Annotated in this window: 120 protein-coding genes, 4 tRNA genes and 1 other RNA gene (1 of these 125 only partly in view); 40 read left to right on the top strand and 85 right to left on the bottom strand. The window is 58.7% G+C overall.

The window, feature by feature from the left end:
- From secY to rpsL, 26 genes are all read right to left on the bottom strand, one after another.
- A protein-coding gene (gene secY, locus V6R85_RS10360; RefSeq protein ID WP_003507789.1) for a preprotein translocase subunit SecY crosses the window boundary here: on the bottom strand, window positions 1–877 show its 5' portion. Its footprint begins 464 nt before the window's first position; 877 of the gene's 1,341 nt are visible here — the first part of the coding sequence; its start codon is at window positions 875–877; the stop codon falls past the left edge of the window.
- 331 nt (window positions 878–1,208) lie between these two features.
- Entirely contained in the window at window positions 1,209–1,688 is a 480-nt protein-coding gene (gene rplO, locus V6R85_RS10355) for a 50S ribosomal protein L15 (protein ID WP_003507788.1), read from the bottom strand.
- 16 nt (window positions 1,689–1,704) lie between these two features.
- Window positions 1,705–1,911: a 50S ribosomal protein L30 gene (rpmD, locus tag V6R85_RS10350; RefSeq protein ID WP_003495212.1), complete on the bottom strand. Its 207-nt coding sequence runs from the start codon at window positions 1,909–1,911 to the stop codon at window positions 1,705–1,707.
- Window positions 1,912–1,922: 11 nt separating this feature from the next.
- Window positions 1,923–2,492 (bottom strand): 30S ribosomal protein S5, encoded by a 570-nt coding sequence (gene rpsE, locus V6R85_RS10345; RefSeq protein ID WP_003495208.1) that lies wholly within the window; start codon window positions 2,490–2,492, stop codon window positions 1,923–1,925.
- A 119-nt stretch (window positions 2,493–2,611) separates the two neighbouring features.
- On the bottom strand, window positions 2,612–2,974 hold the full coding sequence (gene rplR, locus V6R85_RS10340; protein WP_003507787.1) for a 50S ribosomal protein L18: 363 nt from the start codon (window positions 2,972–2,974) through the stop codon (window positions 2,612–2,614).
- A gap of 12 nt (window positions 2,975–2,986) precedes the next feature.
- Window positions 2,987–3,520, bottom strand: a complete 534-nt coding sequence (gene rplF, locus V6R85_RS10335) for a 50S ribosomal protein L6 (RefSeq protein WP_003495204.1) — start codon at window positions 3,518–3,520, stop codon at window positions 2,987–2,989.
- Window positions 3,521–3,563: 43 nt separating this feature from the next.
- Entirely contained in the window at window positions 3,564–3,962 is a 399-nt protein-coding gene (gene rpsH / locus V6R85_RS10330) for a 30S ribosomal protein S8 (RefSeq protein WP_003507786.1), read from the bottom strand.
- A 12-nt stretch (window positions 3,963–3,974) separates the two neighbouring features.
- Window positions 3,975–4,280, bottom strand: a complete 306-nt coding sequence (gene rpsN, locus V6R85_RS10325) for a 30S ribosomal protein S14 (protein ID WP_003507785.1) — start codon at window positions 4,278–4,280, stop codon at window positions 3,975–3,977.
- 33 nt (window positions 4,281–4,313) lie between these two features.
- Window positions 4,314–4,868, bottom strand: coding sequence for a 50S ribosomal protein L5 (gene rplE / locus V6R85_RS10320; RefSeq protein ID WP_003507784.1), 555 nt, complete (start codon window positions 4,866–4,868; stop codon window positions 4,314–4,316).
- Entirely contained in the window at window positions 4,861–5,169 is a 309-nt protein-coding gene (gene rplX / locus V6R85_RS10315) for a 50S ribosomal protein L24 (RefSeq protein ID WP_003495200.1), read from the bottom strand. Before rplX ends, rplE begins: the two co-directional genes overlap by 8 nt.
- 12 nt (window positions 5,170–5,181) lie before the next feature.
- Window positions 5,182–5,550 carry a 50S ribosomal protein L14 gene (gene rplN / locus V6R85_RS10310; RefSeq protein ID WP_003495199.1) on the bottom strand — a complete coding sequence of 123 codons (369 nt, stop codon included), beginning with the start codon at window positions 5,548–5,550 and terminating at the stop codon, window positions 5,182–5,184.
- A 235-nt stretch (window positions 5,551–5,785) separates the two neighbouring features.
- Window positions 5,786–6,022: a 30S ribosomal protein S17 gene (gene rpsQ, locus V6R85_RS10305; protein ID WP_003495195.1), complete on the bottom strand. Its 237-nt coding sequence runs from the start codon at window positions 6,020–6,022 to the stop codon at window positions 5,786–5,788.
- 11 nt (window positions 6,023–6,033) lie between these two features.
- The gene (gene rpmC, locus V6R85_RS10300) at window positions 6,034–6,234 is read right to left on the bottom strand and encodes a 50S ribosomal protein L29 (protein ID WP_003495193.1); all 201 of its coding nucleotides are present in this window, start codon (window positions 6,232–6,234) and stop codon (window positions 6,034–6,036) included.
- Between the two features lie 12 nt (window positions 6,235–6,246).
- Entirely contained in the window at window positions 6,247–6,660 is a 414-nt protein-coding gene (gene rplP / locus V6R85_RS10295; RefSeq protein ID WP_003507774.1) for a 50S ribosomal protein L16, read from the bottom strand.
- 38 nt (window positions 6,661–6,698) lie between these two features.
- Entirely contained in the window at window positions 6,699–7,430 is a 732-nt protein-coding gene (gene rpsC, locus V6R85_RS10290) for a 30S ribosomal protein S3 (RefSeq protein WP_003507773.1), read from the bottom strand.
- A complete protein-coding gene (gene rplV, locus V6R85_RS10285; protein WP_003495184.1) occupies window positions 7,430–7,819 on the bottom strand; it encodes a 50S ribosomal protein L22 in 390 nt (129 codons plus the stop codon). Before rplV ends, rpsC begins: the two co-directional genes overlap by 1 nt.
- 2 nt (window positions 7,820–7,821) lie before the next feature.
- Window positions 7,822–8,100 carry a 30S ribosomal protein S19 gene (rpsS, locus tag V6R85_RS10280; RefSeq protein WP_003507772.1) on the bottom strand — a complete coding sequence of 93 codons (279 nt, stop codon included), beginning with the start codon at window positions 8,098–8,100 and terminating at the stop codon, window positions 7,822–7,824.
- Between the two features lie 15 nt (window positions 8,101–8,115).
- The gene (rplB, locus tag V6R85_RS10275) at window positions 8,116–8,952 is read right to left on the bottom strand and encodes a 50S ribosomal protein L2 (protein WP_003507771.1); all 837 of its coding nucleotides are present in this window, start codon (window positions 8,950–8,952) and stop codon (window positions 8,116–8,118) included.
- A gap of 43 nt (window positions 8,953–8,995) precedes the next feature.
- Window positions 8,996–9,289, bottom strand: a complete 294-nt coding sequence (locus V6R85_RS10270) for a 50S ribosomal protein L23 (RefSeq protein ID WP_003495178.1) — start codon at window positions 9,287–9,289, stop codon at window positions 8,996–8,998.
- Window positions 9,286–9,906 carry a 50S ribosomal protein L4 gene (gene rplD / locus V6R85_RS10265; protein ID WP_003495173.1) on the bottom strand — a complete coding sequence of 207 codons (621 nt, stop codon included), beginning with the start codon at window positions 9,904–9,906 and terminating at the stop codon, window positions 9,286–9,288. Before rplD ends, V6R85_RS10270 begins: the two co-directional genes overlap by 4 nt.
- 12 nt (window positions 9,907–9,918) lie before the next feature.
- Window positions 9,919–10,560, bottom strand: a complete 642-nt coding sequence (gene rplC / locus V6R85_RS10260) for a 50S ribosomal protein L3 (protein WP_003507769.1) — start codon at window positions 10,558–10,560, stop codon at window positions 9,919–9,921.
- 204 nt (window positions 10,561–10,764) lie between these two features.
- Window positions 10,765–11,073: a 30S ribosomal protein S10 gene (gene rpsJ, locus V6R85_RS10255; RefSeq protein WP_003507767.1), complete on the bottom strand. Its 309-nt coding sequence runs from the start codon at window positions 11,071–11,073 to the stop codon at window positions 10,765–10,767.
- A 311-nt stretch (window positions 11,074–11,384) separates the two neighbouring features.
- Complete coding sequence (gene tuf / locus V6R85_RS10250; protein ID WP_003507684.1) at window positions 11,385–12,560, bottom strand: elongation factor Tu; 1,176 nt, start codon at window positions 12,558–12,560, stop codon at window positions 11,385–11,387.
- A gap of 65 nt (window positions 12,561–12,625) precedes the next feature.
- Window positions 12,626–14,725 carry an elongation factor G gene (fusA, locus tag V6R85_RS10245; RefSeq protein WP_003507762.1) on the bottom strand — a complete coding sequence of 700 codons (2,100 nt, stop codon included), beginning with the start codon at window positions 14,723–14,725 and terminating at the stop codon, window positions 12,626–12,628.
- 34 nt (window positions 14,726–14,759) lie between these two features.
- Entirely contained in the window at window positions 14,760–15,230 is a 471-nt protein-coding gene (gene rpsG, locus V6R85_RS10240; RefSeq protein WP_003507761.1) for a 30S ribosomal protein S7, read from the bottom strand.
- A gap of 77 nt (window positions 15,231–15,307) precedes the next feature.
- On the bottom strand, window positions 15,308–15,679 hold the full coding sequence (gene rpsL / locus V6R85_RS10235) for a 30S ribosomal protein S12 (RefSeq protein WP_003507760.1): 372 nt from the start codon (window positions 15,677–15,679) through the stop codon (window positions 15,308–15,310).
- 526 nt (window positions 15,680–16,205) lie between these two features.
- Between rpsL and V6R85_RS10230 the strand changes: the two genes are divergently transcribed.
- The 3 genes from V6R85_RS10230 (at window position 16,206) to V6R85_RS10220 (ending at window position 18,045) form a co-directional block, all read left to right on the top strand.
- Window positions 16,206–16,499, top strand: a complete 294-nt coding sequence (locus tag V6R85_RS10230) for a hypothetical protein (protein ID WP_003507722.1) — start codon at window positions 16,206–16,208, stop codon at window positions 16,497–16,499.
- Between the two features lie 11 nt (window positions 16,500–16,510).
- Window positions 16,511–16,861, top strand: coding sequence for a VOC family protein (locus V6R85_RS10225; protein ID WP_003507721.1), 351 nt, complete (start codon window positions 16,511–16,513; stop codon window positions 16,859–16,861).
- A gap of 98 nt (window positions 16,862–16,959) precedes the next feature.
- Window positions 16,960–18,045: a helix-turn-helix transcriptional regulator gene (locus V6R85_RS10220; RefSeq protein WP_111835059.1), complete on the top strand. Its 1,086-nt coding sequence runs from the start codon at window positions 16,960–16,962 to the stop codon at window positions 18,043–18,045.
- A 154-nt stretch (window positions 18,046–18,199) separates the two neighbouring features.
- Here V6R85_RS10220 and rpoC read toward each other — a convergent pair whose 3' ends face one another.
- The 11 genes from rpoC to tuf (V6R85_RS10165) form a co-directional block, all read right to left on the bottom strand.
- Window positions 18,200–22,408 (bottom strand): DNA-directed RNA polymerase subunit beta', encoded by a 4,209-nt coding sequence (gene rpoC / locus V6R85_RS10215; RefSeq protein WP_003507719.1) that lies wholly within the window; start codon window positions 22,406–22,408, stop codon window positions 18,200–18,202.
- Between the two features lie 181 nt (window positions 22,409–22,589).
- The gene (gene rpoB / locus V6R85_RS10210) at window positions 22,590–26,726 is read right to left on the bottom strand and encodes a DNA-directed RNA polymerase subunit beta (protein WP_003507718.1); all 4,137 of its coding nucleotides are present in this window, start codon (window positions 26,724–26,726) and stop codon (window positions 22,590–22,592) included.
- Between the two features lie 263 nt (window positions 26,727–26,989).
- Window positions 26,990–27,367, bottom strand: coding sequence for a 50S ribosomal protein L7/L12 (gene rplL, locus V6R85_RS10205; protein ID WP_003507708.1), 378 nt, complete (start codon window positions 27,365–27,367; stop codon window positions 26,990–26,992).
- 59 nt (window positions 27,368–27,426) lie between these two features.
- Window positions 27,427–27,945, bottom strand: a complete 519-nt coding sequence (gene rplJ / locus V6R85_RS10200) for a 50S ribosomal protein L10 (protein ID WP_003507705.1) — start codon at window positions 27,943–27,945, stop codon at window positions 27,427–27,429.
- A 355-nt stretch (window positions 27,946–28,300) separates the two neighbouring features.
- Window positions 28,301–28,996, bottom strand: coding sequence for a 50S ribosomal protein L1 (gene rplA, locus V6R85_RS10195; RefSeq protein WP_003507704.1), 696 nt, complete (start codon window positions 28,994–28,996; stop codon window positions 28,301–28,303).
- Between the two features lie 2 nt (window positions 28,997–28,998).
- Window positions 28,999–29,430 (bottom strand): 50S ribosomal protein L11, encoded by a 432-nt coding sequence (rplK, locus tag V6R85_RS10190; RefSeq protein WP_003507702.1) that lies wholly within the window; start codon window positions 29,428–29,430, stop codon window positions 28,999–29,001.
- A gap of 144 nt (window positions 29,431–29,574) precedes the next feature.
- A complete protein-coding gene (nusG, locus tag V6R85_RS10185) occupies window positions 29,575–30,105 on the bottom strand; it encodes a transcription termination/antitermination protein NusG (RefSeq protein WP_003507690.1) in 531 nt (176 codons plus the stop codon).
- A 23-nt stretch (window positions 30,106–30,128) separates the two neighbouring features.
- Window positions 30,129–30,329, bottom strand: a complete 201-nt coding sequence (gene secE, locus V6R85_RS10180) for a preprotein translocase subunit SecE (RefSeq protein WP_003507689.1) — start codon at window positions 30,327–30,329, stop codon at window positions 30,129–30,131.
- Between the two features lie 183 nt (window positions 30,330–30,512).
- Window positions 30,513–30,588: transfer RNA gene (locus V6R85_RS10175), tRNA-Trp, on the bottom strand.
- A gap of 125 nt (window positions 30,589–30,713) precedes the next feature.
- Complete coding sequence (locus tag V6R85_RS10170) at window positions 30,714–31,607, bottom strand: NAD-dependent epimerase/dehydratase family protein (RefSeq protein WP_003507686.1); 894 nt, start codon at window positions 31,605–31,607, stop codon at window positions 30,714–30,716.
- Between the two features lie 141 nt (window positions 31,608–31,748).
- Window positions 31,749–32,924 (bottom strand): elongation factor Tu, encoded by a 1,176-nt coding sequence (gene tuf, locus V6R85_RS10165; RefSeq protein ID WP_003507684.1) that lies wholly within the window; start codon window positions 32,922–32,924, stop codon window positions 31,749–31,751.
- A 402-nt stretch (window positions 32,925–33,326) separates the two neighbouring features.
- Between tuf (V6R85_RS10165) and V6R85_RS10160 the strand changes: the two genes are divergently transcribed.
- A complete protein-coding gene (locus V6R85_RS10160; protein WP_003507682.1) occupies window positions 33,327–33,959 on the top strand; it encodes a TerC family protein in 633 nt (210 codons plus the stop codon).
- Between the two features lie 469 nt (window positions 33,960–34,428).
- Here the strand turns inward: V6R85_RS10160 and V6R85_RS10155 are convergent, their stop codons facing one another.
- The gene (locus V6R85_RS10155) at window positions 34,429–34,797 is read right to left on the bottom strand and encodes an MliC family protein (protein ID WP_111834765.1); all 369 of its coding nucleotides are present in this window, start codon (window positions 34,795–34,797) and stop codon (window positions 34,429–34,431) included.
- 651 nt (window positions 34,798–35,448) lie between these two features.
- On the bottom strand, window positions 35,449–35,898 hold the full coding sequence (locus tag V6R85_RS10150) for a hypothetical protein (RefSeq protein ID WP_060726362.1): 450 nt from the start codon (window positions 35,896–35,898) through the stop codon (window positions 35,449–35,451).
- A 297-nt stretch (window positions 35,899–36,195) separates the two neighbouring features.
- Here V6R85_RS10150 and V6R85_RS10145 point away from each other — a divergent pair, with 297 nt between their 5' ends.
- Together V6R85_RS10145 and V6R85_RS10140 are read left to right on the top strand one after the other, a co-directional pair.
- The gene (locus tag V6R85_RS10145; protein WP_111834764.1) at window positions 36,196–36,522 is read left to right on the top strand and encodes a BA14K family protein; all 327 of its coding nucleotides are present in this window, start codon (window positions 36,196–36,198) and stop codon (window positions 36,520–36,522) included.
- A gap of 117 nt (window positions 36,523–36,639) precedes the next feature.
- Window positions 36,640–36,834 (top strand): hypothetical protein, encoded by a 195-nt coding sequence (locus V6R85_RS10140; protein ID WP_003507677.1) that lies wholly within the window; start codon window positions 36,640–36,642, stop codon window positions 36,832–36,834.
- 58 nt (window positions 36,835–36,892) lie between these two features.
- On the opposite strand, the gene V6R85_RS10135 is transcribed toward V6R85_RS10140, so the two are convergent.
- The 3 genes from V6R85_RS10135 to V6R85_RS10125 all read right to left on the bottom strand — a co-directional run bounded on the left by V6R85_RS10135 (window position 36,893) and on the right by V6R85_RS10125 (window position 40,855).
- Entirely contained in the window at window positions 36,893–38,743 is a 1,851-nt protein-coding gene (locus V6R85_RS10135; RefSeq protein ID WP_003507676.1) for an ABC transporter ATP-binding protein, read from the bottom strand.
- 301 nt (window positions 38,744–39,044) lie between these two features.
- Window positions 39,045–40,070, bottom strand: a complete 1,026-nt coding sequence (locus V6R85_RS10130; protein WP_111834763.1) for an SAM-dependent methyltransferase — start codon at window positions 40,068–40,070, stop codon at window positions 39,045–39,047.
- Complete coding sequence (locus V6R85_RS10125) at window positions 40,067–40,855, bottom strand: DUF1295 domain-containing protein (protein ID WP_111834762.1); 789 nt, start codon at window positions 40,853–40,855, stop codon at window positions 40,067–40,069. The genes V6R85_RS10130 and V6R85_RS10125 overlap by 4 nt, the downstream gene beginning before the upstream one ends.
- A gap of 189 nt (window positions 40,856–41,044) precedes the next feature.
- Between V6R85_RS10125 and V6R85_RS10120 the strand changes: the two genes are divergently transcribed.
- The 7 genes from V6R85_RS10120 (at window position 41,045) to V6R85_RS10090 (ending at window position 46,741) form a co-directional block, all read left to right on the top strand.
- Entirely contained in the window at window positions 41,045–42,418 is a 1,374-nt protein-coding gene (locus tag V6R85_RS10120) for an NAD(P)/FAD-dependent oxidoreductase (protein ID WP_111834761.1), read from the top strand.
- Window positions 42,415–43,233 carry a DUF1365 domain-containing protein gene (locus V6R85_RS10115; protein ID WP_060723326.1) on the top strand — a complete coding sequence of 273 codons (819 nt, stop codon included), beginning with the start codon at window positions 42,415–42,417 and terminating at the stop codon, window positions 43,231–43,233. The genes V6R85_RS10120 and V6R85_RS10115 overlap by 4 nt, the downstream gene beginning before the upstream one ends.
- The gene (locus V6R85_RS10110) at window positions 43,220–44,452 is read left to right on the top strand and encodes an SAM-dependent methyltransferase (RefSeq protein WP_003507666.1); all 1,233 of its coding nucleotides are present in this window, start codon (window positions 43,220–43,222) and stop codon (window positions 44,450–44,452) included. Before V6R85_RS10115 ends, V6R85_RS10110 begins: the two co-directional genes overlap by 14 nt.
- Window positions 44,453–44,479: 27 nt before the next feature.
- The gene (locus V6R85_RS10105; RefSeq protein WP_003507664.1) at window positions 44,480–44,857 is read left to right on the top strand and encodes a DUF2147 domain-containing protein; all 378 of its coding nucleotides are present in this window, start codon (window positions 44,480–44,482) and stop codon (window positions 44,855–44,857) included.
- Between the two features lie 77 nt (window positions 44,858–44,934).
- Complete coding sequence (locus tag V6R85_RS10100; protein WP_003507662.1) at window positions 44,935–45,366, top strand: DUF2177 family protein; 432 nt, start codon at window positions 44,935–44,937, stop codon at window positions 45,364–45,366.
- Between the two features lie 125 nt (window positions 45,367–45,491).
- Window positions 45,492–46,034 (top strand): sigma-70 family RNA polymerase sigma factor, encoded by a 543-nt coding sequence (locus V6R85_RS10095; protein WP_003507660.1) that lies wholly within the window; start codon window positions 45,492–45,494, stop codon window positions 46,032–46,034.
- Window positions 46,031–46,741 carry an anti-sigma factor gene (locus tag V6R85_RS10090; RefSeq protein ID WP_003507657.1) on the top strand — a complete coding sequence of 237 codons (711 nt, stop codon included), beginning with the start codon at window positions 46,031–46,033 and terminating at the stop codon, window positions 46,739–46,741. The genes V6R85_RS10095 and V6R85_RS10090 overlap by 4 nt, the downstream gene beginning before the upstream one ends.
- A gap of 85 nt (window positions 46,742–46,826) precedes the next feature.
- Here the strand turns inward: V6R85_RS10090 and V6R85_RS10085 are convergent, their stop codons facing one another.
- Genes V6R85_RS10085 through V6R85_RS10075 form a run of 3 tightly spaced genes read right to left on the bottom strand, consistent with a single transcriptional unit; the run spans window position 46,827 to window position 49,760 of the window.
- Complete coding sequence (locus V6R85_RS10085; protein ID WP_060726367.1) at window positions 46,827–47,867, bottom strand: sensor histidine kinase; 1,041 nt, start codon at window positions 47,865–47,867, stop codon at window positions 46,827–46,829.
- 4 nt (window positions 47,868–47,871) lie between these two features.
- Window positions 47,872–48,309, bottom strand: a complete 438-nt coding sequence (locus tag V6R85_RS10080) for a response regulator (protein ID WP_003507653.1) — start codon at window positions 48,307–48,309, stop codon at window positions 47,872–47,874.
- Window positions 48,306–49,760 carry a sensor histidine kinase gene (locus V6R85_RS10075; RefSeq protein WP_060726368.1) on the bottom strand — a complete coding sequence of 485 codons (1,455 nt, stop codon included), beginning with the start codon at window positions 49,758–49,760 and terminating at the stop codon, window positions 48,306–48,308. Before V6R85_RS10075 ends, V6R85_RS10080 begins: the two co-directional genes overlap by 4 nt.
- A 157-nt stretch (window positions 49,761–49,917) precedes the next feature.
- Here V6R85_RS10075 and V6R85_RS10070 point away from each other — a divergent pair, with 157 nt between their 5' ends.
- Window positions 49,918–50,343: a response regulator gene (locus V6R85_RS10070; protein WP_223564862.1), complete on the top strand. Its 426-nt coding sequence runs from the start codon at window positions 49,918–49,920 to the stop codon at window positions 50,341–50,343.
- Window positions 50,344–50,396: 53 nt separating this feature from the next.
- Here the strand turns inward: V6R85_RS10070 and V6R85_RS10065 are convergent, their stop codons facing one another.
- From V6R85_RS10065 to V6R85_RS10045, 5 genes are all read right to left on the bottom strand, one after another.
- Complete coding sequence (locus V6R85_RS10065) at window positions 50,397–51,389, bottom strand: sensor histidine kinase (RefSeq protein WP_003507649.1); 993 nt, start codon at window positions 51,387–51,389, stop codon at window positions 50,397–50,399.
- A gap of 13 nt (window positions 51,390–51,402) precedes the next feature.
- Window positions 51,403–51,858, bottom strand: a complete 456-nt coding sequence (locus V6R85_RS10060) for a response regulator (RefSeq protein WP_003507648.1) — start codon at window positions 51,856–51,858, stop codon at window positions 51,403–51,405.
- Window positions 51,851–54,061, bottom strand: a complete 2,211-nt coding sequence (locus tag V6R85_RS10055; protein ID WP_111834760.1) for a sensor histidine kinase — start codon at window positions 54,059–54,061, stop codon at window positions 51,851–51,853. The genes V6R85_RS10060 and V6R85_RS10055 overlap by 8 nt, the downstream gene beginning before the upstream one ends.
- Before the next feature lie 253 nt (window positions 54,062–54,314).
- Window positions 54,315–54,388: transfer RNA gene (locus tag V6R85_RS10050), tRNA-Gly, on the bottom strand.
- 25 nt (window positions 54,389–54,413) lie between these two features.
- Window positions 54,414–54,498 (bottom strand) — tRNA-Tyr (locus tag V6R85_RS10045).
- 209 nt (window positions 54,499–54,707) lie between these two features.
- Here V6R85_RS10045 and rlmB point away from each other — a divergent pair.
- From rlmB to V6R85_RS10025, 4 genes are all read left to right on the top strand, one after another.
- The gene (gene rlmB / locus V6R85_RS10040; RefSeq protein WP_111834759.1) at window positions 54,708–55,595 is read left to right on the top strand and encodes a 23S rRNA (guanosine(2251)-2'-O)-methyltransferase RlmB; all 888 of its coding nucleotides are present in this window, start codon (window positions 54,708–54,710) and stop codon (window positions 55,593–55,595) included.
- Window positions 55,596–55,671: 76 nt separating this feature from the next.
- Complete coding sequence (locus V6R85_RS10035) at window positions 55,672–56,064, top strand: acyl-CoA thioesterase (RefSeq protein WP_003507645.1); 393 nt, start codon at window positions 55,672–55,674, stop codon at window positions 56,062–56,064.
- A 177-nt stretch (window positions 56,065–56,241) separates the two neighbouring features.
- On the top strand, window positions 56,242–56,646 hold the full coding sequence (locus tag V6R85_RS10030) for a DUF2946 family protein (RefSeq protein ID WP_003507644.1): 405 nt from the start codon (window positions 56,242–56,244) through the stop codon (window positions 56,644–56,646).
- A 47-nt stretch (window positions 56,647–56,693) separates the two neighbouring features.
- Window positions 56,694–58,058 carry a PepSY-associated TM helix domain-containing protein gene (locus V6R85_RS10025; protein ID WP_111834758.1) on the top strand — a complete coding sequence of 455 codons (1,365 nt, stop codon included), beginning with the start codon at window positions 56,694–56,696 and terminating at the stop codon, window positions 58,056–58,058.
- 68 nt (window positions 58,059–58,126) lie between these two features.
- On the opposite strand, the gene V6R85_RS10020 is transcribed toward V6R85_RS10025, so the two are convergent.
- Window positions 58,127–58,603, bottom strand: coding sequence for a nuclear transport factor 2 family protein (locus V6R85_RS10020; protein WP_003507634.1), 477 nt, complete (start codon window positions 58,601–58,603; stop codon window positions 58,127–58,129).
- A 12-nt stretch (window positions 58,604–58,615) separates the two neighbouring features.
- The gene (locus tag V6R85_RS10015) at window positions 58,616–59,227 is read right to left on the bottom strand and encodes an NAD(P)-dependent oxidoreductase (protein ID WP_080864212.1); all 612 of its coding nucleotides are present in this window, start codon (window positions 59,225–59,227) and stop codon (window positions 58,616–58,618) included.
- A 155-nt stretch (window positions 59,228–59,382) separates the two neighbouring features.
- On the opposite strand from V6R85_RS10015, the gene V6R85_RS10010 reads away from it, so the two are divergent.
- Window positions 59,383–59,766, top strand: coding sequence for a winged helix-turn-helix transcriptional regulator (locus V6R85_RS10010; RefSeq protein WP_003507622.1), 384 nt, complete (start codon window positions 59,383–59,385; stop codon window positions 59,764–59,766).
- 117 nt (window positions 59,767–59,883) lie between these two features.
- Here the strand turns inward: V6R85_RS10010 and V6R85_RS10005 are convergent, their stop codons facing one another.
- Window positions 59,884–60,306 carry a GNAT family N-acetyltransferase gene (locus V6R85_RS10005; RefSeq protein WP_003507621.1) on the bottom strand — a complete coding sequence of 141 codons (423 nt, stop codon included), beginning with the start codon at window positions 60,304–60,306 and terminating at the stop codon, window positions 59,884–59,886.
- Between the two features lie 108 nt (window positions 60,307–60,414).
- Complete coding sequence (locus V6R85_RS10000; RefSeq protein ID WP_020009373.1) at window positions 60,415–60,768, bottom strand: DMT family protein; 354 nt, start codon at window positions 60,766–60,768, stop codon at window positions 60,415–60,417.
- Window positions 60,769–61,034: 266 nt separating this feature from the next.
- On the opposite strand from V6R85_RS10000, the gene uvrB reads away from it, so the two are divergent.
- The gene (gene uvrB / locus V6R85_RS09995; protein ID WP_111834779.1) at window positions 61,035–64,001 is read left to right on the top strand and encodes an excinuclease ABC subunit UvrB; all 2,967 of its coding nucleotides are present in this window, start codon (window positions 61,035–61,037) and stop codon (window positions 63,999–64,001) included.
- 19 nt (window positions 64,002–64,020) lie between these two features.
- Here the strand turns inward: uvrB and V6R85_RS09990 are convergent, their stop codons facing one another.
- Window positions 64,021–64,554, bottom strand: coding sequence for a hypothetical protein (locus V6R85_RS09990; RefSeq protein ID WP_236775521.1), 534 nt, complete (start codon window positions 64,552–64,554; stop codon window positions 64,021–64,023).
- Window positions 64,555–64,810: 256 nt separating this feature from the next.
- Between V6R85_RS09990 and V6R85_RS09985 the strand changes: the two genes are divergently transcribed.
- Entirely contained in the window at window positions 64,811–65,779 is a 969-nt protein-coding gene (locus tag V6R85_RS09985; protein ID WP_111834756.1) for an alpha/beta hydrolase, read from the top strand.
- Window positions 65,780–65,806: 27 nt separating this feature from the next.
- On the opposite strand, the gene V6R85_RS09980 is transcribed toward V6R85_RS09985, so the two are convergent.
- A complete protein-coding gene (locus V6R85_RS09980; RefSeq protein ID WP_111834755.1) occupies window positions 65,807–66,232 on the bottom strand; it encodes a DUF1801 domain-containing protein in 426 nt (141 codons plus the stop codon).
- A 163-nt stretch (window positions 66,233–66,395) separates the two neighbouring features.
- Here V6R85_RS09980 and V6R85_RS09975 point away from each other — a divergent pair, with 163 nt between their 5' ends.
- The gene (locus tag V6R85_RS09975; RefSeq protein WP_111834754.1) at window positions 66,396–66,851 is read left to right on the top strand and encodes a PRC-barrel domain-containing protein; all 456 of its coding nucleotides are present in this window, start codon (window positions 66,396–66,398) and stop codon (window positions 66,849–66,851) included.
- 158 nt (window positions 66,852–67,009) lie between these two features.
- Window positions 67,010–67,618: a DUF922 domain-containing Zn-dependent protease gene (locus V6R85_RS09970; RefSeq protein ID WP_111834753.1), complete on the top strand. Its 609-nt coding sequence runs from the start codon at window positions 67,010–67,012 to the stop codon at window positions 67,616–67,618.
- 7 nt (window positions 67,619–67,625) lie between these two features.
- On the opposite strand, the gene V6R85_RS09965 is transcribed toward V6R85_RS09970, so the two are convergent.
- Window positions 67,626–68,228 (bottom strand): J domain-containing protein, encoded by a 603-nt coding sequence (locus V6R85_RS09965; protein ID WP_003507613.1) that lies wholly within the window; start codon window positions 68,226–68,228, stop codon window positions 67,626–67,628.
- A gap of 395 nt (window positions 68,229–68,623) precedes the next feature.
- Here V6R85_RS09965 and V6R85_RS09960 point away from each other — a divergent pair, with 395 nt between their 5' ends.
- Together V6R85_RS09960 and V6R85_RS09955 are read left to right on the top strand one after the other, a co-directional pair.
- Window positions 68,624–68,977, top strand: coding sequence for a nuclear transport factor 2 family protein (locus V6R85_RS09960; RefSeq protein WP_003507612.1), 354 nt, complete (start codon window positions 68,624–68,626; stop codon window positions 68,975–68,977).
- A 90-nt stretch (window positions 68,978–69,067) separates the two neighbouring features.
- Window positions 69,068–69,937 (top strand): hypothetical protein, encoded by an 870-nt coding sequence (locus V6R85_RS09955; RefSeq protein ID WP_162695556.1) that lies wholly within the window; start codon window positions 69,068–69,070, stop codon window positions 69,935–69,937.
- 443 nt (window positions 69,938–70,380) lie between these two features.
- On the opposite strand, the gene V6R85_RS09950 is transcribed toward V6R85_RS09955, so the two are convergent.
- A tRNA-Thr gene (locus V6R85_RS09950) sits at window positions 70,381–70,456 on the bottom strand.
- 212 nt (window positions 70,457–70,668) lie between these two features.
- Here V6R85_RS09950 and V6R85_RS09945 point away from each other — a divergent pair.
- Window positions 70,669–72,408: a GGDEF domain-containing protein gene (locus V6R85_RS09945; RefSeq protein ID WP_003507597.1), complete on the top strand. Its 1,740-nt coding sequence runs from the start codon at window positions 70,669–70,671 to the stop codon at window positions 72,406–72,408.
- A gap of 31 nt (window positions 72,409–72,439) precedes the next feature.
- Here V6R85_RS09945 and V6R85_RS09940 read toward each other — a convergent pair whose 3' ends face one another.
- The 5 genes from V6R85_RS09940 to V6R85_RS09920 all read right to left on the bottom strand — a co-directional run bounded on the left by V6R85_RS09940 (window position 72,440) and on the right by V6R85_RS09920 (window position 79,089).
- The gene (locus tag V6R85_RS09940; RefSeq protein ID WP_111834752.1) at window positions 72,440–73,549 is read right to left on the bottom strand and encodes an endonuclease/exonuclease/phosphatase family protein; all 1,110 of its coding nucleotides are present in this window, start codon (window positions 73,547–73,549) and stop codon (window positions 72,440–72,442) included.
- Window positions 73,550–73,816: 267 nt separating this feature from the next.
- Window positions 73,817–74,842: an ATP-binding cassette domain-containing protein gene (locus V6R85_RS09935; protein ID WP_111834751.1), complete on the bottom strand. Its 1,026-nt coding sequence runs from the start codon at window positions 74,840–74,842 to the stop codon at window positions 73,817–73,819.
- A complete protein-coding gene (locus V6R85_RS09930) occupies window positions 74,830–76,524 on the bottom strand; it encodes an ABC transporter permease (RefSeq protein ID WP_111834750.1) in 1,695 nt (564 codons plus the stop codon). Before V6R85_RS09930 ends, V6R85_RS09935 begins: the two co-directional genes overlap by 13 nt.
- Before the next feature lie 9 nt (window positions 76,525–76,533).
- The gene (locus V6R85_RS09925) at window positions 76,534–77,517 is read right to left on the bottom strand and encodes an ABC transporter substrate-binding protein (protein WP_060723369.1); all 984 of its coding nucleotides are present in this window, start codon (window positions 77,515–77,517) and stop codon (window positions 76,534–76,536) included.
- A gap of 327 nt (window positions 77,518–77,844) precedes the next feature.
- On the bottom strand, window positions 77,845–79,089 hold the full coding sequence (locus V6R85_RS09920; RefSeq protein ID WP_111834749.1) for an aminotransferase-like domain-containing protein: 1,245 nt from the start codon (window positions 79,087–79,089) through the stop codon (window positions 77,845–77,847).
- Between the two features lie 273 nt (window positions 79,090–79,362).
- On the opposite strand from V6R85_RS09920, the gene V6R85_RS09915 reads away from it, so the two are divergent.
- Complete coding sequence (locus V6R85_RS09915) at window positions 79,363–79,815, top strand: RbsD/FucU family protein (protein WP_060726384.1); 453 nt, start codon at window positions 79,363–79,365, stop codon at window positions 79,813–79,815.
- A 107-nt stretch (window positions 79,816–79,922) separates the two neighbouring features.
- Window positions 79,923–80,954, top strand: a complete 1,032-nt coding sequence (locus V6R85_RS09910; RefSeq protein WP_111834748.1) for an endonuclease/exonuclease/phosphatase family protein — start codon at window positions 79,923–79,925, stop codon at window positions 80,952–80,954.
- Between the two features lie 171 nt (window positions 80,955–81,125).
- Here V6R85_RS09910 and ilvC read toward each other — a convergent pair whose 3' ends face one another.
- The 3 genes from ilvC to V6R85_RS09895 all read right to left on the bottom strand — a co-directional run bounded on the left by ilvC (window position 81,126) and on the right by V6R85_RS09895 (window position 84,148).
- On the bottom strand, window positions 81,126–82,145 hold the full coding sequence (gene ilvC, locus V6R85_RS09905; RefSeq protein ID WP_046798127.1) for a ketol-acid reductoisomerase: 1,020 nt from the start codon (window positions 82,143–82,145) through the stop codon (window positions 81,126–81,128).
- A gap of 49 nt (window positions 82,146–82,194) precedes the next feature.
- Complete coding sequence (locus V6R85_RS09900; protein ID WP_003507581.1) at window positions 82,195–82,848, bottom strand: TetR/AcrR family transcriptional regulator; 654 nt, start codon at window positions 82,846–82,848, stop codon at window positions 82,195–82,197.
- A gap of 394 nt (window positions 82,849–83,242) precedes the next feature.
- A complete protein-coding gene (locus tag V6R85_RS09895) occupies window positions 83,243–84,148 on the bottom strand; it encodes an AraC family transcriptional regulator (protein WP_003507579.1) in 906 nt (301 codons plus the stop codon).
- A 193-nt stretch (window positions 84,149–84,341) separates the two neighbouring features.
- Here V6R85_RS09895 and V6R85_RS09890 point away from each other — a divergent pair, with 193 nt between their 5' ends.
- Window positions 84,342–85,388 carry an NAD(P)-dependent alcohol dehydrogenase gene (locus V6R85_RS09890; protein ID WP_035223964.1) on the top strand — a complete coding sequence of 349 codons (1,047 nt, stop codon included), beginning with the start codon at window positions 84,342–84,344 and terminating at the stop codon, window positions 85,386–85,388.
- Window positions 85,389–85,588: 200 nt separating this feature from the next.
- Here the strand turns inward: V6R85_RS09890 and V6R85_RS09885 are convergent, their stop codons facing one another.
- Together V6R85_RS09885 and V6R85_RS09880 are read right to left on the bottom strand one after the other, a co-directional pair.
- The gene (locus V6R85_RS09885; protein WP_080866276.1) at window positions 85,589–86,854 is read right to left on the bottom strand and encodes an NAD(P)/FAD-dependent oxidoreductase; all 1,266 of its coding nucleotides are present in this window, start codon (window positions 86,852–86,854) and stop codon (window positions 85,589–85,591) included.
- A gap of 71 nt (window positions 86,855–86,925) precedes the next feature.
- On the bottom strand, window positions 86,926–87,681 hold the full coding sequence (locus V6R85_RS09880; RefSeq protein WP_099086074.1) for a pyridoxine 5'-phosphate synthase: 756 nt from the start codon (window positions 87,679–87,681) through the stop codon (window positions 86,926–86,928).
- Between the two features lie 235 nt (window positions 87,682–87,916).
- Here V6R85_RS09880 and V6R85_RS09875 point away from each other — a divergent pair, with 235 nt between their 5' ends.
- Window positions 87,917–88,615 carry a MerR family transcriptional regulator gene (locus V6R85_RS09875; RefSeq protein ID WP_003507573.1) on the top strand — a complete coding sequence of 233 codons (699 nt, stop codon included), beginning with the start codon at window positions 87,917–87,919 and terminating at the stop codon, window positions 88,613–88,615.
- A 6-nt stretch (window positions 88,616–88,621) separates the two neighbouring features.
- Here the strand turns inward: V6R85_RS09875 and V6R85_RS09870 are convergent, their stop codons facing one another.
- From V6R85_RS09870 to V6R85_RS09860, 3 genes are all read right to left on the bottom strand, one after another.
- Window positions 88,622–89,749: an ATP-dependent DNA helicase gene (locus V6R85_RS09870; RefSeq protein ID WP_003507572.1), complete on the bottom strand. Its 1,128-nt coding sequence runs from the start codon at window positions 89,747–89,749 to the stop codon at window positions 88,622–88,624.
- 79 nt (window positions 89,750–89,828) lie between these two features.
- Window positions 89,829–90,311, bottom strand: coding sequence for an SRPBCC family protein (locus V6R85_RS09865; protein ID WP_099086073.1), 483 nt, complete (start codon window positions 90,309–90,311; stop codon window positions 89,829–89,831).
- Window positions 90,308–90,667 (bottom strand): ArsR/SmtB family transcription factor, encoded by a 360-nt coding sequence (locus V6R85_RS09860; RefSeq protein WP_020009350.1) that lies wholly within the window; start codon window positions 90,665–90,667, stop codon window positions 90,308–90,310. Before V6R85_RS09860 ends, V6R85_RS09865 begins: the two co-directional genes overlap by 4 nt.
- Window positions 90,668–90,799: 132 nt before the next feature.
- Between V6R85_RS09860 and V6R85_RS09855 the strand changes: the two genes are divergently transcribed.
- From V6R85_RS09855 to V6R85_RS09845, 3 genes are read left to right on the top strand one after another with little or no spacing between them, the layout of a single operon-like run.
- Complete coding sequence (locus V6R85_RS09855; RefSeq protein ID WP_111834778.1) at window positions 90,800–91,180, top strand: COG4315 family predicted lipoprotein; 381 nt, start codon at window positions 90,800–90,802, stop codon at window positions 91,178–91,180.
- Entirely contained in the window at window positions 91,164–91,721 is a 558-nt protein-coding gene (locus tag V6R85_RS09850; protein ID WP_035213146.1) for an RNA polymerase sigma factor, read from the top strand. Before V6R85_RS09855 ends, V6R85_RS09850 begins: the two co-directional genes overlap by 17 nt.
- Window positions 91,718–92,506: an anti-sigma factor family protein gene (locus V6R85_RS09845; protein ID WP_003507567.1), complete on the top strand. Its 789-nt coding sequence runs from the start codon at window positions 91,718–91,720 to the stop codon at window positions 92,504–92,506. Before V6R85_RS09850 ends, V6R85_RS09845 begins: the two co-directional genes overlap by 4 nt.
- A 6-nt stretch (window positions 92,507–92,512) precedes the next feature.
- Here the strand turns inward: V6R85_RS09845 and V6R85_RS09840 are convergent, their stop codons facing one another.
- Complete coding sequence (locus V6R85_RS09840) at window positions 92,513–93,106, bottom strand: LysE family translocator (protein WP_026363426.1); 594 nt, start codon at window positions 93,104–93,106, stop codon at window positions 92,513–92,515.
- Window positions 93,107–93,270: 164 nt separating this feature from the next.
- Between V6R85_RS09840 and V6R85_RS09835 the strand changes: the two genes are divergently transcribed.
- A complete protein-coding gene (locus V6R85_RS09835) occupies window positions 93,271–94,116 on the top strand; it encodes an aldo/keto reductase (protein WP_111834747.1) in 846 nt (281 codons plus the stop codon).
- A gap of 152 nt (window positions 94,117–94,268) precedes the next feature.
- Here the strand turns inward: V6R85_RS09835 and V6R85_RS09830 are convergent, their stop codons facing one another.
- The 5 genes from V6R85_RS09830 to V6R85_RS09810 all read right to left on the bottom strand — a co-directional run bounded on the left by V6R85_RS09830 (window position 94,269) and on the right by V6R85_RS09810 (window position 98,079).
- Entirely contained in the window at window positions 94,269–94,799 is a 531-nt protein-coding gene (locus tag V6R85_RS09830; RefSeq protein ID WP_003507564.1) for an SRPBCC family protein, read from the bottom strand.
- Complete coding sequence (locus V6R85_RS09825) at window positions 94,792–95,160, bottom strand: ArsR/SmtB family transcription factor (protein WP_026363425.1); 369 nt, start codon at window positions 95,158–95,160, stop codon at window positions 94,792–94,794. Before V6R85_RS09825 ends, V6R85_RS09830 begins: the two co-directional genes overlap by 8 nt.
- Window positions 95,161–95,292: 132 nt before the next feature.
- Window positions 95,293–95,865, bottom strand: a complete 573-nt coding sequence (gene ilvN, locus V6R85_RS09820) for an acetolactate synthase small subunit (RefSeq protein WP_003507555.1) — start codon at window positions 95,863–95,865, stop codon at window positions 95,293–95,295.
- A gap of 19 nt (window positions 95,866–95,884) precedes the next feature.
- Window positions 95,885–97,678 carry an acetolactate synthase 3 large subunit gene (locus V6R85_RS09815; protein WP_035213143.1) on the bottom strand — a complete coding sequence of 598 codons (1,794 nt, stop codon included), beginning with the start codon at window positions 97,676–97,678 and terminating at the stop codon, window positions 95,885–95,887.
- 161 nt (window positions 97,679–97,839) lie between these two features.
- Window positions 97,840–98,079 (bottom strand): hypothetical protein, encoded by a 240-nt coding sequence (locus tag V6R85_RS09810; RefSeq protein ID WP_162687082.1) that lies wholly within the window; start codon window positions 98,077–98,079, stop codon window positions 97,840–97,842.
- On the opposite strand from V6R85_RS09810, the gene V6R85_RS09805 reads away from it, so the two are divergent.
- Window positions 98,059–100,068: an ATP-binding protein gene (locus V6R85_RS09805; RefSeq protein WP_099086072.1), complete on the top strand. Its 2,010-nt coding sequence runs from the start codon at window positions 98,059–98,061 to the stop codon at window positions 100,066–100,068. The genes V6R85_RS09810 and V6R85_RS09805 overlap by 21 nt on opposite strands.
- A 6-nt stretch (window positions 100,069–100,074) precedes the next feature.
- Here the strand turns inward: V6R85_RS09805 and miaA are convergent, their stop codons facing one another.
- Window positions 100,075–100,971: a tRNA (adenosine(37)-N6)-dimethylallyltransferase MiaA gene (gene miaA, locus V6R85_RS09800; RefSeq protein ID WP_035213141.1), complete on the bottom strand. Its 897-nt coding sequence runs from the start codon at window positions 100,969–100,971 to the stop codon at window positions 100,075–100,077.
- Here miaA and serB point away from each other — a divergent pair.
- On the top strand, window positions 100,970–101,860 hold the full coding sequence (serB, locus tag V6R85_RS09795) for a phosphoserine phosphatase SerB (protein WP_099086071.1): 891 nt from the start codon (window positions 100,970–100,972) through the stop codon (window positions 101,858–101,860). The genes miaA and serB overlap by 2 nt on opposite strands.
- A complete protein-coding gene (locus V6R85_RS09790; RefSeq protein ID WP_003507545.1) occupies window positions 101,857–102,420 on the top strand; it encodes a GNAT family N-acetyltransferase in 564 nt (187 codons plus the stop codon). Before serB ends, V6R85_RS09790 begins: the two co-directional genes overlap by 4 nt.
- A 24-nt stretch (window positions 102,421–102,444) precedes the next feature.
- Here the strand turns inward: V6R85_RS09790 and V6R85_RS09785 are convergent, their stop codons facing one another.
- The 7 genes from V6R85_RS09785 to V6R85_RS09755 all read right to left on the bottom strand — a co-directional run bounded on the left by V6R85_RS09785 (window position 102,445) and on the right by V6R85_RS09755 (window position 108,927).
- On the bottom strand, window positions 102,445–103,194 hold the full coding sequence (locus tag V6R85_RS09785) for an SDR family oxidoreductase (RefSeq protein ID WP_111781729.1): 750 nt from the start codon (window positions 103,192–103,194) through the stop codon (window positions 102,445–102,447).
- Window positions 103,195–103,283: 89 nt separating this feature from the next.
- The gene (locus V6R85_RS09780; RefSeq protein WP_111834745.1) at window positions 103,284–104,828 is read right to left on the bottom strand and encodes a Do family serine endopeptidase; all 1,545 of its coding nucleotides are present in this window, start codon (window positions 104,826–104,828) and stop codon (window positions 103,284–103,286) included.
- A gap of 192 nt (window positions 104,829–105,020) precedes the next feature.
- A complete protein-coding gene (gene hflC / locus V6R85_RS09775) occupies window positions 105,021–105,944 on the bottom strand; it encodes a protease modulator HflC (protein ID WP_060727395.1) in 924 nt (307 codons plus the stop codon).
- 1 nt (window position 105,945) lies between these two features.
- On the bottom strand, window positions 105,946–107,064 hold the full coding sequence (gene hflK, locus V6R85_RS09770; RefSeq protein ID WP_003507538.1) for an FtsH protease activity modulator HflK: 1,119 nt from the start codon (window positions 107,062–107,064) through the stop codon (window positions 105,946–105,948).
- 143 nt (window positions 107,065–107,207) lie between these two features.
- Window positions 107,208–107,735 (bottom strand): dihydrofolate reductase, encoded by a 528-nt coding sequence (locus V6R85_RS09765; RefSeq protein ID WP_111781731.1) that lies wholly within the window; start codon window positions 107,733–107,735, stop codon window positions 107,208–107,210.
- Entirely contained in the window at window positions 107,732–108,526 is a 795-nt protein-coding gene (locus tag V6R85_RS09760; protein WP_111834744.1) for a thymidylate synthase, read from the bottom strand. The genes V6R85_RS09765 and V6R85_RS09760 overlap by 4 nt, the downstream gene beginning before the upstream one ends.
- A 92-nt stretch (window positions 108,527–108,618) precedes the next feature.
- A complete protein-coding gene (locus V6R85_RS09755) occupies window positions 108,619–108,927 on the bottom strand; it encodes a DUF2853 family protein (RefSeq protein ID WP_060727396.1) in 309 nt (102 codons plus the stop codon).
- A 142-nt stretch (window positions 108,928–109,069) separates the two neighbouring features.
- Here V6R85_RS09755 and ssrA point away from each other — a divergent pair.
- The 3 genes from ssrA (at window position 109,070) to V6R85_RS09740 (ending at window position 110,430) form a co-directional block, all read left to right on the top strand.
- Window positions 109,070–109,442, top strand: a transfer-messenger RNA (tmRNA) gene (gene ssrA, locus V6R85_RS09750).
- Window positions 109,443–109,671: 229 nt separating this feature from the next.
- Entirely contained in the window at window positions 109,672–110,184 is a 513-nt protein-coding gene (locus V6R85_RS09745; protein WP_020009331.1) for an SspB family protein, read from the top strand.
- Between the two features lie 42 nt (window positions 110,185–110,226).
- On the top strand, window positions 110,227–110,430 hold the full coding sequence (locus V6R85_RS09740; protein WP_111834743.1) for a DUF4169 family protein: 204 nt from the start codon (window positions 110,227–110,229) through the stop codon (window positions 110,428–110,430).
- Window positions 110,431–110,461: the final 31 nt, after the last annotated feature.

Raw genomic sequence — 110,461 nt, 5'->3', positions numbered from 1 at the left:
CAGCAGCCGTTGCCGGCAGAAGCAGCAGCGAAGATGCGAAGATCGCGGGAATGACGCCGGCCGTGTTGAGCTTCAGCGGCAGATGCGAAGTATCGCCCTGGAACATCCGGTTGCCGACCTGTCGCTTCGGATATTGAATGAGCAGACGGCGCTGGGCGCGCTCCACGAAGACGATAAGAGCGATGACACCGATGGCGACCACGACAACCATCAGGATGAGCGGGGTCGAAAGCGCACCGGTACGGCCGAGTTCGAGCGTGCCGGCGAGCGCCTTGGGCAGGCCTGCGGCAATACCCGCGAAGATGATCAGCGAAATACCGTTGCCGATACCACGCGAAGTGATCTGCTCACCGAGCCACATCAGGAACATCGTGCCGCCGAGCAGCGTGATGACGGTGGAAACGCGGAAGAACCAGCCGGGATCGACCACAAGGCCGTTGCCGCTTTCAAGGCCGACCGCAATGCCATAGGCCTGCAGCGTGCCGAGCAGCACCGTGCCGTAGCGGGTGTACTGGTTGATGATCTTGCGGCCGGCTTCGCCTTCCTTCTTCAACGCTTCGAGCGACGGCACGACCGACGTCATGAGCTGCACGATGATCGAAGCGGAGATGTAAGGCATGATGCCGAGGGCGAAGATCGCCATGCGCTCGACAGCGCCACCCGCAAACATGTTGAAAAGACCGAGAATACCGTTGGCCTGGCCACGGAAGGCCTGCGCATAGGCTTCGGGGTTCAGGCCCGGAAGCGGAATATGGGTGCCGAGACGGTAGACGAGAAGTGCGGCAAGAGTAAACCAGAGACGCTTTTTCAGATCCTCCGCCTTAGCGAAGGTCGAAAAATTCAGGTTCGAAGCCAGTTGTTCCGCTGCTGAAGCCATAAATTTCTCCGAATGACCCTTGCCAGCCAGCGCAACCGGCCGATGCGGAAAGGTCTAAAAGATACTGGTCAAAACCGGGCTTCGGACAAATGCGGCTCTCGACCGCCATCATGCCTCACCCTGTTTTTTATGTCCTATCCCCTCCCCTACGGAAGTTCAAGAACTGTGAGGCTCTCCCTGCAGCACTTTCTGCCGCAAGCGGGGCCAAGGAAGCACACCGCGAAGAGATTGCCCTGATGCTCTATAAATCGATTTAGATCGAAAGCACCATAGGCCAGGGAGCGCAAACGCCCGGAGCGACTATGCGCCCCGGGCGTCTGAAGTGTATATATTACTCGGAAGCTTCTACTGCAACAGCGAGAAGCTTGATCGAGCCGCCGGCCTTTTCGATCTTTTCGATTGCAGGCTTGGAAGCGCCGGCAACTTCGAAAGCGACCTTTGCCTTCAGCTCGCCGTCAGCGAGAATGCGAACGCCGTCCTTGGCGCGACGGATGATGCCGGCAGCCTTGAGAGCTGCAGCATCGATCGTTGCGGAAGCGTCAAGCTTCTTGGCGTCGATAGCGGTCTGAATGCGGCCGAGCGATACGACAACATATTCGGAAGCGAAGATGTTGTTGAAACCGCGCTTCGGCAGACGACGGTAGATTGGCATCTGACCGCCTTCAAAACCGTTGATGGCGACGCCCGAACGAGCCTTCTGACCCTTCACACCGCGACCACCGGTCTTGCCCTTGCCGGAACCGATACCGCGACCTACGCGGATACGGTCCTTGGAGGAGCCTTCGTTGTCTCTGATTTCATTGAGTTTCATGATAGGTTACTCCGTCTCACTTCTCGTCAACGACGCGAACGAGATGCTGGACCGCACGGATCATGCCGCGAACCGCAGGAGTATCTTCCAGGGTGCGCTGACGATGCATCTTGTTGAGACCCAGACCGACCAGCGTCTGACGCTGGATTGCCGGGCGGCGAATAGGGCTGCCGATCTGTTCGACCGTAACAGTCTTCTTGGCTTCAGTAGTCTTCTTGGCCATGATCCAGCTCCTTATTCTTCAGAAGCGTTGCCGGAGGCGGCACGACGAGCCTGAAGCGTCGCATACTTGAGACCGCGCTGTGCAGCGATGTCCTTCGGATGAACCTGATGCTTCAGAGCGTCGAACGTTGCGCGAACCATGTTGTACGGGTTCGAAGAACCGGTCGACTTGGCAACAACGTCGTGAACACCCAGGGTTTCGAAAACAGCGCGCATCGGGCCACCGGCGATGATACCGGTACCGGCCTTGGCCGAACGCAGCAGAACCTTGCCTGCGCCGTGACGGCCATTGACGTCGTGATGCAGCGTGCGGCCATCGCGCAGCGGAACGAAGATCAGATCGCGCTTGGCGCTCTCGGTAGCCTTACGGATGGCTTCCGGAACTTCGCGAGCCTTGCCGTGACCGAAGCCAACGCGGCCCTTCTGGTCGCCGACGACGACGAGAGCGGCGAAGCCGAAGCGACGGCCACCCTTAACAACCTTTGCAACGCGGTTGATCGCGACCAGCTTGTCGACGAATTCGCTATCGCGCTCTTCACGGTTCTGGCGATCGTCGCGAGAACCTCTTTTTTCCTGTGCCATTGTCCTTGTCCTTTTTCTTTTACGGGTGGAACGGCAAACGAAAAGACCACCGGCCTCTTTGAGGAGACCCGCATGGCCCGGTGAAATTCCGCCCGGATCGTTGTCCGGGCGGAAAAAAATCAGAAGTTCAGACCGCTTTCGCGGGCAGCGTCTGCCAGGGCCTTGATGCGGCCGTGATAGATGAACGCGCCACGATCGAATACGACATCCTTGACGCCAGCCTTGACGCCACGCTCGGCAACCAGCTTGCCTACGACAGCTGCTGCTGCAACGTCGGCGCCAGTCTTGAGCGAGCCGCGCAGATCTGCTTCGAGCGTGGAGGCAGACGCAAGCGTCTTGCCAGCAACGTCATCGATGATCTGGGCGTAGATGTTCTTCGACGAGCGATGAACCGACAGGCGCGGGCGGCCGTTGGCAACCGCCTTGATCTGGCGGCGCACACGGCTCGCGCGACGTGCAAGTGCTTCTTTCCTGCTAGCCATTTCGCGTGATCCTTACTTCTTCTTGCCTTCTTTGCGGACAATACGCTCTTCAGCGTACTTCACGCCCTTACCCTTGTAGGGCTCGGGACCGCGGTATTCGCGGATTTCCGCGGCTACCTGGCCAACCTGCTGCTTGTTGATGCCGGAAACGATGATTTCCGTCGGCTTCGGAACGGCAATGGTGATGCCGACCGGCGGCTCGTAAACCACGTCGTGGGAAAAGCCGAGAGCCAGCTGCAGGTTCTTGCCCTGCATGGCGGCACGGTAACCGACGCCGTTGATTTCGAGTTTGCGCTCGTAACCGTCCTTAACACCCTTGAAGATGTTCTCGATCATCGTGCGGGACATGCCCCACTTCGAACGAGCTTCCTTGGTGCCGTTAGCCGGCGTTACGGAAACGCCGTTATCTTCGAGCTTCAGCTGAATGTCGTCGTTAGCGACGAAAAACAGTTCACCCTTCGGGCCCTTCGCAGTGACCTTCTGGCCGTCGACATTGGCCGTCACACCTGCGGGAACCGGAACGGGCTTTTTACCGATACGAGACATTATTCAATCCTGTCTGTTCGTTATGGAGATCCTTGCTCGGGTCTTAGAAGACCGAGCAAAGAACCTCGCCACCAACGTTCTGTTCGCGAGCCTGGTGATCGGCCATCACGCCCTTCGGGGTCGAAAGGATGGTGATGCCGAGGCCGTTCGCGACCTGCGGAATGGACTTTACCGAGACATAAACCCGGCGGCCCGGCTTGGAAACGCGGCCGATCTCACGGATCACGGACGCGCCTTCGTAGTACTTCAGCTCGATCGTGAATTCGGACTTGCCGTTTTCGAAATCGACCTTGGAATAACCGCGAATGTAGCCTTCAGCCTGCAGCACGTCGAGAACGCGTGCGCGGAGGCTGGAAGCAGGCGTGCTTACCGCAGACTTGCGGCGAGCGGCACCATTGCGGATGCGGGTGAGCATATCACCCAAAGGATCAGTCATGGTCATGTGCCCGTCTCCTTACCAGCTCGACTTGACAATGCCCGGCACCTTGCCGGAATTGCCCAGCTCACGAAGCGCGATACGCGACATCTTGAGCTTGCGATAGAACGCGCGCGGACGGCCCGTTACTTCGCAGCGGTTGCGGATACGCGTCTTCGAGCCGTCACGCGGCAGCGAAGCGAGCTTCAGAGTGGCCTTGAACCGGTCTTCGATCGGAAGGGACTGGTTCATCACGATCGCCTTCAGTGCAGCGCGCTTGGCGGCCTGCTGGGCGACCGACTTGCGGCGGCGCTTGTTCTTTTCAACTGCGCTTGTTTTCGCCATATCGGAGTTCCTTTTCTACGCTCGTCGTTACGGTTAGTGACGGAACGGGAAGTTGAACTCTGTCAGCAGAGCCCGAGCTTCGTCGTCCGACGTCGCCGTCGTGCAAACGATGATGTCCATGCCCCACATCTGATCAACCTTATCGTAGTTGATCTCAGGGAACACAATGTGTTCCTTGATGCCCATGGCGAAGTTGCCACGGCCGTCAAAGCTCTTCGGGTTCAGGCCCCGGAAGTCGCGAACGCGCGGCAGCGCGATGTTGACCAGACGATCAAGGAATTCGTACATGCGTGCGCCACGAAGGGTAACCTTCGCACCGATCGGCATGCCTTCGCGAACCTTGAAACCAGCGATCGAGTTGCGAGCGCGGGTAACGACCGGCTTCTGGCCAGCAATTGCAGCCAGATCGGCGGCAGCAATCGTGGGCTTCTTGGAGTCGGCAGTTGCCTCGCCAACACCCATGTTGATCACGATCTTTTCAAGCTTCGGGATCATCATCACGTTGGCGTAGGAGAACTTCTCCTGCATGGCGCCACGGATACGGGAAACGTATTCCGTCTTGAGACGCGGCTCGTACTTATCAGCCATCGATCACTTCTCCCGAACGCTTGGCCACGCGGACCTTCTTGCCATCCACAACAGAGAAACCAACGCGGGTCGGCTTGCCATCCTTGTCGACGATGGCGATGTTGGAGATGTGCAAGGATGCTTCCTTGTTGATGATGCCGGCTTCCTGTGCCTGGGTCTGGCGCTGGTGACGCTTCACCATGTTTACGCCACGCACAACGGCACGGTCTTCTTTCGGCATCACCTGGATTACTTCGCCGGTACGGCCCTTGTCCTTACCGGTCAATACGACAACTTTGTCGCCTTTACGAATTTTCTGCATCGCTATAGCTCCTTACAGCACTTCTGGAGCCAGCGAGATGATCTTCATGTGGTTCTTGGCGCGAAGTTCGCGCGGAACCGGTCCGAAGATACGGGTGCCGATCGGCTCTTTCTTGTTGTCGATAAGAACGGCTGCGTTGTTATCGAAACGGATGACGCTGCCGTCAGCGCGACGGATGTCCTTGGCGGTGCGAACGACAACCGCCTTCATCACGTCGCCCTTCTTGACGCGGCCGCGCGGAATAGCTTCCTTGATGGAAACGACAATAATGTCGCCAACAGAAGCATATTTGCGCTTCGAGCCGCCCAGCACCTTGATGCACATGACACGACGTGCGCCGGAATTATCCGCCACGTCGAGGTTTGTTTGCATCTGAATCATGTCAGGTCGCCTTCTTGTTGTTACCGGAACGGTTGGGCAAACTCTCCCGAGCGAGCCCCCTGCCCCAGCTTATGAATATATCTTCGTCTTGCGCGGAAATGTCGTGACAGGGTGGTTTCCCGAAGGACCTTCCGTGCGCATCAAAGCAAAAGACGCTCGATTCACGAGCGTCCTTGCGGTGCTTCATACAGGAATTCGCGCCAAGTTCAAGAGACCTGGCGCGATTCTGATGAAATTAAGCCTGGGCGGATACAACCGTCCAGCGCTTGTCCTTGGAGATCGGTGCGCATTCCTCGATGGAAACGACATCGCCGACCTTATACTGATTGTTCTCGTCGTGTGCCTTGTACTTCTTCGAACGACGAACGGTCTTCTGAAGCAGCGGGTGAGCGAATCGACGCTCAACACGAACTACGACAGTCTTCTCGTTCTTGTCGGACACTACGACGCCCTGCAGAATGCGTTTCGGCATATTATTTTTCCTTAGGCCTTGGCTTCTGCCGCCTTCTGGCGGGCAATGGTTTTAACGCGGGCGATATCCTTGCGGACTTCGTTGATGCGCGAGGACTTCTCCAGCTGACCAGTTGCCTTCTGGAAGCGCAGGTTGAACTGCTCCTTCTTCAGATCGGCGAGCTTGTCCTTGAGCTGGTCGGCGCTGAGGCCGCGAACTTCATCGGCTTTCATGTGCCTTGCTCCTTACTCTGCGATGCGCTGTACGAAGCGCGTCTTGACCGAGAGCTTGGCAGCGCCGAGACGAAGCGCCTCACGGGCGATCTCCTCGGTAACACCGTCGATCTCGAACATCATACGACCGGGCTTGACCTTGCATGCCCAGTAATCGACCGAACCCTTGCCCTTACCCATACGAACTTCGGTCGGCTTGGCCGTAACCGGAACGTCGGGGAATACGCGGATCCACACACGACCTGCGCGCTTCATGTAACGCGTGATCGCGCGGCGGGCCGCTTCGATCTCGCGTGCATTCACGCGGTTCGGTTCCTGCGACTTCAAGCCGAATTCACCGAATGCCAGGTCAAAGCCGCCCTTGGCGACGCCTTTGATGCGTCCCTTGAACTGCTTACGGTACTTAGTACGCTTTGGCTGCAACATTTTCTTACTTCTCCGAGCTTATCTTTCGCCAGCGTCAATCAAGCGTTTTCGCGACGACGATCGGAACGATCGCCACGCTCACGGCTTGCAGGGCCCTGTGCGTCGCCTTCGAGACCGCGACGCTCAGAAGCCATCGGATCGTGCTCAAGGATTTCGCCCTTGAAGATCCAGACCTTGATGCCGCAGATACCGAATGCGGTTTCAGCTTCGGCTGTGCCGTAGTCGATGTCCGCACGCAGCGTGTGCAACGGAACGCGACCTTCGCGGTACCATTCGGTACGAGCGATTTCTGCACCACCGAGACGGCCGCCGCAGGTGATCTTGATGCCTTCGGCGCCAAGACGCATTGCGGACTGAACAGCACGCTTCATCGCACGGCGGAAAGCCACGCGGCGCTCGAGCTGCTGAGCGATCGACTGGGCAACCAGCGTCGCGTCGATTTCCGGCTTGCGCACTTCAACGATGTTGAGGTGCGTTTCGGAGTTGGTCATCTCGGAAAGCTTCTTGCGAAGCTTCTCGATGTCTGCACCCTTCTTGCCGATGATCAGACCCGGACGAGCCGAGTGGATCGTGACGCGGCACTTCTTGTGCGGACGCTCGATGACGACCTTGGCGATGCCGGCCTGCTTGAGTTCCTTGATCAGGTAAGCCCGGATCTTCAGGTCTTCATGCAGAAGCTTGCCGTATTCAGCGGTGTCAGCGTACCAGCGGCTGTCCCAGGTACGGTTGATGCCGAGGCGGAAGCCAATCGGATTGATTTTCTGACCCATTATGCGGCCTCCCCTTTTTCCTCAACTTCACGAACAACGATCGTGAGGTGAGAGAACGGCTTTTCAATGCGGGAAGCACGACCACGGCCACGGGCGTGGAAACGCTTCATGGTGATGGACTTGCCAACATAGGCCTCGGCGACGACGAGAGCGTCGACGTCGAGGTCATGGTTGTTTTCCGCATTGGCAATTGCAGATTCGAGCGTCTTCTTGACGGTGCCTGCAATGCGCTTGCGGGAGAATTCGAGCTCGGCGAGAGCGCGATCAACCTTCTTGCCACGGATAAGAGCGGCAACCAGGTTCAGTTTCTGGGGGCTGACGCGGAGCGTACGGGCAATGGCCTGAGCCTCATTGTCCTTCAGCCGGCGTTCGGTCTTAGCCTTCGCCATGATTACTTCCTCTTTGCCTTCTTGTCCGCGCCGTGACCGTAATAGGTACGGGTCGGAGAGAATTCACCGAACTTGTGTCCGACCATGTCTTCGTTGACGGAGACGGGCACATGCTTGCTGCCGTTGTAGACGCCGAACGTCAGACCAACGAACTGCGGCAGGATCGTGGAGCGACGGCTCCAGATCTTGATTACTTCGTTACGTCCGCTCTCGCGCACCTTCTCAGCCTTGGTGAGAAGATAGCCGTCAACAAACGGACCTTTCCATACTGAACGAGCCATTAGTGACTACCTCTCTTACTTCTTACGCTGATGGCGCGAGCGCATGATGAACTTGTCGGTCGACTTGTTCGAACGGGTGCGCTTGCCCTTCGTGGGCTTGCCCCACGGAGTAACCGGGTGGCGACCACCCGACGTGCGACCTTCACCACCACCGTGCGGGTGGTCGACCGGGTTCATGACGACGCCGCGAACGTGCGGACGCTTGCCACGCCAACGCGAACGACCGGCTTTACCGTCGTTGATGTTGCCGTGATCCGAGTTCGAAACAGCGCCGATCGATGCGAGGCAGGAGCCGTGCACCAGACGCTGTTCGCCCGAGTTGAGACGCAGGATGGCCATACCGGCATCGCGGCCGACGAGCTGGACATACGTACCGGCGGAGCGAGCGATCTGACCGCCCTTGCCCGGCTTCATCTCGACGTTGTGGATGATCGAACCAACAGGAATGTACTGAAGCGGCATGGTGTTGCCGGGCTTCACGTCCACTGCCTTGTCGGAGGCGATCACCTTGTCACCGGCAGCGAGACGCTGTGGCGCGAGAATGTAAGCCTGTTCGCCGTCGGTATACGTAACCAGCGCGATGAACGCGGTGCGGTTGGGGTCGTATTCCAAACGTTCAACGGTGCCTTCAACGTCGAACTTGCGACGCTTGAAGTCAACCAGACGGTAGGTCCGCTTGTGACCGCCACCCTGGAAACGGACGGTGATCCGGCCCTGGTTGTTACGGCCACCCTTGGAGCTGAGGCCCTGGGTGAGAGCCTTTACCGGCTTGCCCTTGTAGAGCGAAGCGCGGTCCACGATAACCAGCTGACGCTGGCTCGGCGTGGTCGGATTGAAACTTTTCAATGCCATATTCTTGTTCCCTTTTGGGTCTTTGCCCGCTTGGGCCTAACCTTTAGAGTCCGGTGGACACGTCGATGGATTGACCTTCGGCGAGCGTAACGACGGCTTTCTTGACGTCCTTAAGCTTACCGGCGAACCCACGGAAACGACGGGTCTTACCCTTGCGGATAAGCGTGTTCACAGCCGTGACTTTGACGCCGAAGAGAGCTTCCACGGCAGCCTTGATTTCAGGCTTGGAAGCGCTTTTGGCGACGTTGAATACGACCTGGTTCTGTTCGGATACCAGCGTCGACTTTTCCGTGATCGAAGGAGATACGATCACATCGTAGTGGCGAAGATCCGTCATTTGAACCGCTCCTCCAGAGCCTCTACAGCAGCCTTGGAAAGCACCAGCTTGCCACGGCGCAGGATGTCGTAAACATTGATGCCCTGTACCGGCAGAACGTCCACATTCGGGATGTTCTGAGCAGCGAGCTTGAAGTTGCCATCAAGTTCGGCGCCACCGATGACGAGAGCGTTGGTCAGGCCAAGCGAAGCGAAGCTGCCCAGCAGAGCCTTGGTCTTTGCTTCGGACGCGACGAGCTGATCGACGATGATCAGTTCTTCAGCCTTCAGCTTTGCAGACAGGGCGTGACGCAGAGCAAGCGCACGAACCTTCTTGGGAAGGTCATGTGCGTGGCTGCGAACGACCGGGCCGTGGGCCTTGCCGCCGCCGCGGAACTGCGGTGCGCGAGCCGAATGGTGACGAGCGCGGCCCGTACCCTTCTGCTTGTACATCTTCGCGCCGGTGCGGGAAACTTCCGACCGGTTCTTGGACTTGTGGGTTCCCTGCTGCTTCTTTGCAAGCTGCCAGCGAACCATACGGGCCAGGATGTCCTGGCGGGGGTCGAGGCCGAAGATCTCATCCGACAGAGAAACCTTGCCGGCGTCTTTTCCCTCGAGGGTTTTGACGTTCAATTCCATGATAAGGCTCCCTTACTTCGCAGCCGACTTGACGGCGTCGCGGACGATGATCCAGGAACCCTTCGAGCCGGGAACTGCACCCTTCACGAGGATGAGGCCACGGTCTTCATCGGTCGAAACGACTTCGAGGTTCTGGGTCGTAACGCGCGTCTGGCCCATATGACCAGCCATGCGCTTGCCCTTCCAGACGCGGCCCGGATCCTGGTTGTTACCGGTCGAACCGTGTGCACGGTGCGATACGGAGTTACCGTGCGAAGCGCGGCCACCACCGAAGTTGTGACGCTTCATAGCACCGGCAAAACCTTTACCGATCGTGGTTCCAGTGACGTCGACCAGCTGGCCGGACTGAAAATGATTTGCGGTCAGTGTTGCACCGATGTCGATCAGGTTCTCGGGGGAAACCCGGAACTCGACGAGCTTGGCTTTCGGCTCGACGTTGGCAGCGGCAAAATGACCGCGAAGCGCCTTCGTCGTGTTCTTGACCTTGGACTGGCCGGCACCGAGCTGAACTGCGGTGTAGCCATTCTTGTCTTCCGTGCGCTGGGCAACGACTTGTACGTTATCCAGTCGCAATACTGTTACAGGGATATGTTCACCTGCGTCGTTATAGACGCGTGTCATACCCACTTTCTGTGCAATCACACCTGAACGCATTGGTTCATCCTCTTGCGAGCCTTGAAGGGAAAACCCTCTCTGGCCTTTGTTAAGGAGTGCCCTTCGACATCTCACGATGTTTCCGGTCTCCGGTTTGGAAGTCGTTGGATTTCTCCACGTACCTTCCTTGTTATTGGCCTTCACCCGAGGGTGAAGCCCGGCCTTGTTACTTCAGCCCTCACCTTGGATGGATCGGGCCGGGTCTTAGAGCTTGATTTCCACGTCAACGCCAGCAGCGAGGTCGAGCTTCATCAAAGCATCGACAGTCTGCGGGGTGGGGTCAACGATATCGAGAAGACGCTTGTGCGTCCGCATTTCGAACTGTTCACGGCTCTTCTTATCAACGTGGGGAGAGCGGTTGACGGTAAACTTTTCGATGCGGGTGGGGAGCGGAACCGGGCCGCGAACGCTGGCGCCGGTGCGCTTTGCGGTCGACACGATTTCACGGGTAGAGGCATCGAGGATCCGGTGATCGAACGCCTTGAGGCGGATACGGATATTCTGGCCGTTCATTCGTCTTGTCCTTGTTCTTTGTTATTCGTTTCCGCACGCGGAAACACATGAACTTCTATTGATCGTGGCGCCGCAGATTTTCAAAAATCGAGAGGGATGAGCGTTACACCCCAATCATTTCGGTAGTCTGTATTGCTAAAAACACCGCGCTCCGCAATCGCTTGCGAATCCAGCGGTGATTGTGAGTGCGCGTTTACGCGCTTTCACCGAATTTTTCAAGCACTAAAAATGCAACGCCGCCAGGCTTTTTACTAAAAGGCCGGCGGCGGTGTTGTTCACACCGCCGCCAGTCAGAATTTCAATGGTCGAAATTACTCGACGATCGAGGCCACGATGCCGGCGCCGACGGTACGGCCGCCTTCGCGGATAGCGAAGCGCAGCTTTTCTTCCATCGCGATCGGAACGATCAGCTCGACTTCAACGGTGACGTTGTCGCCAGGCATAACCATTTCCGTGCCTTCAGGAAGCGACACGATGCCGGTCACGTCAGTCGTACGGAAGTAGAACTGCGGACGGTAGTTCGTGAAGAACGGCGTATGACGGCCGCCTTCTTCCTTCGTCAGGATGTAGGCTTCTGCCATGAACTTCTTGTGCGGCTTGACCGAACCCGGCTTGCACAGGATCTGACCACGCTCAACGCCGTCACGGGTAACACCGCGAACCAGTGCACCGATGTTGTCGCCAGCCTGGCCCTGATCGAGCAGCTTGCGGAACATTTCAACGCCGGTAACAGTCGTCTTCGAGGTCGGACGGATGCCGACGATTTCGACTTCTTCACCAACCTTGACGATACCGCGCTCAACGCGACCCGTCACAACCGTACCACGGCCAGAGATCGAGAACACGTCTTCGATCGGCATCAGGAACGGCTGGTCGATCGGACGCTCAGGCGTCGGGATGTAGGCGTCAACAGCAGCCATCAGCTCGCGGATTGCGTCTTCACCGATCTTCTTGTCAGAATCTTCAAGAGCGGCAAGTGCCGAACCCTTGATGATCGGGATATCGTCGCCCGGGAAGTCGTAGGACGACAGAAGTTCGCGAACTTCCAGTTCAACGAGCTCGAGAAGCTCGGCGTCGTCAACCTGGTCGACCTTGTTGAGGAACACGACGATTGCCGGAACGCCAACCTGGCGGGCAAGCAGGATGTGCTCGCGCGTCTGCGGCATCGGGCCGTCAGCTGCAGAGCAAACCAGGATCGCGCCGTCCATCTGGGCAGCACCGGTGATCATGTTCTTCACGTAGTCGGCGTGGCCGGGGCAGTCGACGTGCGCGTAGTGACGGGCAGGCGTCTCGTATTCAACGTGTGCCGTCGAGATCGTGATACCACGAGCCTTTTCTTCCGGAGCCGCGTCGATCTGGTCATACGCCTTGAACTCGCCGAAGAACTTCGTGATTGCTGCCGTCAGCGACGTCTTGCCATGGTCAACGTGACCGATCGTGCCAATGTTGACGTGCGGCTTATTGCGCTCGAACTTGCTCTTTGCCATTAGTGGCTCTCCATTCTTGTCCCTTGACGGGAATAATCTTCAAAATTCGGTGGGGCGTACCCCGATCACTTCTGACCGGAGTACTTTGCCTGGATTTCCTGCGCCACGTTCGACGGAACCGGCGAATAGTGGTCGAACGTCATCGAGTACTGTGCACGGCCCTGCGACATGGAGCGCAGGTTGTCGACGTACTTGAACATGTTCGCGAGCGGAACATGCGCGTTGATGACGACGGCGATACCACGGCTTTCCTGGCCCTGGATCTGACCACGACGGGAGTTCAGATCGCCGATAACGTCACCGACATAGTCTTCCGGCGTTACGACTTCGACCTTCATCATCGGCTCGAGAAGCTGTGCGCCAGCCTTCTTCGCTGCTTCACGGAAGCAGGCACGCGATGCGATTTCGAAGGCGAGAACCGACGAGTCAACATCGTGGAATGCACCGTCGACCAGCGTCGCCTTGACGCCGAGCATCGGGAAGCCAGCCAGCGGACCGGAAGACAGAACGCTTTCGATACCCTTCTGAACGCCCGGGATGTATTCCTTCGGAACAGCACCACCGACGATCTTCGATTCGAACTTGAAGTCTTCGCCTTCGGGGTTCGGTTCGAAGATGATCTTCACGCGAGCGAACTGACCGGTACCACCGGACTGCTTCTTGTGCGTGTAGTCTTCTTCGTGCTGACGCGTGATGGTTTCGCGGTAGGCAACCTGCGGAGCGCCGACGGTAGCTTCAACCTTGAACTCGCGACGCATACGGTCAACGAGAATGTCGAGGTGAAGTTCGCCCATGCCTGCGATGATCGTCTGACCGGATTCTTCATCCGTCTTGACGCGGAACGAAGGATCTTCAGCAGCCAGACGGTTGAGCGCGAGGCCCATCTTTTCCTGGTCGCCCTTGGTCTTCGGCTCGATCGCGATCTGGATGACCGGCTCAGGGAATTCCATGCGCTCGAGGATAACCGGCTTCAGCGGATCGCAGAGCGTATCGCCAGTGGTGGTTTCCTTGAGGCCAGCCAGAGCAACGATGTCGCCGGCAAAGGCTTCTTCGATGTCTTCACGGCTGTTGGAATGCATCTGCAGCATACGGCCGACGCGCTCGCGCTTGTCCTTGACCGTGTTGATGACAGACGTACCCTTTTCGAGTTTGCCCGAGTAGATACGTGCGAAGGTCAGCGAGCCAACGAAGGGGTCGTTCATGATCTTGAACGCGAGCATGGAAAGCGGCTCGCTGTCATCGGCATGACGCTCGATTTCGGCTTCGGTCTTGAAGTCGATGCCCTTGATCGCGGGAATGTCCAGCGGCGAAGGCAGGTAGTCGACGACGGCGTCGAGAAGCGGCTGAACGCCCTTGTTCTTGAACGCGGTACCGCAGAACATCGGGTGGAACTTCACGTCGATGGTGCCGCGACGAACGAGCGCACGGATCTTCTCGTTGTCGGGCATGATGCCGTTCAGGTAGTCTTCCATCGCTTCTTCGTCGATCTCGACAACGGTCTCGATCAGCTTTTCGCGATATTCGTCAGCCTTGGCCTTCATGTCTTCAGGAATTTCGACGACGTCCCACTGAGCGCCGAGCGATTCGTCGCGCCAGATGAGTGCGTTCATCTCGATCAGGTCGATAACGCCCTTGAACTCGGTCTCAGCGCCGATCGGCAGCTGCATGACAACGGCGATGGCGCCGAGACGGGTCTTGATCATTTCTACCGAGCGGTAGAAGTCAGCGCCGGTCTTGTCCATCTTGTTGCAGAAGATCATGCGCGGAACATGATACTTCTCGGCCTGGCGCCAGACGGTTTCCGTCTGCGGCTCAACACCGGCGTTGGCGTCAAGCAGCGCGATGGCGCCGTCGAGAACGCGCAGCGAACGCTCAACCTCAATGGTGAAGTCGACGTGGCCGGGGGTGTCGATGATGTTGAAGCGGCGCATCTTGCCGTCGCGACCCTTCCAGAAGGTCGTGGTGGCAGCGGAGGTGATGGTGATACCACGCTCCTGCTCCTGTTCCATCCAGTCCATCGTGGCTGCGCCATCGTGAACTTCACCGATCTTGTGCGACTTACCGGTGTAATAAAGGATACGCTCGGTGGTCGTCGTCTTGCCGGCGTCGATATGCGCCATGATACCGAAATTGCGGTAGTCTTCGATTTTATATTCGCGAGCCATAATGGACTGCCTTTCGATATGCGACCGGTTAAGATTACCAGCGGTAATGCGAGAATGCGCGGTTGGCGTCGGCCATCTTGTGCGTGTCTTCGCGCTTCTTGACAGCAGAACCGCGGTTGTTCGCAGCGTCCATGAGTTCGCCGGAAAGGCGATCGACCATGGTCGTTTCGTTGCGCTTGCGGGCAGCCGTGATCAGCCAGCGAATAGCGAGAGCCTGACGGCGCTCGGGGCGAACGTCGACGGGAACCTGATAGGTGGCACCACCAACGCGGCGCGAACGCACTTCAACGTGCGGAGCAACGTTGTCGAGGGCGGAGTGGAACACGCCGAGCGGCTCCTGCTTCGTCTTGCCCTGAACGACGTCGAACGCGCCGTAAACGATGCTTTCTGCGACCGACTTCTTGCCGTGAAGCATGATGGCGTTCATGAACTTGGTGACGACCAGATCGCCGAACTTCGGGTCCGGGTTGATCTCACGCTTTTCTGCACTATGGCGACGGGACATATTTTTTGTCTCTCAATGTTATTGACGCTTTACCACGCGGAGAACCTCGCGCAGCGCCGGAATTTGTTAAACCCGAATTACTTCGGACGCTTCGCACCGTACTTGGAGCGGCGCTGCTTGCGGTTCTTGACGCCCTGGGTATCGAGAACACCGCGGATGATGTGGTAACGCACACCCGGCAAGTCCTTTACGCGGCCGCCGCGGATCATGACCACGGAGTGTTCCTGAAGGTTGTGACCTTCGCCCGGAATGTAACCGATGACTTCGAAGCCGTTGGTGAGGCGGATCTTGGCAACCTTACGCAGAGCCGAGTTCGGCTTCTTCGGGGTCGTCGTGTAAACGCGGGTGCAAACACCACGCTTCTGCGGGTTTTCCTGAAGAGCAGGAACCTTGTTGCGCTTTACCTGTGCCTGGCGAGGCTTGCGGATCAGCTGGTTTACGGTAGGCATATAACCATCCCTTGCAAAAACTACTTAAGCCACCCTCACGGGTGGCGGCTATGCCGTTGCCGGCGACGATGCACGCATATATCCTCATGCGCAAAACGTGGCCCGATCCGGTTTCACGGATGGACCACCAAGAGCAGAGGACACCGGATGAGGCGTCTTGCGTGCAACATTCGTGTCTTCTACGTGCAATGGAGACCCGTTTGAGATGATGTTCGGGAAAAAGCTTTCCGAACGGCCAGCACCCACAGAGGCTCCGATGGCGGGCGTACTACTGTTTTAGCCAGCTTTCGTCAAGGGCGAATCCGCATTTTGCCCGCGCGCCCGCGGCCACGAAGCCCGCGTCCGGGCCATTTCCAGCCAGCTTTAACATAAGTCGGCGCAGAAGGTTGCGATTTCGACCTCCACGCTTTGGCTTTTCATAAAATCCGTCTATTGATTCCCTGTGGCGAGCCGGAGCAGCGCCGCCACGGGCGGAACCGATTCCATCGGCCCCCATTACAGCAACGAATGATCAAGGAACCGCGTCATGAGCACCCTCCCCGACAACGACAACGGACGCGAAGAGCCGATGGTCTTCATCGTCATCGGCAAGGCCTATGAGCACGACAATTCCGAAGGCATCGACATCCACGTCATTTTGCGGGCGCCGGACGACGATACCGCCGTGCGCGAAACGCTGAACGCGCTTTCCGAGGAAGGCTTCATCGAAGCGGACCTCGACCAGATCGGCATGCTGACCGAAGTTCCCGATGAAGAGCCGCACGCTTCCGCCTATCAGGGCGCGCTCGAAGGCGAAGTCGCCATCATCCGTTTCGCCTGAGGCGCAAATCCATGGCGGTAAGACGGGTCGTCGCCAATATAGAAACGCCCGACCCAGCGCGGGCGAAGGCGTTTTATTGCGATATTCTCGGCATGCCCGTCGCCATGGATCACGGCTGGATCGTCACCCATGCCAGCCCGCTCGAAGCAAGAGCACAGGTCAGCTTCGCAAGTGAAGGCGGCTCCGGCAATGATGTGCCGGACCTTTCGATCGAGGTTGATGATTTCGAGGAGGTCCACGCCAGAATCCTGAAGGCCGGGCTGCCCATCGAATACGGCCCCGCCGTCGAGGCATGGGGCGTACGCCGCCTTTTCGTGCGCGACCCCTTCGGCAAACTTATCAATATATTAAGTCACTCATAGATTATATACTTTTAATACAATAGTATTATTTCTTTATCCGTTGAACAATACCAAAATATGAGCTTACAATAGTACCGGCGCAAAATTCCGGTGGCGGGTTGGATAATATATCTTCAGCAGACATTATCGATGACATTTACGAGGCGGCACTTTTCCCTGATCGCTGGGCTGAGGTCATAGAGACAATCGGTAACCGCCTGGATTTCTGGGGCGGTGCGCTTACCTGGGGCAAGGGTGAGGAAGAGGCATGGCTCTTTACCCCCAATCTGCAGGACGTGATGCAGGCCTTCATGGAAGGCGGCTGGAACAGGCGCAACGATCGCCTAACCCGCGCAATCCGCGAAGGACAGTTTTCCTTCGTACAGGATTTTGACGTCTTCACCCATGACGAATGGGCCGGATTGCCGATCGTGCGTGACTTCCTGATGCCGCGCGGATTGGGATATGGCGCGGCAACGCAGATTGCGCCACCGGATCATCCGGAAATGACAGTGCTTTTCGAACGCAAACTCGATAGCGGCGTCATCGGGCCGGAAACCATGGCGGCGCTGGGCCGGCTGAGGCCACACATTGCCCGCAGCCTCACCCTCGCAACCCGGCTGCAGCGACAGAAGGCCGACGCCATGACGCTCGGGCTGAACGCCATAGGCGCGCCAGCGGCGGTGCTACAGGCGAGCGGGCGTATCCTCTCCGCAAACGACATGTTTCTCTCTCTCAGGAAATGTATTTCCACCCGTGCCCGCGACAGGATCGTGGTGTCAGACGAAAGAGTAAACCGGCTGCTCTATAAGGCGCTCGCCGGAGATAATGCCGGCTCTTTCCCCCTCCCGACCGGCGAAGATCGGTCCTGCATCCTCCACGTCATACCGCTGCGCAGGAACGCACTGGATTTGTCCCCGAAAGGTTCCGCCATCGTGCTGATATCGCAACCCATGGGCACCATCACCGATGCAACGTCACTGTTAAAAGGGCTATACGATCTCACCAAGCGCGAGGCCCGCGTGGCTCTGGAAATCATGAAGGGGCTCTCGCTTCCCGCCGTGGCGAAGCAATTGCAGATTTCCCATGAAACGGTGCGCAGCAACGCCAAGTCGATCTATGCGAAGACTGGCAGCACCGGCCAAACTGATCTCGTTCGCCGGCTCTCCGTTCTCACCCGCTATAACATCCGCGAACAGAGCTGACCCTCGCCGCGCGGCTGAAGATAATCTCAAAGACAAATCGTAAAATCGCGCTGACTCGCCGGTGGCTTCCACACAAACAAAAACGCCCGGATTGCTCCGGGCGTTTCCATTGAACCTTTGGCGGGGCTTCGTAAAGCCCCTGCCCTGTCTGACCTTATTCGGCGGCCGGAGCCTGGTCCGTCATGTCCTGCAGCATCTGGTTCGCAGAGCCTGCACCCGTACCCTTGCGGCGTTCCTCGAGGATGAGGTCGTCGCGCGAGGTGGCGATGCGGCGGATCTGCGTCATGGTGCCGCCGGTACCGGCCGGGATGAGACGGCCGACGATGACGTTTTCCTTGAGGCCCTGCAGCGTGTCCGTCTTGCCGGCGATCGCAGCTTCCGTGAGAACCTTGGTGGTTTCCTGGAAGGATGCGGCCGAGATGAAGGACGGCGTCTGCAGCGAAGCCTTGGTGATGCCGAGCAGAACCGGCTCGCCATAGGCAGGCTTCTTGCCTTCTTCGATCAGGCGGTCGTTGTTGTCGTCAAGCTCGATGCGATCGACGTTGTCGCCAACGATGTACTGGCTGTCGCCAGCATCGGTGATTTCAACCTTCTGCAGCATCTGGCGAACGATCACCTCGATGTGCTTGTCGTTGATCACAACGCCCTGCAGTCGATAGACTTCCTGGATTTCGTTCACGAGGTAGGAAGCCAGAGCCTCCACGCCCTTGATCGCCAGAATGTCGTGCGGCGCCGGGTTGCCGTCGAGAATGTATTCGCCCTTCTCGATGTAGTCGCCTTCCTGAAGATGGAAGGGCTTGCCCTTCGGGATCAGGTATTCGACCGGCTCGACGCCGTCTTCCGCAGGCTCGATCATCACGCGACGCTTGTTCTTGTAGTCGCGGCCGAGGCGGATCGTACCATCAATCTCGGCGATGATGGCGTGATCCTTCGGACGACGTGCTTCGAACAGTTCGGCAACACGCGGCAGACCACCGGTGATGTCCTTCGTCTTGGCGCTTTCCAGCGGCGAACGTGCAAGCACGTCACCCTGGGAGACCTTGGAACCCGGCTCGACCGACAGGATGGCATCCACGGACAGATGGAAGCGAGCTTCGCCACCACGGCTAAGCTTCGCCACAGCGCCGGAAGCGTCCTTGATGATGATCGCGGGCTTCAAGTCCGAACCGCGCGGCGTCGAACGCCAGTCAATGACCTGACGCTTGGTGATGCCGGTGGATTCGTCGGTCGCTTCCAGAACGGAGAGACCGTCGACGAGGTCTTCGAAGTGAACGGTACCTTCCACTTCCGTCATCATCGGACGGGTGTAGGGGTCCCACTCTGCAAGACGCTGGCCACGCTTAACCTTGTCGCCATCATCCACGAAGATCTTCGAACCGTAAGCGACACGCTGCGAGGAACGTTCCGCGCCGCGCTCATCAAGGATCGTAACGGACATGTTACGACCCATGGCGATGAGAACGCCTTCCGAGTTCCGCAGGATGTTGCGGTTCTTGATCTGGATCGTGCCTTCATACGACGCTTCGAGGAACGACTGGTCGACCACGTTCGCCGTACCGCCAAGGTGGAACGTACGCATGGTGAGCTGCGTACCCGGTTCACCGATCGACTGTGCGGCGATGACGCCAACGGCTTCGCCCATGTTGACAGGCGTACCGCGTGCAAGGTCACGACCGTAGCAGACGCCGCAGACGCCGATCTGCACTTCGCAGGTCAGAGCGGAGCGGATGCGAACGGACTGGATGCCCGCCTTTTCGATGGCGGCCACATCGGCCTCATCGATAAGCGTGCCGGCCTTGACGATGTTCTCGCCGGAAACCGGATGATCGATATCGTCTAGAGCCGTACGGCCGAGAATACGTGCGCCAAGCGAGGCAACAACCTGACCGGCATCGACGATGGCGGTCATGGTGAGGCCCTTGTCGGTACCGCAATCCACGGAGTTGACGATGCAATCCTGCGCGACGTCGACGAGACGACGGGTAAGATAACCCGAGTTCGCGGTCTTCAAGGCGGTGTCTGCGAGACCCTTACGGGCACCGTGGGTCGAGTTGAAGTACTCGTTAACGGTCAGGCCTTCCTTGAAGTTCGAGATGATCGGCGTCTCGATGATTTCACCCGACGGCTTCGCCATCAGGCCGCGCATGCCGCCAAGCTGACGCATCTGGTTCGGAGAACCACGGGCGCCCGAGTGGGACATCATGTAGATGGAGTTCATCGGCTTCTGGCGGCCCGTTTCCGGATCGAACTCGACAGCCTTGATGCGTGCCATCATTTCTTCGGCGACCTTTTCGGTAGCCTTGCCCCAGGCGTCGACAACCTTGTTGTACTTTTCGCCCTGGGTGATGAGACCATCGTTATACTGCTGTTCGTATTCCTTCACGAGAGCTTCGGTGTCACCGACGATCTTCACCTTGCTGTCCGGAATGACCATGTCGTCCTTGCCGAACGAAATGCCGGCGCGGCAGGCATGGGCAAAACCGAGCTGCATGATGCGGTCGCAGAAGATGACCGTGTCTTTCTGGCCGCAATGGCGGTAGACCGTGTCGATCATCTTGGAGATGTTCTTCTTGGTCATTTCCTGGTTGCAGACGTCGAAAGGCACGTTGACGTTCTTCGGCAGAAGTTCGCCAATCAGCATACGGCCAGGGGTCGTTTCATGGATCTTGGAAACCGGCTTGCCGTCGGCATCCACGGTCTTGAAGCGGCCACGGATCTTGGCATGCAGCGTCACGACCTTGTTTTCAAGCGCGTGATGCAGTTCGCCGATATCCGAGAAGGCCATGCCTTCGCCCGGCTCGTTCTGGTTCATGATCGACAGGTAATACAGGCCGAGAACCATGTCCTGCGAAGGAACGATGATCGGGTGGCCGTTTGCCGGATGCAGGATGTTGTTGGTCGACATCATCAACACGCGCGCTTCCAGCTGGGCTTCCAGCGAAAGCGGAACGTGAACAGCCATCTGGTCACCGTCGAAGTCAGCGTTGAAGGCCGTGCAGACGAGCGGGTGCAGCTGGATGGCCTTGCCTTCGACCAGCATGGGTTCGAAAGCCTGGATACCCAGACGGTGCAGCGTCGGTGCGCGGTTCAGGAGAACCGGATGCTCGCGGATGACCTCGTCGAGGATATCCCAAACTTCAGGCTTTTCCTTTTCAACCAGCTTCTTGGCCTGCTTGACGGTCGAGGAGTAACCCTTGGCGTCGAGGCGGGCGTAGATGAACGGCTTGAACAGCTCGAGCGCCATCTTCTTCGGCAGGCCGCACTGGTGCAGCTTCAGTTCCGGACCGGTCACGATGACCGAACGACCGGAATAGTCGACGCGCTTGCCGAGAAGGTTCTGGCGGAAACGGCCCTGCTTGCCCTTGAGCATGTCGGAGAGCGACTTCAGCGGACGCTTGTTGGCACCCGTGATGACGCGGCCGCGACGGCCGTTATCGAACAGCGCATCGACGGATTCCTGCAACATACGCTTTTCGTTGCGGATGATGATGCCAGGCGCACGAAGCTCGATCAGGCGCTTCAGACGGTTGTTACGGTTGATGACGCGACGATAGAGATCGTTGAGGTCGGACGTCGCAAAACGGCCGCCATCCAGCGGAACCAGCGGGCGCAGGTCCGGCGGAATGACCGGAACGACCTTCATGATCATCCATTCCGGACGGTTGCCGCTCTCCATGAAGTTCTCGACGATCTTCAGGCGCTTCATCAGCTTCTTCTGCTTGAGATCAGACGTGGTCTCAGCAAGTTCCGCACGCAGGTCGCCGGCGATCTTTTCGAGGTTCATCGAAGCCAGCATCTCATAGATGGCTTCAGCGCCGATCATGGCGGTGAACTGGTCTTCGCCGAATTCGTCAACGGCAATCATGTACTCTTCCTCGGACAGAAGCTGGTTCTGCTTCATCGAGGTGAGGCCCGGTTCGGTGACGATGTAGTTCTCGAAATAGAGAACGCGTTCGACATCCTTCAGCGTCATGTCGAGCAAGGTCGAGATACGCGAGGGAAGCGACTTCAGGAACCAGATATGGGCAACGGGCGCTGCGAGCTCGATATGGCCCATGCGCTCACGGCGAACGCGCGACAGCGTCACTTCAACGCCGCACTTTTCGCAGATGATGCCCTTGTACTTCATGCGCTTGTACTTGCCGCACAGGCATTCGTAGTCCTTGATCGGTCCGAAAATGCGCGCGCAGAAAAGACCGTCGCGTTCCGGCTTGAACGTACGGTAGTTGATGGTTTCCGGCTTCTTGATCTCGCCGTAGGACCACGACAGGATTTTTTCCGGCGAAGCGATCGAAATCCGGATGGAATCGAAATGCTGCGCAGGCACCTGAGGATTGAAAAGATTCATGACCTCTTGGTTCATGCCTTGTCTCCTTGAGAGGCTAGCTGCTGCCCCTGTTTGCATCTGGACCGGCTTCTTCCCGGGTCACCGTCCAGAGCTTTAAATACGGATTAACCGCACAATGCGGCGAAAGTGTCCCTCGGCAACCGCAGGCTGCCGGAGGAACCGGCAGGCGCCTAAAAGGCGCCCACCTCTCTCAATTTTATTCCGCTGCGTCGGGCAGCTGATCCTCGGACTGGTTCTCGACCTTCGAGTTCTCCAGTTCGACCGAAAGGCCGAGCGACCGCATTTCCTTGACGAGAACGTTGAAGCTCTCCGGAATGCCGGCCTCGAACGTGTCGTCACCACGGACGATCGCCTCGTAGACCTTGGTGCGGCCCGCCACGTCGTCCGACTTGACGGTGAGCATTTCCTGCAGCGTGTAAGCCGCGCCGTATGCTTCCAGAGCCCAGACTTCCATTTCCCCGAAGCGCTGTCCGCCGAACTGCGCCTTGCCGCCCAGCGGCTGCTGGGTAACGAGCGAGTAAGGACCGATCGAGCGAGCGTGGATCTTGTCGTCAACAAGGTGGTTCAGCTTGATCATGTACATGTAGCCGACGGTGACCTTGCGGTCGAACGGCTCACCGGTACGACCGTCATAAAGGACGGACTGGCCGGATTCATGCAGACCTGCCTTCTTCAGCATCGCGGCGACGTCAGGCTCATGCGCACCGTCGAAGACCGGCGTCGCGATGGAAACACCGCGCTTGGCTTCTTCGGCAAGCTTGACCAGCGATTCGTCATCAAAGCGCTGCACCTCATCATGCGATTCACTCGCATAGATTTCGGTGAGCTCGGTGCGAAGCTCGCTGATGTCCATCGTCTTGCGATACTCTTCGAGCATCTCGCCGATCTTCTTGCCCATGCCTGCGCATGCCCATGCGAGGTGGGTTTCGAGGATCTGGCCGACGTTCATGCGCGAAGGCACGCCGAGCGGGTTCAAGCAGATGTCGACATGCGTGCCGTCTTCGAGGAACGGCATGTCTTCGACCGGAACGATACGCGAGACGACGCCCTTGTTACCGTGACGGCCGGCCATCTTGTCGCCCGGCTGGATCTTGCGCTTCACAGCAACAAAGACCTTGACCATCTTCATGACGCCCGGAGGCATTTCATCGCCGCGCTGGACCTTTTCGACCTTGTCCATGAAGCGCTGTTCAAGGCGCGACTTGGATTCGTCGTACTGGCCGCGAAGCGCTTCCAGTTCGGACTGGGCCTTCTCGTCTTCGACTGCAAACATCCACCACTGCGAGCGGGGATATTCGGAGACGACGGCGTTGGAAAGCTCGACGCCCTTCTTGAAGCCCTTCGGACCAGCGATGGAAACGTGGCCACGCAGCATGTCGATCAGGCGGCCGTAGACGTTACGGTCAAGGATTGCCTGTTCGTCGTCGCGGTCCTTCGCCAGACGTTCGATCTCTTCGCGCTCGATTGCCATCGCGCGCTCGTCCTTCTCCACACCGTGACGGTTGAAGACGCGGACTTCGACGACCGTACCGAACGTGCCCGGAGGCATGCGCATGGAGGTGTCGCGAACGTCGGAAGCCTTTTCACCGAAGATGGCGCGCAGAAGCTTTTCTTCCGGCGTCATCGGGCTTTCGCCCTTCGGCGTGATCTTGCCGACGAGGATGTCGCCCGGCTGAACTTCCGCACCGATGTAAACGATACCGGCTTCGTCGAGGTTCTTCAGCGCTTCTTCCGAAACGTTCGGAATGTCGCGCGTGATTTCTTCCGGACCAAGCTTCGTGTCACGCGCCATCACTTCGAATTCTTCGATGTGGATGGAGGTGAACACGTCGTCGGAAACGATACGCTCCGACATCAGGATCGAGTCTTCGTAGTTGTAGCCGTTCCAGGGCATGAACGCGACGAGCGCGTTGCGGCCGAGCGCCAGGTCACCGAGGTCGGTCGACGGACCGTCCGCGATGATGTCACCCTTGGAGATGAGATCGCCGACGGCGACCAGCGGACGCTGGTTGACGCAGGTGTTCTGGTTCGAACGCTGGAACTTCTGCAGACGGTAGATATCAACGCCCGACTTGCCGGCATCGAGTTCTTCCGTAGCGCGGATAACGATACGCGTCGCATCGACCTGGTCGACGACACCGCCGCGGCGAGCTGCGATGGCAGCGCCGGAGTCACGGGCGACGATCGGTTCCATGCCTGTGCCGACGAACGGCGCTTCCGCCCGCAGAAGCGGAACGGCCTGACGCTGCATGTTCGAGCCCATGAGAGCGCGGTTGGCGTCGTCGTTTTCCAGGAACGGAATGAGAGCCGCCGCGACCGAAACGAGCTGCTTCGGCGAAACGTCCATCAGGTTGATGTTGTCGCGCGGTGCGAGCATAACTTCGCCCGAGTGACGGCAGACGACGAACTCTTCAGTGAAGGCGCCTTCGCCATCGAGTTCGGCATTGGCCTGTGCGACGTAGTACTTGGCCTCTTCCATGGCGGAGAGGTAGATAACGTCGGTCGTCACCTTGCCGTCGATGATCTTGCGGTACGGGCTTTCGATGAAGCCGTACTTGTTGACGCGGGCAAAGGTGGCAAGCGAGTTGATCAGACCGATGTTCGGGCCTTCCGGCGTTTCGATCGGGCAAATACGGCCGTAGTGGGTCGGGTGAACGTCGCGGACTTCGAAGCCGGCGCGCTCGCGGGTCAGACCACCCGGTCCAAGAGCCGAAAGACGACGCTTGTGGGTGATTTCCGAAAGCGGGTTCACCTGGTCCATGAACTGCGACAGCTGCGAGGAACCGAAGAATTCGCGAACGGCGGCAGCTGCCGGCTTTGCATTGATCAGGTCCTGCGGCATCACGGTGTCGATTTCGATCGAGGACATACGTTCCTTGATCGCACGTTCCATGCGCAGAAGGCCGAGACGGTACTGGTTTTCCATCAGCTCGCCGACCGAACGTACACGGCGGTTGCCGAGGTTGTCGATGTCGTCGATTTCGCCCTTGCCGTCGCGCAGTTCGACCAGCATCTTGACGACGGCGAGGATGTCTTCCTTGCGCAGCGTGCGCACGGTGTCTTCCGCATCGAGGTCGAGACGCATGTTCATCTTCACGCGGCCAACAGCCGAGAGATCGTAACGCTCTGCATCGAAGAACAGCGAGTTGAACATCGCTTCCGCGGAGTCCATGGTCGGCGGTTCGCCCGGACGCATGACGCGGTAGATGTCGAACAGCGCTTCCTGGCGGTTCTGGTTCTTGTCAACGGAGAGCGTGTTACGGATGTAGGCGCCAACATTGACGTGGTCGATGTTGAGAACCGGAATCTCGTCGAAGCCGGACTGAAGGATCAGGCCAAGCGTCTTCTCGTCGATTTCGTCGCCAGCTTCGAGATAGATTTCACCCGTCTCGTAGTTGACGATGTCTTCGGCCAGGAAGTTTCCGTAGAGGTCTTCGTCAGTCGCCTTAAGCGCCTTCAGGCCCTTGTCGACTAGCTGGCGGATAAGGCGCGGGGTCAGCTTCTTGCCACCCTCGACAACAACTTCGCCGGTGTCGGCGTCGATCATGTCGGTGATGACCTTGGCATTCTTCAGCGCGTCAGGCTGGAACGGGATACGCCAGCCGTCACCGGCGCGCTCGTAGGTAGCCTTGGTATAGAAGGTCGACAGGATTTCTTCGCCGTCCATGCCGAGCGCCATCAGGAGCGAGGTCACGGGCAGCTTGCGGCGACGGTCGATACGCGCATAGACGATGTCCTTGGCGTCGAATTCGATGTCGAGCCAGGAACCGCGATACGGGATAACGCGGGCAGCGAAAAGCAGCTTGCCGGAAGAATGGCTCTTGCCCTTGTCGTGATCGAAGAACACGCCCGGCGAACGGTGCATCTGCGAAACGATGACGCGCTCGGTGCCGTTGACGATGAACGTACCGTTATTGGTCATGAGCGGCATGTCGCCCATGTAGACGGACTGTTCCTTGATGTCCTTGATGGACTTCGCGCCCGTATCTTCATCGATATCGAACACGATGAGGCGCAGCGTCACCTTCAGCGGCGCTGCATAGGTCAGATCGCGCTGACGGCATTCCTCTACGTCGAACTTCGGCGCTTCGAATTCGTAGGACACGAATTCGAGCATGGAGGCGCCGGAAAAATCGGTGATCGGGAATACGGACTTGAATACGGCATTCAATCCCTCGTCGGGACGGCCACCCTTGGGCTCGTCAACCATGAGAAACTGGTCGTACGAAGCCTTCTGAACCTCGATGAGGTTCGGCATTTCCGCTACTTCTGGAATTTTGCCGAAAAACTTGCGTACGCGCCTGCGACCGTTAAACGAAAGGGTCTGAGCCATCGTCGCTCCTTTAAAAATTGCATCCGGGCCTGCAACGGACGGGAACCGATGGCCAGTCGATCCCGTCAAGCAATGGGTTTCATCAATCTCGTTCCACATCCCGGATCGATCAGGCCGGATTGCCTAGATGAGCCGGTTCGGAACCATTCTCTTGAAGAACCCATTACCCAAAAGCCATTTTCACGCGGCTTTTGGGTAATGAGTTTTAAAAACGATGACGACGGAAAGGGGCATGAAGCCCCTTCCCGCCAGCAATCGCAAGATTACTTAACGTCGACCTTGGCGCCGGCTTCTTCAAGCTTCTTCTTGAGATCAGCAGCTTCAGCCTTGGAAACAGCTTCCTTGACAGCCTTCGGAGCGCCTTCAACGAGGTCCTTGGCTTCCTTCAGGCCGAGGCCCGTGATAGCGCGGACTTCCTTGATGACGTTGATCTTGTTGGCGCCAGCGTCAACCAGGATCACGTCGAATTCAGTCTTTTCTTCTTCAACAGCAGCAGCAACGCCAGCACCGCCAGCAGCAGCAACAGCTACCGGAGCAGCAGCGGAAACGCCCCACTTTTCTTCGAGAAGCTTGGACAGTTCTGCAGCTTCCAGAACGGTCAGGGTGGAGAGGTCTTCTACGATCTTTGCGAGATCAGCCATTTTGATAGTTCCTTTTGTTCAGTTCGAACCAGTTTGAATATTTACAGCGAAAAACCGCCTTAAGCGGCTTCGTCCTTCTTGGCGTAAGCCGAGAACACCCGTGCCAGCTGGCTTGCAGGTGCGGCGACAACCGTAGCGACGCGAGTTGCCGGGGCATTGAGAAGGCCCAGCAGCTTTGCGCGCAGCTCGTCCAGCGAAGGCAGGGTCGCAAGCGACTTGACTGCTTCGGCGTTGAGCGTGGTTGCACCCATGGAACCACCGAGAACAACGACCTTGTCGTTGGTCTTTGCGAAATCCATGACGACTTTCGGAGCGATCATCGGGTCGACGCTGTATGCAATCAGCGTCTGGCCCTTGAAGAGATTTGTCATCCCTTCCGACTCCGTGCCCTGAAGAGCGATCTTGGCCAGGCGGTTCTTCGCGACCTTGACGGTGCCTCCGGCAGCGCGCATCTTCGAACGGAAGTCGTTCATCTGCGCAACGGTGACACCAGCATAGTGGGCCACGACAACCGAACCGGAAGCCTTGAAGACTTCGTTCAGCTCCGTGACGAATTCGCGTTTTTCCGCTCTTTCCACTGTCTGTCTCCAGTAGACGGGACCACATGATTGTGAACCCGTCGGGTTTGCCTTTGCCCCAAGGGACCTTTTTACAAAGATCCCGAGCGACGCTCGAGGATCCTGTCCCCCGCTCTGTCGCCGCAAACGGCTTCAGGCACAGGCACACCAGGTTCGAACCGGACAGTCAGGCATCAGCAGATACCTCAAATCCAGCCTCACCCGTCTCATGCAGGTTGAATGATTAAGGCCAGGCCCCGAAGGAAATGGCCACCCGCAATCTCGGACAGGAGTTCCGGGTTTCCCCGGAAATCTCCGGCTCCTGGGAGCCGGAAATTCTTTTATTCACACTTCCCTTGGGAAGCGCGAGAATTGATTAAGCCGTAACCGACGAAGGGTCGATCTTGACGCCCGGACCCATGGTCGAGGAAATGGCGACGCGCTTGACATAGTTGCCCTTGGCGCCAGCCGGCTTTGCCTTGATGACGGCATCGGCGAAAGCCTTGATGTTTTCCTCAAGAGCCTTGGCGTCGAACGAAGCCTTGCCAACGCCAGCGTGTACGATACCGGCCTTTTCGACGCGGAACTCGACAGCGCCGCCCTTGGACGCCTTGACGGCGCCGGCAACATCCATGGTCACCGTACCGACCTTCGGGTTCGGCATCATGCCACGCGGGCCGAGTACCTTGCCGAGACGGCCGACGAGCGGCATCATGTCCGGGGTCGCGATGCAACGATCGAAGTCGATCTTGCCGCCCTGAACGATTTCAACCAGTTCTTCTGCACCAACAACGTCAGCGCCAGCAGCCGTGGCTTCATCAGCCTTGGCGCCACGGGCGAAGACGGCGACGCGAACGTCACGGCCCGTGCCGTTCGGCAGGTTGACAACGCCACGAACCATCTGGTCCGCGTGGCGCGGGTCAACGCCGAGGTTCATCGAAACTTCAACGGTTTCATCGAACTTGGCGACAGCACGTTCCTTGACCATCGAAATGGCGTCGGTGAGAACGTAAAGCTTGTTGGGATCCACACCTTCGCGGATCTTCTGAATGCGCTTTGCTACCTTGGCCATGATCAACCTACCACTTCCAGGCCCATGGCGCGGGCGGAGCCCTCAACCATTGCCATTGCGCCTTCGATGTCGGCTGCGTTCAGATCCTTCATCTTGGCTTCTGCGATCGTCTTGACCTGAGCCTTGGTGATGGAGCCGATCTTGGCGCCCTTGCCAGGCGTCTTGGAACCGGAGGTGATCTTGGCTTCCTTCTTCAGCCAATACGTCATCGGCGGCTGCTTCATGACGAAGGTGAAGGACTTGTCCTGGTAATAGGTGATGACGACCGGAATCGGCATACCCTTTTCCATTTCCTGCGTGGCGGCATTGAACGCCTTGCAGAATTCCATGATGTTAATGCCACGCTGACCAAGTGCCGGACCGATCGGCGGGGACGGATTGGCCGCCCCGGCCTTTACCTGCAACTTGAGCTGGCCTGCAACTTTCTTAGCCATATCTCTCTGCCTTTCAATTCAAACCGGTTACCCGGCTTCCCTTAAGCCGGATTGCTCCGGCGGCTGCGGTTGCGTGGTGCGGCGCCCTGCTCCGGCTTAAAGAGCCAGTTTGCCTTCCACGCGCTTGGGGTCTTGCCCCGCCAATCAGACCTTCTCGACCTGATTGTATTCCAGCTCGACCGGCGTAGCGCGGCCGAAAATCGAAACTTCCACCTTCAGGCGCGAACGCTCTTCGTCGACATCCTGAACAACGCCGTTGAACGACGCGAACGGACCGTCGGAAACGCGAACCTGCTCGCCGATCTCGAACGAAACCGAAGACTTCGGACGCTCGACACCTTCCTGAACCTGACCGAGGATACGCTCGGCTTCATAATCGGGAATCGGAACAGGCTTGCTGTCCGAACCGAGGAAACCGGTAACCTTCGGCGTGTTCTTGATGAGGTGATAGGCCTCATCCGTCAGGTTGGCGCGCACCAGCACGTAACCTGGAAAGAACTTGCGCTCGCTGTCGACCTTACGGCCACGACGCACCTCGACAACCTTTTCGGTCGGCACGAGGATTTTCTCGAACAGATGAGAAAGACCCTTCTGACGGGCCTTCTCTTCGATCGACTCAGCGACCTTCTTTTCGAAATTCGAATATGCGTGAACGATATACCAGCGCGCTGCCATTTTTTTATTCTCCGTTCAATCCGTTACCGGCCGACGTTCAGCACGAGGCTAAGCACCCAGCCGATGAGCTGGTCAGCAGCAAAGAAGAACAGAGCCGCAAAAATGACCATCACCAGCACCATAGCCGTCGAAATCATGGTCTCGCGGCGCGACGGCCAAGTGATTTTTGACGCTTCGGCGCGAACCTGCTGCAGAAACGTAAACGGATTGGTTTTGGATGCCATTGACTGCCCACGCAATTACGGCGCGTAAAGCCGAACTAATCAGCCCCACGCACCGCGTGTCTGTTTTGACCTTACATAAACACCGATTCCACTTTTAACAAGAGGAAATCGACATTCGGCGAAATTCGCCGGAAATCCGGCCCCATCTGCCATGCAGCGAAAACCGCGCTTGCGAATGGAAAGTGGCAGGGGCAGAGGGGCTCGAACCCCCGACCTGCGGTTTTGGAGACCGCCGCTCTACCAACTGAGCTATACCCCTTCAGCACCTGAATCGGCCGCGAAATCGCTTGGCCAATTCGGTATGCGCTCCTTTAAGGTGCAGGGAAAGGAATGGCAAGTGTGTTTTTTGTTTTTTCCACTCCGCCCCCGAAAATCCTGCGCCTCTCAGGTTTTAACGTATTTCCGCCAGTCATGTTCTTCGCTGAAGCCCAGGACCTCGCGAATCTTGCGGTTGGAGATCAACCCCTCATGATCCCCGATCTCGCGGCGGAATTGCACGTCAGGGAAATAAGTCTGCGCAAGCTCGCGCGTGGGGACCGTCGCTGTCGCTGTATCATTGACGGCGTTGAAGACCTGATAACCGAGGCCGTCCTTCTCGATGCACAGATGGCAGATCTGGCCAAGATCGCGCGCATCGATGTAACCCCAGGCATTGCGTTTGCGCGTTTCCGGACGGGCGAAGAAGCCGGGAAACTTCTCATATTCATGCGGTTCGATGACATTGCCGATTCGCAGCGCGTAAATGTCGTATCCGCTTCGCTCGGCAAATGCCCGTGCCGTCTTTTCGTTCACCACCTTCGACAGCCCGTAGGAATCCATCGGATCGACATCATAGTCTTCCTCAAGCGGGAAATGGTGGAAATCCTTTTCACCCTCGGCAAAACAGACCCCGTAGGTGGTTTCGCTCGATGCGATGACGATCTTGCGGATACCAAGCTTCACCGCAGCCTCGATGACGTTGTAGGTTCCCATTGTATTGATGCGGAACGTCTCATTGTCGGGCTTTATCAGAATGCGCGGAACCGCGGCGAAGTGGATCACCGCATCATAGGGCAAAACACCCTTCCCGCTTTCGAGCTCTGCAAAGTTCCTGTGCATGGACAGGGCATTAAAGACCTGCCCGCTGTCGGTGATGTCGACAATGAGATTGGTGACGCTCGGCCTGTCGAGCGGAACGAGATCGATGTTGTGGACCTCATAACCCTTGTCGATAAGCCACGGGATCACATGCCTGCCGGCCTTGCCGGAACCACCGGTAAATAGAACGCGCTTCTTCATGATACTCCTCATCATCTCCCCGGCAACGAAGTAGCAGCCCGGACAGGGAGGCGAAAGCCACCCTCCCCTAACGCGCAATACAAAACAAAAAACCCCGCTGTCTCCAGCGGGGTTTCCGTCAAGCCTTTTCAGGCCCGAAGATTACTCGACGATCGAAGCCACGATGCCGGCGCCGACGGTACGGCCGCCTTCGCGGATAGCGAAGCGCAGCTTTTCTTCCATCGCGATCGGAACGATCAGCTCGACTTCAACGGTGACGTTGTCGCCAGGCATAACCATTTCCGTGCCTTCAGGAAGCGACACGATGCCGGTCACGTCAGTCGTACGGAAGTAGAACTGCGGACGGTAGTTCGTGAAGAACGGCGTATGACGGCCGCCTTCTTCCTTCGTCAGGATGTAGGCTTCTGCCATGAACTTCTTGTGCGGCTTGACCGAACCCGGCTTGCACAGGATCTGACCACGCTCAACGCCGTCACGGGTAACACCGCGAACCAGTGCACCGATGTTGTCGCCAGCCTGGCCCTGATCGAGCAGCTTGCGGAACATTTCAACGCCGGTAACAGTCGTCTTCGAGGTCGGACGGATGCCGACGATTTCGACTTCTTCACCAACCTTGACGATACCGCGCTCAACGCGACCCGTCACAACCGTACCACGGCCAGAGATCGAGAACACGTCTTCGATCGGCATCAGGAACGGCTGGTCGATCGGACGCTCAGGCGTCGGGATGTAGGCGTCAACAGCAGCCATCAGCTCGCGGATTGCGTCTTCACCGATCTTCTTGTCAGAATCTTCAAGAGCGGCAAGTGCCGAACCCTTGATGATCGGGATATCGTCGCCCGGGAAGTCGTAGGACGACAGAAGTTCGCGAACTTCCAGTTCAACGAGCTCGAGAAGCTCGGCGTCGTCAACCTGGTCGACCTTGTTGAGGAACACGACGATTGCCGGAACGCCAACCTGGCGGGCAAGCAGGATGTGCTCGCGCGTCTGCGGCATCGGGCCGTCAGCTGCAGAGCAAACCAGGATCGCGCCGTCCATCTGGGCAGCACCGGTGATCATGTTCTTCACGTAGTCGGCGTGGCCGGGGCAGTCGACGTGCGCGTAGTGACGGGCAGGCGTCTCGTATTCAACGTGTGCCGTCGAGATCGTGATACCACGAGCCTTTTCTTCCGGAGCCGCGTCGATCTGGTCATACGCCTTGAACTCGCCGAAGAACTTCGTGATTGCTGCCGTCAGCGACGTCTTGCCATGGTCAACGTGACCGATCGTGCCAATGTTGACGTGCGGCTTATTGCGCTCGAACTTGCTCTTTGCCATGTGAATTGCTTCCTGTGAACGTGAAGTAGTTTCCCCGGCGCACCGGTTTGGTGTCGCCGTTTAAGGCTTTGTAAGCGAATGCGCAAGACTTAATTATGAAAGCGTCTTCGCGCGCGCCTTAAGCGTGCCTTGAGGCCTGTATATGGTGTCTGGTTTGCGACATTTAAACCCTCGCGAGGGTGAGGCAGACGTCGGCCGGGAGCCCCCCTCCGTCAGCCTAGCTAATCACTAAACAAGATATTTCTATCACAACTTCTTTACCTGCACCGGCATGATGGCTTAAGTGCATTCCATCGCCGGGGGGAGACGGGCGATTGGAATCCGGCGCGCGCGCCATCCCATGCCATATCTCGATCCGTCGCTTTTCCCTCGCGACATCTCTATCCGTTTCAGGACTATCCCATGGAAATCTTCACAGCTGCCGGTTTCACGGCATTTTTGCAGGTCATTGCAATCGACCTCGTTCTGGCGGGCGACAACGCCATCGTCATCGGCCTTGCCGCCGCCGGTCTGCCTGCTCATCTTCGCCGCAAGGCGATCCTGGTCGGCATCATCGCCGCCACGGTTCTGCGCATCGGCTTTGCCGCCGTCACCGTCCAGCTTCTTGCCATTGTCGGCCTGCAATTATTCGGCGGACTGCTGCTCGCCTGGGTGTGCTGGAAGATGTGGACGGAACTGCGTGACGCCGCAGGTTCCATCGAAGACGAGGTGACCGACGAAGAGGCCGACCTGACCAAGGGTCACAAGACCTTCTTCCAGGCAGCGACCCAGATCGTCATCGCCGACGTCTCCATGTCGCTGGACAACGTCCTTGCCGTCGCCGGCGCTGCGCAGGAACACGTGACGGTGCTGATCATCGGCCTCGTCGTGTCGATCGCGCTGATGGGCCTCGCCGCCAACTTCGTCGCCAAGCTCCTGCACCGCTATCGCTGGATTTCCTACCTCGGCCTCATGGTCATCATCTATGTGGCGCTCAACATGCTCTACCACGGCACGCTCGAGGTTCTGCCCTATATCCAGGCCTATCTCGGCTGACACCGCCAGTAGAAACGCTTTTGCACAAGGCCCGGAAACGCCAGTTTCCGGGCCTTTTTCGTGACCTGCGACCGTCAAATCCCTCACCCGGTTTCGCCGTTGCAGAACAGGAAGAATCAATCGTCGCAATTGCTGCAACATCAGGAGAAGACAGGGAATCGTGAATTCTCGCTGGTGGTTTCTGACAGTTGAGGTCAGCCACGGGCAAGCCTAGGGAGCTAGTCAATAAGTCATAATAATAAAAAGAAAGGTAAAGCTGCCAATGGCTTATGACTGGAGCGGCGGTCGTACCCGCCGCCTTCGCAGGGTGAGGCTCGGTGTTGTCGCCAGCTCTCTTATCCTGCTGGCGCTTCTTGCGTCGCTCGTTCTTGGCTGAACGCGCCGCGCGCGCACTCCCACGCTGACCGGCGGCATGGCAAGGTTTTCAGGAACCGCCCTGCCGCCGCTCCTTTGAGGGAAAGTCCAGCGCTCAGGATTTCTTCACGTCCACGCAATGAACCGGCTTTTTCATCTCCGGGTCCGCCATCAGATCGTAAAGATCCGCCTCGTCACCCTTCGACCACCAGACATAAATACCGCCCTGATATTTGGCGCCCGAGGCCGAAATGACATTTGCGGCGACCGTCACGCCATCCTTCAGCCCCAGTCGCACGAGGCTGACCTCGCCCGCATTAAAATAGACGGCCTCCACCTTGTCGGCGGCGCATTGATAGACCGCCTCCACCTTTTCGACCGTCGTGTCCTTCGGAAGCGGAATCACCAGGTCTTCAGCCATGGCGCCGGTAGCGAGCGATACGGAAAAAGCTGCAAGAGATATCGCGGCAACGGTTTTATTCATGATGATCCTTTCCTGATGTCACCGGATCATAAGGTCATGCCAGCAAAGCCGAAATGGGGCCGCCGCCTCGCGCCTATCAAATTTTCGGGAAACCCGGCCTCGCAAACATGCGGCAGATCAACGCCGCACCGGACCATGCGGCACTTTCATTCCGTCCGGCAGGCCGGGGCAAAACCTATCGAAACAGCCAATAAACGACGCCAAGGATCACCGTCCACATCAGCAGCGATATGGCCAGCACCGTGAGATAGTTTCGAAATCGTCTGGTCATCCGCCCACATTGCCGGCGAGCCGTCATCAGACAGCCGTAACCGTTGAATTGCTGGATGCGGATCAAGCCGCAGGGTCAATTCGTTCTATCAAGAGATTGAATCTCAAGCCATTCGCAGTTTTTACCCGTCCTAAAACGTGGTTGCCCGTCTAGGGAGTTTCACCCCATCGAGAAACAGGTCCATCCGCGAACAGGTCCTGATCGCGGATGGGACGTCATATCCTCACATGCCGGCGACGGCAGCAAAGGGCCATGGGCGAGGAGGCGCAGGCAAAGACGATGCGGGACAGTCGATCGCAACCGAGACCACACGCGTTATCCGAATCTATCTCGGATAACGCGCCAATAGCGGAGCAGCGGTCATTGACCCGCCGCCTGCCTCAGCTCTTCAGGGCGGTGTTGCACAGGCTCCAGTAACCGCCGCCCTTCTGGATCCATTTCAGATCGCCGAGCGTGCCGTCACTCTTGTTCTTGTGGTAGGAGTCGACGCAGGTTTTCAGGCGGGCCTTGCCGGGCGTCTCGCTTGAATACTTCTTATCGACAGCACTCGGGAAAGCGACGCCCTTCGGGGCCTTTATCGTCGCTTTTGCGGGTTCTTTTTCGGTGGTGGCCGCGACCTGCTTGTCGTCGGCCGCATCCTCAGCGGCCGCCTCGCTGCCGCAGAACTTGGCGCGATAGTCGTTCCACTTGACGTCCTTGGCGGACCCGTCGGCTTTCGCCGCCTGATACTTCACGCTGCACTCCTTCATGGTGAGTGCGGCTGCGGGGGAGACGAACGCCGCCGATGCCAGCAGCGCAAAGGATGAGAGAATGACAACCCTGTTCAACATTGAAGACTCCCGTGTGCATGATTGCCGGCCGACTATCTGACCGGATTTTCCGCTTGTCAACGAGCAGTGCGGTAGAGACGGAAACTCAGATCGACGGGGCACGGCACTTGCTCACCGGACACACCATCTTCGTGGTGAAGCCGGCACCGCGCCGTCATCTTGAAGGCCCCGTCGCAGGAACCGGGCATCCCCAGCACCCAATCCCAAGAATCACGTGTTCGTGTGAGGTCAACCCTTCACCGGAACGAATTTCCTAAGTTTTCGTTAGCATACCGAACGAATAACGAGGATTTATCGATGTTGAGGATGCCGAAGACTATCTCCGCGCTCGCTCTTGGCGTCGCAATATCTGCCGCTTTTGTCGTGCCCGCCCATGCTTTGAGCCTCATACAGCCGGCCTATGAGACACAGCAACAGGCACAGACCTCAGACCAGCGAAGCTATCCCGCCTCAGCCTTTGCGGCAGGAAAAGGCGAAGACGCCACGCCCAACGGTTACGCCCTGTCGCAGGCCGAGATCAACCATGTAAAATGGTGTGCGACGCGTTACACATCCTACCATCCCACCGACAACAGCTATATGGCGGCTGGCGGCACACGGATGCAATGTCTCTCGCCCTATTGATTCGGCTGCGGCCCGGGCCGCGCCGTTTCCGACAAGATAAAATTTACCTTAAATTCTACCGGTTTGAACCTTTCTCCCATCTGGCCATTTGAACCGTGTGCCAACGGAGAAAACGCGATGTTGTGGAATCTGGAAAAGCTTGAGCAGGAACGAATTGACCTGATCGAGGTCATTACAGCCCTGCGTCGCGTGGAGCGTCTGTCGAAAACGGATCGCACCTCGATCTTTGAGGAAATCACGGCGCATATGGGAAGGCTGAGCGAACTGGATGCGGAGAAACTGCGAATCCAGTCAGCGCTCGATGCAGTCTGAACGCTCGCCCCGCCAACCGGCTTATCGCCTCGGCGTCCCCCAATGCGGCGTCTGCTGATCACTCGTCTTCCGGAATAAACCCGCCGATCTGGCGTTTCCAGAGCCGCGCAAACAGCCCGCCCTGCTCGACCAGTTCCTCCGGCCTGCCCTCTTCGATAATCCGGCCATGATCCAGCACGATGATCCGGTCCATTCGTGCAATGGTCGACAGGCGGTGCGCAATGGCAATCACCGTTTTGCCCTCCATCACCAGATTGAGCTTGTCCTGAATGGCGGCTTCGGACTCGCTATCAAGGGCGGAGGTGGCTTCGTCGAGGATCAGGATAGGCGCGTCTTTCAACAGCACGCGCGCAATGGCGACCCGCTGCCGCTGCCCGCCGGAAAGCTTGATGCCACGGTCTCCGACAAAAGCGAGATATCCTTTTCGCCCCTCACTATCGGCGAGATCGGCGATGAAGGCATCGGCCTTCGCCACTTTCGCCACCTGCTCCACCTCCTCCCGCGTCGCCTCTGGTCGCCCGTAGCGGATATTGTCGCCAACCGACCGGTGCAGCAACGCCACATCCTGGGCAATCACCCCGATATTGCGGCGCAGGCTCATCTGCGTGACCTCGCGAATATCCTGACCGTCGATGCAGATGGCGCCATCCTGAATGTCGTAAAACCGCAGGAGCAGATTGACCAGCGTCGTTTTTCCCGCGCCAGACAGGCCCACCAGCCCGACCCTCTCTCCCGCGCGGACCTTGAGCGACAGATCATCGATCACCGGTCTGCCGGACTTGTAAGCAAAGCGGATATGGTTGAAATCGATATCTCCACGCGCGACATTCAGCTCCGCCGCACCGGCCCTGTCGGTAATGGTCGGCGGCGTCGTCATCACAGGCATGGCATCCTTGATGGTGCCGATCGCCTGGAATATCTGCTGGCCCATCTGCAGGAAGGTGAATGTGTGCCCTGACAGCCGCTGCAATATATAGACCGCGCCGACGAATTCTCCGACCGTGATGACCCCCTTCACCAGACCGGAAAACCCCACCGACAGGATCGCCAGCCACAACGCCATGTTGAGCGCAACCACGACCAGCTCAGACGCGCGGTAGACACGCTGCTCCCTGTGCTGCGTCTGCACCGCCTTGTTCAGAATGCGGCGGATTGCGCCCGCCTCGCTGTCTTCGGCAGCGAATTGCTTGATCATCTGCATGTTGCTGTAGAGATCGGTAATCGCGCCCGAGACAAGGCTCTTTTGTTTCGCCGACCGGCGTGACCGTTCCGTGAAGACGGGAGCCAGTTTGACGGCGAGAACCACATTCAGCACGATCCAGATGAACACCGGCAGCGCCAGCTGCCAGGACAAGGCGGCAAGAAGCGCAAGAGAGCCGATCATCTGCAGCAGAAAACGCGGTCCGATCTGGAATGCGTTGATGATCTGCTGCTGAACGGCTGACGAGACCTGCGAAAGACGCGAGGCGACCTGTCCGGCGTAGAGCTCATGGAAAAATGCCAGATCCTGCCGCTCCACGGCCTTGTGGCCCTGCCACTGGATGGCCACCGGCATGGCGATGCCGAGCGTGTGCGAATTGAGCGTATTGAGAAGAAACGAAGCCACCGGCATGGCGGGAAAGATCAACAACCCAAGGACGGTAAGCAGCGGCCATTCATCGCGCAGAAAAGCCTCCGCCCCCTGCGCCGTCACGCCATCAACGATAACGGACAATCCCCAGATGATCGACAGGTTGATGGCTTCCACCGCCATGGACGACAGGGCAAGAGCAATGAGGACGCCGCGAAACATCTCAATGAAATGCAACAGCACCGCGACGGGGCCTTTCGACGGCAGCGGCCGGAAGGGAATGTCGAGCGGCCGTATCAGCGTCTCGAAAGGGCGAAAAATCGTATCTGAAATCGACATGGGCCTCTCGGATCGCGGTTTGGCATCGACGGGGAGGAATCAGCTACGCGTCCGGCATGGAACCATGACCGGCCCTTGACCTCAATTGTAAAGAATAGCTGGTGCGCGCCCTGAACATGGCGTGAAATGAAACGTTCGCACGATCATGCCGATCATCGGCAAGTCGAAGCAGCGAAAATGATTGCGGGTGAACATGCCTGCAATGGAGAGCAGACAAGGCAAAACGGCGCAAAATCAACGTTTAACGGTTGTCTTCGATTTTCAAGGGCGAACACAGCGCCTTTTTTTTAGTGTTTCAACCTTAACTGGGCATCAGAAGGTAATGTCCGACACCCCAGACCTCCCCACCCTGATGCCCGAACAGCCCGGCGGTTGCGAGGAAGAAAAGTCGCCAGCGGCGTTCCCACAGTCGCGCGTCGTTTCCGTAAACGCGCTTCAGGATCGGCCGGACACGGTCAATCTCCCGGTCAAAATTCGCCAGCCAATCAAGAGCTGTCCGTCGATAATGTAGACCGGACCATCGCCAGTCCTGTTCTACAGTGAAAATCTTCCCAAAACGATGGGGAAGATCGAAGGCAGGCATGATACCGCCGGTGAAGAAGTGCCGGGCGATCCAGTCTGCCGGATTATTGTGGTCAAAACGGTAGGATCGGTCACGGTGGTTGAAGACGTGCAGGAAGAACCTGCCTTCCGGCTGCAGCCAGGAACGAACCCGCTCGAATAACATCTGCCAGTTCGACATGTGCTCGAACATCTCCACCGACACGACTCGATCGAAACGATTGCCTGTCGTGAAATCATTCATGTCGGCGGTTACCACCGAAAGGTTGGAGAAGCCGCGCTCCCGGACGCAGCCGATTATGTAGTCACGCTGCGATGCTGAGTTCGAAACGGATGTGATCCGCGCATTGGGAAATCGGCCCGCCATATACAGGGAAAGCGAACCCCAACCGCAGCCGAGTTCCAGAATATCCATGCCATCACGCAGCCCGGCATGGGCCACTGTCTCGGAAAGCGCCACGGTCTCGGCTTCATCCAGCGTCGTCGTGGCGTCGGGATAATAACAGCAGGAATATTTGCGCTGCGCTCCGAGAACCAGCGAGAAAAACTCCGCTGGGACTTCGTAATGTTGTCTGTTCGCCTCGTCGGTGTGGCTGGCGATGGGAAACGTCGCCATATCCTTCGCAAAGGCCAATTCGGCATCATCGGGAATATTTGAAAGCCGCCGTTTCGTTCGCACGCAGAGCATATCTATACCGGCCAGTGTGACCGCGTCAGTGAGCGGTGCGCGTTCTGCGGCATTGATGGCGAAGGCGAGCATATTCATGGCGTTTCCTCGTTCTTGCGCGGCCCCGGAAAGAAGGCGTTGACGCGGCGTTGCAGGACGCGGAACCTCTCTCCGCGCGATTTCAACATGTGCTCTTCAAGCGGCGGAATGCCGGAGACGTGGACGAGCAGCCAGTACATCATGATGGGTGCAGCAAGCGACGCCCAGGACAAGACCTGCTCCTGAACGGCGAGCAGCGGGAAACTGCACCAGAAAAGCCATTCGAAGAAATAATTGGGATGGCGGGAATAACGCCAAAGGCCGGTTTCACAGACGCCGGTTTTTGCTTCCGGCGTTTTCCTGAATTTTGAAAGCTGGGCATCCGAGAGCGCTTCACCAGCCAGTGCGGCAAAAGCGACCGCCGTGGCGAAAACATCGATGAGACGCGGAAAACCCTGGCCGTTGCCGGCAGCGAGATAAACCGCAAGAACGAGCACGAAAGCGGCAATGGCCTGTATCTGGAGGAAGATGAAAAGTCTGAGAGGGGCTGCGCTGCCCCATTGCTTGATGAGCTTTGCATAACGGGGATCTTCTCCGCCGCCCTGCGTGCGCATGCCTATATGCCCGGCAAGTCGCAACGACCAGACGACGACAAGAGAAAATACGACCGCGCGCCGCCAGCCGTCTCCTTCCGCGAATAAAACTGCCGAAACTCCGCCAAACCCGACACTCGCCGACCAGACGGTGTCGATCCAGCCGCTCGAACCGGTTGCTCTCTGCAGCGCCCACGCGCCTGCCATCAGAAGCGACATGAGAATGGCAAGCGTCAGGATCACAGACAACATCACTATTTCGCTCGCGGTTTGAACAGATGGAGACCGGGTTTCGTGATGGCAAATACGACCGAACCGGCAAAAGAGTTTCAGGTTTCGGAAAAGATTCCAAAAAAACACCAGCCGCTGAAACTTATCCGCCCCCTCCCTCGTATCTGCGCTGTCCCAAGGCAAATTTCTGTAATGCGATGGCGAGGATAGATGACCGACACGGAAACGAGACAAAAAGATAGCCGGCACCGCATCGCAATTGTGGGAACAGGAATTTCCGGCCTGTCGGCAGCGTGGCTTTTGTCGAAACGGCACGATGTCACGGTCTTTGAGGCGGCTGATCGCGTCGGCGGCCACAGCAACACGGTGACATTCGATACGGATAAAGGACCGGCTCATGTCGATACCGGGTTCATTGTCTATAACGAGTGGACCTATCCCAATCTCACCGCGCTTTTTCGAACGCTTGACGTACCGACCGCAGCGTCGAACATGTCTTTTGCCGTTTCCCTCGACAATGGCGACTTTGAATATTCCGGTGGAACCGGTCTTGGCCTGCTGGCACAGAAGAGAAATGTGCTCAGACCACGTTTCTGGGCGATGGTTGCGGACCTCCTTCGGTTTTACCGCAATGCCCCTCGCGACCTGCATTTGATGGGCAATATATCGCTCGACGAATATCTCACGCACAACCGGTACGGATCGGCGTTCCGCGACGATCATCTTTACCCCATGGCGGCAGCCATATGGTCCACGCCGGCCATGGAGGTCGGCCGTTACCCGGCTGCGCATTTTATCAAATTCTGCCGCAATCACGGCCTGCTGTTGCTGCGCGATCGACCGGTCTGGCGCACCGTTGTCGGTGGCTCGCGCGAATATGTAAAACGCATCACGGCGCCATTTGCGGATCGAATTCGCCTCTCGACACCGGTGACACGCATTCGCCGCCTTCCGCGCGGCGTCGAACTCACCACCGCGGACGGGAAAACTGCCCGCTTCGATGACGTGGTGATGGCAACCCATGCAGATCAGGCGCTGGATATGCTCACGGACGCCTCGCCCGCTGAACAGCGCATCCTCGGCGCCTTTGGCTATACGAAAAACCGCGCCGTGCTTCACACCGACAGCAGTTTCATGCCCCGTCGCCGCGCTGCCTGGTCAAGCTGGAACTATGTTGCCGATACGCGCATTAAGGCGGGCCAACCAAGCATCACATACTGGATGAACAGGCTTCAGCCGCTGGGAGAAACCCCGGACACTTTCGTAACGCTGAACCCGGTCCGGGAACCGGATCAAGGAAAGATCATCGCCGAGGAAACCTATCACCATCCCGTTTTCGACGCCGGCACAGAGCAGATGCGTCAGGAGCTTTGGGCTTTGCAGGGCCTGCGAAACACCTGGTTCTGCGGCGCTTATTTCGGATCGGGTTTTCACGAGGACGGACTTCAGGCCGGGCTTGCGGTTGCCGAAGATCTAGGCGGGGTGACACGGCCATGGAAGGTTGCCGACGATAGCGGCCGGATCATTCGCCTGGATTTGAAAACCATTGCGACGGACACGAAACTCATGGAGGCGACAGCATGACGCCTCCCTTCACGTCAGCGCTTTTTCCGGGCAATGTGACCCATGCGCGCTTCAAGCCGAAAATCCACAAACTGGCCTACCGGATTTATTCGCTGCTTCTCGATCTCGATGAACTTGAGACGCTCGACCGGAAATTGCGGTTTTTTTCCGTGGACCGGTTCAACCTCTTCTCTTTTCATCGCAGGGACCGTGGCGACGGCAGCGCGATTGGCCTGCGCCGGCAGATAGAGACAGCGATGACGGCGGCGGGTATCGCCGTGGATGGAGGGCCTATTCGCCTTCTCACCATGCCGCGCCTGCTCGGCTGGGCTTTCAACCCTCTGAGCGTGTTCTTCTGCTATGGGCGCGACACGTCGCTGAAAGCCATCCTCTGGGAGGTGGATAACACCTTCGGGCAACGGCATTCCTATCTGATCCCGGTGGAGGCCGGCAAAGAGACCGAGATCGTCCAGCGATGCGACAAGGCTTTCTATGTCTCGCCCTTCATGGACATGGACCTACGTTATGTTTTCCGCGTCATTCCGCCAGGTGACAGGTTGAAGATCGTCATCGAAACTTTCGACGATGACGGCGTGGTCCTGACGGCCCGTCATCTTGCCCGGCGCGTCGAGCTGACCGATCGCGCTCTGCTCAAAGCCTTCGTCACCATCCCGTTCCTGACGCTCAAGGTCGTTCTCGGCATTCACTGGGAAGCCCTTAAAATCTGGCTGAAAGGCGTGCGGCTCAAAAAACGTCCGCCGCCGCCCGCCGAACCCGTCTCATTCGTTCATCCATCATCGTCGCAAATCGAGGCCAGAATTCATGACCCCGTTTGAAAATCTCTCTGAATTATCGACGCAGGGCACTCGCCTCAACGGTCGTGCCGGCATGGGCACATGGCTCATCAGCCGGCTGCTGAACAATATCGAGCGCGGCCGACTGCGCGTAACCCTTCCTGGCGGTGGAAACATCGAAAAATCGGGCGATTCGGAAGGTAGCGAAGCCATTCTCGTGCTGCATAACTGGCGGGCCATCCGCAGGCTGCTCGTCAACGGCGATATCGGCTTTGCGGAAGGTTTCATCGAAAATGACTGGTCTACGCCTGACCTGACAGCGCTCATCCGTTTCGCTGCTCAAAATCGCGAGGCATTTGCAAGGTCGATGCGCGGCAGCCTGCCCATGCGTCTCATCAACCGGCTTGCACACGGGCTGAATGCCAACACCAGACGCGGCAGCCGCCGCAATATCGAGGCGCATTACGATCTTGGCAACGAGTTCTACCGGCAGTGGCTCGATCCCACGATGCTCTATTCCTCGGCGATTTTCGACGAAACCACCACCAGCCTTGAGGCCGCGCAACGCAAGAAACTCGAGCGCATTGCGGAGAAGCTACAGCTGACCGGAAATAACAACGTACTCGAAATCGGCTGCGGCTGGGGTGCACTCGCCATCCATCTCGCCACGCAGCACAATACAAACGTGACCGGCATCACCCTTTCCCCCTCCCAGTTGCGCTGGGCAGAAAATGCGGCGGAGAAAGAAAACAACGCGGGCCGGATCGATCTCAGGCTGCAGGATTACCGCGACGTGCAGGGTCAATTCGACAATATCGTCTCGGTGGAAATGTTTGAAGCTGTCGGCGAAGCCTATTGGCCAAGCTATTTCGAAACGCTGAAACGCTGCCTGAAACCCGGCGGCCGTGCGGTGCTGCAAATTATCTCCATTGAAGAAAGCCGCTTTGACACCTATCGGCGCAAGGCCGATTTCATTCAGAAATACATCTTCCCGGGCGGTTTTCTGCCCTCCGATTCAGCGCTTGAAAAAGCCATGGGACAAACCGGCCTGAAACTCACGGAGACGGAGCTTTTCGGCCAGTCCTATGCGCTCACACTGTCGGAATGGCGCCAGCGTTTTCACGCCCGATGGCAAACGATTTCCCTGCTTGGCTTCGATGAGCGCTTCCGGCGGCTGTGGGACTATTACCTCTGCTACTGCGAAGCGGGTTTTGCCGAGGGAACCATAAATGTCGGCCTATACACGATAGAACACGGATGAGGCGGGGCGAACAAGCGGAGAAAGACAATGAAAATCAGCAGATTGGCAATTGTACCCGCCCTCTTCCCGACGCTGGCGGGCCTCGGTGCGGCAGCAGGCGAGATTGACGGAAACTGGGCGCGCGGCGACGGCAAGGCGAAAGTGCTGATCGCGCCCTGCGGCGAGAAAATATGCGCCACGAATACATGGATCAAACCTGGCACCGCAAAAGAAAAGACCGGTGATCGCCTGATCATGGACATCAAGCAGAGCGAGGCGGGCAGCTATTCCGGCACCGCCTTCGACCCGCAACGGGAAAAATCCTACAAGATAACGGTGACGGTCGCGGGCAATAACATGACCACGAAAGGCTGCATCGTCGCCGGCCTGCTGTGCAAGGGCATAAGCTGGACCAGGATCGACTAGCGCATACTCAAATCGCTTCTCTTTATTCTCGTCATCCCGAAAAAAACGTCGCCTGATCAAAGGCAAAGGAAACACCGATGAAGACATACCTTGCCGCTTATTCCTTCACCCTCATCGCATTTCTGGTGATCGATTTCATCTGGCTGAGCACCATGGCGTCGCGTCTTTACCGGCCAGCCATCGGCGATCTTCTGGCGGAAAATTTCCGCCTTGCTCCGGCAATCGTCTTTTATCTCATCTACGCCGCCGGCCTCACTTTTCTCGCCGTTCGTCCGGCTCTGATTTCGGGCGAATGGACCACGGCTCTGCTTTATGGCGCAGCGGTGGGCTTCATGGCCTATGCCACCTATGATCTGACCAATCAGGCCACACTGAAGAACTGGTCCACCACCCTGACTGTTGCCGATCTACTGTGGGGAACCTTCGTCTCGGCGGCAGCGGCCATCATCGGTTATCTCGTCACGGTCCGCCTCATCGGCCCGCTTGAAAACTCGGCGGGTCTGTCATGACACTTGTCATAACCTGCGGCTTGCGCCCGACGCTCAAAGGGAGTCCATGTAGCGAACGCCCCAAGCATCTCTTGTCTTCTTCCGAAAGACGACCCTATAAAGGAAGGACAGCAAGGAAGGTTCGAATGCAGGGCAAAGAGATCGCAACGCTTATCAACCGCGTCGGCATGGGTGATCGTTCAGCATTCGTCTCGCTTTACCAGGCAACAAGCCCGAAGCTTTTTGCGATCTGCCTAAAAATCCTGCGGGACAAAATGGAAGCCGAAGAGGCGCTGCAGGAAATCTATATCAAGGTCTGGCAGCGCGCCCGAACATTTGCCGTAAGCGCCGGCAAACCGGCGACATGGCTTGCCACCATCGCCCGCAACCACGCGATAGACACCATCCGTGCGCGTAAACCCGCAAGCGATGACATTGACGAGGCCTATGATCTCGTTGATGAGAGCATCCGCGATCCCGAGCAGCAGGTCGTTCTGGTGGATGAAGGCCGCAGGATCGATGACTGCATGCGGGAACTTGAGACTGTGCACGCACAGGCGGTACGTCGTGCCTATGTCGAAGGTTTGAGTTATCTTGAACTCGCCGACGAATTGCGCGTGCCTCTGAACACGGTCAGAACCTGGCTCCGGCGCAGTCTTCTCAAACTCAGAGAGTGCATGCAGCGATGACAACGGGCGACCAGAGTGGCGGAATGCACACGCGCGACGAAATCCTCGCCGGCGAATATGTGCTGGGCGTTCTGCCGCTCGAAAAGCGCCGCGAGGTGGAAAGGCGCATCCAGGACGAGGAAGCCTTCGCGCAACTCGTGCAGCGCTGGGAAACGGAGTTTTCCGACTTCAACGCCGAGTATCAGGAACAGACACCGAGCCCGACTGTCCTTGCCCGCATCGAAGAGCGCCTGTTTGGCAGCAGGGCTGTCAATACCAATGGCAGTCTCTGGAACTCCGCGCCTTTCTGGCGCTGGATATCAGTCGCCACCAGCGCAACCGCCGTCGCTGCCGTCGTCTATGCTGCGTTCCCCGACCAACGGCCGGATACCACCCCGCTTGTGGCCGAGCTTGCGACAACCGACAGTCAGGTCAATCTCCTCGCGTCCTACGATGCGGAATCGGGCCGGATGCGTATCGTACCGGTCGCAACCGGCAAGACGGACGAAAAATCATTGGAATTGTGGCTCGTCATGGATGGCGGCAAGACCCGCTCGCTTGGCGTTTTCCAGCCGGGCACGAACGGCGACCTCATCATTCCCGCCGACATGCGCGGCACCATAACGGATGGCACGACCTTCGCAATCAGCGTGGAACCCTTCGGAGGCTCTCCGACCGGTCAGGCAACCGGCCCAGTCATCGCTGTCGGCACCGCGCGGCATCTGTGAGGTTTCAAACCGGTTTTAGCATCGCCTGAGCGAAGCTTCTGCGCGGCTCTCATTACTGGCGCTGGTGAGAGCGGAAAATCAATCCTTACCGCTTCTCATGCCATGTCATAGTAAAACGCGTTCCCTGCCTCAGCTCGGGATGTGTATGGGTCTGCTCGACACGTGCACCGATATTCTGCGCCATCGCCATGATCAGCTTGGTACCGAGGCCTGTGCCACGCGGAGTCGAATCCGACGACACGCCGACGCCGTCATCTTCCACCAGCAGAACAAACTGCCCACTATCCTCGGAGAGTTTGACGCGAACCGTACCGGTCTGGTCAGGATAGGCATATTTCAGCGCATTGGTCAGAAGCTCGGTAATGATGACACCAAGCGCCACGGCATGATCAGCCTTGAGATCGATTTCGCAAAGCGAAGTCTCGACCGTGACGGAAGAAGAGCCGGGCACCGCCTGGAACAGGTCGCCGATGATAGAGGTCAGATAGGAACTCAGGGAGACCAATCCGACATTGGCGGTATTATAGAGGCTACGGTGCACGCCGGCGATGGCCGAAATCCTGCTTTGCGTTTCCAATAACGCGGTTTCCGCTTCCTGCGATTTCAGGGTGTTTATTTGCAGACGGATCATCGCCGACACCAGCGACAGGCTGTTCGCGACACGATGGTTCATCTCCTTCACCATCATTTCCGCGTGCTCTTTGGCCTTTACCAGCAAACGATCGGCCTCTTCCTTCGTTTGGCGCAGGCGATGGTTTTCCAATGCCTGCTCGATGGCTGTAAGCAGAAGCGGAAAGAAGTCGTCCCCGACATTCTTGATGACGTAGTCGGCAGCACCCGCCTTGAGCGCATCTATGGCGATTTGGGCCTCGTTGGACCCCGTCACATAGAGAACTGGCGCCCTTGCCGGTATCGTCTGGATCGCGGCAAGAAATTCCATGCCCGTCGCGGTCTGGAAATAGTGATCGAGAACGACAACATCGAACTGCCCGTTTCGAAAAAGCTCGAGGCCGGAAGCTACGGAGGTGGCATGAACCACCTCCATACCGTGACGACCGAGAACGCGGCTGGAAAGCCGCGCCAGAGCCGGGTCGTCATCGACATACAAAACGCGCAAAGCCATCATGCCTTCAAGGTATCTGAATTACGGAAAAGAACAGGCCGAGATTTTTGATGGCATTGGCAAAGCCCTCATAATCGACCGGCTTGGTTATATAAACATTCGCGCCAAGATCATAGCATTTCTGAATTTCAGTCTCGTCGTCGGTCGTTGTCAAAACCACCACGGGCAAACGGCGTGTATATTCATTGCTCTTGATCTGCTCGAGAATATTGATGCCCGACATGTCGGGGAGATTGAGATCGAGCAAGACGAGAAGATAACGGTCCTTGCTGACAAGCCCATCCCGACTTTCGCCTAATATAAAGTCCAGTGCCTTGGCGCCGAGCGTAAAAGGCACGATCTCGTTGTTCACGCCGGCGCGCCGCACGTTTTTCTCGATCAGCCGAGCATGGCCTTCGTCGTCTTCGATCATCACGATCGTTACTTCCTGACCGGTCGCTTTCATTTGTCGCTTTCCTTCGTCACGCGTCTGAGGTCACTCGGCATCAGCAGGATAAACGTGCTGCCTTCGCCAAGTTTAGACTCGACTTTAATGTCACCCCCTAAATTTCTGATTAGCGAACGAACATGCGCAAGACCAATGCCCTCTCCCGGCTGATCCTGATTGCCCGCCCGCCGAAAGAGCTCAAAAACCCGTTCGAGGTCCTGTTCGCCAATACCGCGCCCGTTGTCGGCGACTTCGATACAAATAGCTCCACGTCCAGCCGGATAGGCCCGGGCCGTCAGTCTCAGCGGGCGGCCAGGCATCTGGTATTTCACCGCGTTATCGAAGAGATTTCCGAGTATCTGATCGAGAGATATCCGGTCGGTCACGATCGTCAGCTTCGGCGTGTCGACTTCGATCTCGCCGCCATTGGCGTTGATCTGGTGGCGTACCGTCTCAGACAGTGACGAGAGCAACGTTTCTATGTCGACTTTCTCCGGCTGCAGCTTTCGCTGGCCGTCGCGGGATATTTTCAGGATAGCGTTGATCAGCTGATCCATTTTGCGGGTGGACGAGCGGATGAAGCCGATAGCCTCTGGAATATCCTCTTCAACCGCCAGCCGCGCCTCACGAATAACGTCCTCCGGGAGAGACTTGCCATCTGCGAGAACATAACTCGTTACCGGCTTCAGCGAAGTATCGAATTCGGATAGGAAGCCCATGATATTGACGAGCGGCGCGCGCAGGTCATGCGTCACGATATATGCGAAGCGCTGAATTTCCTGATTGGCGCGGCGAAGATCCCGCGTTCTTTCCTCGACACGTTCTTCAAGATGACGATTGAGTTCATCGACATCCTCCCGCGACCTGTTCAGGGCACGGATATAGGTGAAGACAAGGAAGATCGAACCACCGACCACAATGAGGATAGCGAGCGCACCGCCGACCGTTACCCAGCGCAGCTTATTGGCAGCCCCGAGTTGATCCGCAACGATGATGCGCAGGCGATCATCTGTGTCCGATTGCAGGTCCGACAGAATACTCCTGATCTCGTTCATGAAGCGTTTGCCGTCATTATTACGGACGACCTCAACCGCCTCCGTTATTCGGCCCGAACGCTGCAAATCGATGGTCTCACGGGTTTCAGCCAGCTTCGCGTCGATTGTCTGCCTCAAACCCGAAAGAGACTGCTTGTATTGCTCGTCTTCCGTCAGAAGATCGAAAAGTCTTGACTGGCGTTGGGGCAAGCCACGCAGGGCTTCTTCATAAGGCACGAGATAATCGCGATTATTGGTCAGCAGATATCCCCGCTGGCCGGTTTCGATGTCCTGCATCGTCGTCAGCACATCCAAAACAGCGGCACGAAAACGTCGGAGTTCCGCTGTTTCCTGGGAATAGCGGTTATTCACCTGCACCAGCCACAGCGACATGGAGACCATGCCAATCAAAATCGCAACACCCACGGCAAGCATCAAAAGGCTTCGTTGGGCAAACGGTGAAAAACCAATCACAGAAATACATTCCCGGTAGGCACGAATTAAAGTTGCAAACTAGAATACGACGACATCAGAGGCGACTGTTTTCTTTTTATTTATGGAAGGAACCAGTTTGGGACTTAGGGGTTTTGCAATGTTGATTGGCAGTGCCCGACTGAGCCGAACTGACGAGAATGCGATAACGATGAGCTATAATTTCCAGGGAAAACAAATCCTCGTATTGGAGGACGACGCGCTTCTGGCGATGGATATGGAGGATTTTCTTTCCGATCTGGGGGTCAACGTCGTCGGGCCCGTTTCGCACATTGGCGCGGCCTTGGAAAAAATAAACGCCACTGATCTGGACGGCGCAGTCATTGACCTCAATCTGAGAGGCGAATTGTCCTTCCCGGTCATCGAGGAGCTCAAGGCGGCAAATATCCCTTTCGTCATATGCAGCGGATATGCGGAAATACCCGGAGTGCGTGCGCAGCTGGACGGGCTTACCGTCGTCTCCAAACCCTGCGATTTCGACAATCTCTCGCATGTTCTGGCAAATGAGTTTTTACTGACCAACTAGGGCGGGGCTAATCTCGGTCCGGTGCCCCAAGCCGCTTCTTTTCATGTGGCGACTTAGTCCAGGGGAAAGATGACCTGATATTGCAGGCCATCGCGGTCGTAGCGAATTTCACTTTCCGCTTGCAATTCGTATTGCGCGCCCCTTGTTACAAGGGTGGTTCCAAAGCCCGTGTCTTCCGGCATTGAGACCGGCGGGCCTCCGCTTTCCCGCCACCGCAGATTGATACGGTCGCGTCCGTCTCCGTCACGAAGCTTTTTCCAGACAACGTCAACCTTTCCGTTCGCACCGGAAAGGGAACCGTATTTCTGCGCGTTAGTCACCAGCTCGTGCAGGATCATTCCCAGCGCCAGAGCGGATTTTGGCGATACATGAACGCCATCCGGACCGTCGAGTTCGACCCTGCTCGTGAAGGTATTATGCGGCTCGATCGCGCGCTTCACGACATCTCTCAAATCCGTCTCACCCCAATTGCTCTGAAAAAGCAGGGCGTGGCTTTCGGCCAGAGCGCTTACGCGGGCCACCAGCCGTTCCTGATAATCCTCGATCGAGGTGCTGCCTTTCGCCGTTCTGCGGATGATCGATATGACCATCGCCATCGTATTCTTGACACGATGGCTTAGCTCGCGGACGAGCAGCTCCTTGTGCAGCTCCGCCCGTTTTCGCTCCTGTTTCTCCCGAGCTTCCGCCAGGGCGCGCTCCACAGCGGATGGCAGTCTCACAAGCCGTTGCTTGAGGACGTAGTCCGTCGCGCCGCGCCGGAATGCATCGATGGCCGCATCCTCACCTAAAACACCGGACACGAAAATGAACGGCGTATCGGGTCTTGTCGCCATAACGACATCGAGCGCCGACATGCCATCGAAGTCCGGCAAAGAGAAATCCGCGAGAATGATATCGAACTGCTGTTTTTCCAACGCCTCGATGAACGATGCCTTGCCAACGGCCCTCGTTACCGCAGGCGGCGTCGAAAGACGTGAAAGCTGTTCTTCGATCAGTTCGGCATCCACCGAACTGTCTTCGAGGAGAAGAAGTCTGCTTGCCTCCATTCGCGACACAGTCTCATCCGCCATTGCGATGTGCACCCGGCGGCGGTTCGTTCAGGAGAGCCCAGAAGACGCCAAGATCCTGTATAGCCTTGAAGAACTGGTTGAATTCCACAGGCTTGACGACAAATGCGTTCACGCCGAGTTCGTAGCTCCTGACGAGATCCTGTTCTTCTCGCGACGACGTCAGCATGACGACTGGAATATGCCGCAAGTGATCGCTGCCCTTGACCGTCTGCAAAACCTCAAGCCCGTCCACTTTCGGGAGTTTGAGATCAAGAAGAACCACGGCCGGATCACCGCCCGGGCGGTTATGATAGCTACCGGTTACATTCAGATAGTCGAGTGCTTCCGTACCGTCGCGTGCCACCACCACCTCATTCGCCAGCTGGCATTTCTCAAGAGCGGTCAGCGTTAGTTCCAGATCGCGTGGATTATCTTCCACCAGCAGAATGGGTCTGAGTTCAGGCAATTTTTTCCTCTTCAACTTTCGTAACCGGCAATGTGAAGAAGAACGTGGCTCCCTCACCGACAGTTCCCTCGGCACCGACCAAACCGTGATGGCGTTCGACAATTCGTCGGACCAGCGCAAGTCCAATGCCCGTTCCCTCGAAATCCTCTACCCGCTGCAATCTCTGGAACACACCAAAAAGCTTGCTGTAATAGGCCATATCGAAGCCAACACCATTATCTTCGACCGAGTAAGTGACGTCGTCCTCGGTTTCGACCGCAGAAATAGTGATGATCGAGACCGGCTCCCGGGACGAATATTTGATGGCATTTTCGATGAGATTGTACCAGACCTGCCGCAGCAGGGTCGCATCCCCGAATATCACCGGCAACTCGCCGATGCGCCACTCGATCTCGCGATCGGCAACAGCGTGCCCGAGAGAGCGACGAACTTCGCTCACCACCTTCTGCATATCCACCGGTTTCAGGGACAGTTGCGTGCGACCAAGCTGTGAGAAATTCAGGAGATCATCCACCAGCCTGCCGGCGCCCAGCGCCGCCTCTGATATCATCTGCAGATAATGCGAGGATTTCTCGTCCAGGGCATTGCTGCGCTCCCGCAACAACTGCGCAAACCCGACGATATGACGGAACGGGGCACGCAGGTCGTGCGAAACGGAATAGGAAAAGGCCTCCAACTCTTTATTGGTCCGCTGCAATTCCCGCGTCAGATCTGCCATCTCCTCGGCCTTGCGCAGGACAATGCCGATGATCGCACTGCGAAGCTCCCTCGCTGCCGCAAGCTCGGGCTCCGACCAGGGAGATGACGTGTTGCGCAATTGCTCCTTCCAGATTTCAAAAGACTTGCGGGGATGAATGCGCCCGCTCTCCTGCACCGTCTTGTGCGGATCACCGCCCCAGCGTACCGTTTTTATGACTTCCGGCCGAAACCAGATAAGCCAGCTGCCGTGCAACTCCGAAACCCGCATCGCAATAATTCCGCTTGCGGTGGCGGCATAGGCCTCAGCGGCGGCGTAATCGCCGGATAGGTTGTCGGTTGCAAAAACATCGGCAACGTCCTGCTCACCGAGCCATAGGACAAGCTCTTCAACCTGCTGCCGTGACGGCGTCCTGCCGACCAGCTCATAGTCGTCGCCGAGAACGAGTGCCGCGCCGTCCGCTCCCACCTGTTTCAGCAGGTCGTTTTTTTCATCGTCACCCGCAAGCAGTCCATCAACCCATTTTTCGGCAGCAGCCATCCCCTTCAGCAGGCGCGCCTGAATGTGGCCAAGCTCCACCCGGCGGGATGCATCCTGGGAACTCTGCTCCATGGCGATCCGCATCGACAGGAGCTGCGCGGCAAAATCGCAGGCTTCACGGACGGCAAGGGATACCGAATGGGGTGTAGCGTGGTGGCAGGCAATCAAGCCCCAGAGAGCGCCATTGACGATGATCGACACCGACATCGAAGCGGCCGTACCCATATTGCGCATATATTCGAGATGAACCGGCGACACACTGCGAAGCTGAGAAAAGCTCATATCGAGCACTGCTCCCGTTTCCGCATTCACCGGCGGCCTGATCGGGACGGGCTTATAATCGACATCGGGAATCATTCGCAGGCGATTGATGGTGTAGAGCTGCCGCGCCTGCGGCGGGATATCGCCCGCCGGAAAGCGAAGTCCGAGATAAGACGGCAAAGTCCCGCTTCCGGCTTCCGCCACGACATGACCGCTCCAGTCCAGTCCGAAGTCATAGATCAGCGTACGATCATAACCGCTGATCAAAGACACCAATTGCGCCGTCCGAAAAAGCGCATCCTCCAGCGACGGCGCGCTGTTCAGATATTGCGCCAGATTCGTAAGTTCGCCCATCAGCTTTTCAGCCGACTCGCCCTCTCTTGCCTTTTCGACCTCGAGAATAACCAAAGTCCCGGATCGATGCGCCGAAACAACGAGTTTCTTTTCAGCCCATGCATATCGGAAATTGCTCTCTTCGCCGGAATACCAGACGGAAAGTTCAGAGATGAACGGCAAGATTGTTTCGGTGACGACGGCACCGATTGGTAGGGCCGCATCAATATAATCGGCAAGATTATCGCTCGCCTGCACAACGGAGAGTTCCCGCGCGGACAGAACCAAAAGGGCTCCATGTTCCTGAATAGCACCGGGAATGTGGATGGGCTCTGCGCCGCAACTATCCAGTTTCGGCGTATTTGAACTCATAACTTTCTCCAGCCGCTCTTTTTGCGAGAACGTTCGACCTGCTCAAAAGATGCGGCCAACCTATTGATTATTGCGGGGATGTAAACGCTCGTTTTCGCAAAATTGCCGAATGATTTCCACCGGATTTCCGGTTACGCAAACGTAGGACGTTCACGCGGCCATAGATTGAAACAATCACGCGATAAGAAATCCGGGCGCTGGCGCAGCAAAATCGGCGCTTGTTGGACGTCAATGATCTTTTTGGAAAAGTCACTGGAGCGGGTAGCGGGAATCGAACCCGCGTATTCAGCTTGGAAGGCTGCTGCTCTACCATTGAGCTATACCCGCGGTGGTGATTTCGATCCGTGCAGAATGGTGGAGGGAGTTGGATTTGAACCAACGTAGGCGTAGCCAACGGATTTACAGTCCGTCCCCTTTAACCACTCGGGCATCCCTCCAGCTTTCTGCTAGGATCGAGCAACCAAGCTCTTCAGATTTCGCTGCGGCGAAGCGCCGTTGCGTCGTCTGTGGCGCGTATATGACGGCCTCGTTCGTTTCTGTCAACACGCCCTTTCACGAATTTTCGGGAAAAAATTCAAACCTGTTTGCAGCCCTGTGGATTATCGCGGGGGCTGGTGCGCGCCTCTTTGCAGAGATATAAGGCGCCATGAGCAAAGACGATCCCAACAACAAATCCACCCGCGACACGCACTATGCCACCCTGCGCCGTGCCGTGCGCGACGCCAAACGCGAGCGGGGCGAAATTCCGACCCCGCAGCAGCCGAAGCGCCGGAACCGCGGTGCTGATGACTGGAAGCCGCCGCAGCTTGCGCCCGATCAGGTGCATCTTTACGGCCTGCATACCGTGCGCGCGGCGCTTGCCAATCCCGAACGGCAACTCATCAAGCTATCCGTCACCCAGAACGCCTTCGCGCGTCTGGATATCGGCGAGGCGGATGCCCAGCCCTTCCCGGTCGAGATGGTTTCGCCGCAGGACATCGACAAGGTTCTCGGCCCCGAGGCGATCCATCAGGGCGTGATGCTGGAAACCAGGCCCCTGCCGGTCAAGCGGCTCGGCGCGCTGAAGGACAGCCCGCTCATCCTCGTGCTCGATCAGGTCACCGATCCGCACAATGTCGGGGCCATCATGCGCTCGGCGGTCGCCTTCAACGCCGGCGCCGTCATCACCACCATGCGCCACAGCCCGACCGAGTCAGGCGTGCTGGCGAAATCGGCTTCCGGTGCACTGGAACTCATTCCCTATATCCAGATCACCAATCTGGCCGATGCGCTGGGCGAGCTGCACAAGCTCGGCTTCTTCTCCGTCGGTCTGGATTCGGAAGGCCCCGCCCCCATCGAACAGACCTTTAGCGGTGAAAAAATCGCACTGGTGCTGGGCGCCGAAGGCAAGGGCCTGCGCCAGAAGACGCGCGAAACCGTCTCGGCGCTTGCCCGTCTCGACATGCCGGGCGAGATCAAATCGCTCAATGTTTCGAATGCGGCGGCCATCGCCCTTTATGCAACGCAGCAATTTCTGGGCAAAGCGTCGTCCTGACGCTTGCCCTTCCTTGCGAAATCGCAAAGCGCAACGCATGCTGCGCCTTTGTCATTCGCATGGAGCAAATCTCAACATGACCAACCCGACCATCAAACCGACCGGCGAGCTGACTCTCAGAACGCTCGCCATGCCAGCCGACGCCAATCCGGCCGGTGATATTTTCGGCGGCTGGGTCATGTCACAGATGGACTTGGCGAGCGGCATCCGCGCCGCGGAACGCTCCCGCTGTCGTGTGGTCACGGCAGCGGTCAAGGAAATGGCCTTCGAACTGCCGGTGAAGATCGGCGACACGCTGTCCATCTATACCGATATCGCCCGCGTTGGCCGCACGTCCATCACGCTCACGGTGGAAGCCTGGGCGCAGCGGTCGCGTTATGACAAGCTGGAGAAAGTCACCGCCGGAACTTTCATCATGGTGGCAATGGACGAAAACGGACAACCCACGCCCATTCCCGCAGCGGAATAATCGCGTTGCGGCACTGGGCTCCAGTGCCGCTCTCAGCTCAAACGCCATATACAGCAGGCAGCATAGACATCTCGCGCATTGTCAGGATCATTCCTCATCGATGCGATCCCTGTTGTCTCTCCCCTGCCGTCATTGTGTCGCGGTGACATCTCGCCGCAAATATGACATTCCGATCCCATGGGATTCATTCGCAGGATCATGCAGGATAGAAGTTCGGCTGGCGCCATCGCCATGCTGGCGGTTCTGCTTTTCCTTTTGCAGGGTCTCGCCAATGGCCTGACCAGCGGCAATATGGCGATGGCCGCGCTGGCGGCGGATGAGATCATCTGTTCCAGCCATATGCCTGAAGGCGGCTCGGACAAACACGACCCGGCGGGCAAGATCGCCGATGACTGTTGCGGCACGCTCTGCCGTCTGGCCTCGGCCACGGCCGCCGCTCTTCCGGTTATTCCCGTCGAAGGCGCGGACAATATTCTCCCGGCGGTCGAAGTCGCCTTTTTGAATTTCGACGCGGTGCTGTCGCCATCGCCGCCCAATCTGGAATCGCGCCCACGCGCGCCGCCCTTCGCTCCGCAACGCTAGAACACCGTCCGGCCTGCCGGAAAATCCATTCTCTTGCGGAGACATCCATGTCCGTTACGACCTCTTTCGAGGGCGAGCGTGCGCCTGCGCATTCCTCGTCCGCAAATCTTTACCGCGCCGTGTGGCGTTGGCATTTTTATGCCGGTCTCCTCGTCCTGCCCTTCATGATATCGCTCGCCGTCACCGGCGCGCTTTATCTCTTCCGGGACGAGTTCGACAATCTCATCCATTCCGACCTGAAGCGCATCGAGGTAGCGCAAAACGCGCCAAAAGCCCTGCCTTCCGAGATCGTTGCCGCAGCGCTCGCGGCCGTTCCCGGCACCGCCGTCAAATATACGACACCGGCCGATCCGGGTGCTTCGACGGAAATCACCGTCAGTACCGCGGTTGGAAAGCAGGCCGTCTACGTAAACCCCTACACCGCTGAGGTGGCCGGTTCCCTGCCGGATCGCGGCACAATCATGTGGACGATCCGTTATCTCCACAGCCCGAAATATTTCGGCGCCTATGCCCGCTATCTGATCGAGATCGCGGCCGGCTGGTCCATCCTTCTTTTCGCCACCGGCATCTATCTCTGGTGGCCGCGAAAGCAGACGGGTGGAGTCGTCACCGTGCGCGGCACGCCAAAAAAACGGGTCTTCTGGCGCGATACCCATGCCGTCACCGGCATTTTCGTCGGCTTTTTCATCGTCTTTCTTGCGGTTACCGGCATGCCCTGGTCGGGCGTATGGGGCGCGAAGATCAATGAATGGGCGAATGGCAGCAACTTCGGGTACCCGGCGGGCATCCGTACCGATGTTCCGATGTCCGGAGACCATCTCGATCATGTGGCGAAGACAAGCTGGTCGCTGGAGCAGGCAAAAATACCGGAATCCACCGCCGCCTCCGAAGGCCAGCCGATCGGAATCGACGAGGCGATCGCACGTTTCGATGCACTCGGCCTTGCCGCCGGTTATGCCGTCGCCCTGCCGGGAAAACCGACCGGCGTCTATAGCGGTTCGGTCTATCCCGATGATCTCGGTCAACAGCGCGTTGTGCACCTCGATCAATATAGCGGAGAGCCGCTGATCGACATGAGCTACGCCGATTACGGCCCGCTCGGCAAGGCGCTGGAATGGGGCATCAACGTGCATCTGGGACAGCAATATGGCCTCGCCAACCAGATCGTGCTTCTGGCGGCCTGTATCGGCATTGTGCTGCTTGCCGTGTCCGCCGGCGTCATGTGGTGGAAACGCCGTCCGAAAGGGTCGCTCGGAGTGCCGCCCCTGCCGCAGGAAAAACGCGTGCTTCGCGGCCTGCTGGTCATGCTCGCCATCGGCGGCGTCATTTTCCCGCTGGTGGGCGCGAGCCTGCTGGTCATGCTCGTGCTAGACCTGATCATACAGTCCCGTCAGAAACGGCGCACAATCTGAAAATGGGAACAGCCGGGCGAAAATCCCGGCTGTTCCCTTGTCATCGGTGAGGCGTCGAGGGGCTGCCCTCAGAACATCGTATTATTGTTCGCCGCCGTTTCCGGAACGGGCTGGATCACATCCCAGTGCTCGGTGATCTTGCCGTCGGTGACGCGGAAGATATCGACGATGGCCGTACCGCGATCGCCGTCTTTTTCGGTCGAATGAATATGCAGATAGACGAGATCGCCATCCGTGGCGCTGCGCACGATGCGCGCCTTCGACTGCGGGTTTTCCTTGAAGTGACCGGTGAAATAATCCACGAACGGCTTCTTGCCATCCGGCACCATGGGGTTGTGCTGCTTATAGCTGTCGACAATGACGGCAGCCCCCTTCTCCACTTCATGCTTATTGAAAACGGTATCGTAAAACTCGATCACCAGCTTGCGGTTGGCCTCTTCCTGGGCGAGATCCCGCTTGGCGGTTTCGGCCAGGACCGGAGCGGCCATCAATGCAGGCGCAAGAGCGAGAGCGGCGATGGCAAGACGACGTGTCACGAAATTCATGGGTGATACCTCTCAATAACCGACGGTGAAACGCTGGCGGGAATGCTGCGGCTTCTCGATTTCATCGACAAGCGCGATGGCGTAGTCCTCGAAGGAAATGCGGCTGCCTTCGGTATTGCTGAGAAGCCCATCCTTGCCGAGACGGAATTTGCCGGTTCTTTCCCCCGGCACAAATTCGGCCGATGGCGACAGGAAGGTCCAGTCGAGCTGTTTTTCCCCTCTCAGGCGGTCCAGAAACTCCGCGCCCTTGGTCGCTTCGGCCTTGTAGGCGGCCGGGAAATCCGGCAGGTCGACAACGCGCTGACCCGGTGCGATTTCAAGGCTGCCGGCACCACCCACCACGAGGTAACGGGGAACGCCGGAGGCGCGCACGGCCTCGATCAGCGTCACGGGATCGCTGGCGGTGAAGTGCACCGCGCTGATCACGGCATCGTGACCTTTAAGCAGCTCCGAAAGCCCTGCCCGATCGAAAACATCGCCCTGTTTTGCCACCACGTTCGGCAGGCTGGCGATCTTTTCAGGGCTGCGGGCGATCGCCGTCACCTTGTGGCCCCGGTCGGAAAGCTCCTTCAGAATACGGGATCCGGCATTGCCGGAGGCTCCGATGAGCGCGATTTTAGCCATGACTTCTTCCTTTGTCGGTATCGTTATTGGTCTAAATAATAGACCGCTAATGAAAGCTATGATATCGCAACCCCGGCCGCAAGAAGTCAGCCGCCGCTGATCAGGTCACACGGCGATGACCTGAAGGGGTAAGAAAATGGAAAGGGCGAGGCAAAATGCCGGATATGCAAACCAAAGAAATCTTCGTCTTCGACCAGCCCTGCCCCATACGCGACGTGCTGGATCGTATCGGCGATCAATGGAGCCTGCTGGTTCTGGAAGCGCTTCAGGGCGGCGTGCTGCGTTTCAACGAATTGAACCGCAAGATCGACGATATTTCCAAGCAGATGTTGTCGCGTACGTTGAAGCGGCTTGAGGAAGACGGTTTCATTCGCCGCACGCTTTATGCGCAGGTACCGCCGCGCGTGGAATACGAACTGACCAATCTCGGCCGTTCGTTTCTGGTGCCGATGCAATTGCTGGTGCAATGGGCCGATGAGAACCACGTCCGTATCTGCAAGGCGCGGCTGCAATATTCCGAAAACGACAATCGCAGCTGACAGGAAGCAGGCATCCAGAGCATTTCCAGTAAAAGTGCGTAGCGGTTTTACGTCCGGATAATGCGATAAACAAAGAGATGGAGCACGTCCGACGCTTCCGTTTAAACCGGACGTGCCCTAGCCCAGCCGGTAGACCTTGCAGACCAGCCCTTCCGGCTGGCGATAGGTCGTGAAGCCCATGGCGTCGTAATAACCCTGCCCGAGCATGTTGTCCGCGCCGATGCTGGCATCGATATTCTTGAGGCCCCGCGCCTCTGCCGCCCTTCGCGTTGCCGCGAAGAGGGCGGATCCTACTCCTCTTCGCGCCGCCTGCGGGCTGACATGGGTGCCGATGATGCCCCAGCCTTCCGCCACGCCATAGGGATTGTCTGCCCGCGCATAACGCAGCGACTGGAACCCCATAATGCGCCCGTCCTCATCCTCGGCGACCGAGCACTCGATACGATCGGTGTGCTGGATATAATTCTCCAGCACCGCCGTAATATCCGTCGGCGCTTTTCGGAGGCCGGCCGAGAATATCTCGTTCTGGACCGCCGCCATTCCCGTCGCGTCGTCAACTCTTGCAGGGCGTATTTTCATCGATACATCACCTCATACCCGTTGCGACTGGTTTCGGGCCGGCAAAGCGCCGGTCTCTTTCGTTTGTCTTCAGGAGCGGAAAATGAAGGAAGCGCCGAAGGCGATCAGCGCAAAACCGATCACGTGATTGATGGTGATGCTTTCCTTCAGCCAGAAGATCGAAAACAGCGCGAAGACCGCGAGCGTGATGACTTCCTGAATGGTCTTGAGCTGCGCGGTGGAATAGACCTCCGAACCTATGCGGTTGGCGGGAACGGCCAGCACATATTCGAAGAACGCGATACCCCAGCTGGCGACAATAGCCAGGAAGAGCGCGCTGCCCTTGTGCTTGAGATGGCCGTACCAGGCGAAGGTCATGAAAATATTGGAGGCGATAAGCATCAGGACAGGCCAGATGTGGGCAGGGCTGATTGAGAACGGCATGATGGGTCCTGGAAAAAGGGAGGGATGTCATGAAATGCAGTATAAAAAGCAGTCTGAAGGTAAACGTCATTCTGCCCGTATGGATTTGCTCTAGCGCATCCGCCCGAAAACCGGAATCGATTTTCTGCAGATTTTAGCAAAGCTGTTTTCAGCCGCTACGCAACGCATCCGGCCGAATTTTGTTCCGCACGCTTCGTTTCCTTTTTGTACTCATTTTTTCGCAGCATCCCCTTCACTTTGTGCGTGACTACCTCCATATTTCGCCCATGGCCAGATCACCGAAAAACTCCACCTCCTCGCCCTCGGGCTTCGAGGAAGCTCCGCAATCGTCATTCGAAGGTGCGCCGCTCAGCGGCAGCGTCTCCGATTGGGTGAAGCAGCTCGAGGCGGAAGCGGAGGCATCCTCCGTGGAAACCCAGCGCGAAATCGCCTCAAAGGCGGGCAAGCACCGCAAGAAGATCGAGATCGAAGCACGCAAGGACGCGGAGAAGGCCGCCTCGAAGACGGCCAAGAACACCACGGCCTCCAAGACCGCGCGCGGTGTTTCCATCGGCGCATCGAGCGATCCGAAAACCCGCGCCGCCGCCGGCCTCAATCCGGTCGCCGGTATGGACGTATCGCTGGAGGATGCCGCCAACCTCGCGCCGGGCGCCGTCACCGCAACGGTGGACGCGCTGTCGAAGCTGATCGAAAGCGGCAATCCGCTGTTCAAGGACGGCAAGTTGTGGACGCCGCACCGCCCGGCCCGGCCGCCGAAATCCGAAGGCGGCGTTACCATCCGCATGGACTCGGAGTACCAGCCCGCCGGCGACCAGCCGACGGCCATCAACGACCTCGTGGAAGGCATCAATTCCGGCGAGCGCAGCCAGGTCCTGCTCGGCGTCACCGGCTCCGGCAAGACCTTCACCATGGCCAAGGTGATCGAGGCGACGCAGCGCCCGGCCGTCATCCTTGCCCCCAACAAGACGCTGGCCGCGCAGCTCTATTCCGAGTTCAAGAACTTCTTCCCCGACAATGCGGTGGAATATTTCGTCTCCTACTACGATTATTACCAGCCGGAAGCCTATGTGCCGCGCTCCGACACCTTCATCGAGAAAGAATCCTCGATCAACGAGCAGATCGACCGGATGCGCCACTCCGCCACCCGCTCACTGCTGGAACGCGATGACTGCATCATCGTCGCCTCCGTCTCCTGCATCTACGGTATCGGCTCGGTGGAAACCTACACCGCCATGACCTTCCAGATGCAGGTCGGCGACCGGCTGGACCAGCGCCAGCTTCTGGCCGACCTTGTGGCCCAGCAATACAAGCGCCGCGACATGGATTTCCAGCGCGGTTCGTTCCGCGTGCGCGGCGATACCATCGAAATCTTCCCCGCCCACCTTGAGGATGCCGCCTGGCGCATCTCAATGTTCGGCGACGAGATCGATTCCATCACCGAATTCGACCCGCTGACGGGCCAGAAAACCGGCGATCTGCAATCCGTCAAGATTTACGCCAATTCGCACTATGTCACCCCGCGCCCGACACTGAACGGTGCGATCAAGTCGATCAAGGAAGAGCTGAAAGTCCGCCTCGCCGAACTGGAAAAGGCCGGGCGACTGCTGGAAGCCCAGCGGCTTGAGCAGCGCACCCGCTACGATATCGAGATGCTGGAGGCGACCGGCTCCTGCGCCGGCATCGAGAACTATTCGCGTTATCTCACCGGCCGCAATCCCGGCGAGCCGCCGCCGACGCTGTTCGAATATATCCCCGACAACGCGCTGCTGTTCATCGACGAAAGCCACGTTTCGGTCAGCCAGATCGGCGGCATGTATCGCGGCGACTTCAGGCGCAAGGCGACGCTGGCCGAATATGGCTTCCGCCTGCCCTCCTGCATGGATAACCGCCCGCTGCGCTTTGAGGAATGGGATGCGATGCGGCCGCTGACGGTCGCGGTTTCGGCCACCCCCGGCTCATGGGAAATGGAACAGGCCGGCGGCGTCTTTGCCGAACAGGTCATCCGCCCGACAGGCCTCATCGATCCGCCGGTGGAGGTGCGTTCCGCCCGCAGCCAGGTGGACGACGTTCTCGGCGAAATCCGCGAGACCGCCGCCAAGGGTTACCGCACGCTCTGCACCGTGCTGACGAAGCGCATGGCCGAGGACCTGACCGAATATCTGCACGAACAGGGCGTTCGCGTCCGCTACATGCACTCGGATATCGACACGCTGGAGCGCATCGAGATCATCCGCGACCTGCGCCTCGGTGCTTTCGACGTGCTTGTTGGCATCAACCTTCTGCGCGAAGGTCTCGATATTCCCGAATGTGGTTTTGTGGCGATCCTCGATGCCGACAAGGAAGGCTTCCTGCGCTCCGAAACCTCACTGATCCAGACAATCGGCCGCGCCGCCCGTAACGTCGACGGCAAGGTCATCCTTTACGCCGACAACATCACCGGCTCGATGAAGCGGGCGATGGAGGAAACCTCCCGCCGCCGCGAAAAGCAGATGGCCTATAACGCCGAACACGGCATCACGCCGGAATCGGTCAAGGCGAAAATCTCGGATATTCTTGATTCTGTTTATGAGCGCGACCACGTAAGGGCCGATATATCAGGCGCTTCCGGCAAGGGCTTCGCCGATGGCGGCCATCTGGTCGGCAACAATCTGCAGTCCCATCTCAACGCGCTGGAAAAATCCATGCGCGACGCCGCAGCAGATCTGGACTTCGAAAAGGCCGCCCGCCTGCGCGACGAAATCAAACGCCTCAAGGCCGCCGAACTCGCCACCATGGACGACCCCATGGCGAAGGAAGAGGCCCGCGCCATCGAAGGCGGCGGAAAAAACAACAGACGCAGCCACTTGTCGATCTCCCCGCCTGAGGGGGAGACATCCGGCAGGACGGAGGCGGGCGCCGCGCCGAACGAAAGCGGCAAATCCCTTTTCACCAAACCCTCACTGGATGAAATGGGCCCCGGCTCAGATGCGGGAAAACCGCTGTTCCGCAGGAACACGCTGGACGAGATGACCGTGGGCAGAACCGAAAAGCCCGTGCGCAGCGCAGTACCAGACAAGCCCGAGACCGAATCCGGCAAACGCTTCTCACCGCTCATGGAAGGCCAGCCGGAGCGTGCTACCGATGATCCGCGACCACTGGTGCGTGGCAAGATCGGCGCGGGGTCCTATGAAGACGCCGGCGAGCAGAAGCGCAAAAGCCGGACGAAGGGCAAGACGGGCCGACCGGGGCGCTAACGCGCCCCGGCAACGGCGATCAGTTTTCGCACTGTCTGATCCGCGCCGCGACCTGGCCCGCACCAAACACTTTCGTCAGATCCGCATCCACGGTCATGGCAATGTAGTCTTCATTTTCCGCAGGCTTGATGTAAGTCGAGAAATAGACCGGGCCGGTCGGGAGAACGCCTGTGACACAGGCGCGCAATATCTCGATCTCCGTACTCCCCCTGATGCGCGGCCTCTCGATGCGGGAAAGGCGCACCTTCTCCTGCAATGTTGCAAGCCTTGAAACCTCCTCAGGCTTTATTCTCCACACGCTTGTGGCGGTTCCCTCCCGCTTTTCCGCGTGGAACTGCGCGCGGGCGGCGGCGTCCTTATCCTCGATCAACGCAAACGTCTCGACAGTCTCGCCCTTTACGCCGTCTGTAACGCTGCGAATAATCATCACCGCATCACCGGAACCCAATGACAGATGGGCAGGAAGCTGCAGCCCTACACGCACATGCTCGAAATTCATCGTCAGAAAGTCGAGCCGCATCAGCTTGGGAATACTCGAGATGGGCGTGGTCATACAGCCGGTAAGGAGAAAAAGTAAAATAAGCGAGCGTGTGAAACGCGATAATATCAATGTCACCATGTTTTAAATCCAAAATTGTCAAATGCGCGCAATGGCCTTGGCGGGAACAATCCTTCCCGGAACTGAGACCGTCATACCGGTCCGCAGATGTGAGGGAATGACATTGCAGCAGAGTTACGTCTTCCGGAACTCACGGTTCCCTTGAACGTTGACCGCCCTTATGGAATGGCAACCAGCATGGAGACACGGCATGCATCTCAGAAATCTGGCGCTCTCATACCTTTTCCTCTCCTGCACCCCGAGCTTTGCCGGCCAGATCGAGGATGCCACCTTCCACAGCGCGGCCCTCAACGCGCCGCTTCCCGTCAATATCTACCGCCCGGATGGCGCTCCACCGGAAAACGGCTGGCCGGTGCTCTACCTCCTGCACGGCCATGATGGTGACCAGAATAGCTGGCGCGATCTCGGCAATATCGAAAAGACGCTCGATACGCTCATCGAGGCCGGCGCCATACGCCCGCTTGTCGTCGTCATGCCCGGTGTCAAGAACAGCTGGTATGTGGATTCCGCCGCCGTGGGCGGTCCCGGCGATTACGAAACCGCCCTGACCGGCGATCTGCGCCACCAGATCGAAAAAACACTGCCGGTGCGGAAAGATCGGGAAGGCCGCGCCATTGCCGGCCTCTCCATGGGCGGCTTCGGCGCCCTGCATCTCGCCTATGGCCACGAGGACCTCTATGGCGCCGTCGCCAGCCTGTCGGGCGCCATCTGGCAGAATGTCCCTGCCGCCGATCTCGACAAGACACCTGCCGAACTTAAGCTCATTCAGGACAGTGCTTTCTTTCACCGGGTTGACCGCGCCACCGTTACAAGCGGCATCGTGCTGCCCTCAACCGGCGATCATTTCTCCGGCGCCTTCGGCACGCCTTTCGATGCAAGGCTCTTTAACGAAAAGAACGTCTTCACCCTCGTGGCGCAGCATGTCGCCGAAAGTCAGGATCTGCCCGCCACCTATCTGACCGTTGGCGACGATGACGGCTTCTTCCTCTGGCGCGGCGCAATCGCCCTGCATGAGACGCTGCAGGCCGACAAGCGCAAATCCGAACTGCGGGTCACCGACGGCGATCACGTCTGGTCGGTATGGAAAGTTTCGATCATCGATGCACTGAAGTTTATCGATGGGGAGTGGGACAAGGCCGCAGACATAGCCCGGGACTGAGGCATCGCCCTCCCACCACCGGTTTCATCACTTTCCGGCCCGTTTCTTCCCGCTTGCCACCGCCACATTCAACGCCACCGCCGCCCGGATCAGCGCCGCCAGCGCCTTCTCATCCACGACATCTCCCTCGTGAAAATCGATCGCCCGCCGGGTATTGCCCTCCAGACTTGAATTGAACAGCCCCGCGGGGTCCTCCAGCGAAGCGCCCTTCGCAAATGTCATCTTCACGGCGCTTTTGTAGGTTTCACCCGTGCAGAGAATACCGGCATGCGACCAGACCGGCACGCCGCGCCATTTCACCTCTTCGATAACCTCGGGATCGGCCGTCCTGATCACCGCCCGGATATGCGCAAGCGTCTCGCCGCGCCAGTCGCCCAGCTCCGCAATTTTCCGGTCGATGATCTCGGACGCCGCAGCCTCTTCCGCAGCTTTCTCCGTCACAGTTTTTGCCATGATACCCTCCCGATTTCGCCGCGCCGCCGCTCCCGGCCTGCTGCACATCTGTTCCGGTTTTCAGCATAGACCAAAATTTCCTGCGCTCCCATGCGGAACCAAATTCGCCCTTCACCGTTTCTTCCCCGAACGCAACGTTCAGCATACAAAGGGAAGAAACATCATGAAAATCAATGTCATCGCTCTCGCTGCCGCAGCAGCGCTCTCCTCTTCCGTGGCTTTTGCCCAGACGGCAACCACGGCTCCTGCTGCCGGCGCGGATGCCACTTTGTCCGGCCCCGGCATCACCATGGGCACCAAGGCCAGCGGCCCGCTGAAGTTCGTCAATGTCCAGAAGACCGATCTCACCGCCTCCCAGCTTGACGGCATGGACATCTATAACGCCCAGAACGAAAACATCGGCGAAATCGAAGATGTCGTCATCAGCGACGGCAAGTCGGTGATCGGCCTTGTCGCCAGCGTCGGCGGCTTTCTCGGCATCGACAAGAGCTATGTGGTGCTCGATCCGGCCTCCGTCGCCGTCCACAACGACAACGGCACCTGGAAGGCCTATGTCGACACCACCAAGGACGCACTGCAGAACGCACCCAAGCTCGATTACGACAAGCTGGACGACTGATTACCCCTGCAGTCGTACACTTGTCTCCCCCGCGCCGAGGCGCGGGGGTTTTCGTGTGGATTATTCCGCGCAGGAGCCGGCGATCCTCGCCCACATCCCCTTGCCTGACCGCATGCCCCTCGCCTATCTTCGGCGCGCAAACCACCAAGGATCGATGCGTGCCCGCCCATAGTCTTTTTTCCCTTTCCGTCAGCACCGCCCTGTTGCTGAGCGCCCTTCCGCTGTCAGCGCAGTCCGCCGGCTGGAAACCCGCCGAGCAGATAAAGACCTATGCCATCAGCGGTAATTCGGGTGGTGCGCTTTACCAGTCGATCGGCGAGCGCGGCCCCACTGCCGGCGTGCAGGCCATTGCCCACACCACCTTCAGGCTGACATGGCGGCGCGATTACCGCCCGCAGCCGGATGGTGCCTGTATTCTCGCCACAGCAAGGCCCAATCTCACCATCATCTATACCTGGCCGAAAGCGCCGGCCAATCTGCCGCCCGCCGTCGCCGCCAGCTGGAAGACCTTCATTTCCGGCGTGGAAACCCATGAGCGCGTCCATGGCGAACACATCCTCGACATGGTGAAAAAGATCGAGGCCTTCAGCACCGGCCTGAGGGCGGAAAACGATCCCAAATGCCAGAAGGTACGCGTCGTGCTGCAGCAGCGGCTGGGCGAGCTTTCCAACGAACAGCGCCAGCGCGGCCGCGATTTCGACCGCGACGAGCTTTCCCCGGGCGGACGGGTGCACCAGCTCATTCTCGCCCTCGTCAACGGTCCGTGACGGGCGCTTACTCCGCCGCCTCGCCTTTCAGCAAGGGCTCGGCCAGCATCACGCTTTCCAGCTCGTAGGAATAGCCCTCGAGCATCGTATAGGCCTGTTCGATCGCCTCGATCTGAGCTTCGGCGTTGCGGATCGCTTCAGCGATGGACTGGCTGCGGGCGCGCAGCATGGAACTCAGCACATCGGTTTCCGGCTTGCGGCCAAGACGGTCCATATGTTTGCGAACCCGGGTGCGGTGCCGTTCCAGTTCGAGAATATGGAAACGGCTTTTCAGAATATCATCGGTCAGCTTGCGGCGCATGGCGGCCACGGGGTCGAAACTGCCGGGCTCGCGTTCGTCCAGAATGAACTCATTGACCAGCGTTTCCAGCATCAGCAGGCCCTTCAGGTCCTTGGCGTCGGCAAGCTGCGGATCATAGCCGGTATCGTCGAACACCTTGCGGCGCACCGGATCCTTCAGAAGCTCATAGGCGGTTTGCAGGCGCGCGAACTGCTCGGCATCGCCACCGCTGTCGGGATGGGCGGCCTTGGCCACCTTGCGGTAAGCCGATTTGATCGCCGCCTCGTCGGCATCGCGCTCCACGCCAAGCAAAACATAGGGATCAATCACAAAAACACCTTCAAACGCAAACTGTTACCCGCACACCTGATGCCACCCTCATAAGGCCTGCGAGTGGATCATAGGCCAAATCCGCCCGGCACGGCACCCCGCCCCGGCGGTTAAACCGGCAAAGCCCACACAAAAGCCTTGCCGCAGGCGGCAGGACGACCGGCGGAAAGCCCTTGAGGCCGAAATTTGTCGGACCCAAGGCGACTATAATGACGGGCAGGACAAAATTGTGGAAAGCGGCGGCAAAACATGCCGCCCCTGCAGCACCGCATTTGCCGCAGCCGGCCCAAAACCATCCTGAAGAAAAGCGTTACCGGCGCGTTTTCAGGAGGTTATGGTGGAACCTCGCCAACGGGTGTAAGCTTGGCTTTTGGATCTTGAGGGAGGACGATCCGATGCCGCAAACCATTACCCAGACCGTCACGGACTACATCCATGCCATGGCCTATGCGGATGAAAGCCTGATGCGTGACGTTTTCGACCCGCGCGCCAGCATCGTCGGAACCTTCGAAGGCGAAATCGAATGGTTATCCCTGGAGGACTTTGTTGACCACATGCGCAAAAGCGAACGCGGCCTCCCCGATCATGATCCCGCTTTCGAAATCATGGGTATCGACAAGGAGGGCGACAGCGCCTCGGTTAAGCTGACGACCCGTTTCGACGGCATGGATTTTTATGAATATTTGTCCCTGCTGGAACGCGACGGCAACTGGTCGATCGTGCACAAGCTTTATCACGTAAAGCCATAGGGATCTTTAAAACCGCCACCCCGCATTGTGCGCTTCTGCCCGCTCGCGTTCTACTCTCAGCGACGGGCCATAATTGCGATTCTGGTTGCTTTGCCGCTGGAAGAACTAAAACAGATCGCTGTAGATCGCCGTTATCCAGAGCGCGTTAACGAAGAGCCAGACAACACCGAGCCACATAATTTTGCGGCTGCTATCGGTTCTCATTGCCACAACAGCAATCAGCAGGCCGCCGACTATCCTTGCCAGATACCATGGCCCGAGCTGTTCAAAGTGTTCCCTCCCCTTAATGTAGGTGTCCATCAGATCGAAGACGAACGACGCGGCAAACAAGGCAAAAAACGCATGCCGCCTGCGCACGAAAAAACTTTCCCGCTCGGACAACTCCTGAATGTGATCGGGATAAAGCAGCGTCGACATCAAAAAGAAGAGCGACGTGTAAACGAGAACGAAGATGTAGATCCAGAAATTCCAGTTATGGATGAGCCGCAGGGCAAACTCCCACCACCAGAAGTGGACCGCTCCAAGAAGCAGGACAATCGACCAGACGATCTGCGCGTGCATGCGATCGGTTTTTTGCGGCTCCTGCAGCCTTCTGGAAAGACCAGACAACACTCTGGTGATTGCAAGGCCGAGGATGAGGCTAACCAATATCCGCAAATGACCGTATGCATCCATTGGAAGCGCCCGCTGTTGCTCAACTTATCGCTGAACAATATGCTTAAACCCGCAGGCTTTACAATCATCCTGAAAGACCAGGCAATAAAGGGGCCTGTCTCGCGCCCCAGACTAAGCGGCAATCCCGTCGCCCTGTTGGGCGAATTGTCGCCGCATCACTGGATCGGCCGACCAATCCGAGGCACCAAGGACATATTCGGCGGGCGCTTACGATCCGCCGTTTTTCTTTTCGTTCTTCGCTTGATCGTGGTGCCACTTAATGGCGAAGAACATGCCCGTGCCTAACACGAGAATCTTGAGCGGAAAGACGACTATAGGGAACCAGTCTACCCAATCCCAATCCATCATTTGCATATTTCCAGGCTGTTACTTGACACTATCTGTCGTGAGGAGCGCTACCTCAAAACTGCTGCTGCAACAACTTCATATGCGCGGTCTTTTTGACGCAGCCCCGCCGCTCCGCTTCATCTGCGGCTGTCGTATCCGCCGCGCCCGCCAATCGAAAAACTTGCTTTCCCTGGCGAAAACCGTGCCCGCGCCCCGCTCGAAATTCTTGTCTTTCTTGCTTGGGGCGTCTTGGTGAATTCATTCGGACAGAACTGAACGCCAAGCGGCTTCACGTCATCATGGCGCAAGGAAACGCGCTGGCGACGGAATGTAAAATGCGCCGCGCAGCAAATGGATGATTTTGAACGACAAGATAAAACATTGATAAACAATGAGAAAACTGGTGCCCCCGACAAGGTTCGAACTCGTGACCCCCTGATTACAAATCAGGTGCTCTACCAACTGAGCTACAAGGGCAAGCCAGTGCCTTGCCAACTATCAGATTCTGACTTGGTGTAAAGCAAAAACTGTCGGCAGGCCGTCAGTCGGTTGCTTTTCCACACCGCGACGGCCCGCTTGTCCGCATGATCACTATTAAAGCAGAAGGCCCATAAAATAAGCGAAGTATTTACGCGGCGGAGATAGAATGGCCATGAACCATAACCATTCCAGCGAGAATAACGCATCAGATGCGCGCGAGCATACAGAAAATCCAGCTGACAGGCACGATCATCATTGCCGTAAGCTCCATCCTGCTGGCTACCCTTGCCGCGCTGCCCAGCGTCTCCAACTATCTGCGTTACCGGACGAATGCGCAGCAGCTTGGCCGCTTTGAAACCGCGCTCCAGTCCGCCTGGCTGGTTTCGGCAGAGCGCGGTCCTGCCAACAATCTGATGGCGTCGTCTGCCGTGGACGCAAGCCTGGTCGAAGCCCTCGCCGCGGCGCGCAAGGCGACGGACGACAAGTTATCCCAGGTCGAGACCTCCTTCGCCGAGGAAATTAAAGCGCAACCCGGCTTGGCGAAATCGCTTGCCGAAACCCGCCAGAAGCTGGCGGATTCGCGAGAGGCGGTGGACGACGTTGCTGCCCTTTCGCCTGAAGCACGCAGCTACAGCGCCATGGCCAACGCCATTCAGTCGATGTTCAAGGCGGCGGACAGTGTCAACCTGCTTCGCGGCAGGGCTGCGCGCGCCATCATAACAAAGACGCCTGACGTGGCGATCGACATCGCCATGACCGGCACCGCCGGCGTGATGCGCGACAGGATCGGCCGCCTCGGTTCCTATGTCATCATGAGCATGCAGGCAAACCGGCAGGACAGGTTAAGCTATCGCGCAAAGTTCGACACCGAGATGCAAAGCCTGATGCTGGTGAAGTCATCATTGTGGAACTATACGGCCGCCTATCTCTCGACCCCGCGTCTGGACACCGCATTTCGTGAGTTTGAGGCCTATTATTTCGGTCAGGCGCTTCGCTATGCGCAGAATACGATTGCCATCGTCGTGCCGTCTGCGCGCCCAAGCGTGCGTGAGTTTTCCGAAAGCTACATTCAGGGCATGCGGTCGTCGGACAAGCTGCGTGACCTCATTCTTGCCGAAACCCGGGCGAGAATCGAAAAGAAGAAGCAGGAAGCGCTCATCTATGGCGCAGCGTCTCTGTTAATCGCCTTCATTGCGGTTCTGGTCCTGCTTCGCCTCACATCGGTCTACAAGACAGCGCTGTTCCAGCCCATGCAGTCCGTCCGGACGCAGATCGCCGCGATAGCGGCAGGCGATCTTTCCGAGGCACACTATAAGGATGGCGTCGCTCCGGAAGTGAAGAAGATGTTCCAGGAACTTGATTTCCTGCGCGAACAGCTTCGCCAGAAAGGAGAAATGGAGGACCAGCAGCGAGCGCTGGCCGAGCAGCTGCGCAAGCTCTCCGAAACCGACGCCCTGACGGGCGTCTTCAATCGCCGCGCACTGGAAAAGGCCGTTCGCACCATCCTCAGCGGCAACGAGCAATGTCCGGCGCTGGGCGTGATGATTGTCGATATCGACCACTTCAAGTCGATCAACGACCGATACGGCCACGCCATGGGCGACCTCGCGCTGCAGAAAACGGCGAGCCTTTTGAAGGGCGCATTGCGCAAGGACGACATTCTTGCCCGATATGGCGGTGAGGAATTCGTCGTTGTGCTGCAGGATGTCAGCCACGCCACGGCGACGGCCACCGCCGACCGCCTTCGCCGCCTGATCGAGGCCCAGATCATCGATGAGCAGAGCGGCCTGTCCCTGACGGCAAGTTTCGGCGTGGTCTGGCAGGAAGCACGTGCGATCAACAGCTGGGACGAGTTGATCGCCATTGCCGACGACCGGCTTTACGAGGCCAAGCGCGCGGGCCGCAACCGGGTCTGGGCAACCTATTTCCCCAAGGTCGCGAACGGCTGAGCGACATTGCCGGCGGCAGGTTTCGCCTCGCCTAGATCAGATCCAGCGTCATGACCACGGGGCAATGATCGGAAGCCTTCGGACGATCCCAACCGGTGCGCGGATAACGTTCGACCTCCTGCCCCGGCGGGAATACCGTCCGGAAAGGCTGTCCATTGCGAATGATTTCGGGCACATGCGTGGCGTTCGTCTCCGCCAGACGCGGCGAAAGCCAGATATAGTCGAGCTGGCACAGATGCTGCTCCTGAGGGCCGCGGGAATGATAAAGCGTCCAGCGGTCCATGACGTCACGGCGCATCATCGGATTGACCACGAAATCATCGGCCGTAAAAACATCAAGCGCGCTGCGCTCCTCCTCGATCGGCGCAAAGCTGTAGCCGCTGCGCCGGTCGCCGGAAATCGCAATACGCTCCTGATAGTCGTTCATATCACCGCAGATCGCGAAGTTCTTGTTGCGGCTATTGCCGACACACCAACGGTTTTCAATGATGCGGCGAACGGCCATGGCCTCCGCCTCGCGGATCGGCATGGTGGCAAGCCGCGCATCGACCGGATCGCGGGAATTGGTCATGGATTTGAAATGCGTGACGTAGAGCGTCAGCGGTTTGCCGCCGATCCTCAAATCGATTTCCAGACAATCCCGTTTGAAAATCTTGTCATCGATCTGGTTTGTGGCGGCCAGCGCAGGATTGAAGAGATCGAGATTGCGATAGGTCAGCGCCGCATGGCTCTTGATATCGACCACCTCGATCTTGTCGCCGTCCCGCGTTTCCTCGCGCATGACGACGGCGACATCGATACCGCGACTATCATTACCCTCGACCAGATATTTCTGCAGGTAGCCATTACCGACCATGCGGTAGAGATAGCCATATTCGAAGGCCTGCAGCGCAGCCATGTTGTCGACTTCCTGCAGACAGAGAATGTCGGCATCCGCATCGGCGATGGCGAGCGCCGAAAGCTGCCGCGTATCGTCGGTGGACGAGACCATCCGCGCGCTTTCCAGCGCCTGATAGGTTGCCTCATCCCTGATATCGAAAAGCTGGATCGCCCTGTCGCGCCGCGTCTGGTTGCGAAAGCCGGTGAAATCGAAACGGGTGAGGAGATTTTCGATATTGAAGGTGGCAAGTCGAAGCGACATGAATCAATCCTATTGCTGCGGGGAAACCTTAGCCGGTGTCGCACCGCATCGCCAGTAGCCTGAAACACATCGCGTTTGACCAGATTGGCCCACAGAGGTGCCGTCAGGACTCCGTGCGCCAGTACATCATCCATCCTCATCCCTGTGCTTGTCACAGGAATCCGGCCGATGCGCGTCCGCGCGGCGGGGAGAGTCCTTTCAGCCCAAAGACTTGGGCTGGCTGGATCCCTGTGACAAGCACAGGGATGAGGAGACGTCATTTTCAGGCTAAAGCCGCCACGCTGCACGAATGGCGACCGGCAACCGATCACCGATCGCAACCGCTTCCCGTGAATAGGCCCTGATCGCCTGCCCGTCCGGCAGATCGAGACGCAGGGCATAACGCTCGCCCTCGTAAAGAACCGAGGTGACGGTGCAGGTAATCCCCTCAGAATCCCGCACCACATCCTGCGGCCGCACCAGAATATCCATCTGCGACGCTGCTCCGCTCTCCATCGTCGCACGAAGCCCCGGCCAGTCGAGATCCCGCGAAGGGCCTTCCCGCAAGGGCACCGTCAGGATCGCCCCCTGCCCCACCAGAGAACCGACAAGCCTGCCCTCCGGCCGAGCATAAAGCTCCGCCGGCGGCGCGACCTGCAGCAGCTTGCCATGCGACATGACCGCGACATCAGTTGCGAGCGCCATGGCTTCGGCCTGGTCATGGGTGACATAGATCATCGTCGCGCCGGAGCGTGCGTGAAACTCGCGGAAGGTCTCCTCCATCTCCTGCCGCAGATGGCGGTCGAGATTGGCGAGCGGTTCGTCAAGCAGCACCACATCGGGCTCGGTGACGAGGCAGCGGGCGAGCGCCACACGCTGCCGCTGCCCGCCGGACAATTCGGCGGGGCGGCGATCGGCAAAGCTTTCGAGGCGAACGGCGGCCAGCGCCTGTCGCACCTTCTCGCGATATTTCTCCCCCGAAATGCCGCGCACCTTCAAGGGATAACCGGCATTGTCGGCGACCGACATATGCGGCCACAGCGCATAGGACTGGAACACCATCGCCATGTTGCGCCGCTCCGGCGGCACCATGCTGCCGGCATCGGCCAGCACCCGCTCGCCGAGCAGGATGGAACCATCAGTCGGCTGTTCGAACCCGGCGATCATGCGCAGCACCGTCGTCTTGCCGCAACCGGAAGGTCCGAGCAGCGCCAGGAAACCGCCATCACGCACCGTCAGCGACACATCGTCAACGGCGGGCTTCGACCCCGCACCAAAACTTTTCGACAGGCGGTTGAGAATCAATTTCGCCACGGGACGACTCCTTTCGGCAGATAGCGCCCCAGAATTTCGAGCAGCAGCATGAGAAAAATCACCATGATGACAACGAGCACCGAAAGCGCCGACGCGAGATCGAAGCTGCCGCTGTCATCGAGGTTGTAGATGAGGACACCGAGCGTCTGTGTGCCAGCCGACCACAGCAGCGCCGAGACCGTCAGTTCATTGCAGGCGATCAGGAAAACGAGAATGACGGAAGCGCCTGCCGCCGGCCCGACCAGCGGCAGGATTATATCCTTGAGCCGCCGCCAGAAACCCGCGCCGGACAGCCGCGCCGCCTCTTCCAGCGATGGATCGAATTGCAGGAAGGCGCTGACCATCGGTTTCAGGCTGACCGCAAAGAAGGAGGAGAAATAGGCGAGCAGGATGATCCAGATCGTGCCGTAGAGCGTCACGCCGAGGAGCGGGATCGGGGCCGCGAAAAGCAGCACGAAGGAAACGGAAATAACCACGCCCGGAAGCGCATAGGGAATATCCACCAGCGCCGAGAGCAGGAACATGAAGCGGCTCTTGCCGCGCACGAGGAAGTAGGCCGTCAGCACCGTCACCGCCAGCAGGCAAAGTGATGTGGCAGTCGCCAGAAACAGCGAATTACGGAAGGCCGTGCGGGTCACGCTCTGCCGGTAAAGCAGTTCCTCATAGGCATGCAGTGTCGCGGTCTTGAGGCTGAGCGGCACGCCATAGGCGGGCGCGAGCGAACTTGCCACCAGTGCCGCAAGCGGCGCCACCAGCATGAAGAACAACACGAGCCACAGGGCAAGCTCCGCCGGCACCCGCCACCGCGCCAGCCCAAAAGTCGCCGCCTTGCCGGAAAGGCCGATGATGCGATAGTCCCTGCCCTTCATCGCCCGTTCCTGCAAAGCAAGCCCGGCCACGGAAATGATGGCGATCATGGTGGAGAGAATGGCGATATCGCCGAAGGTGCTGGTGCCGAAACTGGCGAAACGGCTATAGATCAGCGTCGGCAGGGTAAAGATCGAGGCGGGAATGCCGAGGATCGCCGGAATGCCGAAATTGCCGACATTGGACACGAAGGAAATCGCCGCCCCGGCGATCAATCCCGGTGTCGAAAGCGGCAGGATAATATCGAACAACACACGGCGCGGTGCAGCACCCGAGAGCTTGGCGGCCTCGATACCATCCTGTGGCAAGGCCAGCAGGCCCGCGCGCAGCGACAGATAGACGAGCGGCGCATGCTGCACGCCGAGCAACAGCGCGATGCCGGCAGTGGAATAAAGCGGCTGCGGCGAACCCATTGCCGGCGCAAGGCCGATGGCCTTCAACAGCGTGCTCGACGGGCCGGTCATGCCGATCCACGACAGCGCCGTCACCTGCGGCGGGATCATCATCGGCAGCATGAACAGGAAGCTCAAGATCGACTTGCCGCGTATGTCGCAGAGCGTCAGCGAAAGCGCAAAGGCACCGCCGATGCCAAGCGAAATCAGCATGCCGAAAAACGAGGTGGAAAGCGTGTTCAGCGCCGCATCCCACAGGGCCGGATCGGCCAGAAGTCGCCATATGTCACCATTGAGTGACGAAATGATGCCGGTATAGGCGAGCCGCCCGAGCGGCAGGGCGCTCAGCGCAAAAACAACGCTGACCACAAAAGGAAACAGCCAGCGCGGCTGGCTGCTTCCATAGGCATTGGAACGGGTCATTCCGCTTTATCAGCCCTTAGAGCCGAAGATATCGGAGAAGGTCTTCAGGTCCTGTTCGGAGTTCTTCAACGCATCGGCGGCGTTGAGCGGCAGAACCTTGAGCTTGTCGCGGGCCGGGAAACCTTCCGGCATGCCGGCGTCGGCGCGCGCGGGAATGTAACCGAGCTTGACGAAGCCCTGCTGGCCCTTTTCGGAAAGCACGTAGTCAACGAACTTCTTCGCCGCTTCCTCGTGCTTGGTGCCCTTGATGATCGCGACCGGCTCGGTGACAGCAGAAACGCCCTCTTCCGGGAAGACGAACTCGACCGGCGCGCCCTTGGCCTTTTCGCGGATCGGCATGTAGTCGACGACCACGCCATAGGCCTTTTCGCCCGATGCGACGGACTTCAGGACCGCGCCGTTGCCGCCGCCGGCAATGGCTTCATTGGCCTTCAGCTGCTTGTAATAATCCCAGCCGAGGTCCTTAACGGCGGCGATCGTCTGCGCATGGATCAGCGCGGCACCCGAGGTCAGCGGGCTCGGCATCGTCACGAGACCCTTGGCTTCCGCCTTCGCCAGATCCTTCCAGCTGGTCGGCTTCATCGCGGCAGCGGTATTATACATGATGCCTGTCGTGATGAGCTTGGTGGAATAATAGAAGCCATCCGCATCATAGAGCGAGGCATCGATATTCTTGGCTTCAGGGGACTTGTGAGCCAGAAGCTGGCCGGCCTGCTTCATGCGCTCCAGCGTTACCGTGTCGGCGATCAGCAGCACGTCGGCAACCGGATTGCCGGCATTGATCTCGGCCATCAGCTTGGCCATGATCTTCGGCGTCCCGTCACGCACCCATTCAACTTCGAGACCCGGATTGGCGGCCTTGAAACCATCAACGGTCGCCTGCGCGTCCTCGTTCGGCTGGCTGGTATAAAGCACCAGATCGGCGGCATTGGCGGCTGTGGCGATGAAGCCGAGCGATACGATGGCGGTGAAAGCGGAGAGCAGCGTTTTCATGGGTCCAGTCCCTGTTGTTCGGTGGGACCGCTAAAACATGATTGCATAACATGTATGTGACAGGCAGGATTTTAGAGGTGTAATCCCTAGGGTTCGTCGGGATTGAGAGTAACAATGCTCCTTGGCGCTTGCGGCTTGCCCCCCTCTGCCCTGCCGGGCATCTCCCCCTCAAGGGGGGAGATCGGCAAGACGCTCGCCTGCCACTTCATTCTAAAGCGTTGAGATAGGCGAAACCTTGCCGCAAATCGATCTCCCCCCTTGAGGGGGAGATGCCCGGCAGGGCAGAGGGGGGTGAAGCCGCAACCTCTGTAACTGCCGGAAAGTCACTCAAATCGCCGGAACCACCTCGCCCGTAGTTGCCTGCGCGGTCGCGATCAACCGCCCAAGCCGCTTCATGCCTTCCTCGATCATCGCCTCGTTAGCGCAGGAGAAGCTGATACGCAGCGTATTCGTGCCGGAACCATCCGCGAAGAAAGCGCGGCCAGGAACGAAGGCGACCTTTTCCGTAGCGATGGACTTTGCCAGCAGTGCGGCCCCATCCATGCCTTCCGGTAGGGTCACCCAGATGAACATGCCACCTTCCGGCTTCGTCCAGCGCGTGCCCTTCGGCATATATTTGTCGAGTGCGGCCAGCATCGCATCACGGCGGGCGCTGTAAGCAGCCTTGATCTTGGCAACCTGTTTGTCGAAGCCGCGCGAGGCGACCCGTTCGATGGCGATCTGGTTGATTGTAGAGGAATGCAGGTCGGCGGCCTGCTTCATCAGCACCAGCTTGCGGATAACAGGCGCAGACGCGACGATGTAGCCGACGCGAAGGCCGGGTGCGAGCGTCTTGGAGAAACTGCCGCAATAGATGGTGCGGGTATTCTCGATGCCGCCCGAGCGGGCGATATCGAGCGCCATGATCGGCGGAACAGCCTCGCCATCGTAACGCAGCGACTGGTAAGCGGCGTCTTCGATGACGGCGATATCAAGCTCGTCGGCCAGCGCCAGAACCTTTTCGCGGCCGGCCAGATCGACGGTTTCCCCGGTCGGATTGGAGAAATCGGCCGAGAGATAAGCGAACTTCACCGCGCCGCCGAGCTTGGCCGCGGTTTCGCGGTATGCCTCGGGCGTGCGGTTGCCGCCGGGGTTCAGCTGGTCGTAATTCGGCTCATAGGCGTTGAAGGCGGAAAGGGCGCCGAGATAGGTCGGCCAGGTGACCAGCGCCGTATCCTTCGGCGACAGGAACAGCTTGCCGAGATAATCGAGACCCTGCTGCGAACCGGAAACGATGAAGACGTTATCGGCAGTGCATTCGATGCCGATCTTGTCCATCTCGCCGGCCAGCCATTCGCGCAGCGGCTTGTAACCTTCGCTCACCGAATATTGCAGCGCTGCATTGACCTGCGCGCCGGAAAAAATTTCCGCGTAAGCCTGCTGGAATTCCTCTGCGGGGAAAAGAGCCGGGTCCGGAATGCCGCCGGCAAAGGAGATGATATCGGGCTGCTCGAGCAGCTTCAGCAGTTCGCGAATTTCAGATGCTTTCATGCGCGAAGAGCGCGTGGCGAAAATTTGTTCCCAATCAAGCATGGGTACGTTTCCTCTTGTGTCGTTTTTATGCGTGCATCTTTACAGAAATGTCGATACGTCAGCAATACTGACTTATCAGTTTTTCGAATTATTTCTGCCTCCCTGCACATTGTCCGCAACCGGCCCCTCTTGAGGCCCGATTTTGCGGACAAAGCCAAATACACCCTTGCGCAAAGCTTCACAATCACACCTTTGCGATTGACGCGACATGGTTTTCCGGCTGGATTGCGCGCGCGCCGCAACGCGGCGAAAGCATCATGGGAGTTTGACGACATGCTGAAAAATATCGACCCGGCGCTGAACGCCGACGTTCTGCACGCGCTGCGCGCCATGGGTCACGGCGATACGCTGGTGATCTCCGACACCAACTTCCCTTCCGATTCGGTTGCCCGCCAGACGACTGTCGGCAAGGTGCTGCATATCGACAATGTCTCTGCAGCCCGCGCCATGAAAGCCATCCTGTCCGTCCTGCCGCTCGACACGCCGCTGCAGCCCTCGGTCGGTCGCATGGAAGTGATGGGCGCGCCCGATCAGCTGGAGCCGGTGCAGGCCGAGGTGCAGAAGGAAATCGACGCGGCGGAAGGAAAATCCGCCCCCATGTACGGCATCGAACGCTTCGCCTTCTACGAAAAAGCCAAACAGGCCTATTGCGTCATCACAACAGGCGAAACCCGGTTCTATGGCTGCTTCCTGCTGACGAAGGGTGTCATTCCGCCGGCCGAATAAGGCCGGGAACCGGAAAATTCGCCAGCCGCCGGCCTTCATGACAATTTCAAGTTGTTGTGGCAAAAACTTCCACTAGGCTTGAAAAACCAACCGGAGGTGTGCGGATCATGACCCAATATGTCCTGGCGTTCTGGAATGTCGAAAACCTGTTTGCGCCGGAGGGCTATCCGGCGCGCGAGCCGTGGATTGCCGAGCGGCTGAAGAACGATCTGAAAGGCTGGACAGAGGACCTGTTCAGGACCAAGGTCAGGCAGCTCGGTCTGATCATAAGTCAGATCGGCGGTGCGGGACCGGATCTGCTCGGTGTGTGCGAAGTCGAGAACCGTTTCGTGCTGGAGACGCTGGCGGAACATCTGAACGACCTCATGCCCGCCCGCGCCTATCGCGTCGTGCACGCCGATTCCAGCAAGGACCAGCGCGGCATCGACACCGCCTTCATCTACGACAGCAAAAAGCTGCTGATCAACGAAAACGAGATTTTCAGCCATTTCGTGATGCGCCGCACCGGCACACGCGACATTACCCAATGCACCTTCATCACCAGGGGCGGCCGCCAGCTTATCGCGCTCTCCAATCACTGGCCGTCGCGCTCGGGCGGCGCGGTGGAAAGCGCCGGTTTTCGCATGACCGCCGGTGAAACGCTGGGTTACTGGCACCAGCGGATTAGGGAAGAGAAAGGCAACGACATCGCCGTCATCGCTTTCGGCGATTTCAACGACGACCCTTCCGATGCATCGCTGCGCTATCACGCCAATTCCACCCGCGAGCGCGACGATGTCGAAAGCTCGCAATCGGCCATGTTCTACAATCTCACCTGGAATTATCTGCGCCAGCCGGTGGTGGATTCCGTCGGCACGGCAAGAACGATCTACGGCACGCTCTATTTTAACGGAGATGCCAATATCTTCGATCAGATCCTCGTCTCCCGATCACTTCTGAGCGGCAGCAGCGGCTTCAAGGTGCACGAGGAAACCGCGAAAATCGAAGCGATTGCCGCCATGGTCAGCCATAGCAAGAACGAGGGATCGATCCGCTTCGGTCTTTCGAAAGGCGATGCGGTCAAAAACGTCAATCTCGGCGGATTTTCCGATCACTTCCCGGTTTCGGTGGTTATCGAGGAAGACGACGCGATCGTGTGACCGGGAGCCCTCTCAGCCGGACAATACAGAAAAGGCCGGAGCGTTCGCCCCGGCCTCCTTATCTTCCGCCAAGCAATGAAGCTTAGTTGACGGCCTTGTCGACCAGCTTGTTCTTGCCGATACCCGCATCGCCGCAGGCGTGCGGACGAAAAGCGAGGATCGGCGAGACGCTTAGTTCACAGCCTTGTCGACCAGCTTGTTTTTGCCGATCCACGGCATCATGCCGCGCAGCTTTGCGCCGACTTCTTCGATCTGGTGGGCGTCGTTGTTGCGACGAATGCCCTTGAAGCGGGCGCCGCCGGCCTTCCATTCCTGCATCCACTCGGAGGTGAACTTGCCAGTCTGGATGTCGTGCAGAACGCGCTTCATTTCAGCCTTGGTGTCGGCGGTGATGATGCGCGGACCGGTGACGTATTCGCCCCACTCGGCCGTGTTGGAGATCGAGTAGTTCATGTTGGCGATGCCGCCTTCATAGATCAGGTCAACGATCAGCTTCACTTCGTGCAGGCATTCGAAATAGGCCATTTCCGGTGCGTAACCGGCTTCGACCAGTGTTTCGAAACCAGCGCGGATGAGTTCAACGAGACCGCCGCACAGAACGACCTGTTCGCCGAAGAGGTCGGTTTCGCACTCTTCCTTGAAGTTGGTTTCGATGATGCCAGAACGGCCGCCGCCAACGCCGCAGGCGTAGGAGAGAGCGAGTTCAAGTGCGTTGCCGGAAGCGTTCTGGTGAACGGCAACGAGGCAGGGCACGCCGCCGCCCTTCTGGTATTCGCCGCGAACCGTGTGCCCGGGGCCCTTCGGTGCGATCATGACAACGTCGAGTGAAGCCTTTGGCTCGATGAGGCCGAAGTGAACGTTGAGGCCGTGTGCGAAAGCAATCGCCGCACCGTCACGGATGTTGCCGGCAATGTCGGCCTTGTAGATGTCGGCCTGCAATTCGTCAGGCGTCGCCATCATCAAAAGGTCGCCCCACTTGGCGGCTTCAGCAACGGTCATGACCTTGAAGCCGTCGGCTTCCGCCTTCTTGACGGTCGGCGAACCGGCCTTCAAAGCAATAACGACGTTCTTGGCGCCGGAATCCTTGAGGTTCAGCGCATGGGCGCGGCCCTGGGAGCCGTAACCGACGATGACGACATTCTTGGACTTGATGAGATTGAGATCGGCATCACGATCATAATAAACGCGCATTTTATGGTCCTTCCCTAATGCTTGTCTCTCAGTTGTCTGAACCGGAATCTCAGGCGGGTTTGCCGCTGAGTTCCGAATGTACCTTTTCCGTGCCGTAGAGGGTCAGAAAGGCGACGACCGCCTTCTTCGCCCGGGCGGAAAAATCCTTGTCCGGCGCCTCGCCCAGCAGCATGCGCACATGCAGATCCGAAACGATGAGACCGTAAAAACTGCGATATGCCTCCTCGGCATCATCGAAACGCAGGTAACCCGAACGGCGACCCGCCTCGATCAGCCCGCGGGCGCGGCGGTCGATCTGGCGACGGCCGCGTTCCAGCAGCAGATCGCCTAGCTTCGAACCGTCACGGCTCGCCTGCCCTATCGCCAGACGGTTGAGCGCCAGCGACACGTCGCCCGCCAGCACATCAAGCAGATCATGCGCGAAAACCTCGAGGTGATCGGCAAGCTGCGGCGCAGACACGCGGTCGCCCGCCTTTTCGAAGGTGCGGACCTTGCTTTGCTGAAAGGTGATCATTGCTGCCAGCAGGCCATCGCGATCACCGAACCACTTGTAGAGGCTTTCCTTGGAACAGTTGGCCGCACGCGCCAGACCGGATGTGGTGAGCGCTTTCTCGCCGCCCTCGACCAATAGACGCAATGCCTGATCCAGAACGGCGTTCTGGCGCGGCGAAAATTCCTGCGCTGTGATCGGGTCGGAAGCCAAGTCTTTTCCACTCCAGGGGCTCGATTAATGTACCGTACGGTACGGTTCGAGCGCCATTTAAGCGGAGGCAGCTGTCCGGTCAAGCGGATTCTTGAGAGGAGGACGAAAATTGACGCGCTGTTGCGCAGTGTGAATGGGAGCGGGGGGCTCCAGGGGGTTATGCGTTCGTAGCGTGTCCGATGGCGCGTGGGACTTACCCCCCTCTGCCCTGCCGGGCATCTCCCCCACAGGTGGGGAGATCGATATGCGGCTAAGCTTCGCCCATCGCAATGGTAGAGAATGAAGCGACGCCAAAGCCGCTTGCCGATCTCCCTCCTTGTGGGGGAGATGCCCGGCAGGGCAGAGGGGGGTAAGTCCGACGCGCCATCGACCCGCTATGAATGGACAGTCCCTTCTACCCCGCCACAATTTCACGCGAGGCATCGACATCACGCGACGGCGACAGCCCGTAGAAGCGGCTATATTCACGGCTGAACTGCGAAGGGCTCTGGTAACCGACGCGATGTCCGGCAGTGCCCGCATCCAGCCGCTCCAGCAGCATCAGCCGGCGCGCCTCATGCAGGCGCAATTGCTTCTGGTACTGAACCGGCGTCATGGCCGTGATCGTTTTGAAATGATGATGGAAGGAGGACACGCTCATGCCGATATGCTCCGCAAGATCCTCGACGCGCAGCTGGCGCGCGAAATTCTCGCGCAGCCAGGCAATGGCGCGGGCGATCCGGTTGCCGTGGCTGCCGGCCGCGATGATGTTCATCAGCTGCCCACCCGCCGGTCCGGTCAGGATGCGGTAGAGGATTTCCTGCTCGATCAGCGGCGCCATTGCCGCAATGTCCGCCGGGCGGTCGAGCAGGCGCATCAGCCGGATGGCCGCATCGAGCAGCTCCGGCGTGGCGGCATTGACGACGATGCCGCGCTGCGCGTTCGCCGGCTCCGCAGGCGGGTCGATAGGCACGCGCCGCATGAGATCGAGCAGCTTTTCACTATCGATCGCAAGCGCGATGCAAAAATGCGGAACCTCCTTGCTCGCCTCCACCACGCGCCAGGCAACCGGCAGGTCAAGCGATGTCAGGAGATAGTCGCCCGCACCGTAATTGATGGTGTCCGTTCCCAGCTGGACGCTTTTCGATCCCTGGATCACCAGTGCGAAACAGGGGCGGTAGCTGCCGTGGCACGGCGCGCTGGGCGTCGTGCGTCGGCTGATGCCGAGAGATTCGATCGCCGTCTGCACCTCGCCGTCGCTTGTGGCATATCGCGCGGCGATGGAGGCGATCTCCTGATAGAGATTAAACGGCAAGGACATAGGGGAATTCCCTTAACTGAAGGAGGAAATGCAGCGGATGTCATTTATCTAGAAAGCCTCCCGGCCCGCGCAAAGAGCACGCCCGCATATTTTTGCAGGATCGTGCAAAAAGGCTGGAGGATCGCTCTAACGCCTTCCCAAGCTTCCGTCGCATATTCCGCCGTCACTTCCCCACCCCCGAAAGGATATTCAGATGGCTATAGCAAGAGGTTACGCTGCGACCGACGCGTCAAAGCCGCTTACCCCGTTCACCTTCGAACGCCGCGAGCCGAACGATGACGACGTCGTCATCGACATCAAATATGCCGGCATCTGCCACTCGGACATCCACACCGTCCGCAACGAGTGGAAGAACGCCGTCTATCCGATCGTTCCCGGCCATGAGATTGCCGGTGTCGTGAAAGCCGTCGGCTCCAAGGTCACGAAGTTCAAGGTCGGCGACCATGTCGGCGTCGGCTGCTTCGTCGATTCCTGCATCGGCTGCGCCACACGCGATCTGGACAACGAGCACTACATGCCCGGCCTCGTCCAGACCTATAACGACGTCGATCCCTTCACGAAGACCGCGACCCATGGCGGTTACTCCGACTCGATCGTCGTCAAGGAAGGTTACGTCCTGTCGATCCCGGACAACCTGCCGCTCGACGCTTCCGCACCGCTTCTCTGCGCCGGTATCACCCTCTATTCGCCGCTGCGCCGCTGGAATGCCGGCCCCGGCCAGAAGGTCGCGATTGTCGGCATGGGCGGTCTCGGCCATATGGGCGTCAAGCTCGGCGCGGCCATGGGCGCGGATATCACCGTCCTTTCCCAGACCCTGTCGAAGAAGGAAGATGGCCTGAAGCTCGGCGCGAAGGACTATTACGCCACCAGCGACGCCTCGACCTTCGAGAAGCTGGCCGGCACCTTCGACCTGATCATCTGCACGGCCGGCGTCGCCATCGACTGGAACGCCTATCTCGGCCTCCTGAAGCCCAAGGGCAGCATGGTCGTGGTCGGTGCGCCGGAACATGCGATCCCGGTTCACGCCTTCTCGCTCATCATCGGCGCGAAGAACCTGTCGGGTTCGATGATCGGTTCGATCAAGGAAACCCAAGACATGCTGGATTTCTGCGGCGAGCACAACATCGTCTCGGAGATCGAGACGATCAACATCCAGGACGTCAACGAAGCCTATGAGCGCGTGCTGAAGAGCGACGTGCGTTATCGCTTCGTCATCGACATGGCATCGCTCGACGCTTGATGGACGTCAAATCGACGTCGTGATTTAAAAAGGCGGGGAGCAATTGCTCCCCGCCTTTTGATTGGGGCAAACCTCTCCTTCCACGCAAGTCATCCTCGGCCTTGTGCAGATGATCGGGACAGGCCCGAGCAGGACGACGGAGAGGTTGTCACCCTAAGGACAAGAAGCGGCGCGGGCTCCCCGCCCTTTCCGCCTGCGCCTCACGCCTCATCCTTCAGCGTCTCTTTCTGGGTAATCAGCCGCGCACTGTGCTGGCCGCTCAGATAGATCCACAGCCAGCTCCACGCCACCGCCAGCCGCGACCGCGTTCCAATCAGGAAGTAGATATGGGCAAGCCCCCAGATCCACCATGCCAGCACGCCCTTGAGCTTGAACCGGCCGAAATCGATCACCGCCGCACGTTTGCCTATGGTCGCCAGATTGCCCTGGTGGCTGTAGCGGAACGGTGATGGTAACGGCTGGCCGGAAAGCCGCGCCTTGATGACCTTCGCCACATAAGCGCCCTGCTGCTTTGCCGCAGGCGCGATGCCCGGCACCGGTTTGCCGTTTTCCTGATTGACAGCGGCCGTATCACCGATGACGAAGATGTCAGCATCATCTTCCAGATTGAGATGAGGCCCAACAATGGCGCGTCCCGCCCGGTCGGCGGCGGCATTGAGCCACTTCGCGGCGGGCGATGCCTGCACACCAGCGGCCCAGACCACGGTGCGGCAGGGATAATAGGTCTCGCCCACCGTCACACCGTCGTCGCTGCAGGCCGTCACGGGTGTTCCGAGCAGAACCTCGACGCCGAGCTTTTCGAGCGCCTCTTTGGCATAGGCTGACAGGTCTTCCGTGAAGACCGGCAGGACGCGAGGGCCGGCCTCTACGAGCAACACCCGGGTCTTTCGGGTATCCACATTGCGGAATTCCGGCGGCAGCGCCTTGTGGGCCAGCTCGGCGATCATGCCTGCCATTTCCACGCCCGTCGGGCCCGCCCCGATGATGACGAAGGTCAGCAGCGCCTGCCGCTCATCTTCACTGGTGGCGAGCTCGGCCCGTTCGAAGGCCAGCAGCAGGCGGCGGCGGATTGTCGTTGCATCTTCAAGCGTCTTGAGGCCGGGGGCGGAGCGCTCCCACTCGTCACGGCCAAAATAGGCGTGGCGCGCGCCGGTGGCCAGCACCAGCGTATCGAAGCCGATCACCTGACCCGAACTCAAATGCACGGTCCGCGCGGCCCGATCTATGCCATTCACCTCCGCAAGCAGGGTCGTGACCTCCTTGCGGTCACGATAGAGATGGCGGATCGGCCAGGCGATTTCGGATGTCGCGAGAGCCGTCGTCGCAACCTGATAAAGCAATGGCTGGAACAGGTGATGATTACGACGATCTATCAATGTAATACGGACAGGGGCCCCCTCCAGCCCGTGTACCAGTTGCAAACCGCCGAAGCCTCCACCCACGACGACAACATGATGTTCTTGCATATGTCTCTGCCTTCAAAAGCTCGCGCACGGAGCATGCGCCAGCTAACTATAGGCAAAAAAATTGACTTCGGTTATGAAATAGCCTGACCGCAGGCACGGCAAAAACGCCGGACTGTTTCAGCCATGCCATATTCCAGCGCATCCGCCGTCAGCCCGTGACCGATGGAAACCTCGGCCAGATAAGGGATACGTTTCATCAGCTTTGGCAGGTTTTCGACAGTCAGGTCATGGCCGGCATTGACGGCAAGCCCGAGCGCTCTCGCATGGTCCGCCGTCTGTCCAAGCTTTTCAAGAAGCGCATCGCCCTTTTGTGGATCGTCAAAGCAGCCGCCATAGGGGCCGGTGTAGAGTTCGATGCGCGCCGCCCCCGTTTCGGCCGCCAGCTGCACCGGCTCGCGCTCGCCATCGCCATCGGCAAAAAGCGAGACGCGCATGCCGCCAGCCTTCAGGCGTCCCACCACCTCTTTCAGGAAAACGCCATGCTTGCGGAAATCCCAACCATGGTCGGACGTCGCCTGCGACGGGTCGTCAGGCACCAGTGTTACCTGCTCCGGCTGCGTCTGTTCACAAAGGACGAGGAAATCCTCGGTCGGATAACCTTCGATGTTGAATTCCGCAGCGGGGAAACGGTCGTCGATCAGCGCACGCAGCACCGGCAGATCGGAAAAGCGGATATGGCGCTGGTCCGGCCGCGGGTGTACAGTCAGCCCGCTTGCCCCCGCCTCCAATGCAATATGCCCGAAATGCGCGACATCCGGCCACGGAAGATCGCGACGGTTGCGTAACATGGCAATTGCGTTCAGATTGACAGAAAGTTTTGCGGGCATGGCATCGGGCTCCGGTTCGGAATTGACATCCTGTTTCACGCAGGTTGAGGCCAATCGCAAGGAGGCCGGCAAATTTTTTATTATTGCGGGAACGAAAACAGGCAATACACGTTACGGTTCTGATGTAGCGTTTGGCATGAGGTCTTGATCGGAAAACATGTCCGTCTTGGGGGAACAAGCAACGGACACCTTTAAAAAGGCAGGCACACTGTCAAAGAGCGCGAAGGGGGAGACAATGCAGGATGGCCGGATGCCGTTCGAAAGTCACGGCGATGAGGACAAACCCAATCTAAGGATCAGCAGCTTTCTACCGGATGTAAGCCTGCCCTCCTCCCTGCCCGCAGAACCCGTCCCCATCGCCGACATGGCCAATATCTTCGGGGTAACTCACCGGACGCTGCATTTCTACGAGGAAAAGGCGCTGCTGACCTCCAGGCGCATCGGCCAGATGCGGGTCTATACCCACCGCAACGTCCAGCGCATGGCGGTCATCAACGTCTGCCGCGAAGTGGGTATTTCCGTCGCCGCCATTACCGAGATCATGGAAAAATTCGTCCGTTCGCTCTCGCAGGGCGAGGCGGACGACATATTCCACGCCGCGCTGCGGCAGCGGAAGCGGGAATTGACGGCCGAGCTTTCCACCCTTCAGCGCCAGGCCCAGCAGATCGAGGAGTTGCTGGTCGCCGACGCGGAAGCGGACGGCATGGATGGCGCGGAACGGGCGCCGGCAAAGGACATCGCCCTTACCGACACCGAGCGAAAATGTCTGGAACTGATGGCGGAGGGTTATGCGCCGGTGCGCCTCGCCCGCGCCCTTGGTCTTTCGGGCACCGATCTCAATGTTCTCGAGGCAAAGATCATCGGCAAGTTCAATGCCAGCAACCGTTTTCAGGCGGTCGCCAAGGCGGTTCTTCTCGGCGTCATCCGCGCCTGATCACGATCAGCGAACGATTGTCAGGGTCTCTGCCGCACGGGTGATGGCGGTGTAGAGCCACCTCTCGCGCGAGTCCCGGAAGGCATAGCTCTCGTCGAAGAGAACCACGTTATTCCACTGCGAACCCTGCGCCTTGTGCACGGTCAGCGCATAGCCGAAATCGAACTCGTCATAACGCTTGCGCGTGGACCACGGAATTTCCGTCTCCACATCCTCGAAGGCCGCCTTCAGCAATTTGATCTTGGCCGCACCGCGATCCATATCGTCGTCTTCGGGCCGGATCATCAGGTTGATGCCGGGCTTCACCGTTTCGCGCGAAGAACTCATCACCTGCCAGAGCGAGCCGTTCAGCAGGCCCTTGGCGGGATCATTCCGGAGGCAGACCAGCTTGTCGCCGGATTGCGGGTAATCGGCGGTAAAACCCTTCAGCTCGCGAAGCCGCTGATTATAGCGACGGCGGGTACGGTTGGTGCCGACGAGTACCTGATCGGCATCGAGCACCAGCGACTGCGTCACCTCCGACTTGGAAATCACCTGCGCGGAACCATAATCGCCGCGCATGATTTCCCGGCCTTCCCGCACATCCATGGCAAGATGGATGATCGGATTGTCCTTGGCCTGCCGATGAATCTCCGAGAGCAGATAATCCGGCTCCTGCTCGGTAAAGAAGCCGCCGCCCGAAACCGGCGGCAGCTGGCCGGGATCGCCGAGCACGAGGATCGGCGTGCCGAAGCTCATCAGGTCCTTGCCGAGCTGCTCGTCCACCATCGAACATTCATCGATGATGATGAGCGCCGCCTTGGCGAGCGGGCTCTGGCGGTTGATGGAGAACATCGGCGCAATCGAGGTCTTGCCGGTTTCCTCGTCTTCGACAGTTTCTTCACCGCGCGGGCGGTAGATCAGCGAATGGATGGTGCGGGCATTGGTTGCACCACGCGAACGCAGCACCTGCGCCGCCTTACCGGTGAAGGCCGCAAACAGCACCTCGCCATCGACATTTTCCGCGAAATGCTTGGCAAGCGTCGTCTTGCCCGTTCCGGCATAACCGAACAGCCGGAAAACCGGTGTGCGGCCTTCCTTCAGCCAGCGGGAAACAGCCTTGAGCGCTTCGTCCTGTTGCGGTGAAAATAACATGCGCCCTCATCGCAGGATTCGAGCGTGGTGCGCAACAGAAAAAGAACGAAAGATGAATCACCTGACGAGAATGACGGCCTCAATGGGCCGCCTGCTTCTCGACGAGTGCCGCCAATTGCTCCGCAACCGTATTCCAGCCGTCGAAGAACCCCATCTCCGCGTGCCTGTTGCGATCCTCAAGATTGTTGTGCATGGCGTAAGCCACATATTCCATGCCGTCGGGATGATCGCGAAACGTCATCACGGCCGTGAGGAACGGCTGGGCGGAGGGGCGAAAACCCGCGGTCAGCGCATCGGTGAAAACCAGACGCTCCTCATGATCCACCGCCAGAAAACATCCTTTGACATGCGGACCGAAGGCCGCGCCATCCTCGCTATACCGCGTTTCGAAGGCGCCGCCGGGATGAAGCTCCATTTTATCGACACGGCATTGGCCGGGATGCGGCACCCACCATTGTTCAAGACTGGTTCTGTCCGTCCAGGCATTCCAGACGAGCCGGCGCGGCGCCCTTATGATGCGTGAAATCTTCAGGTCGAGATCGGGATTGAAAGTCTCGGTCATCGGTCATTCTCCCCTTTGCTGGACATCCTGTCCTGTTGTGCCATGACAAACTGTTCGAGCCGGTCGGTGCGGCCTTCCCAGATGGCGCGCTGTTGCGAAAGCCAGCCATCGAGCATGGAGAACCGCTGCTTCTCCAGGGAGCAGAACCGGACACGCCCCTGCTTGCGCGTCACGATCAGCCCCGCCTCTTCCAGCTGGCGGATATGTTTCATGAAGGATGGCAGGGCCATGTCGAAGGGTTCGGCCAGCGTTCCGATGCTCGCCTCCCCGCCGCCCAGCCTCAGGATCACCGCCCTGCGGGTCGGATCGGCAAGAGACTGGAAGATATCATCGAGCGCATCTGAATAGTTTTCCATAAGGCTAACTATCACATCAAAACACTTAGCTCAATGGATAAGTTTAAAAATGCGCCGAGACAGGGAATAATCCGTCAGCTTGCGGTGTCTCTTGATGTGCTGGCGGCAGAGGCCGCCCGAACCACGGAGGATATGTCCATGAAGATCCGCTTTATCGTTCCCGCCCTCGTTCTGGCTTTTGCCGGAACGGCCTATGCGGCCCCTGCGGTCGAAACGGTCAAGACCGAAAAAGGCAATGTTCTTGCCGGCGAAAAAGGCATGACGCTCTACACTTTCAAGAATGACAAGAAGGGCGTATCCAATTGTTATGACAAATGCGCGGTAAACTGGCCGCCGTTTTTCGCAGCCGCCAGCGACAAGGCCGAGGGCGCCTATTCCCTCGTGAAGCGCAAGGATGGCAAGATGCAGTGGGCAAAGGATGGCATGCCGCTTTATTACTGGGTCAAGGATACCAAGAAGGGCGATGCCACCGGTGATGGTGTGAACGGTGTATGGGATGCCGCAAAACCCTGATGGCATGAATGGCGAAAAGCGGGGGAACCATTCCCCCGCAGCCGGCAGCTTCGAAACGGAGATGCTGGCGCTGATACCCATGCTGCGCCGTTATTCCCGCAGCCTTTCCCGTTCTGACGCCGATGGCGAGGACCTCTTGCAGGACTGCGTGGAAAAGGCGCTGGCCAATCAAAGGCAATGGCGCGGAACAGGTTTAAAAACATGGGCTTACACGATAATGACGAATCTTTATCGTAACCGCCACCGCGCCGAGAAACGTCACCCGTCCGAAAGCCTCGACGGCCATGAGACCATCGCCGGCGCGGAGACGCTCTCCGACACGCTGGAGAATGACCGCCTGCACGGCGCGCTCGCCCTTCTTTCGCCCGACATGCGCGCGGTGCTGATGCTGGTGACGGTGGAGGGCTACAGCTATCAGGAGGCGGCCGAGACACTATCGATCCCGCTCGGCACCGTCATGTCCAGACTGTCCCGCGCCCGCGAAACCCTTCGCCAGCACCTGGCGGCGGATAATATCATACCCCTGCGGAGACCACGATGAAACGGCCCGACGCCATAACCGAAGACGACCTGCACGCCTATGTCGACGGACTTCTTTCCGACGACGACCGCGCGGCTGTCGAGGCCTGGCTGGCGGAAAGGCCGGAAGAGCAGGCCCGCGTGGAGGAATGGAGAAAACAGGCCGATATTCTGCGCAATGCCTTCGCCTCCTATGCCGCTGCACATCCGCATGACGCATCGATGCTCAGCCCGCAAAAGAGGGAGCGCGCATGGCGGGTAAAACCGGTTCTCCTGCAAACAGCGGCCGCCCTTTTGATCTTCGTGGCGGGTGCTGCGGCCGGCAGGCTTCTGCCGCCGTCTTTTTCCACGCCGCAGGACGTGACTCTGGCGTCGCTGACGACGGATATTCCGGCACAGGCGAAATCGGCCTATCTCATCTATGCGAGCGAGGTGCGCCATCCCGTTGAAGTCGGCGCCGGAGAGCAGCAGCATCTCGCGACATGGCTCGGCAAGCGGCTCGGCTACCCCTTCACCATCCCCGATCTCTCGAAGATCGGATATGACCTCGTCGGCGGGCGCCTTATTCCCGTCAGCGGCAAGCCGGGCGCGATGCTGATGTATCAGGACAAGACCGGCCGCAGGGTGACGGTGCTGATCGGCCACAACGAGGAAAACCGCACCACCAGCTTCCGCATGGCCAGCGCCGACGGCATCGAGACCTTCTACTGGATCGACAACGAACTGGGTTACGCCGTATCCGCCGAACTGACGCGCGACGAAGTGCAGGCGATCGCCGAGGAATGTTACCGGCAGTTTCCGACGTGAGGGCTGCTATTTCAACATCGGCCAGAGGCTGATGACGAGAAGCACGGCCATGGTGATATTGAACCATTTGAGCCGAACCGGCACAGCGAGCCAGTCGCGCAAGGCGGAGCCGAAGCCGGCCCAGGTCGAAACGCTGGGAAGATTGACCGCAGCGAAGGCCACGCCGACGACAAGAACGGTGAAGAAATATTGCCGCTCATCCGTATAGGTCGCCATCGCCGTCACCGCCATCACCCAGGCCTTGGGATTGACCCACTGAAAGGCGGCGGCTGCAATGAAACTCATCGGCGCCGACGCGGCAGAACCTTCGCTAAGGCTGCGGGAAGTACCGATCTTCCATGCAATCCAGACGAGATATAGACCACCTGCGAATTTCAGGCCGGTGTAAAGAACGGGCACCGAATGCAGCAATGCGCCGAGACCGAAGCCGACCCCGATCAGCAGCGACAGGAACCCCGCGCCGATGCCCAGCATGTGCGGGATGGTACGGCGGAAACCGAAGTTCACCCCTGACGCAAACAGCATCATATTGTTCGGGCCTGGCGTGATGGAGGTGGTGAAGGCAAACAGCACCAGCGCGACAAAGGTTTCGGCAGTCATGATTTCTCCTTGAGCAGAAACCCTATCCGTCGGACCATCATCAAGCCACCCCGCCGGATCGATGGGCGCGGTCAATTTTTTTGATGGATCAATACTTTCCATGCCGGGTTTGAGAAGTCGGAACAAAGGGCTATTGTCCAATCACCAATCGCTGGAGCGAACCCATGTATGACGACATTCCTTCCGTCACCCTGCCATCAGGAAAAGAGGTTCCGGCCCTTGGCCTCGGCACCTGGAACATGGGGGAGACGCGATCATCCGCGCCGCAGGAGGTCGAAAGCATCCGCAAGGCGATCGATCTCGGCATGACGCTGGTCGACACGGCGGAAATGTATGCGGACGGCAGATCGGAGGAAGTGGTCGGCGCGGCAATCGCCGGCCGTCGCGACGAGGTGTTTCTGGTCAGCAAGGTCTATCCCTGGAACGCCAGCGCCAAAGGCACGGCGGAAGCCTGCGAGCGCAGTCTTGCAAGGCTCGGCACCGACCACATCAATCTCTATCTGCTGCACTGGCGCGGCGAGCACCCGCTTGCGGAAACCGTAGCCGCTTTCGAAAGGCTGAAGAGCGACGGCAAGATCGGCGACTGGGGCGTCTCCAATTTCGACAGCGACGACATGGAGGAGCTTTTCGCGGTTCCTGACGGCAAGAACTGCTCCGCCAATCAGGTGCTCTACAACCTGTCCCGACGCGGGCCGGAGTTTTCGCTGCTGCCGTGGTGCCAGGAGCATGGCGTGCCGCTGATGGCCTATTCCCCCATCGAACAGGGCCGCATTTTGAAGAACCATGAACTCATCCGCATCGCCAAGGCCTATCAGGCAACCCCGGCCCAGCTGGCGCTCGCCTTTCTGCTGGAAAGGGACGGCGTCATCGCCATTCCGAAATCCGCCAGCATCGCGCGGGTCGAGGAAAACCGCGGTGCGACGGATCTTGAAATAACCGATGAAGACTGGGCGGCGCTCGATGCCGCCTTCCCGCCACCGACGCGCAGAACCGCGCTGGAAATGCTTTGATATAACAGTACGTTAAGAGACTGTCCGGAATCTGTCGATCAGGTAGTTGAATCGGAATGTGAGCAAAGCAATTGTGCCACCGCCACGGCAGGCCGCACTTGAAAAAAACGGCGCGGAAAGCCGCGCCGTTGTGTCCAAAAAGCACCGCTCCGTTACGGTATACGCCGCTCATATTCTTCTTTCAGTCCCAGCCATGTATCCCAGAACGGCCCCGGCTCCTTCTCCTGAAGACGGGCGGCGAGAATGTCGAGATGCACATGCCAGCCAGCGCTGACGTCAAGCCTCGTCCTCCTGTCGGCCAGCCGGCGATGAACCAGCGTCAGCAGCACATCCTTGCCAAGAGCCTGAAGTTCGATCGAGACCTCGCCACCTTCGCCCCAACTAAAGACGAGACGGTGCGGTGGAACCACGGTAATGATGCGGGAAGCCATACGGTCTTCTTCGGAAAAGCCTTCCGGGCGCCGGCCGGGCGGATCGGAAAGCTCATCGTTGCGCCACACCAGTTCGAACGGTGCATCCGGCGCAAGCCGCATTTCACCGGATGCCAGCCAGCGGCGGCGAAGTTCGCTTTGTGTCAGATAGGCCCAGACCCGGTCGATCGGTCCCGGCAGCAGCCGTTCGATCTTCAGGGTCGTCGGCTCGACGAGACGGCCATAGGCGTCAGGCATTGCAATATCAGCCATTGTCATTTCCTCCATCTGCAGGGATTTTTCCCTGATCATCCTCCCTGAGCATCTGCTCAAGAATATCGAGGCGACTGCCCCAGAACTGCCGGTAGAAATCCAGCCATTCATGCGCTTCCGCCAACCGTTCCGGCGAAAGGCGGCAGACATGGGTGCGCCCCCTCACCTCGCGGCGGATAAGACCCGCATTTTCCAGAGCCTTGATGTGCTTTGAAGCCGCAGCGAGCGATATGTCGAACGGCTGGGCCAGCTGGCTTACCGTGCGCTCGCCGCGGGACAGATCACGCAGCATCGTGCGTCGCGTGGCATCGCCAAGAGCATGAAAGACGGTGTCGAGATGTGAAGCAGATAATTCAACCATGTTGTTGAATATAGACTGCCGATCCAGAAAGTCAACCATACGGTTGAATGTTGGATCGAGCGGAACAACGCCATAAAAAAACCCGCGGCGAACCGCGGGCTTATATTTCAGCATCTGCTCCAAATACGGAGATTACATTCCCTGCGAACCGCGATTCATCGCAGCAATACCGGTGCGGCAGATTTCGATCAGGCCGAGCGGCTTGATGATGGCCACGAACTGGTCGATCTTCGATGACTTGCCGGTGATTTCGAAGATGAAATGCTCGACAGTCGCATCCACCACCTTGGCCTGAAACGCATCCGCAAGGCGCAGGGCTTCAGCGCGCACTTCACCCGTGCCGGCGACCTTGATGAGCGCCACTTCGCGCTCGATAGGCCGCTCCTGCCCCAGTTCGCGGGCACGAACGGTGAGATCGAGAACCCGGTGCACGGGCACGATACGTTCCAGCTGCGCCTTGATCTGCTCCAGCACGATGGGGGTACCGCGCGTGACGATGGTGATGCGCGATAGATGCGCCTCATGTTCGGTCTCGGAAACCGTCAGGCTTTCGATGTTGTAGCCACGGCCGGAAAACAGGCCGATGACCCGGGCGAGAACACCCGGCTCGTTGCTGACGAGAACCGACAGCGTATGATTTTCGACGGCAGCCGTTTCCTTCTGGATGAAATAGGCGGAGCCGGTGGGCTGTAGGTGTGCGTTCATGTCCTTTTCCTCTCCCGGCTCAGACTAGCTGACGGCCCTTGGCGTCAATGGCGTTGGCAACAGCTTCATCCGTCGCCTCATCCGGCAACAGCATCTCGTTATGAGCCTTACCAGACGGGATCATCGGGAAGCAATTGGCAAGATTGGCAACGCGGCAATCGAAGATAACCGGCTTGTTGACCGCGATCATCTCGGCGATCTTCTCGTCCAGTTCCCTAGGATCATCGCAATACATGCCGACCGCTCCATAGGCTTCCGCAAGCTTGACGAAGTCAGGCATCGCTTCGGTATAGGAGTTGGACAGGCGGTTGCCATGCAGCAGCTGCTGCCATTGGCGCACCATGCCCATGTACTGGTTGTTGAGGATGAAGATCTTCACCGGCAGACCGTACTGGATGGCGCAGGACATTTCCTGAATGCACATCTGGATCGAGGCGTCACCGGCGATATCAATGACAAGCGCTTCCGGGTGTGCAACCTGAACGCCGATGGCTGCCGGCAGGCCGTAACCCATGGTGCCGAGACCACCTGACGTCATCCAGTGGTTCGGCTCCTCGAAGCCGAAGAACTGCGCCGCCCACATCTGATGCTGCCCGACTTCTGTCGTAATGTAGGTGTCACGCCCCTTCGAAGCCTCATAAAGCCGCTGCAACGCATATTGAGGCATGATGACATCGTTGGAGTTCTTGTAGGCGAAGGAGTTGCGGGCACGCCAGCGCTCGATCTGCGCCCACCAGTCGGCGGTCTGCGCCTTTTCCGGTTTCTTCGGCAAGGCGCGCCACAGGCGGACCATATCTTCCAGAACATGGCCGACATCGCCGATAACAGGCACGTCGACGCGAACCGTCTTGTTGATCGACGATGGGTCGATATCGATGTGGATCTTCTTGGAATTCGGCGAAAACGCGTTGATGCGGCCGGTAATTCGGTCGTCGAAACGCGCGCCGACGCAGACCATGACATCACAATCATGCATCGTCATATTGGCTTCGTAGGAACCGTGCATGCCCAGCATGCCGAGCCAGTTCTTGCCCGATGCCGGATAGGCGCCGAGACCCATCAGGGTCGAGGTGATCGGGAAACCGGTCAGCTCTACCAGTTCACGCAGCAGACGGGTGGCCTCCGGGCCGGAATTGATGACGCCGCCGCCGGTGTAGAAAACCGGCTTCTTCGCCTTCGACATCAGCTCGATGGCCGCATGAATGGCATTGAGGTCGCCCTGGACCTTCGGCTTGTAGCTCTCATGCTGGATGGCGGCGGAAGGCGGCGTGTAGGTGCCGGTGGCGAACTGGATGTCCTTCGGAATATCGACAACAACAGGTCCGGGACGACCCGTCTGCGCGATGCGAAAGGCTTCATGGATGATGCCCGCCAGTTCGTTGACGTCCTTCACCAGCCAGTTGTGCTTGGTGCAGGGGCGCGTGATGCCGACGGTGTCGCATTCCTGAAACGCATCGGAACCGATCAGCGATGTCGGAACCTGGCCGGAAAGGCAGACGAGCGGGATGGAATCCATCAGCGCATCCTGCAGCGGGGTGACCGCATTCGTCGCGCCGGGGCCTGACGTGACGAGCATGACGCCGACCTTGCCGGTGGAGCGGGCATAACCTTCGGCCGCATGGCCGGCGCCCTGCTCGTGGCGCACGAGAATGTGCTGGATGTCTTCCTGCTGGAAAATCTCGTCATAGATCGGAAGCACGGCACCGCCGGGGTAACCGAAGATGTGCTCGACGCCGTTATCCTTCAGCGCCTGCAGAACGATCTCCGCACCTGTCATGCGATTGCTGTTTTCCGTATTGTCCTTATCCGTCATTGCCTGTTTCCATCCCGCTTTGGCTTTGGATATCGAGGAGCCCGAGGGCCTGTTTGAAGACATAAAAAAAGGCCCCTAGAGGAGCCTCGTTCAGCGCATGGGTGCTTTCGCCGGATGGTTACACCATCCTGCCCATGCGCCGTCCCACCACGATAAGTACGTTAAGATTTTTCATGGGCCGGAGTGTTAGCCACAAAAGCCCCAGCCGTCAACGCATATTGCAGGAAAAAATCGCCACCGCCTTCTTTTATTACCCGCAAGCAGACTTCCGCGAAATTTTCGAACGCAGTCGGTACACCTGTTGTTAAGCATAATATTTTAATATCAAGAGCGCAGATACTGCCCGAACCACCGCGATATCGCATGTACCGGGAAAAAATGTGAATAACGACACGTTTCATAACGCGTCCCGCATGGACGAAAACGAACGGCGGTCCGGCCAGCAGCCGGCGAACCGCATGCTCGGCCGCGTCATCGCCTGTAACGGCGCACACGCCACCATTGCCGCCGAAACCGAACCGGGCACCACCGATGTGTCGCAGCTCTGGTCTGTCGGACGCCTGATCTCGATCGAAATGGGCACGAGCCGTGTCGCGGCCCTCGTCTTCGCCATGCGCACGGGCGAGGACTATTGGGCAGCGGACAGACCGAACAGGCTGCTGATCGACGTTGAACTCGTGGGCGAAGTTTACCGCACCGAGGACGGCAGCGAACGCTTTTCCACCGGCATCTCGCGTTACCCCTATCTCGGCGCGGTGGCGCACCGCATCCGCACCAGCGACCTCTCGAAGATCTACGACAGCGGCAAGCGTGACGCCTGCGTGATCGGCAGGCTGACACAGGACGATACGATCGGCGCCGCCATCAGCATTCCGCAGATGCTTGCCAAACATTTCGCCGTCGTCGGTTCGACGGGTGTGGGCAAGACCACCGCCGTTTCGCTGCTTCTGAACAAGGCGATCGAGACCGACCCGAAACTGCGTGTCCTCATTCTCGATCCACACAATGAATTCGCGGCCGCTTTTCCCGATCATTCCGTCGTCATCGATACGGATACGCTGGACCTGCCCTTCTGGCTGATGCGGCTTGAAGAATTTGCCGAGGTCATCTTCCGCGGTCGCAAGCCGGTGCCGGAAGAAATGGATGTCCTCCGCGACATCATTCCCGAAGCGAAGAAGGCGTTTCGCGGCACCGAAGGTTCCGCCGTCCGCCGCACCTCCGACAAGAGCGCGATCACACCCGATACGCCGGTACCCTACCGCATGGCCGATCTTCTCGCCCTCATCGACGAGCGTATCGGACGGCTGGAAGGACGCGGCGAAAAACCCGCATTGCGCACGCTGAAAGGCCGCATCCTCTCGGCCATCAACGATACGCGCTACAACTTCATGTTCTCCAGCAATACGATCAGCGACACCATTCTGGAAACGGTGGCGCATATTTTCCGTATTCCCGGGGAAGGAAAGCCGATTTCGGTATTCCAGCTGTCAGGCATTCCCTCAGAAGTGGTGAACTCGGTGGTTTCGGTCCTCTGCCGCATGTCCTTCGAACTGGCGGTGCTGGCGCGCGGATCGCTGCATATGCTTGTCGTCTGCGAGGAAGCGCACCGTTATGTGCCTGCCGACCCCGAGCGCGGCTTTTTCCCCACCCGCCAATCCATCGCCCAGATCGCCAAGGAGGGCCGCAAATACGGCATTTCGCTCGGCGTCATCAGCCAGCGGCCGAGTGAGCTGGATCAGACCATCCTGTCGCAATGCTCGACCGTTTTCGCCATGCGGCTCTCGAACGAGATCGACCAGAAGATCATCCTTTCAGCGGTACCGAACGCATCGACATCGACCACCAGTTTTCTGTCGTCCATCGGCAATGGTGAGGCCATTGCTTTTGGCGAGGCCGTCAATGTACCGATGCGCATGCGTTTTGACCGCGTCGTCACGGCCAAATTGCCGAAGGCGAGCGGCATCACCAGCCATGTGAACCACGAAACCCCTGATACGGTTGATCTGAACAGCATCGTCACCCGCATGCGCGCCACGGCAAAACCCGTTATCACCGGCTTCCAGCAAAGCGTTGAAGCGGCCTTTTCCGATCTGCCGGAACCGGCAGCACCGAACCGGTCAACGGATGAGGTCGATAGCTGGAAGCAGGAACTGGGCACAGCTGCAACGGAGGGATATGAACCCTATCGCCCGGACATGCTGCCTGGCCGCACGCTCCCTGCATCACCAAATCCGGCGGCACCCGATACCGCCTCTGGCGCCGTCAACGAATTGCGCAAAGCCAGTTTCCAGATGCAGGCGCAAAATGGCCCGCCGCCCGGCGATGCACGCCCTTCGCTCCGCGAGAGCCTCCTGAAGAAGCCGCTCGGCAGCCTCTACCGGAAAGACTGAGCCCCTTCACGGCTGGATGCGTGTCCAGTCGTCTCCCATCTGGTTGCGGAACCAGGTCATCTGCCGTTTGGCATATTGGCGGGTCGCGGCCGCCGATTTTTCGATAACCTCCGCCTCGCCCATGCGCCCGGCCAGCATATCGGCGATCTGGGCAACGCCGATCGCCTTCATTGCCGTTGCATCAGGCGGAAGATTGAGCGCGAGAAGCGCCTGTACCTCCTCCACCGCGCCGCTCTCCATCATCGCCTCAAAACGACGATTGATGCGATCATGCAGCACCGGCCTTTCCGGCAGGACGACGAATTTCTGCGCCCGGTCGGGGTCGATAATCATAGGGCCCCGGGCCTGCTGGAAATCCCGGATCGATTTCCCCGTCGCCTCAAGCACTTCAAGCGCCCGGACGATACGCTGCCCGTCCCCCGGCTGGAGCGTGTCCGCCATGGCCGGATCACGGCCGGCGAGTTCCGCATGAAGGACCGCCGCTCCCTCCTCGACCAGCCGGGCGCGCAATCTCTCGCGGATGTCTTCTGGAATGTTGGGCATGTCGGAGAGGCCGCCCGTCAATGCCTTGAAATAAAGCCCCGTGCCGCCGACGATGACGGGGAAACGCCCCTGCGCCCGTAAATCCGAAAGTAGGGCAGAGATGTCCCGCAGCCATTCACCCGTTGAATAGAGACTGCTCGCCGGCACATGGCCGTAGAGCAGATGCGGAACGCCCTCCATCTCGTCTTCGGATGGCCGGGCGGTCAACACCCGTAGCGTGTCATAAACCTGCATGCTGTCGGCATTGATGACGACGCCGTCCCGCTCCCGCGCCAAACGAAGCGCAAGCGCGGACTTGCCGCTTGCCGTCGGGCCGGTTATCAGGATCGCATCAAAATTCTCATCAAGGTTTTTCATCATGGCTCTCGTTGCCACGCTTATCGCCAATCCGTCAAATCCTGTTCTGACACCGGCCCTCGGCGAAGCGGCCGCGAAGGCCGTCAACGCATCGGGCCTCTACTGGCTGGCCGATGGCATTGCCTGCGATATCGCCCTGCCCTCCGGCGCTGCCATCGAACAGGCACGCAGCGCGATTGCAGCCGCGCTTGCCGGAAAACCGATCGATATCGTCATCCAGGAACAGGATCAGCGGCGCAAGAAGCTTCTGATCGCCGACATGGATTCGACCATGATCGGCCAGGAATGCATCGACGAACTGGCGGCCGAAGTCGGGTTGAAGGACAAGGTCTCAGCCATCACCGCCCGCGCCATGAATGGCGAGATCGCTTTCGAACCTGCTTTGCGTGAGCGTGTGGCGCTGCTGAAGGGCCTGCCGGTCTCTGTCATCGATGACGTCATCGAAAAGCGCATCACGCTGACCCCGGGCGGCAAGGAACTGATCGCCACCATGAAGGCCAAGGGTTATTACACCGCCCTCGTGTCCGGCGGCTTCACCGTCTTCACCGGCCGCGTCTCCGCGATGCTCGGTTTCGACGAGGACCGCGCCAATCTGCTGGGTGAAACCAATGGCGAACTTGATGGCACCGTTGCCGAACCCATCCTCGGTAAACAGGCCAAGGTGGATGCGCTGAACGATATTGCAGCAAAGCTCGGCATTTCGCCGGAAGAGGCAATGGCAGTCGGCGATGGCGCCAACGATCTCGGCATGCTGCATCTGGCCGGCGCGGGCGTGGCCCTGCATGCCAAGCCGGCCGTGGCAGCCGAGGCGCAGATGCGCATCGACCATGGTGATCTGACCGCGCTTCTATACATCCAGGGCTACCGCAAGACGGATTTTGTCACTCCATGATCATCCGAGAGACACAGAGACTCATTCTGCGCGAGTGGAAGGAGAGCGACCGTGACCTGTTCCGCGAAATCAACGCCGACGAAAAGGTCATGGAGTTTTTTCCCTTCCGCCGCAGCCATGCGGAAGCGGACGCCGTGCTGGAAACCATCAACGGCATGATCCGCGGCAGCGGTTACGGCTTCTACGCCATGGAATTGCGCGAGACCGGCGAAGTCATGGGCTTCTGCGGCATTTCCCCCGTCATGAATCTCGACCCGCCCTTCCCGCTCGGAACCATGGAAATCGGCTGGCGGCTCGCCACCCGCTTCTGGGGCCACGGCTATGTCACGGAAGCGGCGCAATCGCTGCTCGTCATGGCCTTCGATGAAAAGGAGACGCCGGAAATCGTCTCCTTTGCCGTGCACAACAACCAGCGTTCAACGCGGGTGATGGAGCGCATCGGCCTCAAGCGTGATCCTTCACGCGATTTCGACCATCCGCGCGTGCCGGAAGAGACGCATCCGCATCTGCGCCCGCATGTGACCTATGCGTTGACGCTGGAGGAGTGGCGGGCGCGATAAGACCCTGCCCGCCAAGCCCGAACATCACTTCACGGCCGCATTGCCGCCATCGGCAAACAACGCCGCTCCGGCGACGAAGCTCGCCATGGGGCTAGCGAGGAAAAGCGCTGCCTGCGCGATTTCCTGCGGCTCAGCGATACGTTTCATCGCATGCAGGCCAGCGGCCCATTCCTTCTGCGCCGCATCGCCGGCTGCCGGTGTATCAACCCCGCCGGGCAGCAGCGCATTGGCACGAATACCGCTGATGGCATAATCGGCGGTAATGCCTTTCACCAGCCCCATCAACGCCGCCTTCGCCGCCCCATAAGCCGCCATGCCCGGTATGCCGACGCTGGTGCCGACGAAGCTTGAGGTGAAGACGATGGAGCCGCCGCCACGCGTCAACATCAGCGGTATCTGGTAACGCGCTCCCAGAAAAGCGGAGGTAAGATTGACGTTGAGTACATCATCCCATTCCGCAGGCGAAATCTCCGCCAGCGGCTTCATGGCCCCCACCGCACCGGCATTATTGACGGCGATATCGAGGCCACCGAACACGCTCACGGCCGCCTCTGCCAGTCGGGAATGGGTTTCGGCAAGACCGGCATCACCCGCAACCGCGTGGACGCGGCCGCCGGTCTCACGAATGTCGGCGGCAACCTCCTGCAGCGCCTTTTCGCCGCGCGCATTGAGAACGACCGCCGCGCCGTGAGCGGCAAACAGCATCGCCGTCGCCCGGCCGATGCCGGATGACGCACCGGTGATGATGGCAACCTTGTTTTCAAGCAATTTCATATCCTTGGCCTCCGTTTAATGGAGCCCAAGGATTAGAGAGCGGCCGGAATGACAACCACCCGATTCCTGACGGATCGGACGAAAGGCGTTTATTCCAGCGGCAGCGCCACGACGCGCAGATTGCCCTGGGCATCCGCCACCATCATATGCGCATTCTTGCGGCCTTCGGATTTCAGGCCGTTGACGCGCACCAGCACATCGCCCGGAACCTCCATGAAGTCCTGCCCGACCTCGACGATGATATCGCCGGCCTTCATGCCCTTCTGTTCGGCGGGCGAGCCCGGATCGACGCTGGCGACAAGCACGCCTTCCACGCTTTCGGCAATGCCCTTTTCGGTGCGCAGCTCGTTGCTCAGCACCACGAGATTCATGCCGAGCACGCTCTGCGGTGCTTCACGCACTTCCGGCGTCTGGTCCTGCGCCTGATCGTCGGTGCCGCCATCGTCTTCCGGTACGACCACACCGCCATCGCCGTCTTCGCTCTGTTGGTCCTCGGCCGAGGCCTTCTCATCCGTCGCATCCTGCAACTGGCCGAGCTTGACCTTGACGGTCTCCTCCTTGCCATCACGCAGGATCACCACATCGACGTCCTTGCCGACAGGGCTTTCCGCCACGATCCGCAAAAGGTCGCGCATCTCGTGAATATCCTTGCCGTCGAATTTCAGCACGACATCGCCGGCCTGGATCGGGCCATTTTCCACCGGTCCGCCCTTGGCGACGCCGGAGATAAGCGCACCCTTGGCGCTATCCATGCCGAGGCTTGCCGCCACATCGTCGGTGACGGGCTGGACACGAACACCCAGCCAGCCGCGGCGCGTCTCACCGAATTCGATGAGCTGCTGGACGATATTCTGGGCAAGCTCCGTCGGCACGGCGAATCCGATACCGATCGAACCGCCGCTCGGCGAAATGATCGCCGTATTGATGCCGATCACCTCGCCCTTCATGTTGAAGAGCGGACCGCCGGAATTGCCCTTGTTGATGGCCGCATCCGTCTGGATGAAATTGTCATAGGGGCCGGCATTGATATTACGCCCGCGCGCGGAAATAACACCGACCGTCAGCGATCCACCAAGGCCGAAGGGATTGCCGATGGCCATCACCCAGTCGCCGATGCGCATGCTGCGCGAATCACCGAACTTGACGGCCTTCAACGGCGTTTTCGGCTCCACCTTCAAGACGGAAAGGTCGGTTTTCGTATCGGTGCCAACCAGCGTCGCCTTGAGCTTCGAACCGTTAGGGAAAATCACCTCGATGGCGTCGGCACCCTCGATGACGTGGTTGTTGGTGACGACGTAACCGGCCGGGTCGATCACGAAACCGGACCCCAGCGAATTGACCTTTTCACCGCCTTCCGGCTTCTGGCTGTCGAAATAATCCTTGAAGAATTCCTGGAAGGGCGAACCCTCCGGCAGTTTCGGCGGAACCGGGCCCTTGCCGTCGGTCTTGACGTTCTGCGAGGTGGAAATATTCACCACCGCGTCGAGAAGCGGCTCAGCAAGATCAGCCACCGATTCCGGCCCATGGCTCTGCGCCAATGCCGCAACCGGTGCCGTAAGGCTACCCGCCACAAGCGCGATGCCCGCGATTGCGGCGATGCTGCTGCGAAAAGGCGAAAGAAGGGTCACGGCCATAAGCGTCCTCGCGTTTCAAATAGTCCTGCCCTGCATATATCGGCAAAGCATAAGGCGGAATGATGAAGTGTAAAAATACCTTTTCGTGAACAGGCGGGGGACGCCTTGCCCGTAGTCACAGCTTTGGCACGAAAACGGACCAAAAAGAAAGGGCCGGTAAAAACCGGCCCTCCAAAATCATTTTATCCGTTATCAGTTCGCCGGCGCCGGCGCAGGTGCGGCAGGTGCCGCGGAAGGCACACCGTCGATGTTGTTGAAATAACGGAAGAAGGTAGAGTCCGGAGACAGAACCAGCGTCGTGCCTGTTCCGCTCAGTGAGCTGGAATAGGCGGCCATCGAGCGATAGAACTCGAAGAAGCTCGGGTCGCGCTGGAAAGCTTCACCGAACACCTTGTTACGCTCCGCATCGCCTTCACCGCGCAGCACTTCGGACTGACGACGCGCGTCGGATTCGAATTCCACGACCTGACGGTCGGCGATAGCGCGGCGACGCTGCGCTTCTTCGTTACCACGGGCGCGGATCAGTTCGGCCTCGGCCAGACGTTCCGACTTCATGCGCTCGAAGGTCTGCTGCGAGACTTCCTGCGTCAGGTCGGTACGGCGAATGCGCACGTCAACGATGCTGATGCCGAGTGATTCCGCATCGGGACGCAGATCGTCACGCACTTCCTGCATCATCGATGCACGTGCATCCGAGAGCGCGGATTCGAAGCCACGCAGACCGTAGACCCGGCGCAGCGATGCGTCGAGACGGGTACGCAGGCGCGATTCCGCCGACATCTGGTCACCCGAGACCGTCTGCCGGAAGCGGCGTGCATCCGTGATGCGATAGACCACGAAGGCATCAACCTCGTAGAACTTGCCGCCGGAGACCTGAACACGGATATTGTCGTGATCAAAGCGCAGCGCGCGGTTTTCGACATATTGTACGCGGTCGGCGTCCATGAAGGCGAAGGGCAGCTTGAAATAGAGGCCCGGCGCGGTTTTGACATCCTGGATTTCACCGAAGCGAACGACGATGGCCTGCTGGCGCTCGTTGACGACGAAGATCGACGAATAACCGAGGAAAAGCACGACGGCGAGGCCGACGAGAATGGCCGTAAGACGGTTGCCCATATTAGTTGCCTCCCTGCTGTGCCGCGCCCGGATTGCCGCGCATGATCTCGTTCAGAGGCAGATAAGGCACCACACCCTGTTTTTCGTCGATGATGACCTTGTTGGAGCCCTTCAGGACCTGTTCCATCGTTTCCAGGAACATGCGCTGACGGGTTACATCAGGCGCGGTGCGATACTGGTCGTAGATGGAGATGAAACGCTGCGCTTCACCCTGTGCCTCGTTGACGACACGCGACTTGTAGGCGTTCGCTTCTTCGAGGATCTGCGCGGCCTGACCGCGGGCGGCACCGAGCTTCTGGTTGGCGTATTGGTTGGCTTCCTGAACGAAGCGGTCTTCGTCCTGTTCGGCGCGCTGCACTTCATCGAAGGCGTCGGCCACTTCGCGCGGCGGCGCCGCGTCTTCAATAGCCACCGCATTGATGGAGATGCCGGCGCCATAACCGTCCATCGTGGACTGGATGATGGTGCGCACATCCGCTGCGATCGCCTGACGGTTATCGCGGAAGATGTCCTGTGCCGGACGACGGCCGACGACTTCGCGCATGGCGCTTTCGGAAACCTGCTGCAGGGTTTCAGCCGGGCTGTCGACGTTGAAGAGGTAGGATTTCGGATCGGAGACCGTATAGAGCACCGAGAACTGCACGTTGACGATGTTCTGGTCGCCGGTCAGCATCACGCCGCTCGCTGAAGACGACGAAGCGCGCGAACCGATATTCTGCTGCTGCTCGGTCACCTTGACGATTTCCACCGTCTCGATCGGCCACAGATGGAAATGCAGGCCCGGCATCGAAATTTCATCCTTCGGACGCCCGAAACGCAGCTCCACGCCGCGCTCGTCCGGCTGGACGGTGTAGATGGACTGGATGCCGAGGAAAACCAGAACGACGAGAACAACGATCGCAACCGCGCCGCCGTTGAAGCCGCCCGGCAGGACATTCCTGAAACGGTCCTGGCTGCGCCGGATGATCTCTTCCAGATCAGGAGGGCCGCCATTGCCGCCGCCACCGCCGCGAGGCCGGTTAGGCCCCTGCCCCCATGGGCCGCCACCGCCGCCCTGGTTGTTTCCTCCACCGCCGCCGCCCCAAGGGCCGCCGCCGCCATTCTGATTGCTCCAGGGCATCAATACCTCTTTATAAAAGCCTCTCCCGATTCCGTTCGAAAGCGATTGCTCGCGTGCGGCGGGAATATCGACCCGTTATAAGAAGGAGAAGCGTCCGTTTCAACGCAGAGGTGGTAACTAAATACCCAATCGGGGTAAATAGTTCACTTTGACGCGGCTCTGCGCACATAAGTGGTGAACAGAACGGGATAATTGTCCCTTTCCCCTGCGGGAGCGGGGGTTTCCTCGGTTTTCTCAAAAACGCCGGGATCGATTTCCGGAAAAAAAGTGTCTCCATCCAGCTTTACCGCCACATGGGTGACGGAAAGTTGATCGGCAAAGGGCATGGCCTGACGGTAAATCTCGCCGCCGCCGGCCACGAAAACCTCATCCACACCCAGTTCCGCAGCCTTGGTTTTTGCAAGCTTCATGGCCTCGTCCAGCGACGAGACGACATCCACACCTTCAGGCCGGTAGTCGGCATTGCGGCTGACGATGATATGCGGACGGCCCGGCAGGGGGCGCTCGCCGACGGATAAAAATGTCTTGCGGCCCATGATGAGCGGCTTGCCCATCGTCATCGCCTTGAAGCGCTTGAGGTCAGTGGAAAGCTTCCACGGCATGTCGAGGTCGCGGCCGATGACGCCGTTTTCGGACACCGCGACGATGATGGTGACGCGCGGCTCACTCATACCGCGATCGGCGCCTTGATGCTTGAATCGGCCTCGTAGTTCTCAAGCGTAAAGTCTTCGAACTTAAAGCCGAAAAGGTCCTTCACATCAGGGTTGAGGCGCATCGTCGGCAAGGCCTTGGGTGTGCGCGTCATCTGCAGCTGCGCCTGTTCGAAATGGTTGGCATAGATATGCGCATCGCCGAGCGTATGGACGAAATCGCCGGGCTTCAGCCCCGTCACCTGCGCCACCATCAGCGTCAGGAGCGCATAGGAGGCGATATTGAACGGCACGCCGAGGAAAATATCCGCCGAGCGCTGGTAAAGCTGGCAGGAGAGCTTGCCGTCGGAAACATAGAACTGGAACAGGCAATGGCAGGGCGGCAACGCCATCTCGTCCACCAGCGCGGGGTTCCAGGCCGAAACGATGTGGCGACGGGAATTGGGATTGGTTTTCAGGGCCTCGATCAGAAGCGCGATCTGGTCGATATGGCGACCGTCAGGCGCCGGCCAGGAGCGCCACTGTGCACCATAGACGGGGCCGAGATCGCCATTCTCGTCAGCCCATTCATCCCAGATGGAAACGCCATTTTCCTTGAGATAGGCAATATTGGTATCGCCCCTCAGGAACCACAGGAGTTCATGGATGATCGAGCGCAGATGCAGCTTCTTGGTGGTAAGAACCGGAAAACCTTGCGCAAGGTCGAAACGCATCTGGTAACCGAAAACCGAGCGCGTGCCCGTGCCGGTGCGGTCTCCACGGTCGGAGCCGGTTTCCATGACATGCCGGAGAAGATCGAGATATTGTTTCATGCGTTCTGCCGCCGATTCCCTGATATCGAGGGAATATAATAGCACAGGGCGGCAGAACCAATCACCTAATGCGGGCTTATCCCCGGATCAAATCAAAGCGACTGAAGCTTACCCAGTTCCTTGGCGACCAGATAGTAGAAAGTCACGCGCGACTTGGAGCGGTCCGCGGCCATGGCCTTGGCGACAGCATCGATCGCCTGATCGGCTGCACCGTCGGTAACGCCGAGCTTCTTGCCGCACCAGCTCGCCTTCACGCGCGCAAGCTCTTCCGGATCGGAAGCGGACACCAGCGAGGAATCCCGGTTGCGCAGGGCAATGCCGAGATGCTTGACGATCTTGCCGACAACGGCTTCGTCGGCTGCTGCGTCGTATTTCTTCACATCTGCGAGATAGTCAGTCATGTCCACTCCTTCGTGTGTCCCCGGCCCGGTGTTGCTTCTGGTGACCGGTTGCAGGGAGAATGGGACAGCAATCCCTCGTCGTCAAGAATTGTCTAAAGTGCGGGCCGCAATCACGAAACCTTTTCATGGAATTGTCATCACCCCCCTTTTCTCGGGCGGGCGAAACGCCTATATGAGCCTTGCCGGGGCAACCCGGCTATGGCGATAAACGGTCGGTGTAATAAACCTATTGGACCCGGGGGCGGTACCCGGCGCCTCCACCAAAAACCGGCGGGCTTTTCAAGATGAAGGCCGGCTTTTGATGGGGGCGAAATAGGATCGACAAGGGCGTAAAGATCGAACTTTTGCTCGGCATGATACCGCCGTTATCGGGTCACAAGTGTAGTTGCAAATGACAACAACGCTAAGGAATATGCTCTCGCTGCCTAATGGCGGTGCGGGAATTCCGCTCTAAGTCCTCACGGTTAGCCCCGTGAGGCGGGGTTCGGAGGTACCTGGCAACAGAAACCTCCACCTTCTCCATTTTGCCTGAATTGATTATATGATAGCTGACTTGCGAACGGCGTAGGCTTTTCCGTTGCTGCCGTTCAGGACATTGCGTATACTTGGGCAACGCGTGAGCGTCAGGATCGGAAATGATCCCGGCTCAAGGATTACGCGAAGATTCAAAGTGTTACAGCGTCCTTGGCGCGCGAGCCGCGCCGCACATGAAAAGACGTTCGAATAAGGGAAAGACAGGACCGCATGGGGCAGGATCATATCCGTTACGACATTCTCGCACAGGATGCCCTTCGCGGCGTTATTCGTAAGGTTTTGGGTGAAGTGGCCGCAACCAGCCGCCTGCCCGGCGACCACCATTTCTTCATTACATTCCTGACCGGCGCGCCGGGCGTGCGGATTTCCCAGCACCTCAAGGCGAAATATGCCGAACAGATGACCATCGTCATCCAGCACCAGTTCTGGGACCTCAAAGTAACCGAAACCGGCTTTGAAATCGGCCTCTCCTTCTCTGATACGCCGGAAAAGCTGGTCATTCCCTATAATGCCATCAGAGGTTTCTACGATCCTTCCGTCAATTTCGAACTCGAATTCGACGTGCCTCTGGCCGAAGAAGAAGAGATGGAAGAAGCCGAAATCACCGCTTATCCCGTTTCCCATGAGCCGAAGCCGGCTGCCGCTTCCGAAACGCCCAAGGCCGGCGAGGAAAAGAAGGAAGGCTCGGTCGTTTCGCTGGATGCCTTCCGCAAGAAGCAATAACGGCTTACCCCGAGCGTACGAGATCCGAGGAGACATATCCCCATGGCGGCCGATATCGTCAATCTACGTCAGTTTCGGAAACAGAAAGCCCGTAGCGAAAAAGAAAAGCAGGCGGAGCAGAACCGCCTGTCCTTCGGCCGCGGCAAGGCGGAAAAAAATCTCACATCAGCCCTGAACGAAAAAGCCGAAAAGGCGCTCGATCAGGGGCGGCTCGAAAAACCCGATGACGCGGTCGGCAAAGACTGACAAGCCGACAGACCGCGCGAATTTCGGGACT

Source organism: Agrobacterium sp. CCNWLW32 (assembly GCF_037083425.1).
GTDB classification, from domain to species: Bacteria; Pseudomonadota; Alphaproteobacteria; order Rhizobiales; family Rhizobiaceae; genus Agrobacterium; species Agrobacterium radiobacter.
Note: the sequence above shows the minus strand (reverse complement) of the source record. Positions and strands in the feature narration are given on the sequence as shown.

Coding starts and splice junctions, on each gene's coding strand:
- rplO (WP_003507788.1), bottom strand. CDS start 1,688: ATGAAACTCAATGAAATCAGAGACAACGAAGGCTCCTCCAAGGACCGT.
- rpmD (WP_003495212.1), bottom strand. CDS start 1,911: ATGGCCAAGAAGACTACTGAAGCCAAGAAGACTGTTACGGTCGAACAG.
- rpsE (WP_003495208.1), bottom strand. CDS start 2,492: ATGGCACAGGAAAAAAGAGGTTCTCGCGACGATCGCCAGAACCGTGAA.
- rplR (WP_003507787.1), bottom strand. CDS start 2,974: ATGGCTAGCAGGAAAGAAGCACTTGCACGTCGCGCGAGCCGTGTGCGC.
- rplF (WP_003495204.1), bottom strand. CDS start 3,520: ATGTCTCGTATCGGTAAAAAGCCCGTTCCGGTTCCCGCAGGTGTGACG.
- rpsH (WP_003507786.1), bottom strand. CDS start 3,962: ATGACCATGACTGATCCTTTGGGTGATATGCTCACCCGCATCCGCAAT.
- rpsN (WP_003507785.1), bottom strand. CDS start 4,280: ATGGCGAAAACAAGCGCAGTTGAAAAGAACAAGCGCCGCCGCAAGTCG.
- rplE (WP_003507784.1), bottom strand. CDS start 4,868: ATGGCTGATAAGTACGAGCCGCGTCTCAAGACGGAATACGTTTCCCGT.
- rplX (WP_003495200.1), bottom strand. CDS start 5,169: ATGCAGAAAATTCGTAAAGGCGACAAAGTTGTCGTATTGACCGGTAAG.
- rplN (WP_003495199.1), bottom strand. CDS start 5,550: ATGATTCAGATGCAAACAAACCTCGACGTGGCGGATAATTCCGGCGCA.
- rpsQ (WP_003495195.1), bottom strand. CDS start 6,022: ATGCCGAAACGCATTCTGCAGGGCGTCGTAGTGTCCGACAAGAACGAG.
- rpmC (WP_003495193.1), bottom strand. CDS start 6,234: ATGAAAGCCGATGAAGTTCGCGGCCTCAGCGCCGACCAGCTCAAGGAC.
- rplP (WP_003507774.1), bottom strand. CDS start 6,660: ATGTTGCAGCCAAAGCGTACTAAGTACCGTAAGCAGTTCAAGGGACGC.
- rpsC (WP_003507773.1), bottom strand. CDS start 7,430: ATGGGTCAGAAAATCAATCCGATTGGCTTCCGCCTCGGCATCAACCGT.
- rplV (WP_003495184.1), bottom strand. CDS start 7,819: ATGGCGAAGGCTAAGACCGAACGCCGGCTGAAGGACAATGAGGCTCAG.
- rpsS (WP_003507772.1), bottom strand. CDS start 8,100: ATGGCTCGTTCAGTATGGAAAGGTCCGTTTGTTGACGGCTATCTTCTC.
- rplB (WP_003507771.1), bottom strand. CDS start 8,952: ATGGCATTGAAAAGTTTCAATCCGACCACGCCGAGCCAGCGTCAGCTG.
- V6R85_RS10270 (WP_003495178.1), bottom strand. CDS start 9,289: ATGACGGATCTTCGCCACTACGATGTGATCGTATCTCCTTCGATCACG.
- rplD (WP_003495173.1), bottom strand. CDS start 9,906: ATGGAATTGAACGTCAAAACCCTCGAGGGAAAAGACGCCGGCAAGGTT.
- rplC (WP_003507769.1), bottom strand. CDS start 10,560: ATGCGTTCAGGTGTGATTGCACAGAAAGTGGGTATGACACGCGTCTAT.
- rpsJ (WP_003507767.1), bottom strand. CDS start 11,073: ATGAACGGCCAGAATATCCGTATCCGCCTCAAGGCGTTCGATCACCGG.
- tuf (WP_003507684.1), bottom strand. CDS start 12,560: ATGGCAAAGAGCAAGTTCGAGCGCAATAAGCCGCACGTCAACATTGGC.
- fusA (WP_003507762.1), bottom strand. CDS start 14,725: ATGGCTCGCGAATATAAAATCGAAGACTACCGCAATTTCGGTATCATG.
- rpsG (WP_003507761.1), bottom strand. CDS start 15,230: ATGTCCCGTCGCCATAGTGCAGAAAAGCGTGAGATCAACCCGGACCCG.
- rpsL (WP_003507760.1), bottom strand. CDS start 15,679: ATGCCTACCGTAAACCAGCTGATCCGCAAGCCTCGCCAGGCACAGGTA.
- V6R85_RS10230 (WP_003507722.1), top strand. CDS start 16,206: ATGAGCACCCTCCCCGACAACGACAACGGACGCGAAGAGCCGATGGTC.
- V6R85_RS10225 (WP_003507721.1), top strand. CDS start 16,511: ATGGCGGTAAGACGGGTCGTCGCCAATATAGAAACGCCCGACCCAGCG.
- rpoC (WP_003507719.1), bottom strand. CDS start 22,408: ATGAACCAAGAGGTCATGAATCTTTTCAATCCTCAGGTGCCTGCGCAG.
- rpoB (WP_003507718.1), bottom strand. CDS start 26,726: ATGGCTCAGACCCTTTCGTTTAACGGTCGCAGGCGCGTACGCAAGTTT.
- rplL (WP_003507708.1), bottom strand. CDS start 27,367: ATGGCTGATCTCGCAAAGATCGTAGAAGACCTCTCCACCCTGACCGTT.
- rplA (WP_003507704.1), bottom strand. CDS start 28,996: ATGGCCAAGGTAGCAAAGCGCATTCAGAAGATCCGCGAAGGTGTGGAT.
- rplK (WP_003507702.1), bottom strand. CDS start 29,430: ATGGCTAAGAAAGTTGCAGGCCAGCTCAAGTTGCAGGTAAAGGCCGGG.
- nusG (WP_003507690.1), bottom strand. CDS start 30,105: ATGGCAGCGCGCTGGTATATCGTTCACGCATATTCGAATTTCGAAAAG.
- secE (WP_003507689.1), bottom strand. CDS start 30,329: ATGGCATCCAAAACCAATCCGTTTACGTTTCTGCAGCAGGTTCGCGCC.
- V6R85_RS10170 (WP_003507686.1), bottom strand. CDS start 31,607: ATGAAGAAGCGCGTTCTATTTACCGGTGGTTCCGGCAAGGCCGGCAGG.
- tuf (WP_003507684.1), bottom strand. CDS start 32,924: ATGGCAAAGAGCAAGTTCGAGCGCAATAAGCCGCACGTCAACATTGGC.
- V6R85_RS10160 (WP_003507682.1), top strand. CDS start 33,327: ATGGAAATCTTCACAGCTGCCGGTTTCACGGCATTTTTGCAGGTCATT.
- V6R85_RS10155 (WP_111834765.1), bottom strand. CDS start 34,797: ATGAATAAAACCGTTGCCGCGATATCTCTTGCAGCTTTTTCCGTATCG.
- V6R85_RS10150 (WP_060726362.1), bottom strand. CDS start 35,898: ATGTTGAACAGGGTTGTCATTCTCTCATCCTTTGCGCTGCTGGCATCG.
- V6R85_RS10145 (WP_111834764.1), top strand. CDS start 36,196: ATGTTGAGGATGCCGAAGACTATCTCCGCGCTCGCTCTTGGCGTCGCA.
- V6R85_RS10140 (WP_003507677.1), top strand. CDS start 36,640: ATGTTGTGGAATCTGGAAAAGCTTGAGCAGGAACGAATTGACCTGATC.
- V6R85_RS10135 (WP_003507676.1), bottom strand. CDS start 38,743: ATGTCGATTTCAGATACGATTTTTCGCCCTTTCGAGACGCTGATACGG.
- V6R85_RS10130 (WP_111834763.1), bottom strand. CDS start 40,070: ATGAATATGCTCGCCTTCGCCATCAATGCCGCAGAACGCGCACCGCTC.
- V6R85_RS10125 (WP_111834762.1), bottom strand. CDS start 40,855: ATGTTGTCTGTGATCCTGACGCTTGCCATTCTCATGTCGCTTCTGATG.
- V6R85_RS10120 (WP_111834761.1), top strand. CDS start 41,045: ATGACCGACACGGAAACGAGACAAAAAGATAGCCGGCACCGCATCGCA.
- V6R85_RS10115 (WP_060723326.1), top strand. CDS start 42,415: ATGACGCCTCCCTTCACGTCAGCGCTTTTTCCGGGCAATGTGACCCAT.
- V6R85_RS10110 (WP_003507666.1), top strand. CDS start 43,220: ATGACCCCGTTTGAAAATCTCTCTGAATTATCGACGCAGGGCACTCGC.
- V6R85_RS10105 (WP_003507664.1), top strand. CDS start 44,480: ATGAAAATCAGCAGATTGGCAATTGTACCCGCCCTCTTCCCGACGCTG.
- V6R85_RS10100 (WP_003507662.1), top strand. CDS start 44,935: ATGAAGACATACCTTGCCGCTTATTCCTTCACCCTCATCGCATTTCTG.
- V6R85_RS10095 (WP_003507660.1), top strand. CDS start 45,492: ATGCAGGGCAAAGAGATCGCAACGCTTATCAACCGCGTCGGCATGGGT.
- V6R85_RS10090 (WP_003507657.1), top strand. CDS start 46,031: ATGACAACGGGCGACCAGAGTGGCGGAATGCACACGCGCGACGAAATC.
- V6R85_RS10085 (WP_060726367.1), bottom strand. CDS start 47,867: ATGATGGCTTTGCGCGTTTTGTATGTCGATGACGACCCGGCTCTGGCG.
- V6R85_RS10080 (WP_003507653.1), bottom strand. CDS start 48,309: ATGAAAGCGACCGGTCAGGAAGTAACGATCGTGATGATCGAAGACGAC.
- V6R85_RS10075 (WP_060726368.1), bottom strand. CDS start 49,760: ATGCTTGCCGTGGGTGTTGCGATTTTGATTGGCATGGTCTCCATGTCG.
- V6R85_RS10070 (WP_223564862.1), top strand. CDS start 49,918: ATGTTGATTGGCAGTGCCCGACTGAGCCGAACTGACGAGAATGCGATA.
- V6R85_RS10065 (WP_003507649.1), bottom strand. CDS start 51,389: ATGGAGGCAAGCAGACTTCTTCTCCTCGAAGACAGTTCGGTGGATGCC.
- V6R85_RS10055 (WP_111834760.1), bottom strand. CDS start 54,061: ATGAGTTCAAATACGCCGAAACTGGATAGTTGCGGCGCAGAGCCCATC.
- rlmB (WP_111834759.1), top strand. CDS start 54,708: ATGAGCAAAGACGATCCCAACAACAAATCCACCCGCGACACGCACTAT.
- V6R85_RS10035 (WP_003507645.1), top strand. CDS start 55,672: ATGACCAACCCGACCATCAAACCGACCGGCGAGCTGACTCTCAGAACG.
- V6R85_RS10030 (WP_003507644.1), top strand. CDS start 56,242: ATGGGATTCATTCGCAGGATCATGCAGGATAGAAGTTCGGCTGGCGCC.
- V6R85_RS10025 (WP_111834758.1), top strand. CDS start 56,694: ATGTCCGTTACGACCTCTTTCGAGGGCGAGCGTGCGCCTGCGCATTCC.
- V6R85_RS10020 (WP_003507634.1), bottom strand. CDS start 58,603: ATGAATTTCGTGACACGTCGTCTTGCCATCGCCGCTCTCGCTCTTGCG.
- V6R85_RS10015 (WP_080864212.1), bottom strand. CDS start 59,227: ATGGCTAAAATCGCGCTCATCGGAGCCTCCGGCAATGCCGGATCCCGT.
- V6R85_RS10010 (WP_003507622.1), top strand. CDS start 59,383: ATGCCGGATATGCAAACCAAAGAAATCTTCGTCTTCGACCAGCCCTGC.
- V6R85_RS10005 (WP_003507621.1), bottom strand. CDS start 60,306: ATGGCGGCGGTCCAGAACGAGATATTCTCGGCCGGCCTCCGAAAAGCG.
- V6R85_RS10000 (WP_020009373.1), bottom strand. CDS start 60,768: ATGCCGTTCTCAATCAGCCCTGCCCACATCTGGCCTGTCCTGATGCTT.
- uvrB (WP_111834779.1), top strand. CDS start 61,035: ATGGCCAGATCACCGAAAAACTCCACCTCCTCGCCCTCGGGCTTCGAG.
- V6R85_RS09990 (WP_236775521.1), bottom strand. CDS start 64,554: ATGACCACGCCCATCTCGAGTATTCCCAAGCTGATGCGGCTCGACTTT.
- V6R85_RS09985 (WP_111834756.1), top strand. CDS start 64,811: ATGCATCTCAGAAATCTGGCGCTCTCATACCTTTTCCTCTCCTGCACC.
- V6R85_RS09980 (WP_111834755.1), bottom strand. CDS start 66,232: ATGGCAAAAACTGTGACGGAGAAAGCTGCGGAAGAGGCTGCGGCGTCC.
- V6R85_RS09975 (WP_111834754.1), top strand. CDS start 66,396: ATGAAAATCAATGTCATCGCTCTCGCTGCCGCAGCAGCGCTCTCCTCT.
- V6R85_RS09960 (WP_003507612.1), top strand. CDS start 68,624: ATGCCGCAAACCATTACCCAGACCGTCACGGACTACATCCATGCCATG.
- V6R85_RS09945 (WP_003507597.1), top strand. CDS start 70,669: ATGCGCGCGAGCATACAGAAAATCCAGCTGACAGGCACGATCATCATT.
- V6R85_RS09940 (WP_111834752.1), bottom strand. CDS start 73,549: ATGTCGCTTCGACTTGCCACCTTCAATATCGAAAATCTCCTCACCCGT.
- V6R85_RS09930 (WP_111834750.1), bottom strand. CDS start 76,524: ATGACCCGTTCCAATGCCTATGGAAGCAGCCAGCCGCGCTGGCTGTTT.
- V6R85_RS09925 (WP_060723369.1), bottom strand. CDS start 77,517: ATGAAAACGCTGCTCTCCGCTTTCACCGCCATCGTATCGCTCGGCTTC.
- V6R85_RS09920 (WP_111834749.1), bottom strand. CDS start 79,089: ATGCTTGATTGGGAACAAATTTTCGCCACGCGCTCTTCGCGCATGAAA.
- V6R85_RS09915 (WP_060726384.1), top strand. CDS start 79,363: ATGCTGAAAAATATCGACCCGGCGCTGAACGCCGACGTTCTGCACGCG.
- V6R85_RS09910 (WP_111834748.1), top strand. CDS start 79,923: ATGACCCAATATGTCCTGGCGTTCTGGAATGTCGAAAACCTGTTTGCG.
- ilvC (WP_046798127.1), bottom strand. CDS start 82,145: ATGCGCGTTTATTATGATCGTGATGCCGATCTCAATCTCATCAAGTCC.
- V6R85_RS09895 (WP_003507579.1), bottom strand. CDS start 84,148: ATGTCCTTGCCGTTTAATCTCTATCAGGAGATCGCCTCCATCGCCGCG.
- V6R85_RS09890 (WP_035223964.1), top strand. CDS start 84,342: ATGGCTATAGCAAGAGGTTACGCTGCGACCGACGCGTCAAAGCCGCTT.
- V6R85_RS09885 (WP_080866276.1), bottom strand. CDS start 86,854: ATGCAAGAACATCATGTTGTCGTCGTGGGTGGAGGCTTCGGCGGTTTG.
- V6R85_RS09880 (WP_099086074.1), bottom strand. CDS start 87,681: ATGCCCGCAAAACTTTCTGTCAATCTGAACGCAATTGCCATGTTACGC.
- V6R85_RS09875 (WP_003507573.1), top strand. CDS start 87,917: ATGCAGGATGGCCGGATGCCGTTCGAAAGTCACGGCGATGAGGACAAA.
- V6R85_RS09870 (WP_003507572.1), bottom strand. CDS start 89,749: ATGTTATTTTCACCGCAACAGGACGAAGCGCTCAAGGCTGTTTCCCGC.
- V6R85_RS09865 (WP_099086073.1), bottom strand. CDS start 90,311: ATGACCGAGACTTTCAATCCCGATCTCGACCTGAAGATTTCACGCATC.
- V6R85_RS09860 (WP_020009350.1), bottom strand. CDS start 90,667: ATGGAAAACTATTCAGATGCGCTCGATGATATCTTCCAGTCTCTTGCC.
- V6R85_RS09855 (WP_111834778.1), top strand. CDS start 90,800: ATGTCCATGAAGATCCGCTTTATCGTTCCCGCCCTCGTTCTGGCTTTT.
- V6R85_RS09850 (WP_035213146.1), top strand. CDS start 91,164: ATGCCGCAAAACCCTGATGGCATGAATGGCGAAAAGCGGGGGAACCAT.
- V6R85_RS09845 (WP_003507567.1), top strand. CDS start 91,718: ATGAAACGGCCCGACGCCATAACCGAAGACGACCTGCACGCCTATGTC.
- V6R85_RS09840 (WP_026363426.1), bottom strand. CDS start 93,106: ATGACTGCCGAAACCTTTGTCGCGCTGGTGCTGTTTGCCTTCACCACC.
- V6R85_RS09835 (WP_111834747.1), top strand. CDS start 93,271: ATGTATGACGACATTCCTTCCGTCACCCTGCCATCAGGAAAAGAGGTT.
- V6R85_RS09830 (WP_003507564.1), bottom strand. CDS start 94,799: ATGGCTGATATTGCAATGCCTGACGCCTATGGCCGTCTCGTCGAGCCG.
- V6R85_RS09825 (WP_026363425.1), bottom strand. CDS start 95,160: ATGGTTGAATTATCTGCTTCACATCTCGACACCGTCTTTCATGCTCTT.
- ilvN (WP_003507555.1), bottom strand. CDS start 95,865: ATGAACGCACACCTACAGCCCACCGGCTCCGCCTATTTCATCCAGAAG.
- V6R85_RS09815 (WP_035213143.1), bottom strand. CDS start 97,678: ATGACGGATAAGGACAATACGGAAAACAGCAATCGCATGACAGGTGCG.
- V6R85_RS09810 (WP_162687082.1), bottom strand. CDS start 98,079: ATGAAACGTGTCGTTATTCACATTTTTTCCCGGTACATGCGATATCGC.
- serB (WP_099086071.1), top strand. CDS start 100,970: ATGGCTCTCGTTGCCACGCTTATCGCCAATCCGTCAAATCCTGTTCTG.
- miaA (WP_035213141.1), bottom strand. CDS start 100,971: ATGATGAAAAACCTTGATGAGAATTTTGATGCGATCCTGATAACCGGC.
- V6R85_RS09790 (WP_003507545.1), top strand. CDS start 101,857: ATGATCATCCGAGAGACACAGAGACTCATTCTGCGCGAGTGGAAGGAG.
- V6R85_RS09785 (WP_111781729.1), bottom strand. CDS start 103,194: ATGAAATTGCTTGAAAACAAGGTTGCCATCATCACCGGTGCGTCATCC.
- V6R85_RS09780 (WP_111834745.1), bottom strand. CDS start 104,828: ATGGCCGTGACCCTTCTTTCGCCTTTTCGCAGCAGCATCGCCGCAATC.
- hflC (WP_060727395.1), bottom strand. CDS start 105,944: ATGGGCAACCGTCTTACGGCCATTCTCGTCGGCCTCGCCGTCGTGCTT.
- hflK (WP_003507538.1), bottom strand. CDS start 107,064: ATGCCCTGGAGCAATCAGAATGGCGGCGGCGGCCCTTGGGGCGGCGGC.
- V6R85_RS09765 (WP_111781731.1), bottom strand. CDS start 107,735: ATGAGTGAGCCGCGCGTCACCATCATCGTCGCGGTGTCCGAAAACGGC.
- V6R85_RS09760 (WP_111834744.1), bottom strand. CDS start 108,526: ATGAAACAATATCTCGATCTTCTCCGGCATGTCATGGAAACCGGCTCC.
- V6R85_RS09755 (WP_060727396.1), bottom strand. CDS start 108,927: ATGACTGACTATCTCGCAGATGTGAAGAAATACGACGCAGCAGCCGAC.
- V6R85_RS09745 (WP_020009331.1), top strand. CDS start 109,672: ATGGGGCAGGATCATATCCGTTACGACATTCTCGCACAGGATGCCCTT.
- V6R85_RS09740 (WP_111834743.1), top strand. CDS start 110,227: ATGGCGGCCGATATCGTCAATCTACGTCAGTTTCGGAAACAGAAAGCC.